Annotated in this window: 71 protein-coding genes and 9 pseudogenes (1 of these 80 only partly in view); 37 read left to right on the forward strand and 43 right to left on the reverse strand. The window is 60.9% G+C overall.

All coding sequences use genetic code 11. The features are described from left to right. On the reverse strand, positions 1-554 hold the 5' portion of the coding sequence (pcaD, locus tag MKZ91_RS22940; RefSeq protein WP_336173358.1) for a 3-oxoadipate enol-lactonase. Its footprint begins 259 nt before the window's first position; 554 of the gene's 813 nt are visible here — the first part of the coding sequence; it begins with the start codon at positions 552-554; its stop codon lies beyond the left edge, outside the window. A gap of 92 nt (positions 555-646) precedes the next feature. On the opposite strand from pcaD, the gene pcaQ reads away from it, so the two are divergent. Beyond that, positions 647-1,573, forward strand: a complete 927-nt coding sequence (gene pcaQ, locus MKZ91_RS22945; protein WP_336173359.1) for a pca operon transcription factor PcaQ — start codon at positions 647-649, stop codon at positions 1,571-1,573. 82 nt (positions 1,574-1,655) lie between these two features. Then, positions 1,656-2,189 carry a GNAT family N-acetyltransferase gene (locus MKZ91_RS22950; protein ID WP_336173360.1) on the forward strand — a complete coding sequence of 178 codons (534 nt, stop codon included), beginning with the start codon at positions 1,656-1,658 and terminating at the stop codon, positions 2,187-2,189. A 39-nt stretch (positions 2,190-2,228) separates the two neighbouring features. Here MKZ91_RS22950 and pobA read toward each other — a convergent pair whose 3' ends face one another. Further along, the gene (gene pobA, locus MKZ91_RS22955) at positions 2,229-3,401 is read right to left on the reverse strand and encodes a 4-hydroxybenzoate 3-monooxygenase (RefSeq protein ID WP_336173361.1); all 1,173 of its coding nucleotides are present in this window, start codon (positions 3,399-3,401) and stop codon (positions 2,229-2,231) included. Between the two features lie 112 nt (positions 3,402-3,513). On the opposite strand from pobA, the gene MKZ91_RS22960 reads away from it, so the two are divergent. Beyond that, the gene (locus tag MKZ91_RS22960; RefSeq protein ID WP_336173362.1) at positions 3,514-4,401 is read left to right on the forward strand and encodes a helix-turn-helix domain-containing protein; all 888 of its coding nucleotides are present in this window, start codon (positions 3,514-3,516) and stop codon (positions 4,399-4,401) included. 107 nt (positions 4,402-4,508) lie between these two features. Continuing rightward, positions 4,509-5,147, forward strand: a pseudogene (locus tag MKZ91_RS22965) (cytosine permease); the annotation flags it as partial. Positions 5,148-5,188: 41 nt separating this feature from the next. Here MKZ91_RS22965 and MKZ91_RS22970 read toward each other — a convergent pair. Further along, positions 5,189-6,130, reverse strand: coding sequence for a sterol desaturase family protein (locus MKZ91_RS22970; protein WP_336173363.1), 942 nt, complete (start codon positions 6,128-6,130; stop codon positions 5,189-5,191). A gap of 445 nt (positions 6,131-6,575) precedes the next feature. Here MKZ91_RS22970 and MKZ91_RS22975 point away from each other — a divergent pair, with 445 nt between their 5' ends. The 3 genes and pseudogenes from MKZ91_RS22975 to MKZ91_RS31655 all read left to right on the forward strand — a co-directional run. Continuing rightward, positions 6,576-6,839 carry a hypothetical protein gene (locus tag MKZ91_RS22975; protein WP_336173364.1) on the forward strand — a complete coding sequence of 88 codons (264 nt, stop codon included), beginning with the start codon at positions 6,576-6,578 and terminating at the stop codon, positions 6,837-6,839. A gap of 58 nt (positions 6,840-6,897) precedes the next feature. Beyond that, a pseudogene (locus MKZ91_RS31650) lies at positions 6,898-7,158 on the forward strand (amidase family protein); the annotation flags it as partial. Between the two features lie 110 nt (positions 7,159-7,268). Then, a pseudogene (locus MKZ91_RS31655) lies at positions 7,269-7,406 on the forward strand (TetR family transcriptional regulator); the annotation flags it as partial. 400 nt (positions 7,407-7,806) lie between these two features. Here the strand turns inward: MKZ91_RS31655 and MKZ91_RS22980 are convergent. Together MKZ91_RS22980 and MKZ91_RS22985 are read right to left on the reverse strand one after the other, a co-directional pair. Further along, a complete protein-coding gene (locus MKZ91_RS22980) occupies positions 7,807-8,469 on the reverse strand; it encodes a sulfite oxidase-like oxidoreductase (protein ID WP_336173365.1) in 663 nt (220 codons plus the stop codon). Positions 8,470-8,556: 87 nt separating this feature from the next. After that, positions 8,557-9,312 (reverse strand): IclR family transcriptional regulator, encoded by a 756-nt coding sequence (locus tag MKZ91_RS22985; protein ID WP_336173366.1) that lies wholly within the window; start codon positions 9,310-9,312, stop codon positions 8,557-8,559. Positions 9,313-9,489: 177 nt separating this feature from the next. Here MKZ91_RS22985 and MKZ91_RS22990 point away from each other — a divergent pair, with 177 nt between their 5' ends. From MKZ91_RS22990 to pcaF, 3 genes are read left to right on the forward strand one after another with little or no spacing between them, the layout of a single operon-like run. After that, on the forward strand, positions 9,490-10,350 hold the full coding sequence (locus tag MKZ91_RS22990) for a CoA transferase subunit A (RefSeq protein ID WP_336173367.1): 861 nt from the start codon (positions 9,490-9,492) through the stop codon (positions 10,348-10,350). Between the two features lie 10 nt (positions 10,351-10,360). After that, positions 10,361-11,143, forward strand: a complete 783-nt coding sequence (locus MKZ91_RS22995; RefSeq protein ID WP_336173368.1) for a CoA-transferase subunit beta — start codon at positions 10,361-10,363, stop codon at positions 11,141-11,143. Further along, positions 11,143-12,348 carry a 3-oxoadipyl-CoA thiolase gene (gene pcaF / locus MKZ91_RS23000; protein ID WP_336173369.1) on the forward strand — a complete coding sequence of 402 codons (1,206 nt, stop codon included), beginning with the start codon at positions 11,143-11,145 and terminating at the stop codon, positions 12,346-12,348. The genes MKZ91_RS22995 and pcaF overlap by 1 nt, the downstream gene beginning before the upstream one ends. A gap of 110 nt (positions 12,349-12,458) precedes the next feature. Here pcaF and MKZ91_RS23005 read toward each other — a convergent pair whose 3' ends face one another. The 13 genes from MKZ91_RS23005 to MKZ91_RS23065 all read right to left on the reverse strand — a co-directional run bounded on the left by MKZ91_RS23005 (position 12,459) and on the right by MKZ91_RS23065 (position 29,958). Further along, positions 12,459-14,471, reverse strand: a complete 2,013-nt coding sequence (locus MKZ91_RS23005) for a beta-galactosidase (RefSeq protein ID WP_336173370.1) — start codon at positions 14,469-14,471, stop codon at positions 12,459-12,461. Positions 14,472-14,590: 119 nt separating this feature from the next. After that, positions 14,591-15,625: a LacI family DNA-binding transcriptional regulator gene (locus tag MKZ91_RS23010; RefSeq protein WP_336173371.1), complete on the reverse strand. Its 1,035-nt coding sequence runs from the start codon at positions 15,623-15,625 to the stop codon at positions 14,591-14,593. 14 nt (positions 15,626-15,639) lie between these two features. Then, positions 15,640-17,343 (reverse strand): amylo-alpha-1,6-glucosidase, encoded by a 1,704-nt coding sequence (locus tag MKZ91_RS23015; protein ID WP_336173372.1) that lies wholly within the window; start codon positions 17,341-17,343, stop codon positions 15,640-15,642. Between the two features lie 4 nt (positions 17,344-17,347). Then, complete coding sequence (locus MKZ91_RS23020; protein WP_043625687.1) at positions 17,348-18,160, reverse strand: carbohydrate ABC transporter permease; 813 nt, start codon at positions 18,158-18,160, stop codon at positions 17,348-17,350. Continuing rightward, positions 18,153-19,109 (reverse strand): carbohydrate ABC transporter permease, encoded by a 957-nt coding sequence (locus MKZ91_RS23025; protein WP_336173373.1) that lies wholly within the window; start codon positions 19,107-19,109, stop codon positions 18,153-18,155. The genes MKZ91_RS23020 and MKZ91_RS23025 overlap by 8 nt, the downstream gene beginning before the upstream one ends. A gap of 19 nt (positions 19,110-19,128) precedes the next feature. Beyond that, positions 19,129-20,358 (reverse strand): ABC transporter substrate-binding protein, encoded by a 1,230-nt coding sequence (locus tag MKZ91_RS23030; protein ID WP_336173374.1) that lies wholly within the window; start codon positions 20,356-20,358, stop codon positions 19,129-19,131. A gap of 20 nt (positions 20,359-20,378) precedes the next feature. Next, the gene (locus MKZ91_RS23035) at positions 20,379-21,527 is read right to left on the reverse strand and encodes an ABC transporter ATP-binding protein (protein ID WP_442892332.1); all 1,149 of its coding nucleotides are present in this window, start codon (positions 21,525-21,527) and stop codon (positions 20,379-20,381) included. Between the two features lie 193 nt (positions 21,528-21,720). Beyond that, on the reverse strand, positions 21,721-24,753 hold the full coding sequence (locus MKZ91_RS23040) for an aminotransferase class III-fold pyridoxal phosphate-dependent enzyme (RefSeq protein ID WP_336173375.1): 3,033 nt from the start codon (positions 24,751-24,753) through the stop codon (positions 21,721-21,723). Between the two features lie 13 nt (positions 24,754-24,766). Then, complete coding sequence (locus MKZ91_RS23045) at positions 24,767-25,459, reverse strand: SDR family oxidoreductase (RefSeq protein WP_336173376.1); 693 nt, start codon at positions 25,457-25,459, stop codon at positions 24,767-24,769. Continuing rightward, positions 25,440-27,095, reverse strand: coding sequence for an amino acid ABC transporter permease (locus MKZ91_RS23050; RefSeq protein ID WP_336173377.1), 1,656 nt, complete (start codon positions 27,093-27,095; stop codon positions 25,440-25,442). The genes MKZ91_RS23045 and MKZ91_RS23050 overlap by 20 nt, the downstream gene beginning before the upstream one ends. A 78-nt stretch (positions 27,096-27,173) precedes the next feature. Next, on the reverse strand, positions 27,174-27,920 hold the full coding sequence (locus MKZ91_RS23055; protein WP_336173378.1) for a transporter substrate-binding domain-containing protein: 747 nt from the start codon (positions 27,918-27,920) through the stop codon (positions 27,174-27,176). A gap of 19 nt (positions 27,921-27,939) precedes the next feature. Continuing rightward, a complete protein-coding gene (locus MKZ91_RS23060) occupies positions 27,940-29,013 on the reverse strand; it encodes a LacI family DNA-binding transcriptional regulator (RefSeq protein ID WP_336173379.1) in 1,074 nt (357 codons plus the stop codon). A gap of 189 nt (positions 29,014-29,202) precedes the next feature. Continuing rightward, complete coding sequence (locus MKZ91_RS23065) at positions 29,203-29,958, reverse strand: SDR family NAD(P)-dependent oxidoreductase (RefSeq protein WP_336173380.1); 756 nt, start codon at positions 29,956-29,958, stop codon at positions 29,203-29,205. 338 nt (positions 29,959-30,296) lie between these two features. On the opposite strand from MKZ91_RS23065, the gene MKZ91_RS23070 reads away from it, so the two are divergent. From MKZ91_RS23070 to MKZ91_RS23095, 6 genes are all read left to right on the forward strand, one after another. Beyond that, on the forward strand, positions 30,297-30,884 hold the full coding sequence (locus MKZ91_RS23070; RefSeq protein WP_336173381.1) for a L,D-transpeptidase: 588 nt from the start codon (positions 30,297-30,299) through the stop codon (positions 30,882-30,884). A 190-nt stretch (positions 30,885-31,074) separates the two neighbouring features. After that, the gene (locus MKZ91_RS23075) at positions 31,075-31,206 is read left to right on the forward strand and encodes an ABC transporter (RefSeq protein WP_336173382.1); all 132 of its coding nucleotides are present in this window, start codon (positions 31,075-31,077) and stop codon (positions 31,204-31,206) included. A gap of 150 nt (positions 31,207-31,356) precedes the next feature. Further along, positions 31,357-31,929, forward strand: a complete 573-nt coding sequence (locus MKZ91_RS23080) for a hypothetical protein (RefSeq protein ID WP_336173383.1) — start codon at positions 31,357-31,359, stop codon at positions 31,927-31,929. A 224-nt stretch (positions 31,930-32,153) separates the two neighbouring features. Beyond that, positions 32,154-32,741 (forward strand): protein-S-isoprenylcysteine O-methyltransferase, encoded by a 588-nt coding sequence (locus MKZ91_RS23085; protein ID WP_336173420.1) that lies wholly within the window; start codon positions 32,154-32,156, stop codon positions 32,739-32,741. 10 nt (positions 32,742-32,751) lie between these two features. Then, on the forward strand, positions 32,752-33,534 hold the full coding sequence (locus MKZ91_RS23090) for a hypothetical protein (RefSeq protein WP_336173421.1): 783 nt from the start codon (positions 32,752-32,754) through the stop codon (positions 33,532-33,534). Continuing rightward, positions 33,531-34,409 carry an SDR family NAD(P)-dependent oxidoreductase gene (locus MKZ91_RS23095; RefSeq protein WP_336173384.1) on the forward strand — a complete coding sequence of 293 codons (879 nt, stop codon included), beginning with the start codon at positions 33,531-33,533 and terminating at the stop codon, positions 34,407-34,409. The genes MKZ91_RS23090 and MKZ91_RS23095 overlap by 4 nt, the downstream gene beginning before the upstream one ends. A 118-nt stretch (positions 34,410-34,527) precedes the next feature. Here MKZ91_RS23095 and MKZ91_RS23100 read toward each other — a convergent pair whose 3' ends face one another. Next, on the reverse strand, positions 34,528-37,410 hold the full coding sequence (locus MKZ91_RS23100; RefSeq protein WP_336173385.1) for a DNA translocase FtsK: 2,883 nt from the start codon (positions 37,408-37,410) through the stop codon (positions 34,528-34,530). Positions 37,411-37,981: 571 nt separating this feature from the next. Next, positions 37,982-38,875: pseudogene (locus tag MKZ91_RS23105) on the reverse strand (aldehyde dehydrogenase family protein); the annotation flags it as partial. Between the two features lie 275 nt (positions 38,876-39,150). Here MKZ91_RS23105 and MKZ91_RS23110 point away from each other — a divergent pair. Both MKZ91_RS23110 and MKZ91_RS23115 read left to right on the forward strand, forming a co-directional pair. After that, positions 39,151-39,366: pseudogene (locus MKZ91_RS23110) on the forward strand (type II toxin-antitoxin system HicA family toxin). A 53-nt stretch (positions 39,367-39,419) separates the two neighbouring features. After that, a complete protein-coding gene (locus tag MKZ91_RS23115; RefSeq protein WP_336173386.1) occupies positions 39,420-39,776 on the forward strand; it encodes a type II toxin-antitoxin system HicB family antitoxin in 357 nt (118 codons plus the stop codon). A 371-nt stretch (positions 39,777-40,147) separates the two neighbouring features. Here the strand turns inward: MKZ91_RS23115 and MKZ91_RS23120 are convergent, their stop codons facing one another. The 3 genes from MKZ91_RS23120 to MKZ91_RS23130 are packed head-to-tail and all read right to left on the reverse strand — an operon-like array spanning position 40,148 to position 43,114. Beyond that, positions 40,148-40,858, reverse strand: coding sequence for an ABC transporter ATP-binding protein (locus MKZ91_RS23120; RefSeq protein WP_336173387.1), 711 nt, complete (start codon positions 40,856-40,858; stop codon positions 40,148-40,150). Then, on the reverse strand, positions 40,855-42,096 hold the full coding sequence (locus tag MKZ91_RS23125; protein WP_336173388.1) for an ABC transporter permease: 1,242 nt from the start codon (positions 42,094-42,096) through the stop codon (positions 40,855-40,857). The genes MKZ91_RS23120 and MKZ91_RS23125 overlap by 4 nt, the downstream gene beginning before the upstream one ends. 7 nt (positions 42,097-42,103) lie before the next feature. Continuing rightward, on the reverse strand, positions 42,104-43,114 hold the full coding sequence (locus MKZ91_RS23130) for an efflux RND transporter periplasmic adaptor subunit (RefSeq protein WP_336173389.1): 1,011 nt from the start codon (positions 43,112-43,114) through the stop codon (positions 42,104-42,106). Positions 43,115-43,258: 144 nt separating this feature from the next. Here MKZ91_RS23130 and MKZ91_RS23135 point away from each other — a divergent pair, with 144 nt between their 5' ends. Beyond that, positions 43,259-43,945 (forward strand): TetR/AcrR family transcriptional regulator, encoded by a 687-nt coding sequence (locus MKZ91_RS23135; RefSeq protein ID WP_336173390.1) that lies wholly within the window; start codon positions 43,259-43,261, stop codon positions 43,943-43,945. A gap of 654 nt (positions 43,946-44,599) precedes the next feature. Here the strand turns inward: MKZ91_RS23135 and MKZ91_RS23140 are convergent. From MKZ91_RS23140 to MKZ91_RS23165, 5 genes are all read right to left on the reverse strand, one after another. After that, positions 44,600-44,959 (reverse strand): EF-hand domain-containing protein, encoded by a 360-nt coding sequence (locus tag MKZ91_RS23140; RefSeq protein WP_336173391.1) that lies wholly within the window; start codon positions 44,957-44,959, stop codon positions 44,600-44,602. 443 nt (positions 44,960-45,402) lie between these two features. Next, positions 45,403-45,828 carry a plastocyanin/azurin family copper-binding protein gene (locus MKZ91_RS23145; RefSeq protein ID WP_336173392.1) on the reverse strand — a complete coding sequence of 142 codons (426 nt, stop codon included), beginning with the start codon at positions 45,826-45,828 and terminating at the stop codon, positions 45,403-45,405. A gap of 572 nt (positions 45,829-46,400) precedes the next feature. Then, positions 46,401-47,384: a zinc-dependent alcohol dehydrogenase family protein gene (locus tag MKZ91_RS23150; protein WP_336173393.1), complete on the reverse strand. Its 984-nt coding sequence runs from the start codon at positions 47,382-47,384 to the stop codon at positions 46,401-46,403. A 71-nt stretch (positions 47,385-47,455) separates the two neighbouring features. Then, a complete protein-coding gene (locus MKZ91_RS23155; RefSeq protein WP_336173394.1) occupies positions 47,456-47,797 on the reverse strand; it encodes a DUF5335 family protein in 342 nt (113 codons plus the stop codon). A 541-nt stretch (positions 47,798-48,338) separates the two neighbouring features. Beyond that, entirely contained in the window at positions 48,339-48,512 is a 174-nt protein-coding gene (locus MKZ91_RS23165) for a BON domain-containing protein (protein WP_336173422.1), read from the reverse strand. A 653-nt stretch (positions 48,513-49,165) separates the two neighbouring features. On the opposite strand from MKZ91_RS23165, the gene MKZ91_RS23170 reads away from it, so the two are divergent. Continuing rightward, positions 49,166-50,722: a DUF2272 domain-containing protein gene (locus tag MKZ91_RS23170; protein ID WP_336173396.1), complete on the forward strand. Its 1,557-nt coding sequence runs from the start codon at positions 49,166-49,168 to the stop codon at positions 50,720-50,722. A gap of 101 nt (positions 50,723-50,823) precedes the next feature. After that, entirely contained in the window at positions 50,824-51,576 is a 753-nt protein-coding gene (locus MKZ91_RS23175) for a hypothetical protein (RefSeq protein WP_336173397.1), read from the forward strand. Between the two features lie 120 nt (positions 51,577-51,696). Here MKZ91_RS23175 and MKZ91_RS23180 read toward each other — a convergent pair whose 3' ends face one another. Both MKZ91_RS23180 and MKZ91_RS23185 read right to left on the reverse strand, forming a co-directional pair. After that, on the reverse strand, positions 51,697-53,271 hold the full coding sequence (locus tag MKZ91_RS23180; protein WP_336173398.1) for an MBL fold metallo-hydrolase: 1,575 nt from the start codon (positions 53,269-53,271) through the stop codon (positions 51,697-51,699). After that, positions 53,249-56,902, reverse strand: coding sequence for a S8 family serine peptidase (locus tag MKZ91_RS23185; RefSeq protein WP_336173399.1), 3,654 nt, complete (start codon positions 56,900-56,902; stop codon positions 53,249-53,251). The genes MKZ91_RS23180 and MKZ91_RS23185 overlap by 23 nt, the downstream gene beginning before the upstream one ends. Before the next feature lie 449 nt (positions 56,903-57,351). Between MKZ91_RS23185 and MKZ91_RS23190 the strand changes: the two are divergent. The 4 genes and pseudogenes from MKZ91_RS23190 to MKZ91_RS23205 all read left to right on the forward strand — a co-directional run. Continuing rightward, positions 57,352-57,632 (forward strand): annotated as a pseudogene (locus MKZ91_RS23190) (type II toxin-antitoxin system RelE/ParE family toxin). Positions 57,633-57,662: 30 nt separating this feature from the next. Beyond that, positions 57,663-57,962 carry a HigA family addiction module antitoxin gene (locus tag MKZ91_RS23195; RefSeq protein ID WP_336173400.1) on the forward strand — a complete coding sequence of 100 codons (300 nt, stop codon included), beginning with the start codon at positions 57,663-57,665 and terminating at the stop codon, positions 57,960-57,962. A gap of 198 nt (positions 57,963-58,160) precedes the next feature. Continuing rightward, positions 58,161-58,850: a DUF4238 domain-containing protein gene (locus tag MKZ91_RS23200; RefSeq protein WP_336173401.1), complete on the forward strand. Its 690-nt coding sequence runs from the start codon at positions 58,161-58,163 to the stop codon at positions 58,848-58,850. A gap of 79 nt (positions 58,851-58,929) precedes the next feature. Continuing rightward, a pseudogene (locus tag MKZ91_RS23205) lies at positions 58,930-59,058 on the forward strand (cold-shock protein); the annotation flags it as partial. Positions 59,059-59,155: 97 nt separating this feature from the next. Here the strand turns inward: MKZ91_RS23205 and MKZ91_RS23210 are convergent. The 3 genes from MKZ91_RS23210 to MKZ91_RS23220 all read right to left on the reverse strand — a co-directional run bounded on the left by MKZ91_RS23210 (position 59,156) and on the right by MKZ91_RS23220 (position 60,771). After that, entirely contained in the window at positions 59,156-59,695 is a 540-nt protein-coding gene (locus MKZ91_RS23210) for a hypothetical protein (protein WP_336173402.1), read from the reverse strand. An 86-nt stretch (positions 59,696-59,781) separates the two neighbouring features. Next, the gene (locus MKZ91_RS23215; RefSeq protein WP_336173403.1) at positions 59,782-60,246 is read right to left on the reverse strand and encodes a hypothetical protein; all 465 of its coding nucleotides are present in this window, start codon (positions 60,244-60,246) and stop codon (positions 59,782-59,784) included. Positions 60,247-60,366: 120 nt separating this feature from the next. After that, positions 60,367-60,771: a SyrB-like regulator gene (locus tag MKZ91_RS23220; RefSeq protein WP_336173404.1), complete on the reverse strand. Its 405-nt coding sequence runs from the start codon at positions 60,769-60,771 to the stop codon at positions 60,367-60,369. 401 nt (positions 60,772-61,172) lie between these two features. On the opposite strand from MKZ91_RS23220, the gene MKZ91_RS23225 reads away from it, so the two are divergent. From MKZ91_RS23225 to MKZ91_RS23240, 4 genes are all read left to right on the forward strand, one after another. Then, positions 61,173-61,544, forward strand: coding sequence for a hypothetical protein (locus MKZ91_RS23225; protein ID WP_336173405.1), 372 nt, complete (start codon positions 61,173-61,175; stop codon positions 61,542-61,544). A 793-nt stretch (positions 61,545-62,337) separates the two neighbouring features. Beyond that, positions 62,338-62,613, forward strand: a complete 276-nt coding sequence (locus MKZ91_RS23230) for a type II toxin-antitoxin system Phd/YefM family antitoxin (protein ID WP_336173406.1) — start codon at positions 62,338-62,340, stop codon at positions 62,611-62,613. Continuing rightward, positions 62,613-62,945, forward strand: coding sequence for a type II toxin-antitoxin system RelE/ParE family toxin (locus tag MKZ91_RS23235; RefSeq protein WP_336173407.1), 333 nt, complete (start codon positions 62,613-62,615; stop codon positions 62,943-62,945). The genes MKZ91_RS23230 and MKZ91_RS23235 overlap by 1 nt, the downstream gene beginning before the upstream one ends. A 586-nt stretch (positions 62,946-63,531) precedes the next feature. After that, positions 63,532-63,864 (forward strand): GYD domain-containing protein, encoded by a 333-nt coding sequence (locus MKZ91_RS23240; protein WP_336173408.1) that lies wholly within the window; start codon positions 63,532-63,534, stop codon positions 63,862-63,864. A gap of 173 nt (positions 63,865-64,037) precedes the next feature. Here MKZ91_RS23240 and MKZ91_RS23245 read toward each other — a convergent pair whose 3' ends face one another. The 5 genes from MKZ91_RS23245 to MKZ91_RS23265 all read right to left on the reverse strand — a co-directional run bounded on the left by MKZ91_RS23245 (position 64,038) and on the right by MKZ91_RS23265 (position 71,982). Next, positions 64,038-65,996 (reverse strand): glycosyltransferase family 2 protein, encoded by a 1,959-nt coding sequence (locus tag MKZ91_RS23245; RefSeq protein ID WP_336173409.1) that lies wholly within the window; start codon positions 65,994-65,996, stop codon positions 64,038-64,040. Between the two features lie 8 nt (positions 65,997-66,004). Then, on the reverse strand, positions 66,005-67,279 hold the full coding sequence (locus MKZ91_RS23250; RefSeq protein WP_336173410.1) for a hypothetical protein: 1,275 nt from the start codon (positions 67,277-67,279) through the stop codon (positions 66,005-66,007). An 18-nt stretch (positions 67,280-67,297) separates the two neighbouring features. Further along, the gene (locus MKZ91_RS23255; protein ID WP_336173411.1) at positions 67,298-68,749 is read right to left on the reverse strand and encodes an HlyD family efflux transporter periplasmic adaptor subunit; all 1,452 of its coding nucleotides are present in this window, start codon (positions 68,747-68,749) and stop codon (positions 67,298-67,300) included. Positions 68,750-69,589: 840 nt separating this feature from the next. Continuing rightward, on the reverse strand, positions 69,590-70,933 hold the full coding sequence (locus tag MKZ91_RS23260; RefSeq protein WP_336173412.1) for a class-II fumarase/aspartase family protein: 1,344 nt from the start codon (positions 70,931-70,933) through the stop codon (positions 69,590-69,592). A gap of 77 nt (positions 70,934-71,010) precedes the next feature. Next, positions 71,011-71,982, reverse strand: coding sequence for a Bug family tripartite tricarboxylate transporter substrate binding protein (locus MKZ91_RS23265; protein WP_336173413.1), 972 nt, complete (start codon positions 71,980-71,982; stop codon positions 71,011-71,013). 109 nt (positions 71,983-72,091) lie between these two features. On the opposite strand from MKZ91_RS23265, the gene MKZ91_RS23270 reads away from it, so the two are divergent. From MKZ91_RS23270 to MKZ91_RS23280, 3 genes are read left to right on the forward strand one after another with little or no spacing between them, the layout of a single operon-like run. Further along, a complete protein-coding gene (locus MKZ91_RS23270) occupies positions 72,092-73,243 on the forward strand; it encodes a GntR family transcriptional regulator (RefSeq protein WP_336173414.1) in 1,152 nt (383 codons plus the stop codon). Positions 73,244-73,295: 52 nt separating this feature from the next. Continuing rightward, positions 73,296-73,772: a tripartite tricarboxylate transporter TctB family protein gene (locus MKZ91_RS23275; protein ID WP_336173415.1), complete on the forward strand. Its 477-nt coding sequence runs from the start codon at positions 73,296-73,298 to the stop codon at positions 73,770-73,772. Between the two features lie 10 nt (positions 73,773-73,782). Beyond that, a complete protein-coding gene (locus MKZ91_RS23280) occupies positions 73,783-75,285 on the forward strand; it encodes a tripartite tricarboxylate transporter permease (protein ID WP_336173416.1) in 1,503 nt (500 codons plus the stop codon). Between the two features lie 126 nt (positions 75,286-75,411). Here MKZ91_RS23280 and MKZ91_RS23285 read toward each other — a convergent pair whose 3' ends face one another. The 3 genes and pseudogenes from MKZ91_RS23285 to MKZ91_RS23295 form a co-directional block, all read right to left on the reverse strand. Beyond that, entirely contained in the window at positions 75,412-76,620 is a 1,209-nt protein-coding gene (locus tag MKZ91_RS23285) for an FAD-dependent oxidoreductase (RefSeq protein WP_336173417.1), read from the reverse strand. A 4-nt stretch (positions 76,621-76,624) separates the two neighbouring features. After that, a complete protein-coding gene (locus tag MKZ91_RS23290; protein WP_336173423.1) occupies positions 76,625-77,773 on the reverse strand; it encodes an Atu1372/SO_1960 family protein in 1,149 nt (382 codons plus the stop codon). 74 nt (positions 77,774-77,847) lie between these two features. After that, positions 77,848-78,057: pseudogene (locus tag MKZ91_RS23295) on the reverse strand (amino acid ABC transporter permease); the annotation flags it as partial. Positions 78,058-78,218: 161 nt separating this feature from the next. On the opposite strand from MKZ91_RS23295, the gene MKZ91_RS23300 reads away from it, so the two are divergent. From MKZ91_RS23300 to MKZ91_RS23310, 3 genes are read left to right on the forward strand one after another with little or no spacing between them, the layout of a single operon-like run. Then, on the forward strand, positions 78,219-79,835 hold the full coding sequence (locus MKZ91_RS23300) for a Mu transposase C-terminal domain-containing protein (protein WP_113398909.1): 1,617 nt from the start codon (positions 78,219-78,221) through the stop codon (positions 79,833-79,835). A 6-nt stretch (positions 79,836-79,841) separates the two neighbouring features. Continuing rightward, positions 79,842-80,723, forward strand: a complete 882-nt coding sequence (locus MKZ91_RS23305; protein WP_113398910.1) for a TniB family NTP-binding protein — start codon at positions 79,842-79,844, stop codon at positions 80,721-80,723. A 1-nt stretch (position 80,724) separates the two neighbouring features. Further along, positions 80,725-81,621 carry a TniQ family protein gene (locus tag MKZ91_RS23310; RefSeq protein WP_336173424.1) on the forward strand — a complete coding sequence of 299 codons (897 nt, stop codon included), beginning with the start codon at positions 80,725-80,727 and terminating at the stop codon, positions 81,619-81,621. A gap of 236 nt (positions 81,622-81,857) precedes the next feature. Here MKZ91_RS23310 and MKZ91_RS23315 read toward each other — a convergent pair whose 3' ends face one another. Further along, positions 81,858-83,375 carry an MFS transporter gene (locus tag MKZ91_RS23315; RefSeq protein ID WP_336173418.1) on the reverse strand — a complete coding sequence of 506 codons (1,518 nt, stop codon included), beginning with the start codon at positions 83,373-83,375 and terminating at the stop codon, positions 81,858-81,860. Here MKZ91_RS23315 and MKZ91_RS23320 point away from each other — a divergent pair. Together MKZ91_RS23320 and MKZ91_RS31660 are read left to right on the forward strand one after the other, a co-directional pair. Then, complete coding sequence (locus MKZ91_RS23320) at positions 83,349-84,227, forward strand: LysR family transcriptional regulator (protein ID WP_113398913.1); 879 nt, start codon at positions 83,349-83,351, stop codon at positions 84,225-84,227. The two genes, MKZ91_RS23315 and MKZ91_RS23320, sit on opposite strands and share 27 nt — an antisense overlap. Further along, a pseudogene (locus MKZ91_RS31660) lies at positions 84,227-84,415 on the forward strand (IS6 family transposase); the annotation flags it as partial. The gene MKZ91_RS23320 and the pseudogene MKZ91_RS31660, both read left to right, overlap by 1 nt. 302 nt (positions 84,416-84,717) lie before the next feature. Here MKZ91_RS31660 and MKZ91_RS23330 read toward each other — a convergent pair. Then, positions 84,718-85,131: transposase (locus tag MKZ91_RS23330; RefSeq protein ID WP_336173419.1), on the reverse strand; the 414-nt coding region annotated here is incomplete at its 5' end.

Here is an 85,131-nt window from a genome sequence, read left to right on the forward strand (position 1 = left end):
GTGGCGATGTAGCCGGTGACCGGCTGGCGGATCAGCATGTTGCGATAACCGGCAAGGGCAGTGTTTTCCGGACGCCGGAACGCCGGCGTAAACCAGCGCTCGAGCACGCCATCGGCAATCCCGTCGATGCCATGTTCTTCAATCGCCGCGATCCGTGCCGCCCACATCTCGGCCGTGCCGATCTTGTGCGCGGTGTCCAAGAGCACAAGGGCCCGCACGAGATCCGGGCGGCGCTGATAGAGCGACTGCGCGATCAGCCCGCCGACGGACAGGCCGCAGATGATCGCCTGCTTGACCGACAACATGTCGAGCAGACCGGCCAGGTCGTTGGCATGATCCTCGATTGCATAGGGAACCGGGCCAATATCGGAAAGTCCGTGGCCGCGCTTGTCATAGAGGACGATCGCATAGTCCCCGGCCAGCCGGACGACGACGTCGCGCCAGATGCGAAAATCGGTACCGAGCGAATTGGCAAAGACCAGCACCGGCCGGTCACCGGTCGCGCCGATCACCTGGTAGTGGATCGCGATGTCGTTGATGCGGGCAAACTGCACGGGCTCTCTCCTCCTCACCAAATTGTATATTTAATCTGGTTAGGTAAAATGATATTTCACGGCCTTTCATTAACTCCAAGGTTATGAATTCCATGATCGATGCCCGGATCAAGTTTCGCCATCTGCAGACATTTGTCGAGGTCTCCCGGCAGAAGAGCGTGATGAAGGCGGCGGAGCTCTTGCATGTCAGCCAGCCGGCGGTGACCAAGACGATCCGCGAGCTTGAGCAGGTGCTGGGTGTCGCGGTCTTCGAACGGGACGGACGCGGCATCAAGATCACCCGCTACGGCGAAGTCTTCCTGCGCCATGCCGGCGCGGCGCTGACGGCGCTCAGGCAAGGGCTCGATTCCGTCTCGCAAGAGCGCGACGGCGACGGCGTTCCGGTGCGCGTCGGTGCGCTGCCGACCGTCTCGACAAGGATCATGCCGCGTGCCATGACCCTGTTCCTCAAAGAGGACACCGGGGCCCGCATCAAGATCGTCACCGGCGAAAATGCCATCCTGCTTGAACAATTGCGGGTCGGTGACCTTGACCTCGTGGTCGGGCGCCTGGCAGCACCGGAAAAGATGACCGGCTTCTCCTTCGAGCATCTCTATTCCGAACAGGTGGTCTTTGCCGTCAGGGCCGGGCACCCGCTGTTGAGTGGCGGACATTCCGTCTTCGCGCGGCTTGCCGACTTCCCGGTGCTGATGCCGACACGCGCCTCGATCATCCGCCCCTTTGTCGAGCGCTTCCTGATCACCAACGGGATCGCCAGCCTGCCGAACCAGATCGAGACCGTCTCGGACGCCTTCGGTCGCGCTTTCGTCAGGGCAAGCGATGCGGTCTGGATCATTTCGACCGGCGTCGTCGCCAGCGACGTCGATGATGGAACGCTCGCGATCCTGCCGATCGATACCAGTGAGACCAAGGGGCCGGTTGGCCTGACCATGCGCGCCGACGCCAGCCCGTCGCCGGCATTATCAATCCTGATGCAGACCATTCGCGAGGCCGCGGCCGGCGTGACCTCCAAACTGTGACCATGGCACGTCGTGCCGCGACAGCCTTTAAAGACCCGACGCTCGCGGCCGAGCTGGCGGAGCCCGATCCGATGGAAAACCAATGCCGCTAATCGACCTGACCGTTGAAACTTTTTCCAGAAGACACGTTCCCGAGATGCTCGATTGGTTCGCCGACGTCGGCGCCGTGGTGCAATGGGGCGGCCCCGGCCTTTCCTTTCCGCTGAAGGTCGCGCATCTCGAAGCCATGTTGGCGGAGACAGAGACGGCCGAGCCGGCGCGGTGGATGTTTGCGGGCCTTGCCAGCAGCAAGCTCGCCGGTCATGCGCAAGTGGCGCTCGATTGGCAAAACGGCGTCGGCCGCCTCAGCCGCGTCGCCATCAATTCTCAGGTGCGCGGCCGCGGGCTCGCCAAGCCCTTCCTGCGCGAGGTGGTAGACCGGTTTTTCACCAATCCTGCCTTCGAGCGGTTGGAACTCAATGTCTACACCTTCAACGAGGCGGCGATCCGCACCTATCACAACCTCGGCTTTCGCGAGGAAGGCGTGCGCCGCTCCTCGGTCAAAGTCGGCGACACCAGATGGGATACCGCGATCTACGGCCTGCTCAGGAGCGAATGGGCCGCGTCGAGCGACTAGATAGAGTATCCTCGTGCGTTCACATGAACGCACCGCACTCTAGAACGGCAGCCCGACATAGTTCTCTGCAAGTGCCGTCTCGGCAGCGATCGAATGCGTGAGATAGTCGAGTTCGGCTTCCTGGATCCGCTGGTCGAAATCGCCGCTCTCGGGAAAGCGGTGCAACATGGTCGTCATCCACCAGGAAAAGCGAACGGCCTTCCACACACGGGCGAGAGCGCGCTGCGAATAGGCATCGACACCGGCATACGAGCGGTCCTGGTAGTGCTCGACCAAACCCTCGAACAGGTAGTGCACGTCGCTGGCGGCGAGGTTGAGCCCTTTCGCGCCGGTGGGCGGAACGATATGGGCCGCGTCGCCGACCAGGAAAAGCCGGCCGAACCGCATCGGCTCGGCGACGAAGGAGCGAAGCGGCGCGATCGATTTTTCGAAGGAAGGCCCCGTGACCATCGCTTCCGCGTGGTGCTCCGGCAACCGGCGCCGCAATTCGTCCCAGAACCGCTCATCGGACCAATCCTCGATCCTCTCGGTCGAAGCGCACTGAATGTAGTAGCGGCTGCGGGTCATCGAGCGCATCGAGCAAAGCGCGAAGCCCCGGGGATGGTTGGCATAGATCAGCTCATGATCGACTGGCGGCACGTCAGCCAGGATACCGAGCCATCCGAAGGGATAGACCTTTTCAAAGGTGCGCAGGGCCTTCTCAGGCAGCGACTTGCGACTGATGCCGTGAAAACCATCGCAGCCGGCGATGAAATCGCAGTCGATGCGATGGCTCACCCCATCCTTCTCGTAGGTGACACAGGGCTGCTGGCCGTCGAAATCGTGCGGTTCGACATGGCCAGCCTCATAAACCGACGTTGCTCCGGAGCGCTCGCGATGCTCCATCAGGTCGCGCGTCAGCTCCGTCTGGCCGTAGACCATCACGCGTTTGCCGCCGGTCAGGTGCAACAGGTCGATGCGATGATCGCGGCCGTCGAAGGCAAGCGAGAAGCCGTCATGCGGCAGGCCTTCCCTGTGCATGCGTTCGCCGGCCTTGGCGCGGTCCATCAGACCGACCGTGCCCTCTTCCAGCACACCGGCACGCACCCGACCGAGGATGTAGTCCTTGCTCACGCGATCGAGGATGACGTTGTCGATCCCGGCTTCGCTCAGCAATTGCCCAAGCAGAAGCCCCGACGGACCCGAGCCGATGATAACCACCTTGGTGCGCATGAACTCCTCCAGAACTTGCCTTTTGACAAATCTGCGCGCGGCAGACCCCGCCCTCAATGGACAAATCGCCCAAGAAATTGCACAAATCGAACATGCCTCACGAATATTCGACATGAAGAAGTCGGTTCCGACCTACGAACTCTACGGCGAAAAGACCGGAGAACGGCCGGATTTTTGGCTGCATTGCGAGACCATTCCATCAAGAAGCAGCCTCTACCATTGGGAAATCGGCCTGCACCGGCACGAAAGCTTCTTTCAGATCTTGTACATTGCCGCAGGCTCCGGAGATGCCGTGTTCGGCAATGCGGTGCACACGATCGAAGCGCCTGTCGTCATCACGGTTCCGCCGGCGCTCGGCCACGGCTTCCGCTTCTCCCGCGACATCGACGGCTTCGTCTTCACCATCCTTGCCTCGCACTTGAAGGTGTTGCCGGGCGAACGCAGCCGGCTCGGCACATGGATGGCGACGCCACGGCTCACCCCACTCGATGGCAGCGAGGACGCACGCTATGTTGCCGCGACGCTTGCGCGCCTGGCTGCCGAATGGGAAGCCAACCGCAGCAATCGCACCGATTTACTGGATGCCTATCTGACGACCGTCCTGACGCTGACGGCGCGCCTCGACGAGGCGGGAGACGGCCGGGATGATGCCGCCGACAGCGATAGCGAACAAAGGGTCCAGCGCTTCTTGGCCCTCCTGCAACAGCACCACCGCTCGCATTGGCCGGCGGCTGCCTATGCCCGCGAACTCGGCCTGTCGCTTACCCACCTCAACCGCATCACCCGCGCCGTCACGGGCCTTAGTGCCCACGATATGATCTCGAGAAAGCTTGTCGGCGAAGCCAGGCGCGAGCTCGTTTTCACCCGCGCCAGCGTGCAGGAAATCAGCTTTCGCCTCGGGTTTTCCGACCCTGCCTACTTTTCCCGTTTTTTCCTGCGCCAGACCGGCATGACGCCCCGCGCCTGGCGGCTGGCCGAACGCGAGCGGCTCGGCGCATAAGACAATACGCCTCCCGCGCTGCATCGCGGCGGTTGACCCGCAAGCCCTTCGCGAAATTGTATACAATCCAAAAACACTTTTGCAACGACTCAAAGGGCAATCTCTGAGGCTTGCCGATCAACCTGCTCGCCTTCTGCCTCGTTGCCGGCGTGACGACGACGGCGGCATTTGCCGTCTACGGCGAAGTGCTGCTGCATCCGGACCAGATCTCGGCGAAGTTCGACAGCTGGTTCCTGGCCTTGCTTGCGGCACTCACCTTTGCGGTGGCGACGCTCGGTATCAACGTGGTGGCAAACTTCGTCTCGCCCGCCTTCGACTTCGCCAACGTCTTTCCCCGGCAGATCAACTTCAAGCGTGGCGGCTACATCGCCGCCCTGATTGCGCTGATCCTCTACCCCTTCGCGCCGTGGGAAACGGGGGCCGCGCATTTCGTCAACTTCATCGGCTCGACCATGGGGCCGATCTTCGGGGTGATGATGGTGGATTACTATCTGATCCGGAAGACGCAGCTCAACGTCGAGGCGCTCTACCACGAGGATGGTGAATTCCGCTTCCAGGGCGGGTGGCACGGCAACGCCTTCATCGCCTTTGCGATCGGCGCGCTGTTCTCTTCGATCCTGCCGACCTTCACCAACATTCTTCCGAGCTGGTGGGGTACCTATGGCTGGTTCTTCGGCGTCGCCATCGGCGGGTCGACCTATTACGTCCTAAGGATCGGCGCCCGCAAACCGGCCTTTGCGTCCTGACCACTCTGCCGTGCCCGGTTTGACGATCGGGCACGGCTCAATCACGAGCTTCGCTTGGTGCGTCCGAGGATCTGACGCACGCCCTCTTTGGTGAAGGGCTGCGCCAACTGTTTCAAAAACCCCTCGGCAATCTCACCCTTGATGCCGATATCGGTCGAGGATGGCCGGTCGGGATTGTAGTAGGTACCGAACAGCAGATCCCAGACGACGACGTTTTCGCCATAGTTCATGTTGCCTTCGCGAAGGTCTTTCGAGTGATGCCAGCGATGGAGCCGCGGGGTGCTGAAGACGAAATCGAACAGGCCTGTTCTCATATCGACGTTGCAGTGGGTGAGAATGCCGATGAACGCGCTGACGGCCCCGAGCCACCAGAAGACCGGCAGCGGCGCACCGAGGCAATAAAGCGGCACCTGGCTCATGGCGACCTTGAACAGGGAATCGGCGACATGAAATCGGCCGGTATTGATCACCCAGAGCCTGGTGACGCTGTGGTGCAGCGCGTGGAAACGCCAGAAAAACAGCCGCTCATGGGCAATTCGATGTGACCAGTAAAGGCCGAATTCGGCAATCACCACCCCCAGCGCAACCTGTACCGGCATCGGCCAGGCCGAAGGCCAGATGCTGAACTGGAAAGCGGCGAGCGGCTGCAGAATGTTCGCCGCATACATCGGAAAGACAACGGCGATCAGGCCGGCGAGGTGCAGCAACCCCTTCGTCGTGAGCGTGTGGCCGATGTCATTCACGGTCTCGCCATCAGACTGAAGCCAGAGCTTCTCGTAGGGGATATACCGTTCGAGAACATAGAGACCAAAGACCGCGGCGGCATAAACGGCCGCAAAAGCAAGCATCGGATGGGCGCTTGCGAACGCAAAGGACGACCCGAGCAGTCCCAGGAAGAACACCAGCGGCCAGGACAGATAGCGCAGCAGCCTCCTGAACGGTTCCTGGGTCTTCGACACGGCGTTTTCATGTTCTGCAACCATCAACGGCGCTCCATGCAATCCAGCAGTTCCCTGCACGTCCGCGCGCGGCCATTGCTGATCCGCCCATAGGAACAGGCGTCGAGGCGATAGTCCTCTTCGAACCCACGCCCCCCGTAACGCCCGTACATGCGCCTGATCTCGGCGCAGGTTCGTGGTTCTCCATCACTTAGCCGACCATCACGACAGGGATCGTACAGTTGCTGAACGGTCCGATGCGGATTGCCCGCAATCCACAACCCTTGCTCGTCAGCCTGCCGCGATCCCGCGCCGAACAAAACCAGCCACATTGGTAAAACCGCCAGTCGCATCGTCGACGTCCTTGCTTGAACCATTGCGACGAGCCTTGCTGGCGATCGATTGCACGAGCATTGCGGGCGATCGGAGGATGCAACCGTCAGCGCCAGGGGCAACCAACCATTGATGACGAACGGATGCGCAAAGGCCGTTGCGCATTGGCATCTATCGCCGCGACGCCTTTGGACACGGCGTCTCGGCAGCGGCAAAAGACGCGCTGGATACCGCTGTCACTCTCTGCGAGGCACTCGGCCACAACGTGGTCGAATGCCAGGGACCAGCGGTCGACGCGCGCGAAACGAGCCGCGCTTTTTTCGCGCTGACGGGTGTCGCCCTTGGCGGCCTGTTCGACCAGCTCTCCGGCATGATGGGCGCTGCCTTTGAGGAAAAGCTGTTCGAGCCCTATACGGTTTGAACTCGTCCGGCGTGCGAGAGAGTTGCCGGCATCCTCGGTGAGCGAGGCCATCAAGGCAATGTTCATCGCCGAGGAAAGCGCAAACCGGAGGATCGCTTCCTTCGATGTGCTCTTTTCGCCAACCGTCCCTTTCGTCGCATTCCCGCTCGCGCAACAGGAGCCGACTGAGGACCCCGATCACCTCATCGCCTTCACTGAATGCCTCGCCGGCTTCACCAATGTTGCGTCCTTTGCCGGATGGCCGGCGATGTCGGTCCTGCTCTTCTGGTCAAAGGAAGGCCTGCCGGTCGGCTGCCATTTCGCCGCGGGAACTGGCGAGGACGCCCTGCTCTTCTCGCTTGCGTTTCAACTGGAAGAGGCCGCACCCTGGCAGCCTCGACTCACCGAGCTTGCAGAAAGGCTCTCATGCCTCAGCGCCTCAAAGAGGAGATGCGCGAGCGCATCCTTGCTGCGGCAGCGGCCGTGTTTGCGGAACAAGGCTTCGAACGGGCGAAGCTGCTCGACATGGCGCAACTGGCCGGGACCACTTCGAGCAATATCTACAAATACGTCACCGACAAGGAGGCGCTCTTTTACGAGATCGTCACGCCGACGCGCGCAGCGCAACTTCCGCGGTTGCTGCGCGCCCGCGTGCGCGAACTGCGGCTTGTGGTGCTGATCATGCTTCGCGGCGCCGAAGGCACACGCTACGCCCATGTTCGGGAACTGATGATCCTGGAGATGGTTCGGCTCGGCTCACGATATGTAGTCGATACGAGCTGCCAGGAAGCGCTCACCCCATTGATGCGCTTCATGCTCGCACGCACCTTCACCCGAATGATCGACACCATCGCCGATACGCTCGGCGCCTACGCTGACGGACCGTCCATTCAGGCAGCGACTGCACTCTTCTGGCGCTATCAGTTGGCAGGACTGCAATCGCTCCTGGATCCGCCGGGCACCAGCGAGCGCTCACTCGAATCCGCCGTCAGTCGCCCGAATAGCGCTCCTCGCGCCAGGGATCGCCGCGCATATGGTAGCCGTTCCGCTCCCAGAAGCCGGCCATGTCGCCGGCGCGAAAATCGATGCGTGTCAGCCACTTGGCGCTCTTCCAGAGATAGAGATGCGGAACGACGAGGCGCATCGGCCCGCCATGGGTGCGGCTGATCGGCTGGCCCTCCCAGTCGGTTGCAAGAATCGCGTCCTCGGAGGCGAAATCCGCAAGCGGCATGTTGGTGGTGTAGCCGTCGTAGCTCGTCAGCAGCACATGGCTCGCCTCGGGCTTCGGCATCACCTGGTCGAGCAGATCGCGCACCGCCACGCCTTGCCAGTGGTTGTCATAGCGCGACCAGGTGGTGACGCAATGCATGTCGGAGAGACGGTCGCTCTGCGGCAGCGCCTTGAAGCCGGCCCAGCCGAGCGAGAGGGGATGCTCAACGTGACCCGAAATGTCGAGGCGCCAGTTCTCCGTCCGGATCACAGGTTGCTGCCCGAGATCGAGCACGGGCCAGTCCTTCACCAGGTGCTGTCCGGGCGGCAGACGCTCCTCCTGCGGACGCGCGATCCGTCCGGTCAGGAACTTTCCATCCGCAGCCCAGCGTCGTTTCGTCGTCGTCAGTTTGAGTTCCGGTGGATGCTTCTCGTCGCTCATGAACTTTGCTCCCCAGCCCCAATTCACTCACCAAGCGGAATAAGAAGGGCGCCGTTCCGCAACGTCAAGCGCGGGGGCGCAAGGTTGTCATCTCAACACTAACCGCAGAGCGCCCTGCGTTTCCTTCAGCAGCGGCAGGTAGCGCTCCACCATCTCCGCCGCCGGCACATGCGCCGCTGGCGCACCGATATTAATTGCGGCAATGATCCGCCCGCGGTCGTTTTCGAGCGGCACGGCGATCGAGCAGAGGCCGAGTTCCAGCTCCTGATCGATGAGAGCATAGCCCTGCTCACGCACGCAGCGAAACTCGGCGATCAGTACGTCCGGGTCGGTCTTCGTATAAGGCGTGTTCGCCTTCAGGGTCGAGCGCGACAGGATTTCGCGCGCCTCCTGCTCCGGCAATGCCGCAAGCCACACGCGCCCCATGGAGGCGCAATAGGCAGGTAGCCGCGAACCGGTCGTCAGGTTGATCGACATGACCCGTTTTTGCGAGGCACGCGCTATATAGACGATTTCGGTGCCATCAAGCACCGAGGCCGAAGCGCTCTGCCCGGCGCGCTCCGAAAGCTGATCGAGATAGGGCTGGATGATCGTCGGCAGCGGCGTTGCCGACAGATAGGCATGGCCGAGCCGCAAGATCTTTGGCGTTAGCGCGAAGAACTTGCCGTCGTAGTCGGCATAGCCAAGCTCGGAAAGCGTCAACAGCGAACGCCTGACCGTCGCCCGGTCGAGGCCGGTGATCTTCGATGCCTCGGCGATCGACAGCTTCGGACGTGTTTCGTCGAAGGCCTCGATCACCGTCAGCCCGCGGGCAAATCCACTGACGAAATCAGTCTCACGCATCACCGTCCCCTCCAAATATCACGACGCGATTTTGTGCGATATACGAACAAAAGTCAAATATCGCACAAAATATTTGACCGTTCCGTTCGATCGGCGCTTACTGGCTCGCGAAAGAGGAGGCGCCCGCGGCCGACAGGACCGCAGCCGCTAACACAACAGAAGACGAAGAGAGGAAACATGGCGAAGATCGTTTCGCTCGCCGAGGCCGTCGGCGACAATGTCAGGGATGGCGATACCGTCGCCATGGAAGGCTTCACCCACCTGATCCCCTATGCCGCCGGTCACGAAGTGATCCGCCAGGGCCGCAAGGATCTCTATCTCGTGCGCATGACGCCCGACATTCTCTACGATCAGCTGATCGGTGTGGGTGCCGCGCGCGGCATGAAGTTCTCCTGGGGTGGCAACCCCGGCGTCGGCTCGCTGCACCGCTTCCGCGATGCGGTCGAAAACCAATGGCCGCGGCCGCTCGAAATCGAAGAGCATTCCCATGCGGCCATGGCCAACGCCTATGAAGCCGGCGCTGCCAACCTGCCGTTTGCGACGCTCCGCGGCTATATCGGCGCCGACCTGCCGAAGGTGAACCCCAACATCAAGTCGGTCACTTGCCCGTTCACCGGCGAAGTGATCGCCGCCGTTCCGGCGATCCGCCCCGACGTCACGATCATCCATGCGCAGCGCGCCGACAGGAAGGGCAACGTGCTGATCGAAGGCATCGTCGGTGTGCAGAAGGAGGCGGTGCTTGCCGCCAGGCGCTCGATCGTCACCGTCGAGGAAATCGTCGACGAACTGAACCCGCCGTCGCCCAACTCGCTCGTCTTGCCGAGCTGGGCAGTCACGGCGGTTGCCCATGTTCCGGGCGGCGCCTTCCCGTCCTATGCGCACGGCTATTATCCGCGCTCCAACGCCTTCTATATCGGCTGGGACGAAATCGCCCGCGACCGCGACCGTTTCACCGCCTGGATCAAGGAAAACGTGCTCGATGCCAAGCCGGAAGACTTTGCCAAGCACGCCGGCGGCCGAGCGGCAAAAGCGGCCTGAGGAGGATAGCATGAGCGATTTTACCCCCACCGAAATGATGACGATTGCCGCTGCCCGGGCGCTTTCCAACGACGACGTATGCTTCGTCGGCATCGGCGCGCCTTCGGCCGCCTGCAACGTCGCGCGGCTGACGCATGCGCCCGACATCACCCTGATCTATGAAAGCGGTACGGTCGGCACCAAGCCGGACGTACTGCCGCTCTCGATCGGAGACGGAGAACTCTGCGACACGGCGCTCTTCACCGTCTCGGTGCCCGAGATGTTCCGTTACTGGCTGCAGGGTGGGCGCATTACCACCGGTTTCCTCGGCGGCGCGCAGATCGACAGGTTCGCCAATCTCAACACCACCGTCGTGGGCCCCTACGACCATCCGAAGGTTCGCCTGCCCGGCGGCGGCGGCGCACCGGAAATCGCCTCCAATTGCGGACGGATCTTCATTACCATGGCGCTGTCGAAGCGCGGCTTCGTCGAGAAGCTGCCCTTCATCACCTCGATGGGGCACGGCGAAGGCGGTAACCACCGCGAACGGCTGGGCATGAAGACCAAAGGGCCGACCCGCGTCATCACCGACCTTTGCATCCTCGAGCCGGATCCTGAGACCAAGGAACTGACCGTCGTTTCGATCCATCCGGGCGTGACGCGCGATCAGATCGTCGAGAATTGCGGTTGGGCGATCAGGTTCGCTGACGAGGTGATCGAAACGCCGGCGCCGACGGAACTGGAATTGACCACCCTTCGCGACATCAATGCCCGCACCAAGAAGGCGCACCAGGGCAACAAGGAGGCTGCATGATGGCCGAGGCTTTCATCTGCGATTACATCCGCACCCCGATCGGCCGCTTCGGCGGCGCGCTTTCCTCCGTCCGGGCCGACGATCTCGGCGCGATCCCGCTGAAGGCGCTGGTCGAACGCAACGCCGATGTCGACTGGGACGCGGTCGATGACGTGATCTTCGGCTGCGCCAATCAGGCGGGCGAAGACAACCGCAATGTCGCGCGCATGTCGCTGCTTCTCGCCGGCCTGCCGGTCGGTGTTTCCGGCACGACGATCAACCGGCTCTGCGGCTCCGGCATGGATGCGGTGATTGCAGCGGCTCGGGCCGTCCGCGCAGGCGAGGCCGAACTGATGATCGCCGGTGGCGTCGAGAGCATGTCGCGCGCACCCTTCGTGATGCCGAAGGCCGACACAGCGTTTTCGCGCAACGCCGAAATCTACGACACCACCATCGGCTGGCGCTTCATCAATCCCCTGATGAAGAAGCAGTACGGCGTCGACTCCATGCCGGAGACCGGTGAAAACGTCGCCGCCGACTTCCACGTCAGCCGCGAGGACCAGGACGCCTTTGCCGTCAGAAGCCAGGCGAAGGCCGCCGCCGCGCAAGGCAATGGCCGGCTGGCCAAGGAGATCGTCTCGGTGACGATCCCGCAGCGAAAGGGCGAGCCTGTCGTCGTCGATCGTGACGAGCACCCGCGCGCAACGACGATGGAAGCGCTCGCCAAGCTCGGCACGCCCTTCAAAAAGGAAGGCGGCACGGTGACGGCCGGCAACGCCTCCGGCGTCAACGACGGCGCCACCGCGTTGATCATCGCCTCGGAAGCGGCGATCAAGAAATACGGCCTGCGGCCGATCGCGCGTATTCTCGGCGGTGCAACCGCCGGCGTGCCGCCACGCATCATGGGCATGGGGCCGGCGCCGGCGTCGAAGAAGCTGATGGCACGACTTGGGCTCAAGCAGTCGCAATTCGATGTCATCGAACTCAACGAGGCCTTCGCCTCACAAGGGCTCGCCGTTCTGCGCGATCTCGGCATTGCCGACGACGACCCACGCGTCAACCGCAACGGCGGCGCGATCGCGCTTGGTCACCCGCTCGGCATGTCCGGCGCCCGCATCACCGGCACCGCCGCACTGGAACTGCAGGAAACCGGCGGACGCTATTCGCTCTCCACCATGTGCATCGGCGTCGGCCAGGGCATAGCGGTGGCGCTGGAACGGGTCTGACCGCGGAAACAGTGCCGTATGAAACGCAAAGAGCCCGGCCTTGGAGAAGGCCGGGCTCTTTGACTCAGTTCAAACCGGCTCGCTGGCGGGTGCCGCAGCCCAGCGCCCGATCACTCCGACCAGATGGCAACGTCGACGGGGCCGAGCTTGCGGCCTCCGACATGGAAGGTCGCGCCGGCAGGTGCAGGAACATCGACAGCCGTCTTGCCGTAGTTGAAGGCGAAAGCGAGCTTGCCGCGGCGGGTGATGCGCAGGTCCCCGAGATCGGCCAGCGCCTCGACCGAGGCCCACCCGAGCGCGTCGCCGATCACCTTGCCGAGGAAGTCGCCCCGTGCGGCGGTCGCGAGGTAGCGCGCCTTGTCGTTGCCAACGAGCGCCGGGGCGCCATTGCGGTAGTCGCCCTCGAAGGTCGCAAGCACCGTTTCATTGGTTCTGACCGTCTCGCGCCAGACGCCGGCCGGATAGGTCTCGTTGCCATAGAGCACGCTTTCGGCATGGAATTCCGGCAGGGACTCGACGCGCGCGACACTGACGTCGATCAGCGCGGCGAGCGGACCCGGCGGCAAGCCCTCGGGGATGTGCATGTCCTCGGTCTTGCTGCCGCTGCGCGGTCCAAACAGCACCTTGGCACCGGACGCCGCAAGCTTTTCGACGAAGGCCTGATCCGGAATGACGAGATCGGGCGCCAGCACCAGCTGGTAGCCGTCGAGATCCGAGTGCTGGCCGATGATGTCGACATCGATGCCGAAGCGGGCGACGGTCGAGTACCAGTCGAGCGCGATCTGCGAGGCCAGATAGGTGCGGCCCTGCGGCAGCGCCCGGGTCGCCCAGCGCGAATTGTAGTCGAGCAGAAGCGCCACCTTGGCCTTCTCGCGACGCTCGCCCTTCGGCAGCCGCTTCATTTCCTCGGCGACCTGCGCGACCTCGATGTAGCCCTGGTCGGCCTCGCTGTTCGGCAACAGAAGACCGGCATGGAACTGCTCCTGCGCGAAAGGGACCTGGCGCCAGCGGAAATAGGAGACCATGTCGACGCCATGGGCATAGGCAAGCCAGGTCCAGAGACGCACCATGCCGTCGGCCGGCGACTGGTTGTGCGAAGCCCAGTTCACCGGGCCCGGCTGCTGTTCCATCACCCACACGCGGCCGTTGCCGACGGCGCGGTAGAGGTCGTGGTTGAAGGCCGGCTGGTCGGGATCGCCGACGCGCAGGTAGCGCCCCTTGTCGTCCGAGGAGAGCCGGCCGTTGAGCAGACCGCCCATCGGATAGACATCCCAGGAGGCGATATCGATATCCTCGCCCACCTTGTAGTGATCGAAGTCGGTGTTCTGCGACATGAAATTGTGTGTCACCGGACGACCCGGCGAGTGCTTCCGGATGATGTCGACCTGCGCCTTGTTGAAGCTCTTCACCTGATCGGACGAGAAGCGGATGTAGTCGACGATATGGGTCGGGCTTGGTTCTTCCACGAGGTTATTCGGCAGTTCGACCTCGTCGAAGGCCAGGTAGTTCATCGCCCAGAAGGCCGTGCCCCAGGCGCGGTTCAGTTCCTCGACCGTGCCGTAACGTTCGGCCAGCCATTCACGAAAGGCGCGTAGCGCCTCGTCGGAATAGCTGTAGATCGTGTCGTGGTCGCCGTATTCGTTATCGGTCTGCCAAGCATGCACGAAGATGTTCTTGCCGTAGCGCTCGGCCATCGCTTCGGAGATCCGCGCCGCCTCGATGCGATAGCGCCGGCTGGAGAAGCAATAGTGGCGGCGGGCGCCGAACTTGCGCACCACACCCATGACGTCGACGGGCAGGATGTCCGGGTAACGATCGATCAGCCACTTCGGCGGCGCTGCGGTCGGCGTCCCCAGGATCACCTTGAGGCCGGCATTGCCGAGCACCTCGATCGCCTCGTCCAGCCATTCCCAATGGAACTCGCCCGAGCGCGGCTCGATCTTCGCCCAGGCGAATTCACCGATGCGCACCCAGGCAAGGCCGAGCTCGACCATGCGGCGCGCATCCTCTTCCCATTTTTCGCGCGGCCACTGCTCCGGATAGTAGCAGACGCCGAGTTCCAGCATGTCGGTCTGCTGTTCTTTGGCGTTGAAGCGGTTCGATCTGGTCATGGGCATGTGCACGGGGCCGGTCCTTCGTCATGTCATTCGGCCGGTTGGGTCCGGCCTCGGGTTTTGTCTGAGCAGGATATAAACGTTTATATCCCAAGGTATGAGTGGCCGCCCACAAGACGGCCTATTCGTCAACGGTTCGGGTTCAAGCGATCGTCGCAACGCTCGATCAGGTTGGGCATCAAAAGCGTCTGTAGCGCCTCCGGCGGCTCACCCTCCATGCGCCTCAAAATGTAGGCGCCGAGCAGGCTGCTCGGTTCGCTGATCGGCAGGTAATAGGTGGTGATCGGCGGGGCGAAATACTGGCTGACATTGAGATCGTCGGTGGCGTTGATCACCGCATCGCGGCCGTGCACCAGCCCGCGCTCGTGAAAGCCGGAGAAGGCGCCGAGTGCGGAGGCTTCGTTGGCGCAAATATAGGCGGTCGGCGCATTGCTGAGTTCCGACATGGTCAGGACATTCTCGCGGCCAAAGGCGGGCGTCAGCCGCCCATGGGCAACGAGTGCCGGGTCGTAAGCAAGGCCAGCGACTTCAAGGGCACGCTTGTAGGCTTCCAGTCGGGTAATGCCGTAACTCAAGTCCGAGAGTGGGTTGAGCAGCGCGATGCGGCGGTGGCCGCGCTCGACGAGGCGCGCCATCGATACCCGAATCATCTGTTCATTGTCGGCATCGACATAGGCATGCGGGGCGTTGTGGATGCTGGTGCCGTAGGTGACGAAGGGGAAATCGGCCGCCTGCATCGTGCGGATGCGCGGGTCGTCGGCGCGGGTGCCCGAGATGATGATGCCGTCGGCCTTCTTCAAGGACACGATCTGTTTGATGACCGCCTGGCTTTCCTCGAAATTCCGGACGGCATAGAGCGAGACGCGATAGGGGCTGTCTTCCAGCGCCCAGGAAATGCCGCTCAAGAGCTGGGCGTATTCGACGCCTTCCCATTCGTTCTGTTTCGGCCCCGGCGCGGTCATGATGGCGGCGACCTGATAGGTCTTGCCGGTGCGCAGTTGCACGCCATGCATGTTGAGCTCGTAGCCGACACGCTCCGCCGCCTCGATGACGATCGCGCGCGTTTCCGGGCGAACCTGAGGCGAGTGCTTCAGGGCCTTGGACACGGTGGCGATGGAAAGCCCCGTCTCCTGCGCAATGGTCTTGATCGTCGGTCTCTGCATGGCGTCTCAACTCGTCACGGGTTGTCGTCGCTGAGCGATGCCGCCAGCTGAAGATAGACTGCGGATGTCCAGGCGAATGCCCGATCGCGAAGGCCCCTCCCCGAGCGCGCATCGAAGTTTTCGGCCATACCGCTTTTGCTGGCAAGTGAACAGAACTTTTCCGCGACCTCGTGGGCCAGTTCAATCTGCCCTTGCCGGCGAAGGCCGTCCCACAGCAGCATCGTCGTCGGCGCCCAGATCGGCCCGCGCCAGTAGCCGTCGTCCTCATAGAAGGAGCTTTGCGGGCTTTCGGTCGCCGGACCCCATTCGGTGATGAAGCCACCGGCGACAAGACGGGCCACGAGCTTCTGGCGCATCTCAGGCGTCAGCCGCGCGCCAAGCAACAGCGGCATGAACTGGATGAGGTTGTCGCCGGGCAGTATCCGCTCCGGATCGGCGGCCAACCGCGCGCCAAACGTTTCGCCGGTCCAGAGCCGCTCGAACAGCAGGGCCTGCAGCTCGTCGGCCTTTTGCCGCCACATCGCCCGACGTTCGCCATCGTCTTCGAGAAGCTCGGCCAGCGTCTCGCAGGCAAGGATCAGGAAAACGGGCAGATCCGGCGAGATCACCGGGCCGCCCTCGGCAAAGAAGGTGGCATTGTCCCAGCCGCTGTCGTTGCCGTGGAAATAGGACGGCAGGCTCGCCGCATCCTTGCGGCCGTAGCTCAGCCAGTAGTCGACCTGTTTGCCGATGGCATCGCGCAGGTAAGACTTGCGCTCCGTTGTCAGGAAGCCAGGATCGGCAGCCGCGATCAGCGACACTGCCCAGCCGTGCACCGGCGGCTTGGTGAAGGCAAAGAGCACATCGCGGTCGTTGATGTAGTCCGGCAGCAGGCCCGAAACGTCCTGATGATCGAAGATCGCAGCGAACTGGTCGAAGGCGAGATCCGGGTCGAAGGCTGCGACGCCGAGGGCGGAAAAGGCGTTGTCCCAGCTCCAGATGTTGATCATGTGGTTCTTCGACATGTAGATCGCCGGCCGCGTCAGCGCGCCACCGGCGGGAACACCATTGGCCCAGAGCAGATAGCTCGCGAGACGATGCGCCTCGTTCTGGTCGGAAACGCCCTTGGGAACGCAGGCGTGCCATTCGGCAAACTCCGCCGCAGCGCCCGAGAGCGCGTCGGCGAAACGTCCGGGCCTATCGACGGGCGGCACGGTGCGGAAGAAATCGACGTTGCCCTCGAAGGCACCGGCACCCGAGAAAGCGAAGGACACGTCCTCTGAGTGATCGCGCTGCCACGCGCCAGTGACGTTCAGGTCGCCGGTGATCGCTCGCGGGATGAACTTGACGTTCTCGACCGCTGCGACGAGGCAATCCTCGCCGGTCGGCGTGCGGTAGACATAGTCATAGCGGGAGCCCTCCAGATGGAAGCGCACGCCGGCCCGTATGCCGGATACATGCAAGCGTTCCCCCTCGCCGATAACGAAGCTCACCTCGCCCTCGCCGATGCGGGCATCGAGCCGTTCCGGCGAAAGCACGAGCACAGGCGTCACGGTCTTGCCCGCCGCATCGAGAAACTCGACGCGGCAGAGACGACCGAGCGACGGCCGTTCGTCGCCGCCGGCGACGTGACGGAGGTAAAGCGCGCGTTCGCCGTCACGGCCGGGCACCCGCATCATCGAAAGCGTCAGGAACCGGCCCCTGCGGCTGAAGGGCACGGTATCGATATCGAACAGCATGCCGTTATCCCTTCACCGACGAGCCGACCGCGCCATCCATGATGTAGCGCTGGGCGACGAAGAAAAGTGCCAGCGGCGGCAGGCAGAGGATGACGGTGATCGCAGCGATCGAGGTCACGTCCACCTCATGCAGGCCCTTGAACATCGAAAGGCCGAGCGTGAGGGTGTATTTCGACTGGTCGTTGAGGAAGATCAACGGGCCGAGATAGTCGTTCCAGGCGTTCATGAAGTGGAAGGTGCCGACCAGCACCAGCGCCGGCATCATCAGCGGCAGATGGATGCGCCAGTAGATGTCGAAGGCATTGGCGCCGTCCATGCGGGCCGCCTCGTCGATCTCCATCGGCACAGTCATGATGTACTGGCGCAGCAGGAAGACGAAGAAGGCGTCGGCGAAGTAGGCGGGCACGATCAACGGCTTCAGCGTGTTGATCCAGCCGAGCAGGTTGAACTCCATGTAGAGCGGGATCATCTTCACGTCCCACGGGATCATCATTGTCGCAAGCAACAGGATGAACAGCGGGTCGCGGCCGGGGAAGCGGAAGCGGGCAAAGCCATAGGCAACCAGCGACGAGGAAATGAGCTGGCCGATGGTCGACAGCACCACCACGATCAGCGAGTTGGTGAGATAGGTGCCGAAGGGCTGCTTGTTCCAGGCGGCGGCAAAATTCTCCCAGTGCCATTCCGACGGCCAGAAGACCGGCGGGAACTGGTAGAGCTCGGCTGAGCTTTTGATCGCCGTCATGAAGGTCCAGTAGAACGGCGCGATGAACAGCGCCGAGAGCAGGATGAGCGCGGAATAGAGCAGCGTCTTACGCATTGTTCTCTCCATCGTTCTGGCGCACTTCGCCTTCGTAATAGACCCAGGCGGCCGACCAGCGCATGACGCCGAGGCTGAGCAGAAGCACGATGATGAACATCACCCAGGAGCCGGCGGCGGCGTAGCCCATGTCGAAATACTTGAAGGCGTTATCGTAGATGTACATGGCGAAGAAATAGGTGGAGCCGAGCGGGCCGCCCTTGGTCAGAAGCAGAGCGATCGTCAGCTGCTGGAAGGCGGAGATGATCGAGGTGATGAAGGTGAAGAGCAGCATCGGCCCGAGCATCGGCAGGGTGATGAAGACCATCTGCGCCCAGCCGGGAACGCCGGAGACGGTCGCCGCTTCATAGAGTTCCTTCGGGATCGCTTTCAGACCGGTCAGAAGGATCAACATGGTGCCGCCGAGACCCCAGAGACTGGCGATGATGATCGCGACGATCGCAAGGTTCGGGTCGCCGAGCCAGTTCGGCCCGTCGATGCCGACGAAGGACAGCATGAAGTTCAAGAGGCCGTATTCCCGGCTGTAGATCCAGCTCCAGATCGTCACCAGGGCGACGCCGGAAATGACGCTCGGCAGGTAGAATGCGGTGCGGAAGAAGCCGCTGGCAAAGGTGATGTGATGCAGCATCAGTGCCAGGAGGAACGACATCACGATGTTGAAGGGCACGTAGATCGCCGCGAACTTCACCGTGATCCAGAGGCTTTCCCAGAACTGCGGGTCCTCGAACAGCATGGAACGATAGTTCTCAAGCCCGACGAAGCTGCGCTCGCCGACGACAGGCCAGTCGTAGAAGCTCATCGTCAAGGAAAAGACGAGCGGGCCGAGCGTGAAGAACAGGAACCCGAGGATCCACGGGGAAATGAACAGATAGGCGACGATGTGGCGGGCAAACGCCGAGCGCTTGCGCTTCTCCACCGCCGGCGTTGCCGCTGCATAGGTCATGTCCATCTCCCCGCGCTCCCTCTTCTTACTTGACCAGACGCTTCGAACGCGCGACCGCATCGTCGAGATGCTGCTTGGCATTGCCCTGGTCGATCATCGTCGCCTCGATGGCGCGGGCGAGATTGTCCTGGACCTTGCCCCAGTTGGCGTTCTTCAGGAACGCGTGCGTCTCAGAGTTGGAGGTGGCGAGAATGTCGAAGAAGGGCTTGTAGATCGGATCCTTGGTCATGCCCTTTTCTTCCGCGACGCTGGTGCGCACCGGCAGGTCGTTGACGCGCATGGCGACGGCTTCCGGCGACGAGAAGAACTTGACGAATTCCCAGGCGAGATCCGGATGGGCCGCGTCCTTGGCAATCGAGATTGCCGAAACGCCGAGTGCGGAATGGGCGGTCTTGTCGCCGAACTTCGGCAGCGGCGCCACGCCATACTTGATGCCGGATGCGTCGATGCCGGACTTCGACCACATGGCGCTCTGGAACATGGCGATCTTGCCACCCTTGAACAGCGTGCTGCCGGACGTATCGTCGCCAAGGTTGAGCGTGATCGCTTCCTGCGTCTTGGCCATGTCGGCGAACATGTCGAGCACCTGCGCGGCCGCATCGCTGTTCATGTAGCCGTCGATCTTCTTGCCATCGTCGGAAATGTACTTCGTGCCGTTCGACCAGAGGAACTGTTCGAAGTCGTAGGGGTCGGGCTTGGCGTCGACGGCAAAGCCATAGACCTTGTTCGGCTCGTCGCGGAACTTGGCGGCCTTGGCGCGCAGGTCGTCCCAGGTCCAGCCGTCCTTCGGCTCCTCGACGCCGGCCTTGGCGAACATGTCCTTGTTGTAGAAGACCACTTGCGTGGTGAAGCCCGAGGGCATGCCGTAGGTCTTGCCCTCGACACGCACCGTGTTCATCAGGCCCTTGGGGAAATCATCCGGCTTGATCTCGGCCGCGCCCTTGGCGATCAGATCATCGAGCGGCTTCAGCGAAGTATAATACTGCGGGAAGTTCCACATATACATGACATCCGGCGGGTTGCCGGCGCCGAAGGCGGCGATCAGCTTCTGGTCGTAGCCGTCTGCATAGGGTTCGACCTGGACTTTCACGCCCGGGTGCTTTTCCTCGAACTTCTTGGCGATTTCCTGCTGGATCGCCAGGCTTTCGTCCGTGTCCCAGGTCGCAAAACGCAAGATCTCTTCTGCGCGGGCCGTCGCGGTTCCGGCCATCGCCAGAACCATCAGCGAGCCGATGATCGACTTCCTGTTGAGCATGCTTCTCCTCCTCGTTCGGGTTACGCGACCCGCTTTGCCTTTTCCTGATTGATGAGCGCCTGCGTCTCGGCATCGAGGCGGCGGGCGACCGCCTGGCCGTCGCCGTCGAACAGATGGCAATGCTCGGCCGGCAGACGCAGATGCACGCGTTCGCGCGCTGAAACCGGATGCGTGCCGCGCACGACGGCGGTCATGTCGCCGCCATTGGCGAGGCTGATATGCACATGGCTTTCGGTGCCGAGCCGTTCGACCAGGCGCACATCGCCGACGAGATGACCTTCTTCTGCCGAGACCAGTTCGATCTTGTCCGGGCGAATGCCGAGGGTGACGGAACTGGGCTTGGCAATCGGTGCCGCCGAGAGCATTTCGAGCGTCAGCGGATGGGCGAGGCCACCGCCGTTGAGCGTGACCGAGGTATCGACCTGCCCGGTCACTTCGGTCGCAACGAAATTCATGCGCGGCGAGCCGATGAAGCCGGCAACGAACAGGTTCGCCGGCTGATAGAAGAGCTCGAGCGGTGTGCCGAACTGGCTGACCTTGCCCTTGTCGAGCACGACGACGCGGTCGGACAGCGTCATCGCCTCGACCTGATCGTGGGTTACGTAGATCATCGTCACGCCGAGACGCTCGTGCAGCGCCGCAAGCTCGACACGCATGGTGACGCGAAGCCCGGCATCGAGGTTCGACAGAGGCTCGTCGAGCAGGAACAGCTTCGGTTCTCGCACGATGGCGCGCCCGATTGCCACGCGCTGGCGCTGGCCGCCGGAAAGCTGGCGCGGCTTGCGGGCCAGCAGTTCCTTGATGCGCAGGATGTCGGCGGCATTGTCGACGCGCCGGTCGATCTCGTCGCGCTTCATGCCGTTCAGCGCTAGGCCGAAGGACAGGTTCTTGCGCACGTTCATGTGCGGATAGAGCGCGTAGTTCTGAAAGACCATGGCGATGTCGCGCTTGGCCGAGGCCACCTCGGTGATATCGCGCTCACCAAGACGGATAGAACCACCATCCAGATCCTCGAGCCCGGCAATGGAGCGCAGCAGCGTGCTCTTGCCGCAGCCGGAAGGGCCAAGGAAGCAGACGAACTCGCCGTCGGCGATATCGAGGTTGATACCCTTCAAGACTTCGAGCGAACCAAAGCCTTTGCGCAAATTTTCGATGCGGATCGCTGCCAACGGGCCCTCCCTGCCGGCCAGCGCTGCTATGGCCAACGGCACGATTGCAGCACTAAGTTAAACGTTTATATGCACGATAAAAACGTTTAACTTTCTTGTAAAGCGGAAAATCGCATCGATCCGATTTTGCTGTTGAAGCCTAAGGGCACCAGCAAAACGGCCTCCCGAAGGTGGCCGCTTTTGGCTTTTTATCTCAGACGCTTAGACGCCCGAGCGTCTCGTCGAGCGCATTGAGGAAGTAGTCGCAATCCTCGGCGCTGAAGGGCGCTGGCGGCTTCACCTTCAGCACATTGTGGTGCGGACCCTCGCTGCTCAGGAGAATGCGATGCCTGCGCTTCATCTCGGCAATGACGAAGTCGAGCTCGCGCGCTGCCGGCTCCAGCGTTTCGCGGTCGCGCACCAGTTCGATGCCGTTGAAGAGGCCATGGCCTCTGACATCGCCGATGATGGCGTGCTTTTGGGCGAGCGCCCGCGCGCCGTCCATCAGCCGGTCGCCGACGACACGGCAATGATGCATCAGCCGCTCGTCGCGGATGACGTCGAGCACGGCAAGGCCGATTTCAGCCGAGACAGGATTGCCGCCGAAGGTGTTGAAATACTCCATACCGTTGGCAAACGACGCGGCGATCGCCTCGGTCGTGACGACGGCTGCCATCGGGTGACCGTTGCCGATCGGCTTGCCCATGGTGACGATATCAGGGGTAACGCCCTGCAACTCATGCGCCCACATGTGGCTGCCGACGCGGCCGAAGCCAACCTGCACCTCGTCGGCAAGGCAGAGACCGCCGGCAGCCCGCACATGCGCATAGGCCTCGCGCAGGTACCCATCCGGCAAGGACAGCTGTCCGCCGGTCCCAAGAATCCCTTCGCTGAAGAACAGCGCCGGACGACGGCCTTCGGCGGCAAGGGCCGCGACCTGATTGCGCACATCGTCGGCATATTTCCGGCCCGCATGCTCGTCGCCATAGCGATAGCGCCCGCGATAGAGATCCGGCATCTCGGCGACCTTCACATGCGCCGGCTGCCCCTCGCCGCCCTTGCCGGCGAACTTGTAGGGGCTGACGTCGATGAGGCTCGACAGATGGCCGTGATAGGCGTGATCGACCGTGAGGATGTCGCGGTTACCGGTATAGGCGCGCGCCAGGCGGATGGCGAGATCGTTCGCCTCGCTGCCGGAATTGACGAAGAAGCAGACGTTGAGCGGATCCGGGAACTGCGCGGCGAGCCGTCGCGAATATTCAACCAGCGAATCGTGCAGGTAGCGCGAGTTGGTGTTGAGTTTTTGCATCTGCGCCTGCGCCGCCTTCACGACGCGCGGATGGCAATGGCCGACGTGGCAGACATTGTTGACCATGTCGAGCCAGCGCGTGCCGTCCTCGTCGATCAGGTGCGCGCCCTCGCCGCCGACGATCTTCAGCGGTGCCGCGCTATAGGCGATGCTGAGCGACCGACCGATCCGGCGATGACGCTCGCGCACCAGGAACTCCTTGTCGCGCGGAACGATCACCGAGACAGGAACAGAAAGGCCGAGCACCACGCTCGGATCCGGGCTCACCTCGCGCCAGACCTGCCACTGGTCGCGGACGCCGACGCCATGCATTTGGCCGCCGAGGCCGAGATGATCGGTGACGATCTGGAAATGCAGATGCGGCGCCCAGCCGCCGTTCTCCTCGGCCGCACCGAAGGCGGCAAAGACTTCGCCTTTGGCGACCGGCTGCCCTTCGGAGAGCCTGGCGACGCTATCGCGCGACAGGTGTCCATAAAGCGTCCAGAAGCGCACGCCAGCGTCGATTTCGTGTTCGAGCAGCACCGTCGGTCCGAATCCGTGGGGGACGGCATCATCGTGAATGAAGGCGACCTTGCCGGCAAATGGCGCTGCAACCGGCTCGCCGGCCGGTGCAAAGATATCGACACCGAGATGGACCGAGCGTCGCGCACCGTCCACCGACGTCCTGTAGGCGTCACCCTGGTAGATGCCCCGATCCTCGCCATAGAGGCCGATGCCGAAGGCGGCGCGCTCACTGCCAATCTGCGCCGCGATCCGGGCCTCGGCTTCCGCAGCGTCAAGACTTGCCCACTGCGCAGCCTCCGCTCCGGAAGCTGAGAAATCAAAGACCGCCACCTTCGGCTTGGTAACACCAGCGCAAACGATCGGTGCAAACTCGTGCGCATTCTTTTCGAGCCAGCGCACGACGGCGGCCGCCTGCGGGATCGGCGCGAGGCCGCAGGCATCGCGGATGCGGGCGATGGCGATTGCGCGGTTCTCGCCTTGCAGGCGGGTGAGCTCGCGCCAGACATCTTCCTGGCTGACGAGCAGATAGGTATTCTCGGGATTGTCGCGGATCTGTTTTGCCGCCATGCACATGCTGACGGCGTAGCGGGTCATGACGAGGTCGAAGACCAGTTCGACTTCCGTTTCGCTCAGAGCGTTCACCTGGTGGTAGGCGCCGGCGAGCGCTGCGATCGTCCCGACAGGATCGGTCGATCCGATCAGTGCATAGGCCGAGGCGACGGCGATCTCGATCACTCTAAAGGTTTCAACCATGTCGCCGAAGTCGAGCAGGCCGCTGACCATTCCATCCTTGTCGAGCAGCACATTGTAGTCGTTGGCGTCGTTGTGAATGACCTGCATCGGGCAGGTCGTCAGCCGCGGCAGAACCACCGACGCGAAATGATCGAGGATCGCATCGACCGCCGTTCGCTTGTCTGCGCCGTCTATCAGCTCCACATGTTTGCGGTGCATGTCAGCCCGGCCGATGTCCCAGGCATAGAGGCGTTTGGCGCCGGCGTGCGTAAAGCCTTCGAGGCTGCGATCAAGACCGGCCAACAGGCGTCCGAGGCTTTCGGCGCTGGTGGAGTTGCGCACCGGCGCTTTTGCCCAGATATCGCCGGGAAGCCAGGAGAGGAGTCGCGCCGTCCGTGTACCTCGGAGCTCGATCGTGCTGGTAACGCCACCGGAGAGGTCGCGAGACGCCCGGGAGATTGGCAGCTCCGATGCCTTGGCAGAGAGATGTTCGAGCACTGCAATCTGCATGCCGAGCTCGTCCGCGTCACCGGCAGCATGCAGTTTCAGCAGGTACTCTTGGCCGTCGGCAGCAGAGACGCGATAGTTGAGATCGTGCTCGCCCGGCAGCGGCGCGAGGCTCGCCTCGATGCCGTAAGTCTCGGCGAGCCAGGCGCGGATCGTCGCCAGTTCCTGCTCGGTTCTCAAATCTCTGTCTGCCATTTTCACTGTCCTGTCACCACGAAACCCAGCGCCCGTCATAGGCGCGGAAACTGCCACTATCGGCCAAACCTGTGCTGTCGATGATCGCCTTCAGCCCGGCAGCACTTGTCGCCACCGAAACGACGGCTTCGCGGCCGCCCATATCCGTCTGCACCCAACCGGGATGCAACGAGACGACGGAAATCCCGTCGCCCTTCAGATCCTGCGCCAGCTTGACCGTCGCCATGTTTAGGGCCGCCTTGGAGCAACGATAGGCATAGTCGCCGTCATCATCGTCGAGCGTGCCTTCGGCAAGCGAGCCGGCGCGGCTGCTGATATTGGCGACGACGCGATGTTCGCCGGCGCGCAGGTTCGGCAGGAGCGCCCGCGTCACCAGCAGCGGCGCCAGCGCATTGATGCGCATCACCTCTAGGAAATCGTCGACTTCGAGAGTGGCGAGGCCGCCGGTATCGCCACGCACGGCCGCATTGTTGATCAGCACGTCGATTGCGACGCCTTGGAGGTCGTGCCCCAAGGCCTCGATCGAGGCTGGATCGGCGACGTCGAGCTGCAGCCAATCCATTCCATCTGAACGCAAAGCTGCCCCCCGCGTGCAGGCGATCACCCGCCAGCCATCCCCGGCGTAGATCCGTGCCAGTTCGGCGCCGAGCCCGCGGGAGGCGCCGGTGATCAGGACGGTATGACGTCTAGCGGTGCTTGATGTCATATTTCCGCTCGACCATGTTGACGAGGCTGGCGGCGGCCAGCGTCAGGAAGATGTAGAAGATCGCCGCCGAGTTATAGGGCGCGAACGGCAGGAAGCTTGCCGACTGGAACTCGCGCATGCGCTGGGTGATGTCGCGGATCGACAGGATCGACAACAGCGACGTGTCCTTGAGGATGGCGATCAGTTCGTTTCCGAGCGGCGGGATGATGATGCGGAACGCCTGCGGCAGGATCACGAGGCGCGCCGTCTGCCAGCGGTTGAGGCCGATGCTGCGCGCTGCCTCCACTTGCCCGACTGGGATGGCGTTGATGCCCGAGCGGAAGATTTCGGCGAGATAGGCGGAGTAAGCAAGCGCCATCGCGACGATGCCGCGCATCAGGTTGGGCGGATCGAGCACACCTTGCGTTGCGTCCTTGAGCGCACCGCTCAAGGGCAGGCCGACATAGAGCACGATCACCAGCATCGGGATGCCGCGGATCGTGTCGACGATGAACTCCGATCCGATCGCCAGCGGATGACGCTGATGCAGGTAGCCGCCGAAGGTGAGCAGGCCGAGGATGATTGCAAGCACGGCGACAGTGATGCCGGCGGCGCGATCGCGATCGTTCAGCGCTTCGGTTTTCCAGAGAACCGGCATGTCGGTAGGCACGGACGCCGCCGGCAGCAACGCCGCCGAGACACCCTCACCCTTGGCGATCGAGTCCAGCGCCTGCGCCGGGCCGACAAAGGTGCGCACCGGCGTTTCCGTCTGCGGCGCGCCGTCATACTGGCCGAAGCGAACGGCGCTGATCAGGCCCGCCGGCGTGTTGGTGACGATGCCGACCTTGCCTTCGAGCGTACCCGCAAGCACGTAAGGATCGCGTGGCTGCAGCAGGAACCAGGCGGCCGCGAGCGCAAGCACAAGCGTGGCGATGGCATAGTAGAGGCTGGTCCTGACCGTCGAGCGCAATTGCAGGAGCCCGACCCAGACGAGCCCCATGATCGCTGCCAGGATATAGGCCGCGATCGCAGCGCGGATCGTCGTCGCAACGCCTGCCGCAAAGGCGATATGGGCGAAGAAGAAGACGAAGACGAGGCCCGCGCCGTTGACGAGGCCGATCACCCAGCGGGCAAGGCGTCGCAGTTGCTCGCCGGAGGTCGTGCCCCCGCGCTTACTGAGGAAGAACAGACCCAGGCCCACGGCGGTGATCCCGAAATAGGCCGGAAACAGCCACGCCTCGACGCCGCGCACCATGAGATCCGCGGCATCGGTCAATTGCCGGGGTGTCACGCCCTTGACGATCAGAGTGGACTTGAACGGATCGACGCCATTGGCAACCACAGAGGCGATGAAGGGGTGGATATTGCGCCCGATCAAGAGCACCGTGGCCGCCGCGAGATTGAGCGCGGCGGCAAAGTTCGCAAGCCGCGGACGCGGCGCCTTGGCGCGCGAATAGACAATCACTGCCACGCCTGAGGCAAAGGCGATCGCCAGCGCCAGGAAGCCGGGGACAAAGGCCGACGAGCCGTTTTCGACGCCGAGAATGGCCTTCAGCGAGCGCTGGTAGTCGCCGGAGGAGATGAAGAGATAGATGATGAAGGGCAGCGCGGTCAGGATGATCAGATTGCTCGGACGCACGCTTCTCAGGAACGACATTCATTCCTCCGGGGGGCATAGACAGACAGATGGAGGACCCGGAGCGCGAGCGCTCCGGGTCCGATCGGCTCTAGGACCTTACTTCAGGCCCCAGTACTTGTTGATGAGCTGATCGAGCGTACCGTCGTCCTTGATCATCTTCAGGCCTTCGTTGAAGGCGGCGACGTTCTCGTCGCCCTTGCGGAAGACAAGGCCGAGCGGATCGGATTCGAGGTCCTTGATCGCCACCACGAGCTCGCCGGCAAACTCGCGTTCGTAGGCGGCCGCATTGGCGCCGTTGATGACGACGCCGTCGACATCCTTGTTCTTGAGCGCGATGATCGCGGCGCTGAACGTATCGTAGCCGGACATGTTTTCCTTGCCGACAACACTTTCAGCGACCTGCGCGTCGGTGGTGTTCGCCTGGGCGGCAAGCTTACGGCCGGCATCCTTGAAGCGATCGAGCGTGATGCCCTGGTCTTCGGCCCGCATCAGCACCGCCTGGCTGTTGACGATATAGGGATCGGAAAAATCCATCGCCTTCTTGCGTTCCTCGGTGATCGAGACGCCGGACGCGACGAGGTCGAAACTGCCCTGGTCGAGGGCTGCGAAGATGCCGTCCCAGCCAGTGGTGATGAACTCGGCCTGGCAGTTGATCTTGGCGCAGACGGCATTGACCACGTCGACGTCGAAGCCGACGATCTGGCCGGTCGCCGGATCGACGCTTTCCATCGGCGGTGACGTCGTGTCGGAGCCGACCTTCAAGAGCTTGCCGCCGAGATCGGCGGCGTGGGATACGCTCGAAGCAAGAGCCGCGAGGGCAAGCGCAATCATCAGTTTTTTCATGGTTCTCCTCCTTTTATGATCAAGTTCGTTTCAGGCGGCCGCCGAGATCATCGGACTGGCGCGCGATCAGTGTCGGCCTGAAGACCTGCCGCAACGCCTTGGGGTCCTCCCCATCCATGCGCCGCAGCAGGAACTGTCCGAGCGTGCGTCCAAGCACCTCGATCGGCTGATAGAAGGTCGTAACCGGCGGGGTGAAGTAGGCGCTGACGTGGATGTCGTCATAGGCGATGACGTCGACATCGACGCCGACCTCGCGGCCGAGACTGCCAAGCCCCGAAAGCACGCCGAGCGTGGTCGATTCGTTGATGCAGACGAAGGCCGTCGGCGCATCGGGAAGCTGCAGGAAGTCGATCACCGTCTGCCGGCCGAAATGGGTCGAGAGATCGCCCTCGGCGATCAATTCAAGCGGCGCATCGAGACCGGTCTCGCGGTACGCCCTGACGAAACCGTCGATCCTGTCGAGCGCGTAGGACAGTCGCCGCTGCGGATTGACAAGCGCAATCCGCCTGTGGCCGCCGGCAATCAGCCGTGCGGTCGCCGCATGGGCCGCCCATTCGTTGTCGATATCGACATGGGCATAGGCAAGTTCCTTGCGGCAGCGCCCCATCGAGACGAAGGGGAAATGCTCGCCAACGAGCAGATCGATGCGTGGGTCTTCGGCAAGGATGCCGGAAAAGATCAGGCCATCAGCAAGCCCCTGGTCGACGATCCGGCGCGCAGCCTCCGCGCCATCGGCCGCGTCGCGGATGACATGCACCGACATGCGATAGTCGGTGCCATCGAGCGCCTGGCTGATGCCGCTCAAGGTCTGGGTATATTCGACGCCGTCCCATTCGTAGTCGCGCGCAGCGGTCACCGGCATCAGCACGGCCGCCTGAAAGCTCTTGCCGGTGCGAAGCGCCATGCCGCGGGCATTGGCCTGGTAACCGACTTCGCGCGCCGCCTTGTAGATGATGTCTCGTGTCGCGGGAGCGACGACCGGCGATTCACGCAGCGCCTTCGAGATAGTGGCAATGGAATAGCCCGTCATCTCGGCCAAGGTCTTGATCGTCGGCGGCGGTGTGCGCCGCACCCTGTGCACTTGCGTCGCCATGCACCCTCCCAGGCTCGCGGCTTCTCCTTGAGCATATGGGTAACAGCCAATAAAAACGTTTTCAAGAAAAATAAAAACGTTTTTATTTCGACTGGCGCGCATGCAGAAGCGCGCGCCCACCACCGGCGGCACCGGCTTTCCAGCCCCTGGCCAGCGGGGCATTGATTTTCGATTGAGCGAGCAGCTAGCTCAGTGAGCCGTATACGCGCCATCAACGAGATGAACGCTCCCGGTGATGAAACTCGCCTGCTCAGACAACAGGAAGCAGATCAGGGCCGCGACTTCCTCGGGCGTACCGAGACGTCCCATCGGCTGCAGGGACATCATGCGCCTGTTACTTGCCACGTCCGCATTCTCGGCAGAGAGCGGAGTGCTGATCCAACCGGGCGCCACCGCGTTGATGCGAATACCCGTACGGGCATACTCGATCGCGGCTGCCTTCGTCAGCCCGACCACGGCATGCTTTGCCGCCGTGTAGGCGGCGGCGGTCGGCAAAGCCACGGCGCCTAGGATGGAAGACGTGTTGACGATGGCGCCCCCGCCCTGCGCCACCATCGCCGCGATCTCGTACTTCATGCAGTAAAAGACACCATGCAGGTTCACATTCATCAAAGCGTGCCAGCTCTCAATCGGATAGGAGGCAATCGTCTTGCGATCTCCATCGATGCCGGCATTGTTGACCGCAAGATGCAAACCACCGAAGGTCTGCACGGCGAACGTTACCAGCCTCTCCACGGCGGCAGCATCGGAGACATCGACTGCGACGTCATGGGCCTTGCCTCCGTTGGCGCGAATGTCAGCAGCGACCAGACGCACGGCTTCAGTGTCCACATCTGCGGCGACCACCTCTGCTCCCTCGGCAGCGAGTTGCCGAGCCACGGCTGCGCCAATTCCCGAACCCGCGCCGGTCACGAGCGCCACCTTGCCAGCGAAGCCTAGATTCATGCTGTCATTCCTACACTACACGTTTCGACCAATCGGGTGCCCATGACATCGCAAGTCATTCCATGAAATGCACTTCAGGCCCCGAACTCCCAATCCATAAGACGCAACAACAGATGAGAAGCGCAAGAATTCTTGACCCGATTCACGCTCCGGACCCAGACCCTGATTTCGGTTATACAATCCTTTCCATGCATTTCCCCGGGACAGAGCCCCAAGAAACCTGCGGCGCCAGTTGCTTATCCTGCCGCCAAACCCCGTCTGATTCATTCGAACTTGGCCCAGGAACATTGTAATGCTAAAAGCGAATCGGGGCGCACCATTTTTCTCAGCAGGTAAAGATGGACAATCACCGCATTACACGGAGATTCCTGATCACTGGAAGTCTGGGCCTGTTGGCCGGTTGCAGCTCGACTTGGCGGGGCGTTTCCTTCTCATCGCTCTACGGCGGCACCCCCGGCGTAGATCGCCGCTACCGAAAGCAACACGTCCGATACGACGGCGACCAGCCCGCTGGGACAATTGTCGTCGACACCAGGCAGCGCTACCTCTATTCGATCGAAGAAGGTGGCTGGGCGATGCGCTACGGGATTGGCGTAGGAGAGGAAGGGCTTACGATGAAGGGACGAGCTGTCGTCGGCCGAAAGGCCGAGTGGCCGTCATGGACACCGACCGCAAGCATGATCCAACGCAAGCCGGAACTGGCGCAATACGCTGGCGGCGTTTCCGGCGGCCCTCACAACCCGCTGGGGGCGTCGGCCCTTTACCTTTATCGCAATGGGCAGGACACCAAGTTCCGCCTCCATGGCACGAATGCACCTTGGACAATCGGGCAGGCCGTTTCCAACGGCTGCATCCGACTTACGAACGATGACATCGTTGATCTCTACGCACGGACGCCAGTTGGAACTTCGGTATTGATCATTTGATCGCGTACTCTATCTGACTGCGGTATTGGGGTAAGGCCGACATGCATTTGAAGCACCATTTAAACTTCGGTAACGATAAGCCGGATGACGAGTGTGCCCTTTCCGCACTAGGCCGAATCTTGAATTGCCACTAATACTAAGAACGTTGCCTTCGTATACCCATTCCGAACACAGAGGAAAGGAACTATTGATGAGCAGAATTCTAATCGTGACAGTTGCGTTGCTTTCGGTTGCCAGCCTTGCCGCTTGCGGTACGATCGGCAAAGGTAAGGGCAAGGCCCCACCACCGGTGGCCGAAGAACCCGCACCCATTCTTAAATAGTTACTGACCTTAGTTCGGGGAGGACCTCACGGTCCTTCCCGCCCTATCTGATCGTGGCCGGCAGACCACATATCGCGGCGCGCGGACCGAAATGCCACCGAGAGTGGCACGTTCACGGGCCCATCAGAATTCGGGAGATTTAACGCAGTAATGACGCGTTCAAGTGGTCGTATTTCGTTCGCTGTCCTGGCCGCAATGGCGGTTACGGCGTGCCAATCCCAAGACAAGGCCCCGCAGCCCCGATTTGTCTCAAGCTATGCGGGCACCACATCGCAACAGCGCGATCAGGGCTACTTCATCGAATTCCGCTCGCGTTATGCGCTCAGTTACGGCCACTCCTATGTGATTTTTGGCCGCCTGAACAAGTCGGGAGCGATGGTCAATCCGGAAGTGGCGGGATTAGCGCCTGCGACAAACGATACCGCCCCCTACGTGCTCGGCCATCTTCTGCCCGTGCCTGCCGAAACGGGCGCGAGCGACGGTGACCTTGAGGACCAATACAGGTCGGCAAGCTGGCGCGTCATGTTGAGCGAAGCGGAGTACAGAGAGGTCGTCGCCAAGATCCGAAAACTGAAGGCCGAAGCAAAATTTTGGCAGGCATCAGTCTACAACTGCAACGCGTTCGTCGCCGACATCGCGCGTTCCATGGGATACAAGACGCCTGGCATCTGGCTCAGGCCGCAGGAGTTCATTACCAGGCTTCGCGAAATGAACGGCGGTTAAGCTGACGGACGCGCGCGCCCCGTGCCCCTGAGGAGCGGCGAGGGCCGCTCATGTCCGCATTCACTGTCACCACTGTTGCCAGTGGCCAATCGACGATAGTGTATTGGCGCGCGACCACAGCTTTAACACCTTGTCAGGTTGAAGTGACGCATGGCAGTGTCTTCCCTGCTTGCCGTTTCTGCGGCCGGGCGCCGCAGTAAAAGCTTAGGTGAATCAACGTGAACATGTCTGTCGCTTCCATCGGCGAAATCGTCTGGGTCATTTGCATCATTGCCTGGTACGTTGTCCGTTACCCCTTCGAGCGCCGCGCGAAGCGTGTGCGGGTGACGAGCAGTCGCCGATCGGCCACCGACACGATTGGCCTGGCTGCCGCCTTGCTGGGCCTTGCCATTCTGCCCGCGATTTATGTGGCAACAGGATTTCCCAGATTTGCCGACTATCCGGCCTCTCCATGGATGATCGGCCTTGGGGCACTCATCTTTGTCGGGGCCTTGTGGACGTTCCGCAGGACACACAAGGAACTCGGCCGCAACTGGTCGATCTCGCTTGAAATCCGCGAAAAGCACCAGTTGATCAGCAAGGGTCCGTACGCGCTTGTGCGCCATCCGATGTACACAAGCTTCCTGCTCATGGGAATCGGGCAGATGTTTTTGCTGTCGAACTGGGTGGTCGGCCTTGCGGGCGTACTTGGCTTCGCCGTGCTTTTTTTCCTGCGCGTGGACAAGGAGGAGCGCCTGATGCTGGAATTCTTCGGTCCCGAGTACCGCGCCTACATGGACAGGACGAAGCGAATAATACCCTATCTTTACTAGAGGTGGCATGATGCGGGGCCGATCGGTCAAGCTTTCTGCGGCACGACGCCTTGTCGGGGATCTGATGAGATTTTCGATAATAGTGCCGCGGGTTACGGTGCAACGGCAGATGAACATCGGCGCATTGCAAAGGGCCAGGGCGAGCCAACCAGAACGGCCGTCGTGGGTGGTGCTTTTTCTCAAGGGTTATGGGCTGCTTTCGAAGGAAACGCCGGAGTTCCGCCGGGCCTATGTCAAGCTGCCGAGACCGCAACTCTACGAGTATCCGGGAAGCGTCGCGTCCGTGGCGCACGAGCGCGAACACGAAGGTGAACGGGTCGTGCTTCTCAGTACGATCAAGACACCCGAACGGCGGTCCATCTCCGAGTTGAGCGCCATGCTCCAGGAGGCTCGATCGCGTCCCGTGCTCGAGATCAGGGAGTTCAAGCGTGCTCTAAAGATTGCACGCTTGCCGGCGCCGCTGCGGAGGCTGCTGATGTGGCTTAGCCTCAACATGGGACGTCAGCGGAGCCACCGCTTCGGCACTTTCCAGTTGTCGGTCTATTCCGGCCTGGGTGCGGAGTCGCTCAATCCGCTGACACCTCTGACGACGATCTTCAACTATGGACCGATCGGCGAAGACGGATCGGTCACCGTACGCATTCACTATGACCACCGCGTCATGGACGGCGCCAATGTCGCGCGCGCCTTGGCGCGTTTCGAGGAAATATTGAACGGCGAGATCGCTGACGAGGTGGCAGGCCTATCCAAAGGCGAGAACCCGTCAATCGCCGCGCCGGAGCCATCGGCATGACATCGCATGAGATATCACGGCCCGCAATTGTCGTTGTCGGAGCGTCCCGGGGCATAGGCCGAGCTATTGCCGAGCTTGCCGCGCGAGACGGTGCGCCTGTCGTTCTGGTGGCCCGATCCATCGATGGCTTACATGTGGTGGAATCCGCAATCAAACAAGCGGGCGGCGAGGCTTTCTCCCTTTCGCTCGACCTTGCCTCCAACGATGCAGCGCGCAACCTCGAGGCGTTCCTCTCACGCCAGGGCCTCATTTGTGATGTCCTTGTCAACAGCGCCGGCTACGGCCTGCGCGGGGCGGCGACGGCCTTGCCAAGTGCCGACCAGGTCGGAATGATCGATGTCAACATTCGTGCGCTGGCCGACCTGACACTGCATTTGCTCCCGGGCATGGTGGCACGACGCCGCGGCGGCATCATCAATCTCGCCTCCGTCGCCAGCTTCACTCCCGGCCCGTACATGGCGATGTATTATGCGAGCAAGGCCTTCGTGCGTTCCTTTTCCGAGGCGCTATACCAGGAGACGCGAAGGACGGGCGTAACGGTGACCTGCGTTGCGCCCGGGCCGGTATCGACCGAATTCCTTGAAAAATCTGGCGCCAACAGGGCTGCACTGTTCAAGGTCCTGCCAAAAGCCAGCTCGGAATACGTGGCAACATGCGCCTGGCGTGGCTTCAAGGCCCGCCGGCGGCTGGTCATTCCCGGCATTTCCGCCAGATTGGCAATCCTGATGGCAGGCGTCCTTCCCACCGCAGCGCTATTGCCGCTGGTTGGCCGGCTGCAACTGCGCGGCAACGACCCTTGCCCTTGCGGATCTGGAAAACAGCTCAAGCATTGCTGCCGCGCAGGTCACCCCAAAGGCGGAACAGCCTCGGCTTGAGATTGCGGCGTCGGCATCCGACCCCCTCGGGCAAGCACATGAAGCAAATACGCCGCGGCCCTAATCAGGAGACCGCGGCGTATTGGAAATCACCGGTGTGCTGGCAGGCAAACTCCGCTCAATCGATGTCGTCGTTGTCGGCCGCGCTCATGTGGTCGCGGTTGCCGTAGATGATCTCGCGCTTGCCGACGTGGTTTGCCGGACCGACAAGGCCCTCCTTTTCCATGCGTTCGACCAGCGAAGCCGCCCGATTGTAGCCGACGCCGAGGCGGCGCTGGATGTATGAGGTCGAGCACTTCTTATCGCGCAGCACCACCTTGACCGCCTGGTCATAGAGCTCGTTGCCGTCTTCCGACGCGAGCGCGCTCTTGTCGAAGACCGGGGTCTCTTCCTGCGGCTCCTCTTCCTCTTCTTCCGCCGTGACGGTTTCGAGGTACTCGGGACGCCCTTGCGTCTTCAGATGCGCGACGACGTGTTCGACTTCGAGGTCGGAGACGAAGGGGCCGTGGACGCGGGCAATGCGCCCGCCACCCTGCATGTGCAGCATGTCGCCCTGGCCAAGCAGCTGTTCAGCGCCCTGCTCGCCAAGGATCGTGCGGCTGTCGATCTTGGACGTCACCTGGAACGAGATGCGGGTCGGGAAGTTCGCCTTGATCGTGCCAGTGATGACATCGACCGAGGGACGCTGCGTCGCCATGATCAGGTGGATGCCTGCCGCACGCGCCATCTGGGCGAGCCGCTGGATCGCGCCTTCGATCTCCTTGCCGGCAACCATCATCAGGTCGGCCATCTCGTCGACGATGACGACGATATAGGGCATCGGTGCGAGATCCATTTCCTGCTGCTCGAACAGCGGTTCGCCGGTGCCCTTCTCGAAGCCGGTCTGGACGGTGCACATCACAGGCTCGCCCTTTTCGCGGGCGGCGGCTGCACGCTGGTTGTAGCCGTCGATGTTGCGAACGCCGAGCCGCGACATCTTGCGGTAACGGTCTTCCATCTCGCGCACGGCCCACTTCAGCGCCATCACGGCCTTCTTCGGGTCGGTCACGACAGGCGTCAAAAGGTGCGGGATGCCGTCATAGACGGAAAGTTCGAGCATCTTCGGATCGACCATAATCAGGCGGCACTCTTCCGGCTTCAGCCGGTAGAGCAGCGAGAGAATCATCGTGTTGATCGCCACCGATTTGCCCGAGCCGGTGGTGCCGGCAACGAGCAGATGCGGCATCTTCGCGAGTTCGGCAATCACCGGCTCGCCGCCGATCGTCTTGCCGAGGCAAAGCGCCAGCTTGTAGCCGGTCTTGCGGAAATCGACGGATTCGATCAGTTCGCGGAAATAGACGGTCTCGCGCGTCGCGTTTGGCAGTTCGATGCCGATGACGTTGCGGCCGGGAACAACCGCGACGCGGGCCGAGAGCGCCGACATGGAGCGGGCGATATCGTCGGCAAGGTTGATCACGCGCGACGACTTCACGCCGGGCGCCGGCTCGAATTCATAGAGGGTTACGACCGGACCGGGGCGAACATGGATGATCTCGCCCTTGACGCCGAAATCTTCGAGCACGCTTTCGAGCAGGCCGGCATTCTGTTCCAGCTGTTCCTGCGTCATGAAGAAACCCTGGCCGACAGGTGCTTCCTGCAGCAAGTCTTCCGACGGAAACTCATAAGCATCACCACCCAGGGCGCGCTCGACTACACCGATCGCAGGCATGGTGCTGGGGGCGCGAGTGACCTGGGCTGGCATGGTGATTGCCGCCTTCGAGGCGACCGGTGCGGGCGGCTCGACTTCAACCGGCTCGACGTCGACGATTGCCGGTTCGGTTGTCGCTACGTCCGTGGGTGTCTCGGCCATTTCAACAGTTGCCGGAGCGATCACGCTTTCGATCTCACCCGCAACAACAACCTCGTGCTGCTGCGTCGAGACATCCTCCGCCTTCGCGCCACGGACGTCGACGACGCGGAACAGCGAGGTGATCGCCGTCGGCGGCAAGCGGCGGATTTCCACCGGACGCACCGGTGCGGAAGGGGCAGCGTCAACGTCAGCGGTCAACGGCGCCAGTTGCATGGGGGCGGGCGTCTCTGCGAAGGGTCTGGGTCGCGCGACTTCCTCACTGGAATCCGCCGCGTCATCGGCGGGACCGAATTCGAAGAAGGCGAAATCGGACAGGAAGGTCGCTTGCGGTGCGCGGTTGTCGGCGGCCGAGTCCGCATGAGCAGATGCGGCCGACACGTCTGCGACCGGCTCGGAAACAACGATCGGCGCAGTGAGAACCGGCGCAAGCGCGACGCTGTCATCGGTCTGAGCCTCTGCGCGCTCGAGCATTGCCGGCTCGATGGTGTTTTGCGCTGCGGTCCAGGTCGGGAGCTGGTTCGTCAACATGCGCAGCAGTTCGGACGGGCTATAGGATGGCAAGGTCACTTCAGCCTGCGGCGCGTCTGCAACGGTCGCGGCGGACGCCTCAATCACGACCTCGTCAAGCGCAACCGGCGGGACAGCCACGACGGTATCGGCAGCAACCGGCTGCGCCTGCGCCGTCACCTCGGCGGTGGCCGCAACAGCATCAGCGACTGGCAGAGATTCTTCGGCAGCCGTTTCGCTTGCGTCCACCTGCGGCGCGCGCCGCTTCATGAATTCGCGCTCCGGCGTGCGCGTGAAGCGCACATTCGGCGCCAGGAAGAAATGGCTCTCCCAGGTGGAATCACCGTAATGACCGGCGATCTCCGAAAGGGTCGGCAGCGGCTCGCTGGTCGTCGCCGTCACCTGAGCCGGCGCATAGGCGGAGCCCTGCCCATAGAGCCGGGTCGCACGGCTCATGGTTTCGGTCTGCTGGTTCGCAGGCCTGCGGGGCGCCGTCGGCGCCTCGTACAACTGATAGGGATCGGCGGTTACCGCCTCATGGGTGGGCATACCGCTCAACGCATCATCCTGCGGACCATCGAAATAGTCCGCCTGGTTTGCATCATGCAAAGCAGCCTGTGAGAAGTTTGTCCTGGGAATACGCATGGGTCCTGGAAGAGCTAGAGACATCGCCGAGGGGCCTTCTAAGCGATAGGAAATGAAGGTTAACAACTCCCTTCCAACGCCCCGTTTCCTGCCGGCGCGCCTGGTCGATTGCCGTCTTTGTGAGGACCGGATGCAACGGCAACGGCCCGCTTCTCAAGGGCGCCGCGACCAGCCTCAGGCGAACGAAAATATTTTCTTGGAGAGATCCGATCCCGTCCCTGGGAGCGGCGCGACAGATGCGTCGTTGGTTCATGCCGTCGAATTGGCATTTCCTCAGTGTGGCATCCTGGATTGGCCGGGGGCTGCGATGGGTCAGAAAGCGGACGGGACAAAATTCTCCCGAAAGAACTTAGGGCCGGCTCTGGCGCGCGAACGAGAGGACGCGAAAACCGAGGCGGTCATCCCTCTCCTCACCCGGCCAATCGCGATCATCGCATCGCCGGAGCGGCCGCCTTCCCCTTGGCGAGCGGGCCGCCCATTGTCACGTAGACGCCTTTCATTCGCATCTCGGGCGCGAGGGTATCGGGGTTGCGGTCTGCCGCGATTGAAAGTGCCGCTATCCCAAGGTTCACTAGATCGGAAATTCCCCTGGCCGGGTTTCAATCGTGACCCACCTGAGGTCGGTAAAGCTCTCGATGCCCGCTTTACCGCCGAACTTTCCATTTCCGGACGCCTTCACGCCACCAAAAGGCATTTGGGCTTCGTCATGGACAGTCGGGCCATTGATGTGGCACATGCCCGACTGGATCATCCGGGCCACTTTTAGACCGCGGGCGGCATCACGCGTGAATACAGAAGCCGTCAAGCCATAATCGGTGTCATTGGCCAGATCGATGGCGTGGGCTTCGTCGCGCGCGCGAATAATGCCGACGACCGGCCCAAAGCTTTCTTCACGGAAAAGTCGCATATCCCGGGTCACCCCATCGATCACATGGGCAGGCATGAGTACGCCGTCAGCTTCGCCACCGTTGAGTTGCGTGGCTCCGGCCGCGACTGCATCGTCTACCAGGGACCTGACATGTGCGACGGTTTTCAGATCGACGACAGCACCCAGAGGTGCTTCGCCTATACGCGGATCGCCTACGGACAAGGTAGCGACCTTGACTTGGAAGCGCCGAACGAATTCGTCTGCGACCGTTTCCACGACGATGATGCGTTCCGTCGACATGCAGATCTGGCCCTGGTTCATAAATGCGCCGAAGGCGGCGGCCCTGACGGCTTCATCCAGATCGGCGTCTTCAAGCACGATAAGAGGCGCCTTGCCGCCGAGTTCGAGTACGGCCGGCTTCAGATTTTCGGCACAACGTCTGGCGATAATCTTGCCCACTGCGGTGGAACCGGTGAAATTGACTCGTCGCACTGCGGGATGGTCGATCATTGCGCCCACGACCTCGCTCGCATTCTGGGGCGCATTGGTGATCAGATTGAGCGCCCCGCCGAAGCCCGCCTCGACAATGGCTTCAATATATGCACGCAAAAGCGCGAACTTGCCTCAATGAAAATACCGGCCGCCGCACGAGACGCAGCGGTCGGCGAAGCTGCCTAATGCCTGAGATTTTTCGCCTTGAAGAGAATCGAATCCGCCGCCAGTTCTTTCCGGGCGTGCGACTCGCAAATGACTATGCCAAAAGTCACGAGCGCAGGATCTTCGCAGCGCCACGGGTGCACGGGCGCGCAAGTGGCGATCGGACCCATCGAGCGATTCGCACCGGGGGCTCAAAACACTCGGATCGCATTTGCATGCGACATAACGCTTGCAGAAATAGCAAGCAGAAAAGACTCTCGTGGCGGTTTTCAAAGATCCGGTCTCGGGAACCATCGAGTGGGCCGCTATAGAAAACCTGCTTGTCGCTGCCGGCGCGAACGTCATCGAAGGAAACGGCTCTCGCGTCAAGTTCGAAAAGGGACGGCATAATCGCGAGCTTCCATCGTCCTCATCCCGACAAGGATGCATAGCGTTATCAGGTTCGCGATGCTCGCGAGTTCCTGACGCAAATTGGAGTAGAACCATGAACACCATGACTTACAACGGTTATCACGCTCGCATAGAGTTCGACGCGGAGGACGAACTGTTCTTCGGTAGGATTGCAGGCATTTCTGACGTAGTCGGGTTTCACGGGGACAGCGTTGGTGAACTGAAGAAGGCATTCAACGAGGCTGTCGACGATTACCTTGAGGCCCGCAAGAGCATCGGCAAAGAGCCTCAAAGGCCCTATTCAGGCAAGATGATGTTTCGTGTTGCTCCTGAAGTGCACCGCCGGGCTGCTTTGGCGGCCGAACTTTCGGGAAAAAGCCTCAATCAGTGGGCCGAGGAGGCACTGGAAGAAGCCGCGGCGCACTTCCCTGAAGCTCGTCTTTCAGCGTAGCGCGTCCATGGGTGCAGGATGGCCGCAGACTCAGCCTCGGTGCCGCGTGCTTTGAGAAAGTCACGTAAAGCGTCGCTATCGTAAGCCGTATCCGCCGCGCAAAGGCGGGTCGCCGGCAGAGACCCTAGCCCTGGCCGTGCCCGGCGCGGTTCCGTTGCTCCCCGCGATCATCGTGACGCAGACGCCCGTCGAGCTACTAAGCGAACTCGTCTACGTACGCCTCGCGCCGAAGTTGGCCGTTCGACGCTTACGTCTGCAGGGACCATCTGAGGCCGTTGCCAGGTTTCGACATGCTGATCGGAACCTCTCGGACCGCCTCGGCCCGCGGGGGACCGAAACCAAAGTACATGCCAGCTCGCCATCCACAGCGCCTATGCGAGGGTACCCTTCGGGTCACCATCGTCGGAGTAAAGCACCAATCGACCATCGATGAGACTGAGGCGTCGGTCCATTCGGGAGGCCATGTCGAGATCATGGGTGACCGCGACCACGGTCCTGCCCTGTTCGCGCACCAGCGTTTCCAGGATCTTGAAGACCTGCTCGGAGCTGCTGCTGTCGAGGCTGCCGGTCGGCTCGTCGGCAAGGATCAGCGGCGGATCGTTGGCGAGCGCGCGGGCAACCGCCACGCGCTGCCGCTGCCCGCCCGAAAGCTGGTCGGGTCGCTTGTCCAAATGGTCTGCAAGGCCGAGTGCGGCAAGCAGGCCGCTCGCCCTTTCCCGCATCTCGCTTCGATTAAGCCGGCCGAGTTTGCGCATGGGTATCTCGACGTTTTCGCGGGCGGTAAATTCCGGCAGCAGGAAGTGGAACTGGAAGACGAAGCCGATATTGGCAAGGCGCGTGGCGGCGCGCTCATCCTCGTCCATCCGCTCCGTGTCTCGGCCGCCGATCGTAATCATGCCGCCCGTCGGTCGGTCGAGCAGACCAAGCAGATAAAGAAGCGACGACTTACCGGAGCCTGAAGGGCCAGTGACCGCGACGAATTCCCGTTCGCCGATGGTGAGCGAGATGTCCTTCACCAAGGTGACCGGTATCGTCTCGTTCAGGATGCGCGTCAGATCCCTGGTTTCGATCAGCGTGCTCATGTTGCGCCCCGGATGATGTCGACGGGATTGGCGCGGGCGGCACGCCTCGCCGGCAGATAGCCGGCGACCGCCGCCGATCCGAGCGCGAAGGCGGCAGCGATCAGGTAGTGCAGCATGCTCCAGGCGATCGGCAGCCGGGTCATTTCCTGGCCGGTCGCCGCGAGTTCGAAGCGGACGAGCGAGAGCGCATAGATCATCGCGAAACCGAGCGCCCAGCCGAGAAGCGTGCCGGCAGTGGCGATCGCCACGCCTTCGAGCACGAAGAGGATGCGCATGTCGGTCTCGGTGAAGCCAAGCGACTTCATGATGGCGATATCGCGCGCCTTTTCGTGAGTGATCGTCGAGATAATATTGAAGATGCCGAAGCCGGCGACCAGCATGATCGCCGCGACGACCGTGTACATGATGACATTGCGCACGACGAGCGCTTCCAGGATCGACTCGTTGGCCTCCTGCCACGCGACCGCCTTGTAACCGAGTTCCGCCTCGATGCGCCGTGCGACAGCCGGGGCCGCGTTCGGATCGTCGAGCTTGATGTTGATCTCGTTGATCGCGTTCGGTCGGGCCGAGAGGATTTGGGCGCTCTTCTGCAGCACATAAGCCTCGCCTTCGTCGCGGGCGGTCGTGCCGGTGTGGAAGAGGCCGACGATCTTGAAGCGACGGCTGAGGCCTTCCGAAGAGACGGCGGTGATCGTATCGCCGAGCTTTGCCCCGAGCCGGGACGCCATGGTGTCGCCGATCACCACATTGTTGCCGCCGGCCGCAAGTGCGGCGAAACTGCCCGCCTTGAAGTCTTCGATGATCGGCGAGACCCGGGGTTCCGCCTGTGGATCGATGCCGATGACGGCGGCGCCGACCTCCTGGCCGGAGTAACGAATAACGCCCTGCGCCTTGAGGGTCGCAGCAAAACGGCCGGGGACCCAGCCATCGAGCCAGGAGAGCGCTGCGGTGGGATTGATGATGCCGCGGCGGTCGTCGCGCGGTCTCAGTCCGGAAATGGCTGCGGCATCGAAAAGGTCCTCCGCAGGTTGTCTGCGCGCCGTGCGCTGCTCGTCGCTCACCTGCACGTGCGGCATGGTGTCGACGAGTTGGCGAACGAAATCGTCTTGGCCGCCCTGCATCAACGCAGCCATGGCGATGGAGAAGCCGACGCCGACGGCAACACCCAGCATTGCGACGATCGTCTGCCTACCTCGGCCGGAAATGTGCGTCAGTGCGATGTCGAGGATGAGGCGCATGGCGGGCTCATTTCTCCGGCGAAGGCGTGGTCGTCACCCGCGTGCCGTCGGCAAGGCCGGTCGGGAAGGGGGAGACGACGCGCGCGTCGTCTTTGAGGCCGGAGAGTACCTCGACGCCGTCGGCGCCGTGGATGCCCGTTTTCAGTTCACGGATCATGGCACGCGTGCCGTCGATGACAGCGGCTTTCGATCCTTCCAGAGCCACGGTCGGGAGAATCAAGGCGCTGTGCGCTACCCGCACGATGATGTTGACGTCGGTCGACATGCCGATCCGAAGCGGCGTGTCGTCGGGGAGCCGGAAGCGCACGCGATAGGTCTTCGTCACCGGATCGCCCTTCGGGGTGATGCTGTCGACCGTCGCCTCCAGCTTGCGGTCGGGAAAGGCGTCCGAGCGCAGCAACGCCTTCTGGCCGACTTCAACCCGCGGGATATCCTCCTCATTGACGTCGGCGGTGACGATCAGCGGTTTCGGTTCGCCCACCCAGAAGAGCACCGTGCCGAGATCGGCGACCTCGCCGATCTCGCCGTCTTGCCGGAGCACTTGCCCGGCGCTCGGTGCTCTAAGCACATAGGTCGCGAGCCGTGCCTGGCGGCCGGCGACGAGCGCTTCGAGCTGCCCAAGTTCGCTGCGGGCCCGGTCGACCTCCTGCGCGCTGATCGTGCTGCGCTCGGAGAGCGCCAGTTTGCGCCGATATTCCTCCTGCGCCAGCGTCAGCCGCGCCTGGAGTTCGCCGAGCACCGCCCGTGCCTCGGTGTCGTCGAGACGGGCGAGCACGTCGCCCTTGGCGACACGCTCGCCCTCGCAATTGCATTGTTCGACGATGCGTTCGGCGACCGTTGGCGTGACCTTCGCCCAGGTGCGTGGCTCCACGACGCCATCGGCATAGATGATCTCCGCCGCATCGCCGCGCTTCGGCGTGATGGTGGACACAGGCACCGGGCGAAACAGGTACCAGGAGACGGCTGCGCCGATGGCGACGACGATTGCCGATCCGATTGCATAACGAGCCTGTCGCACGAGACGCTCCTTGAACGCTTCCAGTCCGTTCTGTATAAATAGACCGACGGTCGGTTTGTTTCAAGGATACGGGTTGTCCTTGCGATCGGGAGCGTCGTGGACCGCGCCGCAAACCCGTGCTAAGCCGCCGCTCTGGGAGCGCGTATGGTCAGAATAAAGAAATCGCCGGAACTCCGATCTAACGAGCTGATCGATTGCGCCGAGCGTCTGTTCTTCCAGCACGGCTACGAGAGCACGACGGTCAACGACGTCATCCGCGAGGCCAATGTCTCCAAGGGCGCCTTCTACCACTATTTCGTCTCGAAGGAGGCGCTGCTGGAGGCGGTCGCGACCCGCCTTGCCGAGCGGAACCTCAAGGAATTACAGCCGCTTTTCGAGGATCCGTCGCTGGATGCGGTCGGGCAATTGAACGCGCTCTTTGCCGGCTCGCGGCGGCTGAAGCTCGACATGGCGCCGCAGTTGAAGAACACTTTCAACGCCCTCTTCAAGCCCGAAAACGTCGCGCTCTACCACCGTATCGACGAGGCGTTGATGGCCGTCAGCGTGCCGCTAGTCGCCGAGATGCTTCGGCGCGGACACGAGGAGGGAACGCTGGATGCGCCCGATCCGGAAGCTGCGGCCTTGATGCTGCTGCAACTGCGCGTGAGCGTCGCCAAAGTGATGCACACGGCGTTGAAGCGTTACGAGGCCGGCGATATCGAAGCTGCTGCGGCGATGCTCGACGGATGGATGCGCACCTACGGCACGGCCATCGAGCGCTTCCTGAAACTTCGCGATGGATCCATTGAGGTGACCGAGCCTGGCTTTGCTCGCGCCTTCCTCGAAGCCTAACCCAATTCATTGCCCAAAACTGTCGTGCCGCCTCTTCACGTCACGCGCGAGACCGTGTGGTTAATGCCGCCACACCTTGATGACTTCCTGCCCGATCGACCAGCACAGCGACTTCGTCTGCACAGTCGTCTAGTCGGTTCGGCTACGGTCACATGTGCGGCGGGTCAAGCCCGCCGCGGCTAGTCTATATCGAGTGATTAGGACCGAGAGCGTTAGCCCCCGGGAGCAGCGCAAGTTCACCCCGGACCGAAGGGCCTCAAGCGGCAGCCTGAGGTTGTTGGGTTGTTGGGCGTTCCACATCCTGAAATCAAGCTTTCCCAACTTGGCGGATCCAAGAGGAACCAGAGGCTGATCATCGACGCCCAGTCGACGCCAGCATACCAATATCTTTGATCAGTCATGCCTTCTCCCCGTTTGAGCCTACGAGCTACCGCGATCTTCGCCGATCCCTGTGCTGGTGCCCGCAAAAAGGCACAGGTTCGACGCGAACTCTCCCAGGGCATCGATCACGGCCAATCCGACGGGGGCACGTGTCCCCTCCCCCAAGGTGCTCGAAGCACAGGGCGCGATGGGTCGCTCCCGACGAACCGGCTCGGTTCGGGAAGGCTACGCCAATTCGGGCCGTCGCCCATGGTGCGGCCTCAAACAGCACCGCTAATCGCGCATGAAGCCCTGCAGTTCCTCGGGCGTTACCTTGCCGTCCTTGTTTGTATCGGCCTTGTCGAAGATCCTCTTGTGGATCGTGGTGACTTCTTCAAACGAAAGCGCACCGTCGCCATCGCTATCGGCAACGGCAAACATGATTTTCATCATGTGGCCATGCATCATGCCTTGCCGCATCCGCCCCATCATGCCGTATTGTCGCCCCCCCATCATCGCCCCCGGCATCATCTCAATGTCACCGGGTTGCTCATTTTGTTTCTCGGCCGGGGCATCTTGGGCGAAGGACGGCGTTGGGCTGCCGGATAAGAACGCGGCGATAATCGCCACATATACGTATCTCGTCGTGGTCATCTGCGTTCTCCTGTCGATCACCGGATATCTACTGCCAAAGACCCTGGATTTGCCTCGCTTTGGCGTGCGTGCGATATCCAACAAGCACCAGACTACCTCTAAGACCGAGCCGGTTCCTTGCGCCACATCAACTGAGCACGGCCCAGTTCCAGGCGTGACAGCAAATGTTGTTGGAACGTAGAATCACGATGCTCACATGGGCACGAAGGTTAGAGCTCACCGCCTGGTTTGCAGTGGCTACTCCGGTTCGCTTCCTACTCCGGCGCCACACGTTTTTGCCATCCGGTACTATCGAAGGAGACAGAAACTGCCACGAGCCGATCCAGCAGCCGACACGGAGCGGAAAATGACGAGGAGGCACGTCGCCATGGCACCTCCTCCCTCATTCATTTGGTCAATGTTTGACTACCACCGCGATGGTGGAGGTCAACCTTTGGACGCAGCTATTCCGTTACGGTCAACATGGCACGCATTCCGGCCTCGTAGTGCCCCTTTATGTTGCACAGGAGCACATAAGAGCCAGGTGCGAGCGTTGCTTTGAGCTTGCCATCAGATCCGGGCTTGAGATCGGACACTTCGCCGAGGCTTTCCAGCTGTTTTTCGTCAACCCCGTGCTTGGCCGCGATGACCTTGATCTTCTGGTCGGCTGACTTCAGCTTCACGAGGACCATCTCGTGCTCTTCAGCCACAGCGTCGTTGTGAACCAGAAAGACTGTTTCTCCGGCCTTTATAACCGACTTATCAAGCGTGATCGTCATGGAGCCCCCCGCCTCGCCACCTTCGACGACCTTGACGGTCGAGGCGGCAAATACTGGAGACGCCATGCAGAGGAGGGCGATTGCGGAGAGCTTGGTTCTCGAGAAGTGCATCCAGTTATCCCTTTTTCGCTGATGTCGTTTTGAGCAATCCAACCGAAACTTGACAGGTCCTGAACGACCGGAAGTAACAGCCGGCAGCGGGTATCTTCTACATTGTAGGTCCTGTCCATCAGCTGTCACGGACAAGACGCGACACGACAAGGTCCTTGTTCAAACCTTGGCGCCCATGCCTTATTAAAAGCGCCCTCGGTTCGCTCATCCGGCACGGCCTGTACCGGAATTATCGACACAATCAACACTGAAGCGTGAGACCCGAATGGGTGGCACGAGGGCTGACGTTCGCCGCATGCAGGACCGTTGCTCGTGAGCGTTCAAACCAGGGGTACTCCGACTGCCCTGTGCTAGTTTATCCGCGGCGACGGAACCAGCGGATTCATGGTCTTCACCGTGGCCGGTCAAATGCTCTACCGAGAACTAGTCTCGTTGGAGTGGCATGCTCCGCGCTGTGATGCCCAGTCTGTCGTCGTCGGCCCGCGTCAGTTGCTCCGACGCTAGACCGCCGATCCCGCCCCCGTGAGGTTCAACCTTATCGATCGTTTGCTGATCAATAGGTTCCTGACGGTTCATGGAACGAGGACAGCTGCGCCTGTCAGTCTGCCATGGCGGAGATCGTCGAGCGCCTCGTTCGCCCTTTCGAGCGAGTAGATAATGGTGTGTGTCTTCACTTGGGCTTGTCGTGCAATAGGAAAGAACTCGCGGGCATCGACGCGTGTCAGGTTTGCAACTGAAACGATTTCACGTTCTTCCCACAAGATCGAATAGGGCATCTGGGGAATATCGCTCATGTGTATGCCAGCACACACCACGCGCCCGCCCTTGCGCACGGAGCGCAGCGCAGTCGGCACAAGTTCGCCCACTGGCGCAAAGATTATGGCAGCGTCAAGCAACCCTTCCGGTGCCTCGTCCGACCCACCCGCCCAGCTCGCACCAAGACTGATTGCGAAGCGCTGCGCTTGGATGTCACCGGGCCGGGTGAAGGCATAGATTTCGCGTCCTTGCCATACCGAGATCTGCGCAATGATGTGTGCGGCGGCGCCGAAGCCAAAGAGACCGACGCGCCTGGCGTTTCCTGCCTTTTTCAGCGCCCGCCAGCCAATAAGGCCAGCACAGAGAAGTGGCGCAAAAGCCACCGGATCGGCCGCAGGGTCGAGTTCAAAGGCAAAGCGTTCATCGGCGATGGCGTGTGTGGCAAACCCGCCATCGCGCGTGAAGCCCGTGAAGAGCGGCGCGTCGCAGAGGTTCTCCAGGCCGGCACGGCAATAGGGGCAATGGCCGCAGGTGAAACCCAGCCAAGGCACACCAACGCGGCTGCCAACAAGAGATGCATCGACATCACCGCCAACCGCCTCGACAACTCCGACAATCTCGTGACCTGGCACTAGCGGAAGTTTGGGACGATCGAGTTCTCCGTCTACCACGTGCAAGTCGGTGCGACAGACCGCGCAGGCCTCCACGCGTATTCGGATTTCGCCATGACCTGGCGGTGCGTCCGCAAGGGTTTTCAGGATCAATGGCGTCCTGGGTTTTTCAAGCACCATCGCCCTCATCACATACCTCAACTGCCACGATATGGGCTAAGGCGACCTATGCCGCGCAAGACACTTCGCTACGCTCTGGGTCACTCGTCTGGGGCGGAAAGCCTGAGCGGGCTCGTCAGTGTGATTATTTGCCGATGCTGGTCTGAATCCACGATCTCCAGACCGCTAAGCCCGTCGACCCCTTCGAGAATTGCTATACTGGCCGGCTTGTGAATGAGATGATCAAGCCCTTCCATAGCAATTTCAAGGAGATCTCCCTTGGGATCGAAGGTGATGCCGACCAATGGGACCGATTTCGCCTGGATCTGATCACCCAGTCGCAGGCCGGTAATCTCGACCTGCGCCCGCTTGCCTCGAAGGGCTTTTGCCATCCGCTCGAAAAAGAAATGCCACTCGGGCCGAGCTAAAATGCGACTGGTCATATTCATCACTCCTGTTGATCAGCGGTCAGAGGACGCGCAAGCCGGCGACTCCCGATTTTCCCGTATCGACGTTTCACCGACAAATGCATGATTGAACGCCTCGCGATATATGTCTTGCGCATGCCCGGGCAGGACCAGCCTGAGAGGCGCCGGCAGATCGTTGTTGGAACCGTAGGGCATCGGCTTCACTCAACTTTGCTCCGGGGATCGAAAGTGTCCGTCCACATCGCTCCAGCCCACCCATCCTAGGTCCGACGTAGATGAGCGCATGGGCGCGCTGACGTAGGCATCGAGGATAGCCCACTTCCGGACCTTCGGCTTTGTCGGCGATCAAATGGCTGAGCCAACAGGCCCCGATTGGCCACCAACCCTCAACGCAAATAGCACAGACACCCTCACGCCTGTCGCGTTCATCTGCCGGTGCGACGGCCGTCGCCGCCCGGGCAGCAATTCCAAACCGGAACGCATGTTCTATTGGCCCAAACAAGTCCCCACAGCCATCAATGGTAGTGCTGAGCGCGACCGCGAGAACAGACTTCGCTCACCGCAGCGAGCCAGGAGTTGCGCAGTCGGCCTCGTTGGCAACGCGAATCTCATTTCTCACGCATCCGAGACCGCACACAGCCTCCGCAGCGACACGAGCAGCGAGGCGCTTGACACCGCTTTCGACACTGCCGCCCAGCGCAACAATGCCGCCCTCCACCCTCACCTCAATAGCGCCTTGCTCGAGACACCATCATTGTGAGGGACGACCGCCGCCCTTCAAACCTGACGGGCTGCGTTCCGCCCGTTATGCCATCTTATGAACACAAAATGTGATCTTTGGCGTGCACGAGTATGTGGTTTGCGTCGTAGAGGTGAGCCAATAGCGATCACGATTTGCAAAGCGACGCTTCGTGGGATCTCTAAGCTCGGGGAATGGGCGACTAGGAGTTTCGCCATCCAGCGAAAGATGCGGACAAGCCAGCCGATGGACGATAGCCGCAGCGTCGACCTGGATGGAGCGGCATGCCACCCGACACATTTATTCCCGCGCGACAGAATGATAACGCGTTTCCCTACCAAAGCACCCGTTGCGCTCAATGCAAGACTGTATTAGTATTATTTCACAAATCGACATGTATACAAACAATGAGACCAAGATAAAATTGGTTCTCGTCCGGATTTGCTATTTGCTAGGCTATACATCTGTCCCATTTTGAACCTTATCGTGGGATAAGCCGGAAAGAAATATCCATTTTTAATACAAGATCATTTGAAATGTCTTAAGCTCCAGAACTTCTCAGAACGCGATTCTAGCAGTGAATGTCTTCGCATTCATCGGACCGTCGTTGCGCGTTACACACGCTTATCAATGGGGGGAAGCCCATGTCCTATCGTGAGGATTTCGCGAAGGCGGACGGATGGTCCGCAGTGGACGTCAGCACACGCCTCAACAATAATGTGGGCCGGACATTCCTGGCGTTCTTGCGAAGCTCGGGGGTCGACACGGTCATTCGCTACTATGCGAGTTCCGCGAGGCCCAAAACCATCACGCCGGAGGAGGCAAAACTGCTCTCCAGGGAAGGTTTTGGGATCCTGCCGGTTTTTCAGGACAGCAGCCGCCATATCTCCAACTTTTCGAGGGCGAACGGCACTGCGAATGCAAAGAGTGCCATGGAGTTCGCGAGGCGCATTGGTCAGCCAAAGGATAAAGGCAGCACGATCCTGTTCGCCGTCGATGCGGACTATGCCGCCAGGCAGATCGATGGCCCCATCCTCGACTACTTCCAGGCGGTCAATGCCGAGATTGGCGGCTCTTTCGCCGTCGGCGCCTATGGAAGCGGCGCCGTGCTGTCAAAGTTGCTGGCAGAGCGGCTGATCACGGTCCCCTGGATATCCATGTCACGACTATTCCTTGGAACCGAGCAGTTCTTCTATTCCAACCGATGGTCGATGCGGCAGGTACCTCCGGAGGTTACCCATCCGACCTCGGGGGTAGGCTACGATCGAAACATCGTCAGGGTACCGCGGAACGAGATCGGCGCCTTTCAGGTCGACGAGTCGGGTGAAGGGTCCCTTGCCTGGGACGAAGACGTCGATGCTACGCTCGGCGGCACTTCTGGGCCTGCTGTGCCAGAATTGGCCGATGGTCGCATCCGACTTGTTACGACCGAAGGACTGCGGCTGCGAGAGGTGCCGAATGGCCCCATCATTCGCGACCTGACGATCGGAGAGCCCGTGCTTGACCTTGGCGCCGCATCTGAGGACGGCTGGCGCAATGTCAAAGTCGGCGGCGAGGAAGGTGTGGCATTTGGGAAATACCTGCGCTCACCAGGTCGACCCGAAATCGAGACATTGCTTAGGGCCGCGCTCGATGAATGGCTTCGTTTTGACAAGGGCCGTGCCGACGAGAAGGCTGATCCTTACTACAAATATGTCAGGGAGATGTGGGCAGCGATCGGGGAGCCCTATGACGGCAGGAGCCGGTATGCAAACGGCGAGGATGTGCCATGGTCGGCGGCATTCATCTCATGGGTCGTGCGAAAGGGCGGTCCTGCTTACGCCAACTTCAAGTTCGCTTCCAGCCATTCGGTTTTCGTCAACAATGCCATTAAGGCACGTGTGACGAACCGCCTTGATAAACCGTTCTGGGGATATCGCATCACAGAACAAAGACCGGAACTGGGCGACATCATCCAGCGCAACAGATCCGGTGGCTCATTCACGTTTTCGTATGCGGAGAACCACGCGGAATACAAGAGCCACTCGGACTTCGTCGTGGAAGTCACACTTGACGTCGTCCGCGTGATTGGCGGCAATGTCAGCGACACGGTAACGCTCGGGACCGACATACAGGAGTACGACCTTGACACTGACGGCTTCATCAAGCCGAACCAGCGGGTCATCGCACTGCTCAAGAATCGCGCCGGACTTGTAACCTGACGAAGCTCGGCAGACGGGCCTTACGCGTACAGCGTTCCAGAAAGTGGCGAGAGAGTTCAATCGACGCGAGCAACGGCCGGAGGACATCCGTGAGAGCCATATTGTTTGCCATCGCCAGCGTTCCGATCGCAATCATGCTTGCCTTGATCCTCAAGCGTTTCCAGATCGGCGAGAGCACAACTTTCATTGCCCTATTGTTGTTGCCCCTTGGCGTTTGGGGCATCGCATCGGGTGCGATCAGCGAATTTTCGGCCGGAGGCGTGGCGCTTAAGTTCCGCGAGGCGGCGAAAGCTGAAGTTAAGCTCACGCCCCTGACTTCCATCGTCGAAGACTTCCAGGCGATCGAGAAAGGTGGCCCGTCAGCGATTGAGGGCTTCACGCGCACCTTGACACCCGGCAAGCCCGTGGCGCTGGTCCTTAAGCTCGGCCGACCGGGTTACTACGTGCCTTCCGCGGTCGTCCTCTACCTGCAAGCCCTGTCGAGCTTCGATCCGGAACTGACGCTGGTGGTCACAGATGCCGAGGGAAAATTTGTCGCCGCCGCAGACGGGCGAGCCGTGATCAGCTTTCTAACCGGCCAGAACGACTTCCAGGCACAGGAGCGTTTCCGCACGGCGCTCGATTCCCCTGGAACACGCCAGCTTCTTGAGCTGCCAGGTTTCACAGGCGAGGCAATCGCCGCCGACGCAACGAACGCACAGGCGCTACGGAAAATGGACGACCTGGCGCGAAGGACACTGGTCGCACTGGACCGCGATGGCCGGCCCAAGGGCCTCGCGAAACGCGACGCGATCGTCACACATCTGCTCGTGCAACTCGCGTCCGGCAGCGTCGGAGCTCGGGTGTCTGAATGAAACGCGCAAGCGGACCGACATGGTTCAACTTCGTGCAGCCTTATGACAGTTCCGCGGGACGTTTGCAGACAAGACCTGAACCGAGGCCAGCGTCATGTGCGGAGTACCCTGCAAATCCGGCTAAGTGAGGTCGACCTCCACCCACAGGCCACCCTTCCCGCGTCGTGGATCTCGGACTGCGTTGCGAACCGCCAAAAGGGAGCCGGAAGGTACTGAAAAACCGGGAGTGCCGTCCTTTGCCGCCAGCCACTCGTCGTCGGCGCGGATGACGCGGCCGCCGGTCTTTGCCGCCAAGGCCTTGAGGATCAGTTCATAGGGCATGGCGCCCCAATGCACCTTCATGGCGTCCTGTTTGCTGGTGGGCACAAAAGCCGAAAGATCGGGGCTCGCCATCATCTCGAGCCCTTTTTGCTCGGGTGTCGCATTCTCGCTGCCGTGATGGGCGACCTTGAGGTAAACCGTCCGCTTTATCAGGTCGACCGCCTTTACTTCCCTTTCACCGACCATCCATTTGACGTCCTGCCAACTCAGCCAGTTGCCAATCTGTGCGTCGCCTGGAAACAGGAAGACCCGCCCGGTGTCGAGCATCTCGAACGCGAGGGCCAGGCTGGTATTGTTGACGCCGCGATCGAGTTGCATTGCAAGATCTGCCGCAATACCCAACCAATCGGCATCGATCCGGCGCCATGACTGATCTTTTGCCGTTGCCTCATCGATCTTGGGCTTGCCCTCGTCCGCGGCAACGGGACCTGTATAGTGCCTCCGGACGAAATCGGCGACATCCCCTTCCACTTGGCCGGCGAGAACGTCGGAAAGAGATGACCCGATATGGGGATCGAATGGGCAGGAGTCGTCCGCGAAGGCAGTGTCCCCTTCCTCGTTGGCGGCAAGGCCCGCATGCAATGGCCTGAGAAATTTCGGTGAGTCCTGCCGGCCCAGCCCATACATCTCGCTCGCCTTGGTCTCCAGCTTCAGCGCCTCCTTGCTGCGTGGTGGGCCCACTACGTAGACGCGCATATTCGGCAGGCCGGGAATGGAGAACGGTGGTGTCTCTGGCCCCATGTAGACCGGTTCCTTACCTTTGGAGAGACCGGCAGCCGCGTCCCGCGCAGCGCGAACTCTCTCGCCAGCCGCGCCGAACTGGAAGCCCATGATCGACTGCATTCCTCCCCGGAGGCCGGCGAGGAAGGTCGTGGCGTCCCTGAGCGCATCGAGCTTGCGACTTGCGCCCTGCAAGGCATGAAGCGCTTCGCCCTTGAACTTGTCAAAGGCGATCGCGTCGGGATCCTTCGGACTTTCACACCACGCCATCCAAACCTCGCCGACGTTGCAATCCTTGAACGTGTCGGCAGCGCTCCTGAAACCAGACACATGATCCCAATGCTCGTGCGTCACCACCAGCACGTCGATTTTGCCGGCGGTCTCTTCCTTGATGTCGATGGCGATATCCCGGATGAGATCGGAGCCCCCCTTGATCGAGGAGTGAATGCCGCAGTCGATCAGCATGCGGAACAACGAGCCGTCCTCCTTGCGGAATGTCAGAAGGTGGCTGTCACCAATCCCCTGACAATAGTGGCGCACCGTCAGGACCGGGACTGCGTGCTGTCGCAGGGCGGCGGTTTCACCTCCGCCACCGATCGGTAACGCTTTGTACTGTCGTTTCCTCGGTGTTCTAGTCACGATCGTCGCCTCCATGGCTGGCGTGCAAGAACGCAAAAGGTTCTGCCTGGGTCTCGCCGAAATAAAGCGCCCTGAGTGGTGACATGTAGTTCGCGGTCGCGGCTTGCGCCTGCCGCTTCTGCCTTTCCTTGCTACCGGTGTTCTTGATGATAGAATAGCGAATGGCTTCCTGCTCCTTGCGCGGATCGAAGATCACGGTCGCCCCGCCACGAAACCACATGAAATCCCCGCCTGCCTCTACGCCGTCCAACACTACAGTGCCGTCGAGGCGCATCGGAACGCGCTGTTGGATGACGGCAATGACTTCGACCCGGAAGGAACCATCCGGCTCAATTCGACGCGTGGGCCGAACGCCATACACGTCAAAGGTCGACTCGCCTTTGGCGGCTTTCTTGAGCAGGGTCCCGTCGTTCTTGAAGCGCGCCAGTCCAGGCAACAAACCGAACTGAGAGTAAAGGTCCGGATGCTCGGCGAAGACCTTTTTCATCCCAGACCACAGTTTCCAGCGGTTGCGCTCGTTGAGATCGAATATCTTGGAACGTGTCAGCTTTCGGTCCCAACCGACGTCGATCCCCTGGAGGAGGCCTGGCAACCATCTGGGCGACAGATCAAGCATGGTATCCCAAGTAAGCGTTTCCTCCGAAATCGTCCGAACGTCACGCGGCAACAGCTTCCACTTGCGGAAGGAAACCATGAAAGCCAGCCGGTAGTGCAGCGGGTCCTCGGGAAAGGCGTCGAGGTCCGATGTTATCAAGGCACGCAGATACTCGCCGAAGGTGATATCGACAGCCGGGCAGTAATCGAGGGCACGGATGCACATGTTGAGCATCTGGCGGGCCGTCTTGACTGTTTCGTCGGCCAGGCGATCAACCAGTCCCGGATGCAGGGCGCCGGCGGGTAGGACGCCGGTGCCGCCCGTCGCAAGCTGGATCAGGTCCTCCGTCCGGCGCGCAATGATCGCCAGGAAGGCCTCGTAGACGGCGAAGACGAGGATGGAACCCCGATCATGCGGCTCGAAGCTCTTGTCGTAGTCGAGTTCAGCCATCGCTGCTTCGGCATAGTCGCGGAGAGGACCCGATCGACCGCTGCCTTCGCCAAACTGCCGGGCCAGGCCCGAAAGAAGGTTGGCGGCAGACAGATTGCCCCGTGCCCGCGCGATTTCGAAACTGACCAGTTCCTTCATGGAGAAGTGCTGGAACAAGGCGACGACGTCGGCGAACCCCTCGTGAAAGGCCGGCACATCGGGGTTTGAGGCTTCCTGGAACCGCCGATGGAGCCCGTCGAGGAGCGCATGCGACGTCTCGTGCGCGATGATGTCGCTGGAAAGGCATGTGAACACCATGGAGCCAGGCGTGGTCGTATCGGTCTGGTTGCTTGACGCGGGGAAATAGCCAAACAGCAGAGCCTTCTTCTCAGGACTGTAATAGGCATTGTCAGTGCGCAGAGCATGTGGATAGATCCGCAGACGAGCGACTTCATAACTTTCCTGCATGGTGCTGCCGTTGCGGCCGGTATAGGTGGCATATCGCGGAGCCCAGAGAGCGCGGCGACCGAGCGCCCGTTCGAAATGCCCGATCGTCGTCATGGCCACGGCGTAGACCATTTGCTGGTGGAATTGAGGATTGCCTTCAGATGGCGCAAGCCCGTCCTGGGCGAGCAAGGTCTTCTCGTTGAGATCAACGGGATCGTAGACGCGGTTCGATGCAGGGTCGATATCGACGACTTCCAGATATTCGCCAACCGGCCCCGGGCGAAGCGGTTCTGCTGTTGCCGGCGCGTCGTCCCATGGCAGAGACAGCGTCGCATGGTCGATCGCCACGGAATCGAGCCCTTTGCCGATCGAAGGGTCGAGGGCGTACACGCGCAACCGCCTTTTCGGGGGCGGTGTCGGGCGGGGCTTGCGCTTTACCGTCGCGGTCACGGGCGCTTGCTTGGACGATGAGACGGGGACTGCATTGCGCCCGAGCGATGCTTCCAACAGCGCCGTCAGTGGTTTCGATGGATTGCCCTCGTCCAATGCTGCCTCGAGATAGCGATTGCGCGCAGTGGCAGGAATGTCGTCCGGGTCGGCACCCGGATCAGGAATGGCGGCGTCAACCGAGGCGATCCGCTGCGCCATTTGGGTCAGTTCAAGCGCTAGCATGCGCTCCCTTTGCTTTGCGGCCAGCCCCTCCGCCGCCAGGCTGACACCGCCGCCGATCAATAGGTTGAGCCAGCTCCAAGACTCCTTCGCGGCCGGCAGCTTCCGGAGCCTGGACTCTAGCTGCGGCGCAACCGCAAGAGCGGCCCCAGCCTGGACCACTCCCTGCCCGATCTTCTCCAGTGTTTCGCGCGCATCCATTTTTGCCGTCGATTTCAGCGCTTTGGCGAACAATGCGAATCGTACGGCTTCGACCCGCATCCACGGTTGCGAATAGTTGCGCACAATGTCCCAGTGTTCCGCGAGCCAGAGTGCCGCTGCAGCTGCAACCTGCGGCGCCGCCGCCGAGGTGCCGGCTCCATCCATGTCGACCACCTTGCCACAGTCGATCTCGGCCCAGGGCACGTTCGGAGTATAGGCGCCGAGCGCCGTTTTCATCTTCTCGTCCGGTCCGTAGTTGCCTTGCATGGTCCCGAAGCTGAGGCCCGCATAGGCGCGGCCATCGCTCATCACCCCACAGGCTGCGAGCACACGCTGATAGCGGGCGGGGAAGACGATGCTCTTCGGTGACGGCACTAGGGAAAAGTTGTTGCCCGCCGCCGTCACCATGACCACGCCATGGTCATAGGCGAGATTGATGGCATCAACGAGGGCAGCCGACGAGAGCCCACCCATGCTCATGGAAAGCACGTGCACGCCCTGTTGGCGAGCATAGTCGAACCCCTGCACCATCGTAGACGTGCTGAAGCGCACGACCCAGTCGGCGATCCTGATCGGAATGATCGAGGCCAGCGGCGCGCCGCCGACGAAATCGGTAAAACCCGGCCAATTTGGTGAGCTGCCGTCCAGCCGGTTGCCGGCCAGAATGCTGAGTGTCCCCGTGCCATGACCGCGATTGCTGGTCAGAGTGCCGTTCGGCGCATGATCGACCGCATCGGTGGGTCCATGGCCATCTTTGACGAAGTTCCGCCAACGTGCCCTGTCGACAAGTCCTGCCGGACGCGTTTGATGGGCAGGATCAAATCCTGTGTCGAGATGGGCGATGGTAATCCGGGCTTGCTTGTCCCCAACCTTCTGGCGCGCTGCGGCGAACTGGCTGAACGCATCACCAGCATTCCAGGCAACACCCGGTCCTACCGCGCGCCCCCCTCCAGCCTCCTGATCGTCAAAGGAGCAGACCGGATGGGCGCTGGCGGCCGCGCCGCGGTCGCCGCTAACATTTTTGTAATCCCATCGCTGGACAAGATCCGGCTCGACCGCCAGCACCTGCGGGCCACCGGCGAGGGCGAAGGCGTCCGCTCTGTCGATGAGCGCATAGGCATCGTCCCAGGGATTTTCGGAATTTCGAGCATTCGCGCCGATCTTGAGCCAAGCAGCGCCTTCGTCGGCGCCAACGCCCAGACCGGCATGCGGCTCAGGCGGCAATGTGAGGATTGGTTCAATCGAACCGGTCCTGAGGCGGAGTGCGCGCTTGTTGATGGCAAAGCCAGCGCCGTCGCCGCGCACCTTGACCAGGAGTCCTGCAGTATCGGCCATACCTTGTTCCCCCTTGCTCCCGCAACGAGTGGAGCGATTGCGAAGGCCGCGTCGGCCACCGCACAGTGAGAAATCCGCCAGATATTTGAATACCAGATAATATTCTTACTCAACCATGAGAAGAATTCAATGGGAGCTTCACGCGACAGGAAATTCGCCTTCGCAAATATGGATGCTTCGATCTCGGCATAGCCTCCGCAAGCGTTCCTGTGCGAGGACTGTCGCACGAAGCGTCGACCCAGAGCTATCGGGACCTGCACCAAGACACAAGGCCGTGCCGTCGCCGGAAATTGCGAACATACTTTCAAGCCTTTGGATGGCGTAAACAGGATCGCGATTGCAAATCCGTATCGCACGGTGATACATATTGTTTGACTTTCGCTAGTATCACCGTATGATACAAACATGAAGAGCCATACGTGATCAGGTCGTTTAAGGATGCCAAAACCGAAGCTGTTGCACGCGGCAAAGCGCCAAAAGGTTTTCCTTCAGGCATCGCGAGGTCAGCCGTTCGTAAATTGACAATCCTGAACAGCGCTGCCGCTCTCGACGACTTGCGCTCCCTCCAGGAAATCGACTTGAAGCGCTGAAGGGCGATAGAGAAGGCCAGCATTCGATCCGGATCAATGATCAATGGCGCATATGCTTCGTGTGGAAAGATGCCGGTATCGAAGACGTCGAAATCGTTGACTACCATTGAGAACCAATCGTGGCACACAAGGAGCTTCAGATGACCCATTTCCTTCCGCCGGTCCATCCGGGCGAAATCCTCCGCGAGGAGTACCTTCGTCCTCTGAATATGAGTGCGGGTGCATTGGCGAAAAAGCTCAATGTTCCGCGCACCCGTATCGAACGTCTTGCCGCGGAGCAAACACCGGTAACTACGGATACCGCCCTACGCCTCGCCAAGTATTTCCGCACAACGCCGGAATTTTGGATGAACATGCAGACCAGCTTCAACCTCAAGACAGAGGAAGTAGCGCTTCGTGGCGAACTGGAGCTGATCCCAGAAATCGATAGAGCAGCATAGCCGGACCTGCCGCCTGTATGGGACCTTCCAGTCGATACATTATGCGATCCTCGTGGCCCAAAGTGTGAACATCATAGCAACAAGGCTTGCAGGGCTCCATCCGTCGGCGTGCTTCACCTCTTCGCGCAACCATTGCGATAAGGTTGACTAGGCCGAAATGGCTGCTTTTCGTCCCCCAAATGGCGAGAATGGGGCGCAATGCTGTCGTTTGCAGACCTAAGCGTGCCGCGCCTTACGGGCCGGACAGAACTGAGCTTCCACGTGTTCAACTTGGTTCGCGAGCGATCGATTGAACGAGCACCGGCGAAGGGACAGTGCGCAAAACCATACTTCTATGGGCGGGATTGCGATCTGGAGCGAGCGTTGCAGCAGCCCGAAGGTGAATATGCCGAAATCATGCGGCGCGTCGTCGACGATCCCAATTCCTTGACACAGGCAGATTCCCTGCGCCTCCACGCCCTTATGCTGCTGCAGTCTTATAGGAGTGCAGCGTGGATCGAGGGCGCTAATCCGGTTAGCAGAGGCGCAACGGGCGATGGTGGCCGACGAGGACACACCGGAATTGCTGGAACGTATGGTGATGACGCACGAGATGGCGCTTCAGTTTGCATTGGACGCATCAGGCACAGCGTTGAAGGCACGGCCCACCTACGGACGCGGATTATCCTCAATCGCACGGCGATACCATTTTTCATGTCCGATGATCCGGTGGTCTACACCAACCGCTTCCACCTGCAGAAGGACGTGTTGGGGGGACTCCCCACCATTTATCAAGCGGGATTTTCGGCATTTGACGAGGCTTTGAAGGTGCTGCCGGCTTTGAGCATGGCGCATGCGACGTTGAGCAACCGATCGGCGACGGATCGGAGGGCGCGGCCGTGGCTGTGACCGCGGCTGCGGAGACCCGCATACTTGGTTCGGCTTTTCCATGTACCACTGGGCGCGCGTTGCCGTTCAGCGCGACCTCAACGTGTTTGTCCATGTGTCCGCCGCTGAAGGCGCAAGTCCGCTTCGGGATGGTCAAAAGGTCAGCTACTATATTGGACAGGATCGCAAGACAGGAAAGTCGCGAGCCGAAAACGTCAGGTCAGCCTGAGTTGTCAACTGTACAACAGTGACAACGACGAAGGTCATGAACCCCGATCCAACCAAGAGTTCGCTGTCCTTCGAAATGAAGGTCAGCGAACCACCGTTCAGTTTGTTTCGAAGCGCTCAAGCATTTTTTGGAACAGGTTGTTTTCCTGCCGAAGCCTTTGCGCGAGCAGCGCTTTGAGACGGCGGTTTTCTTCCTCAAGCGCGGCAAGGTCGTCAATTGCTTCGGGAGCATCGATAACCGTCCGGATGCCACTAGAACGACCCCGACGCGCTGAGCCTTGGCGCTTCGGCTTCTTTTCTTGTGAGATAGCCTTCGGGCGATACACTTCCAAGGGCAGGATCGGAGCCGAACCGGCAGCATCGTCAATACCACGGCCGCCTTCTGTCGGGCCCGCCAGATCTGCGATTGGGGCAGCAGCCTCGATTAAGGCACCCTCGTTTGGCAAAACGTCTGCAGTGGTCTCTGGAGAAGGCAGCTCCATGGGTTGAGCCGGTTCGAACAGATGCGGTGCATCCGTCTCCGCCGCGCGCGCAATGGCTTTGAGGTCCGTATCGCCCCAAATTGAAGACTGGCTGGTCGCCGACCGCCGACGAGCCGATTTGACCTCGACGATAAACTTTCGCTGCTGCGGTTTCATGCGGCTCCAACGTTTAAGGGTGCGAAAACAGTTTACGGCGTGTCATATCGCCGAAGCATTCTTTTGAGCTGCGCATTCTGCAGCCGCTACTTTTCTGCAAGCCGGCGTCTTAGTTGCCTGACGTCCTCGTCCAGTGCGGTCATCTCGTCGACGAAGGTCATCGGCGGCTGTGGTACACCGGACGTGCCATCTCCATACTCGACGACCTTAGACACTGCAACATCGCTGACGCTCGTTTTCCGGCTGCGGTTCCGCCTTTTCGTTGGCGGTGGCCTTGGTGGTCCGGCGGGTTCCGGAAGCATCACCTGAGCGTCGGCAGTTGACCGCTCGACTGCTATAGTGAGTGTCCCGTCACCTTCGTTGACCGTAGCAACTTCGGTATCGATGTTTGGAGTGTCGAGATCGCTTGCCTCCTCGTTCGAGGCTTCCACGATCGGGTCGGCAACGTCGTCTGCCGGATCCTCGGTCTCGATTTCAGGAGGACTTTCCGGCGCCTTGACCGCTCGCCCCCGGGACGCCAGCTGGACCAGATATTTCCATGGTGCTTTCATAGTGCGCCGCCAACCCGATCAAATGGCACCGGCATCCTTGGCCGCAGACCTCAAAGGACTCCAGCCAGAATGCGATGACTAAGGGCCGATCAGACTTTCTGATCGGCCCTCCCCGATTGATCAGGCAAGGCCCAGCCGCTTGCGCAGTTCGGCGTTCTCGGCCCGCAGTTTTTCGGCGAGCGCCTTGCGCAGCCGCGCGTTCTCTTCTTCGAGCTGGAGAAGATCTGCAATATCGTCGAGGACTGGAGCTGGAGCAGTCGTCGCGGTCGGCTGCTTTGCCTCACGGGTCTTCGAAGCTCCCTTGGTGACCTTCTTTGCCCTGGTCTTGCCAGTTGCCGGCGCCTCCGCCGCATTGTCTGCGCGCTTCCTGCGGCCCCTCACCGGCTGGGCAGCAGCTGCCGCCGGTAACTCTGCAGTCGCCTCCGCAACGACGTTCTTGGGTCGCGGTCCCCGACGCTTCTTGGGCGGCGCCACTTCCGCCGGCGGCGCGGTCTCCACGATTTCGGTATTGCTCTCGTCTGCCATGAGTGTTTTCCCTCTCAAACCGATCATCTTTTTCCGTTGGGTCGAACGCAGAGTCAACGTTTCGCATCGCGACATCTTCTATGCGTTGGCGCATGACACCGTTGCCGGTCAATGCGGGAACCGAACGCGGACCAGGCGCCGGCCGCGAATGGAGCAGTTCACGCTACAACGCTCGTGGCCGAGTTTTTCTGCTGCAGCGTACCGGAATCAAGGAAACAGACCTTCTATCCGCTGAGCTATGCGCGTAGCGTACATGAGCAGTTTCTGTTGGACTGCAATCCTCCCCGCGCCCAGTGAGCCATATGGGTGCGATACTCGCCCCGCCTACCGGCGGGGCCTTTCTTTCCGGCAAGAGTTCGCGTCGCTAGAGCCAGGAATGAGAAATCTCCGAGAGGCAATGCATGAAAGCTGAAGAAATGTCGCTAATGTATCCCACTCTCCGGCCCGACGGCGCTGTTGTGGAGATCGAGTTGAATCAGGAAATCACCGCCACGCTCGCGCGGCTTCCGGATGACCCTTCGCTTTATTTTAATCTTGGCTTCCCACACCTGCTTATTCCGCTCGAGCAGTTGGTGAACGCGCGTGCGCGCGAAAGAGGCATCGTTAATGCCAACCGCCACATGTTGGCGGCAGCGAAAGGCAGTCTGGAGAAACGCAAACCCCTCACGGTTCAGTCGTTAGGCGACGAGTTGTGGCTCGTGGTGGATGGGAATTCGACGCTGCTCAACGCTCGTCATTCTGGTTGGCGGGCGATACCTTGCTGCATGAGATGACCAGACACATCTGAATATCCCGCCGTCGATCGAACGGGCACTCACAGGCTCGGGAGCCAACTTCGCCGAAAAGCGGCGATTGCGTTGTGGAAATCGTCGGCATTTTTTCTCCTCCTCGCTGGGACGCCAGAAGACAAAAGCGATTTCATCAGGCGAGACTTCCCCCGTCATCATGGAAGGCGGCCGTCCGGTTTAATCAGCGAGTGAGATCAGGCTTCGGGAGGTCGCGCCGGCGGTTCGACCAGGGCGGACGGCAAGCGATTTTCCTGGAGGATCGGATGTGACAGTTCGCGTGCCGACAGATCGACGCGCCAGCTATTGGCCTTGCTGCCCGTGCGCCAGGATGATCGAAGAGCAGACCAGCGCTAGCGGACACGTCTTTCCGCAACCGTTCTTCTGATGAGGTTGCGGCTCTGGGCAGCAGGACATGTCGCCCATGCCGGCCATTGCATCCATCTGCATGTCGGACGAAAGAGCCATGGCGCTCGCAGCCGTGCCGACGCTCACGGGACCAAGCAAGACCCCGAGCAACGCCAACAGCCAAAGAGCGCCGGAGCGCCACGACTGCGAACATGTGTGCTTATGCTTGCGTAGCTCGCGCTCATTGGAAGACGGTCACGGAAAGTTGCGACCGACGGCCGCATTGAAAAACTGTGCGCCTTGATGGGATACCAACCCCGAACAGTGTGCGTCGGTAATATCAAGTCGACCAAGCGTCTGCCAGGAGCTGAGCCCGAGAGATTGCCTTCGACCATTTAAAGGTCTATCTTTTGGTCAAATTGGAGATCGGCGCATGAAGCTCTCGCAGCAGGTAAAACCTATTAGCTATCTCAAGGCGCACGCGCCCGAGGTCGTTCGTTCGCTGGCCGAAAATCGCGAGCCTGTCGTGCTCACGGTGCATGGCGAGGCAAGAGCCGTGCTCCAGGACGTTACCGTGTATGAGGAAACCCAAGAGACAATCGCTTTGTTGAAGGTGCTGGCGCTTACCAACAAGCAAGTCGAAGCGGGCAAGCTCGATCGCGCATCCGAAGTATTCAAGCGGATCCGGCAACGCGTTTCCCGGTCCTGATGCCTTACACCGTTTTACTCTCCGAAGACGCGGAACAAGATATCGAGGATCTCTACCGGTTCATTGCCGGCCGCGACGGAGTCGAAACAGCCGAACGGATACTTGGCGAACTCGAGGCGGCCGCCTCGAGCCTAGAAGATATGCCAGCTCGAGGGAACATCCCAAAGGAACTCGCACCGATCGGAATTACCGAATACCGCGAGCTACATCACAAACCGTGGCGGATGATCTACCGCATCCGTGGATCGGAGGTGATCATTTACTGCGTCGCCGACGGGCGCCGAGACATGCAGTCATTCCTTGAAAGACGCTTGTTTCGAGCAACAAGGTGAGAACAATTCCCCAAGGTCGACCGATCGCAGACGGCATCATGGCGGATCGCGGTCCGAATTCGGTTACGATCAGTATGGTCGGATAACTCCATCAATCGCCCTGACGCAAGTGGCCCCCCCAAACGGGACGGGGAAGCCAACCGATGTCGTCGCCGACTACGCGTTCCGCTCCGCGTCGCAGTTCACGCCCATCTCGCTGCGCTTGCGCCATCTGACTGCGCAACGTTGGACCGCGTCATCGGCGAAGGGAAGGTCGAAACGGTCGGGCAGGCGAGAGGCCGGCTCGACGGCGAACGCGTCCCGCGACATGGTCCTCACAAGGCAATCGTGGGGAGATCAAGATTGATGAGGCCAATAAACAACCTGAACGCCAGCTATGCCAGTTTATGGATTTGCGCTCTAGCGACGGCGCCTACAGTAGGTTAGTGGCGATCTTTCCAGCGCAAAGACCTCCCCATGACAGCGCCTAGATAGGCGACAAACAATCTAGCGCTGCGCGGTCTGACGCTCGTCTAACGCTAAGTTTTTTGAGATACTGAGTACGGCAGGTCACCCGATCTGCCCAATCGTCGAGGGAGGATGTACTATGCCACTGTTCATAACCACAGGGTGCTATACAGCCAAGTCAGCGAAGGGAATGATTGACAGTCCATCGAACCGAGAAAAGGCAGCCCGTGGCATCATGGAAGCAGCGGGCGGGAAACTGCATTCTTTCTACGTGACGACCGGCGAAACCGACTGGATGGCAATCACGGAATTCGATGATGGCGCTGACCTCGTCCCCGCACTTCTCGCCGTCAGCGCATCGGGAGCCGTCTCGAATGTCAAAACCGTGCGAGCCTACACGGGCGCAGAATTCAAGGTTGCGCAAGAGAAGGCGGGCGCAATCGCATCCTCATACAAGCCCCCGGTAAAGTAAGCAGACCACTAGTTGAAACACCTCTGGAAGCGGATCGAGTTTCCGTTGTCAAAAATGATGTGTTGGCGCGCGCTATGCGGCCGCGAACCCGAGGCTGCGGACCGCCAAGTGCACTCTCAATCGACAATCGCCGCAGGCTGATCCGCGAACTACCTGCTGCGGACTTGACTTGGTCACTCTACAAATGCGCGGCGGAACAGGCTGACCATTGAGCGCTTGAATCGTCCAGACTCCGCGACATTTTCCGGCGCGACGCGAAACAGGAGAGTTAGAATGTCGATTCGCTGTTCGAATGTTGGCGCGATCGACAAACCAGCCGTTCCCGCCGACCCTAGGATCGGCACCCAACCGACCTCGGGGATCATGATCGCTTCATCCTCCGCGCCGGAAGGCGCGAGGCTAGCGACGTCAACGGCTTCGACTGACATCGCTCGAATGGCAACATCATTGATGCGACCGCCGGTGCGATATTTGCCTGCCATGTTCATCGTGATCGATTCTTCACGCCCACATCGCGGCAATTCGATGCAGACCAGCAGACTGACGAAGGCTATGACCATGGAAATCACAGCCCAGACCAGATTCAGCACCTCGCGCCCTGAAAGGTCGTTTGGCGCGTCCCAAGTGAAGATGGTCCCCAGCACCGATGCAGCGGAAAGCGCGACCACGGCCGCGAAAAAGAACGCCGTCGGCAGGTGAACACGGACCGTCGACCGGTCACCACCCTTCTCGGTCACCTTGAATGGGCGCCCGAAAGGTCGCCGAGCAGCCTGGAAGAGCGTAATCGTCACCGGAAGCGCCGTCAGTGCATGGGTCACTTCCGTGAACAGCGGCAGCGTACGCTGACCTGAAACCCAAGCCGAGTAGATCCAGAATACGAAGAGGGAGCTTATTCCGTACTTCATGAACAAGAGCTCGTCCGCCTGGAGTGCCGAAATGCCAAAGAGCCAGTAGATCGATGGAGCAAAGAGTAGGCAGAGGATGAACGGTTTGGAAAGCCAGCAGAGCAGACCGTGAAGATAATGAAATCGCTGCGTAAGCGTGAAATGGCCGCGCCACATTGGACCGTTTCTCAAAAGGCCTATCTGGATCGTCCCGAGGCACCAGCGCGTGCGCTGAGTGATGTATTCGGGGATGCCTTCGGCCGACAGGCCGACGCTGAGCTTTTCGTTCAGCCAGCGGGTTATGTATCCCCGCTCCATCAAGCGGTAGGTGAGCAACATGTCCTCTGAAAGCGCGTCATGCGGGAAGCCGCCGATTTCATTGACGACGGCACGGCGCACCACGAAGCTGGTCCCGACGCAGAACGCACACTCGACGGCATCCTTTGCCGGCTGAAACGTGTCGAAGAATACACGCTGGTCGTCAACGAAGGAGTTCTGCAGGCGCAGATTGTGCTGGATCGGGTCGGAGTTGAAATAGAACTGCGGCGTCTGGACCACGCCTATTCTGCTGTTTCGGAAGAGACCGACCACGCGCTTAAGGAAATTCGCCTGTGGGGCGAAGTCCGCGTCGAGCACCATGATCAGCTCGGACGGATCGCCTTTGTTCGTCTGCTGCAGCGCATTGTTCAGGTTGCCCGCCTTGGCGTGCCGGTTGTCCGGCCTGGTGATGTATCTGACGCCAACTTTTTCGCAGTACTCCTTAACTTCCGTGCGCCGGGTGTCATCACAAACGTAGACGCGGAAGTTCGGGTAATCCATTGACCGTGCGCAGATCACTGACTTCTCAAGTATATGAATCGGCTCGTTGTACGTGCAGATAAAAACGGCGACGGATGGATGGCGGCCGCAAGCCTCCAGTTCCTTCTGCGCCGCGTCTGCTTCCGCCGTCCAGTCGGACGTCCGGCAGAGGATCAGAACTGAGGCGATCGCGTAGACGATCGAGGTCGCCTCGAAAGTGAAATAGATATAGGCCCACAGGCTCTCCGCCGTCAGCTCGAACACAGGCATCGTATCGGCGACACGCCACGCGAGATAGAGCGCAAGCGACATCGCCGTCATCGCGCTGAACGTCAACCGCTCCATCGCGTTCTTCGGATGCGTGAGGTTGGCAAGGGCCATGAAGGCCAGGGCCACTCCGAGATCGAAGAGAAGAATGCCTGCGATGTCGTCGTCGATACTGAAGACCATGAGTTGCCTCACCGGATCTCGCTCGGCTCGTTGGGCCGAAACGGGTTGAACCTTGTGATTGCAAGAACCGCCCAGGCAGTCGCTCCGAGATGCGGCCATCGATAGTAGCGGAATTCTTCCCCCTGCCCGGCCGCATCGATCGTCAACCCGGTCGAAATCTGATTCTCACGGGTAGCAAACAGCCAACCCGATTTTGCATCGCGGTTTTCCATCACGCTGGCGATCAGGGCGTCCGCACGCTCGTTTTCGCTTTCCAGCGCAAACAAGAGCGCCATCTGCGAAGTGCCTTCCACCCACATCCCGTCACGATCGCCGTTGAAGTCGTAGCCACCCGGTACGCCAAGCAATTCATCGATGCGTGCAATGCTGCCCTCCCAGGCCGCCGGACGATCCTGCTTGGGCAGAACCATCAATGGCCAGACCTGTGCGTCGAGCACCGTTCCGGCATTGCTGGCCGCGCTCCCCTTGCCGTCGGTGCCGATGAAGAAGCCGGCGCGGCTGTCCTGCATTACCGTTAAGAAAGATAGCGCGCTTTCGGAAAGCGCCGTCCACCGCGGATCCTGCGTCTCCGACCACAACCAGCGACCGACAGCGACAACGTCGATGTTGTGCTCGGTGGACTTCCACGAAATTCGGGCAGGCTTCGGCTCGAATCCGTAGTAGCCCCCCGTTAGTCCAGACCCGCTCGGATCGACGAACTGCTCTAGCCAGCGCCCGAGGCGAAGTGCGGTGTCAAGATAGCTTGGATCGCCGGTTTGTCGGTGAAGCTGCAGCAAGGCGAGCGCCGCCCAGGCAACGTTTCCAACGGCAGTGCTCGCCTGGTATTCGTCCTCCATCCACCGTCCAGCGTCATCGTCCCAAAATCCGGGCAGCAATGGTGGCTTGGCGACCGGTCCTGCGCGATAGGCGTTGCGCAGACGCCCGTCACGGTAGTGCCGATCCTCTGCCGACGCCGCGACGAATGCATCCCCGATCGCCCTCGCTGCTTGAGTGTCGCCGCAGGCGATGAATGCCATCGCCGCCAAGGCATTGTCGTAGACGAAAGCAGTTTCCCGAAGCGCTGCCGGCAGACTGTCGACATCCTCCCGCACTGTACGATAGCTCGGCATGAATGACGGCTCGGAAGCTTGTGGTCGAACCGCCGACTGCACCGTCTTCATCGCACCGCAGAGCCCTTGCGCGTCGTTGACCACCGAGGCGTCAACCCGTCCGGAAAGACAAAGAAAGACCACGCAGGCAGCGGCACAAGCCGTCGCCCACCGGGTATGGCCGATAGAGGTCATGGAGAACCTCCAGCCTATCTACAGGCTGCCTTCGGCCGTGGCCGGCAAAAGTTCGCCGACGCCTCGAGCCGGACGTCCAGCGACGACGATGCGGGCCGATCGAACAGCGACCGCGCTGGTAAAAGCAATGCTCGCCTCATTCACCGGCTCCGGTTCAGATCTGTACGTCACCATCGCGGAAAAGTTGTTTCCAATCGCCGAGATCTGTTGTGCCACCTTGGTGGAGGCCAGATCGATTTGGGTTCGCGTCCGTTCGAACCAGGCCTGCGGCATACTGACGGTCACCCAAGTCCCGACCGAACAGAAGCTCTCGGCCTGTTTCGAAGTCGCCACCGAAAGGTCGGGAACGATATAGGCGTAGAGTTCTCGCCGTTCGGTGGGTGGGAACGGAACCGCGTAGTCGAGATCGACACGTTCAGTCGTACGCGGCACGAGGCGGTCGACGCGACCGGTGACGGGGGCTTCCCATCCGTCCGCACTGACCATGACGGGCGAGCCGATCGACAGGTTCTGTGCCTGCCGCTCGGAAAATATCGCAACAACGAATGCATCCTTGCAATTCAGCGCTTCGGCAATCGTATCGCCAGCGCTCACCTGCTTGCCGATCTGAGCCGTCGTCTTGAAGAGCTTCGACGTCGGCTCCATGACCACTTCGGCCCCGGCCAGCTTCTCGACCCGTTCGCGCTCTGCGGCTGCCAGTGCCTGAACTTGCACAATCCTGGTTTCTATTGTCGCCGCCTGCATGTTGATCTGCGCCCGGTCAGCTTTTGTCGAGCGTATCTCGCGTTGCAAATCCTGCAACGATTGCTGTTCCCCGCCCATGAAGATTCCGGTCCGGGCATTGCCCAGATCGAAGCTTAAGATCTCGACGCGCAATTTCGCCGCCTCGAGCTTTGCGTCCTCGAGCTTCAGCGTGTTGGAAAGCTCGCCCGCGGTTCCGCTAACGACCCCCTTTGACAGCAGGGTCAGCTTGCGTTCGACCGCAATTTTCTCGTTCGCAGAGGCATAGCTGACCATCTTGAGATGAGCCTCCGCGTTGCGCAGGTCGTTGTCGGACCGCAGGACGAGGGCCGCCTGCTGGCGGGAGAGGTCGCGCTCGAGTTCGGCCATCCGTTCGGCATAGTCGTCGAGAATTGAACGCTTGAGCGAGAGTTCATTTTGTAGCGACGCCAGTTCGATCGTTAGCCCGATCAAGGTCGACCGATCGACTCGGTCGTTTTCAATCACCGCTTGAAATCCGATTGGCGCGCTTGCCAGTAGAGGGCCCGTTGAAACCACGCGACCACTGATGGGCGACGTGATTGGCACGACCGGCGCGTTGGTGACCGACCGGGTCGTTGATGAGGTAAAAATCGGCGGGAAAACCGACGTCATGAACGTCGAAGCGACCAGGCCCAATACGACAAAAGAAAGAAGCTTAACGGATTTCGGCCCTGAGCTCTGAGCATTGCCATTGTTGTGGGAAATCATAGCAAACGTCCTTTGATTTTTGTTCGCGCACTATGCTTCCTCCTCCTTACATTAGAAGGCTGGCACATAAAATATTATGGGTCAATCAGAAATTTAACGCATTTTTAGCTAGGCAATACTCTAAATTTGCTTGATTTTTATGCAGGTGACGGAAATTTTAGCTCAAACGATATTGTCGCTACACCGCGCAGGGATATTGGATGCGACTTTGTCTGGAGGTCATGGATATCGAGCCATTCGCTTCATTCTTGCGGCACGGGAATTGAATCTTCGACTGACTTGGTGAAGCCTGGAGGCCTTCCATCACCCGCGCTCTTGAGAGAATTCGAACGTCCGGCTGGAGAATCGACAGCCGTGTTCATGCTGGTCCGAGGGTTGAGCCGCCAGAGCGCAGAGTTCCGCCCGATACATTATGCAATCCCGGAAGCCCACACAGCTCCGCTTCTATGCACAAATGCTTGCTCGAACATATTTGGCTCATCCCCGGAATTCCGCGCTCCAAAGAGGGGATTCGGCGTCGTCAAGGTAGTTGAAAGAAGCGAGCACCCGCTGGCGCTTGCTCTCGGCAATTAGTTCAAAATAGCGGCTCAGCGTTCATTTCCGGCGTCGAGGCCAGGAGGACGGCATTCCCAAGGGGCTGCTCGCGCCAACCCCACCCATCCAAAATCATGAGAAGATGTTCCAATCGCGCTTTCCAATGCGACCGATAGGATCGGCTCCCTGTCTGCTACGGAATCATGCGTAAGGCGCGAACCATGAGCGAGGTCTTCCGAATGGCTCAGGCATCGCTCGAGCGCCAGCCAGCAGCCACCGTCGTGCGGTCGAAATTCGAGGTCGAGTTTAATTGTCCCCACTTGGCCGTTCTTCAAGATCCTGGATGATGTCGTTGATCTCTCCGAGATAGGCCTCTGGCGCCAGGTCGAGCGTCACGTCGGAAAGACCGACGCCCTTCAGCGCATCGGAGAGGGTGTCGGCAAACGGTATGCCTTCCATCGTCGTCTTCTGCGCGGCATCGTAGAGCAAATGATGGGCCTTGTGCCGACCTATGCGTGGTGAAAGTTGCATCATTGCCGATTCCGACAGGATCAGGCCCTGAGTAATGTCGAGATTTCGGCGCATGGCTTCGGTATTCACCTGCAGCCCGGACAGGACATGCTCTACCCCTTCCGCGATCGACGTGGCGAGGATGGCGATCTCATTTACGACGATGTCCGAGACGTTGGTGGCCGAAGAATCTCCCTCATCCATGCGGACCATGCTGGCGAGGATCAACGGCAACCGGCCTTCAAGCAAGCGGCAGAGACTAATTAGCACAAGCGCGGCCGAAGGATTGCGTTTTTGCGCCATGGTGGAGCTTCCCACCTTGCCCATGTGGAAGGCTTCCTCGATCTCGCCGATCTCGGATCGCTGCATGAAGACGATGTCCTGCGCGATCTTGTGGACGGACCCGGCTAGAACCGCGAGCGCAGAGAGGTAGTCGGCCACGCGATCGAAGGAGGATCGAAGCGGCAGACGGGCAGGCTGCAGGCCAAGCCGTCGGGCCACCTCTTCTTCTACCGCCCGGCCCTTGCCGCCCATAGCGGCAAACGTTCCGATTGCGCCTCCGAAGTAAGCCAGGAACGATTGAGCGCCACGTTCCGTCAGCCTTTCGCGGCTGCGGCGGATCTCCTCATGCCAACCGGCGACCTTATAGCCGAAGGTCGTCGGTAGGGCGTGCTGACCATGCGTGCGTCCGGCCTGCAGGGTCTTGCGGTGATCGTTTGCCAGTCCTTTGAGCCGCTGTTCGGTCCGGTCGAGTACGGCAATCAGATGGTGATGGGTCTTTTTCAACTGCAGCGCGATCGCTGTGTCGAAGATGTTCTGGGTGGTGGCGCCCCAATGGATGAAACCGGCGGCCGGCTCGCCGCAGAATTCCTCGAGCTGCTTGAGAACCGGGACGAAAGGATGCTGGGCGAAAGCAATCTCCTTGCTGAGCCGCGCGTAGTCGAACCCCTTTGCGTCACAGCATGCGGCGATCCTATCAGCGGCGTCCGATGGGATTAAGCCAAGTTTCGCCTGGGCGAGAGCCAACGCAGCCTCCACATCCAGCCACGCTTGCAACGTGGCGTCATCCGACCAGATGTCGACAGCTACCGTGCTGAACCAGTGCCGGGTAATGAACGAACTGAACATGCCGATGGTCATTGGCTCACCTCAATTAGACCCTTGTCAATGCCAGGAAAATTCCGACGCCGGAGCCTTGCTGCCGGCGTCGGAGGAACTTACTCGACGACGATCTTGGCGCTGTCGATGACAGCCTTGTAGGTCTCGGCCTGGGCGGCGATGAAGGCCTTGAACTCGCTCGCAGACAGTGGCGCGGTCGCAAAGCCGGCGTCGGCATAGCGTTTGTCCACATCGGGATTTGCCAGCGCTTCGGAGATCGCCTTGTCGAGCGAGGCGACGAAGTCGTCAGGCGTGCCCGCCTTGGCGAACACGCCTTGCCAGAGCGGGAAGGTCAGACCCTTCAGGCCGGGCAGTTCAGACAGCGTCGGAACCTCCGGCAACTGATCGGCTCGATCAGCGCCGGAGATGGCCAGAACGCGGATCTTGCCGTCCTTGGCGAGTGGTAGCGCTGTCGATAGGGTCAGCACTGCCGAGTCCAGCACACCGGCCAACAGATCATTGGTGACCTGCGCCCCACCGCGATAGGGCGCGTGCAGAAACTTTACGCCGGCACGCTGGGAGATGAGTTCACCCAGCAGATGCTGCGCCGAACCGATGCCGGGCGAGCCATAGCTGACCGTCTCGGGCGCGGCCTTCGCCGCCGCCATCAGGGACGCGAGATCCGCATGGGCCGACTGCGCTGGCACCACGACCGCCATCGACGTTGTGGTCGTGCGCCCGACCGGTATGGTGTCGGCCTGCCAATTGGCCGTGACCTTGGTATTGGTCATCGGAACCGCCACCGTGTCGAATCCGCCATAGTAAATCGCGTTGGTGTCCGCGGCGCCATTTATCAATTTCTGAAGCGCGATCATGCCGCTCGCGCCGGTGGCGTTTTCAACGACCACGGTGCGGCCGACGCGGCTTGCGATTTCAGGAGCGATGATGCGCGCAGCGAGGTCGGCGCTACCACCGGCCGAATAGCCGACAAGAAGCGTGATGGGGGCCGTCGACTGCGCCTGCGCGACGGGTGTTGCGATGAGCGCCGACAGTGCCAGCGCGGTAAGAGATTTCCAGACTGAACGAGACACTGAACATTCCTCCCCTGCTACACTGATACATATTGTATCGGAATGCGAATTATCATTTCGCATAGTATTTCCAATATTTTTGTTTTGATTTTACGGCAAGTAGAAATTCTTGGCGTTTGAAAAATACATTCTTGATGATACAATTTGTATTGTGTTACGGAGATTGGTCATGAGCAAGATTGAAAAGCTGCAGGACTATCTGAAGTCGGTCGCGACCAGTGCGCAGCCAGGGGATCGTCTACCGACGGTTCGAAAACTGATGCGCGATTTCAAGCTGTCCCAGCCAGGCGTGCAGAGCGCCCTGAAAGCCTTGAAGGACGAAGGCCTGATCGACGCCCAGATCGGGCGCGGAACGTTCTTCACCGGCGGTGGCCCACTGCAGCCAGCACCGACCGGGCGGGCTGTTTCCAGGCGAGGACGCAGCGTCATCCTGCTCCGGCGACCAATCGCCACGCAGCGCGCCCGCCTCGTGATGGACCGCTTGCAGACAATGGTGACCGAAGGCGGCGACCTCACGCTGGAGGTCGGCTATTCGGACGCGGAGCATGCTCGTCATGTGCTGCAATCGTTGCCGCGGTTCGACGCCTGCATCATTCAGAACTCCTTCGAACAGATGCCGGTGGAAATGCTCGCCGCACTCCGGCGCAAGACGGACAACATTGTTGTCGACGGTGCCTGGCTGGTCGGAACCGATATCGATGCGATTGGATTCGAATGGGGGCGCCCGGTAGAGCATGCAACGCGCCTGCTTCTGTCGGTGGGTCACGATGAGATTCACTACCTGACGACAGTCCGCCCCTTCCTTGCCAACGAGCTTGGCCTGCACCGCTATCGCCAGCTGCGCGAAGATGCCGAAGCAGGCACTTTTCTACAGGAACCGAGCCTGATCCCGGCTCTGCCGTCCAAGGAGTTCGAACTGGCAATGCTGGAGCGCATTGCCGCGATCGTGCGCAGCCCAAGCCGCCGCCGCAAGGCCGTCCTTCTCTGGGGCGTAGAAAGCGGCCAGAGGCTGCGCGCAGGCTTGCTGGCGCGCGGCATCACAGTCCCAGAAGACATCTCCATCATCCTTCTTGGACGCAGCGACATCGAAGTCGAACGCGACGGCTTCTTCAATCTCGTCGGCTATAGCGCGCAAGAACAGGCAGAGGCGCTCTACGCGCGGTTGAAGAGCCGCTGGGATGACCCGCAGGCCTCCTATGGTCTGACATTCACCCGCATGCATGAAGTCGAAGGATCGTCGATCTGGACTGCAAGGCCATGACACGAACAACGCCCGCTTGATGATAGGGCCGTACACGACAAGGGAGGAAACAATGGCGTTAAGAATCAGGTCGGAGAAGGATCTGGGTAGCGGCCTACTCTATCTGCTGCTGGGAAGCGCAGGCCTCAGCATCGCGCTGGACTATGGTTTCGGTAACGCCGGTCGCATGGGCCCCGGTTATTTCCCCATGGTGATCTCAGGGCTTCTCCTGTTTCTTGGTGTCGTGACCCTAGCCCGCAGTTTGCTCATCGAGGGATCGCCGATCACAACCGTGAACTGGAAGGGTCTGATCCTCGTCACCCTGTCCGTCTGCCTGTTCGGCATGCTCCTGATGGGCGCCGGCCTGCCGGTGGCACTGGCCGCGCTGATTCTGGTTTCGGCCAAGGCCAGCGAGAAATTCGCGCTCGGTGCCAAGGCGATCGCCGCCATGTTCGGGCTGGTGCTGTTCTGCGCACTGGTGTTCGTGAAGGGGCTGGGCGTGCCCATGCCTCTGGTCGGCGCCTGGTTCTCCGGCATCCTTGCTCCCTGAGGCGAACACCATGGAAATGCTCTCCAATCTCTGGCTCGGCCTCAGCGTGGCCTCGTCGCTCACCAATCTCGGTTACTGCCTGTTGGGCGTCTTTCTGGGCACCGCCATCGGCGTTCTTCCGGGCCTCGGTCCGGTCGCAACCATTGCCATGCTCCTGCCGCTGACATTCGGTCTTCCGCCCGAAACGGCGCTGATCATGCTCGCCGGCATCTATTACGGTGCCCAATATGGAGGCTCGACCACAGCCATCCTCGCCAACCTGCCGGGGGAACCGTCGTCGGTGGTCACCGCGCTCGACGGCCACCAACTTGCGCGGCAGGGGCAGGCTGGCAGAGCGCTCGCGACCGCGGCGATCGGCTCCTTCATCGCCGGCACGGTCTCGACCTTGCTCATTGCGCTGTTTGCGCCGGCGCTCGCCGCGGTTGCGCTGCAATTTGGCCCGGCCGAGTATTTCGCGTTGATGGTGCTGGGCCTGATTGCCTCGGTCGTCATGGCTTCGGGCCCGCTGCTGCATGCGCTCGGCATGATCCTCGTCGGTTTGCTGCTCGGGATGGTTGGTACGGACGTCAATTCCGCCATCCCACGCTACACCTTCGATGTGCCTATGTTGGCGGACGGCATCAACTTCGTTGTACTGGCCATGGGTATCTTCGGCCTCGGGGAAATTGCAGCCAATCTGGAAAACGAAGGAGAGCGGACGCTTCTTACCCGTAAGGTCACGAACCTGATGCCAACCCGCGAGGATTGGAAGCGTATTCTCGGGCCGATCGCACGCGGCACGGCCCTCGGTTCGGTGCTTGGCATTCTGCCGGGCGGCGGGGCGGCGCTTGCGTCCTTCGGATCCTACTCGCTGGAGAAACGGCTGTCGAAAGAGCCTGAGCGGTTCGGCAAGGGCGCGATCGAAGGCGTGGCAGGGCCGGAATCGGCCAACAATGCCGGGGCGCAGACTTCCTTCATTCCGATGCTGACGCTTGGCCTGCCCTCGAATTCGGTGATGGCGCTGATGATCGGTGCCCTGTTGATCCAGGGTATTCAGCCGGGGCCTTCGGTGATGAGCGAGCAACCGGCTCTGTTCTGGGGTTTGATTGCGTCCATGTGGATCGGCAACCTGATGCTGCTCGTGCTGAACCTGCCGATGATCGGCCTCTGGGTACGGATGATCGCGATCCCTTATCACTTCCTCTTTCCAACGATCATCGCGCTTTGCGCTATCGGCGTCTTCAGCGTCAACAACAGCATCTTCGACGTCTATGCGATGGCTCTCTTCGGCGTCGTCGGATACCTTTTCCGCAAGCTTGACGCCGAACCGGCCCCCATGCTCCTCGCCTTCATCCTGGGCCCGATGATGGAAGAGTTCCTGCGCCGAACATTGCTCTTCTCCAAGGGGGATCCGAGCGTCTTCCTGACGCGGCCACTAAGCGCGGCGCTGCTCTCAGTCGCGGCAGGGCTGCTCCTTCTCGTCGTCTTGCCGTCGGTGAGAAGGAAGAGAGAGGAAGCATTTCAGGAGGACTAGTTGGATTCCTGTCCTTCGCCATGTGATGGGAATCGAACAGTTGAGCCCGCTGTCACGCAGACGTCGGCCACCTTCGCGGTTGACCGCACAATCAGCGTGCGCGCGACGGAAAACACTTAGACGCCTTCAAGCCAGCATATCCGTAATTCTTCGCGCAGAGCCAAGCGCGAGCGTCCATCCGAGCATGCCGTGTCCCGCATTGACATAGACGCCCCGGATTTTTCGAGATTGCGCGATGATGGGCCGGGAAGATGGGGTCATGGGACGTTCGCCAGACCAGACATGCTGCCATTCCGCCTGTCCGAAAAAATCGGGCAGTACGGCACTCGCCGTTTCTCGCAGAACCGCAAAGCGATCCGCCGCAAAGCCAGCGCCGGGTCGTGCAAGATCAGCGAGACCGGCGACGCGAAGACGGTCGCCAATTGCGGCGAAGGCAAGCTTGCGCTTCACGTCCGTCAGGCTGACGTGGGGGGCCCCTTCTCGCCATGGCACTGTCAGGGAATACCCGGCGACGGGCTGGATCGATCGCGCTTCCGGCAAGTCCGCGACAAGGGCGCGGATCAGCGGCCCGACCGTGACGATGGCGGCATCGACCGGTAGCGGATCGCGATCGGCAAACCGAACAGCAGTGAGCTGCCTCCTATACCGCTCGAACCCCGCAACCCTTCGGCCGAAGCATACGGAAACGCCGAAATTTTTGATGATGACCGCCGTAAGCTGGCGGCAGAAGGCCGCCGCGTCGCCAAGCGCATCATCGGGCGTATAGACGGCGCCGGCGATCTCGCCCTGATACGCTTTCAGCGCTGGCTCCACGGCCTCGGCTTCCGGTCGCGACAGCATGCACTGGTCGATGCCTATCTGCCTTTTGCGTTCCACGGTTGGACGCGCGGCGCAAAAGCTTGCCTTGTCCGGATAGAGATGCAGCTTGCCGGCGACGCGGTAGTCGAAGACGATTGCCGTCTCCGCTAAGAGCAACGCCATTTCCTGGCGGGATTGCTCGGCAAGCGCCAGAATGTCCCGTGTGTTGTGCCACCACCGCCTGGAGGGCATGTTGGCAAGAAACCGAAGGCCCCACAGCAGGAAGTCCGGATCGAGCCGCCGGCGGATGCAAAACGCCGGATCGCGCCCGGCAAGAATAGCAGGCAAATGTTTCAGCAATGCGGGCGAGGCCATGGCATCGCCATAGGCCCAGGAGAGCTGCGCCGCATTGCCGGCGCTTGCACCTTTTCCCGGCTCCGTTTCCATATCGATCAGCGTGACGCGATGTCCCGCACGCGCCAGCAGATAGGCAGAGGAAACACCGACCACGCCGGCCCCGACAACAGCGATACGCATCGCGTCAGGCCTCCGCTTCGCTGACAAGAGCCGTCAGTTCGATCTCCACCGGCGCGCCACGCGGCAACGAACCGACGCCGACCGCGATGCGCGCATGAGGCCAGCAGTGCGGAAACATTTCCCTCAACAACTGCGATGCGCCGTCGATCACCGCACCATGCTGGGTGAAATCGGGGGCAGCGGCCACGTAACCCGCGAGCCGCACGAAACCTCTAACCCGATCGAGCTTTCCGGCGATGCGCTCGAGCTGCGCCAGTGCGTTGAGAAGGGCCCAGCGCGCGCATTCGCGCCCCTCCTCAAGCGAGACATCCCTTCCCAAATGGCCGGTCCTGAGAATGACCTCGTCCCTCAGGGGCACCTGGCCGGATACGGTCACGATCTCACCAGACCTGATTGCACCGACAAAGGAGCCGGGAGGCGCCGAAGCCTCCGGCAAGGCGAGGCCGAGCGCGGCAAGGCGTGCGCGCGCGGAACATGCGGCTTCCGGAGTATCACTCGTCGCGGCCCGCGCGGCGCTCCGCGACACGAACAGACGAAAGATCGCGCGATCGAAATCCGGGAGGTGATACTCAGGGTGCCATTGAATGCCGAGGCATAGGCCCGGTGTTTCTCCCTCGAAGGCCTCGATCACTCCGTCTCGGGCACGCGCGACGACACGGAAGCGACCGACACCGGTCAGGGCATGACGATGCAGGCTGTTCACGGTTGCCTCAGTGCCGCCGAGAATGCCGGCAAGCGCACTTCCCGGCTCCACCGATATTCCATGGGCTAGCCGATCCGGCACCGCGGTTGGCATGTGTTCGACAGCTTCTGTGCCGGGGCCGGGCAGGCTCCTTGAAAAGGTGCCGCCCAACCATTCTCCGATGAGCTGCATGCCATGGCATATGCCGAGAATGGGCTTCTCAGCCTTTACCGCATGTTCGACAAGTCTCAGTTCGAACGAACGCCGTTCCGCCTCCCCGTCTGCGCCAGGGATCGTCCCTGTGATCACCACACCGTCGGCGAGATCGAGTGCGGCGGCAATCGTCTGTGTCTCATAGGGCAATATCAGCGGAATCCCGCCTGCCTCGCTGATCGCTTCGGCATAGTTTGCCCGCACCGCATAGGTCTTCTCGCTCGCGATGCCGGCCGGATTCTCGATGTCGGGGGTCATCAGGATCACGGGGCGTCGTGTCCTGCCGCCCTCTTGTGCGGAAGAAGTCATTATTTCGTGTCTTTCGATGGAGGCTAACGGTTGGCGCGAGGCGCAAGACGCTTGGAGAGGAGCGAAAACGGCCAGGCGATGAGGAAGTAGCAGAGCCCAACCGCCACATAGATCTGCAGGGGCAGAAAATACTCCGTCGCCATTGCCCGGCCCGTCAGCACCAGTTCGTCCACCGTGATCAGCGAAGCGAGCGAGGAATCCTTGAGCAACGAGACGAAGGTGACGATGAGCGGCGTGTCGTTTTGCACTTAATCATGAGACTCTTATCGCAACGATTTCAATGAGAAGCCGCGGCACTTAATTTGAGAACGGGCACTTAATTTGAGAACCTTGCTTGGAATTCGGCAGTTAATGTGAGAATCATGCGATCGAGATAATCGGCGGTATTCCAGCAATGCATGATCCCTTTCCCAACGAAGTCGATGAATCGCTTTGGAATGAAGCATGCCGACGCGCAGAAGCGGTTCGGGAATTCCTGAAGCACCGGACTGGCAAAATGACGGCAGCAGAGGTGGCACTGCTCGCGACCGAGCTCGAGACCAGTCGGGCAACCGCGTACCGCCTTATCAAGCTGTTTCGGGCCGGTGGGACGGTCATGTCACTGGTGGACCGCAGGCGCGGTCGACCAGATGGGCACCGGGTTCTTGACGACAAGCGGGAAGAGATCATCCGCAACACGATCAACCGATACTATCTGACACGAAACCGGCCAAGCGTTTCGCAGCTGGTCCGGGATGTGCAAACGAACTGCCTGTCAGCCGGTCTCCGGCCGCCCCATCGCCGAACGATCAAAGCTCGTCTCGAAGACATCGACCTGCAGAAGCGCGCCAAGCGCCGCGGCGAAAATGACATCGTGAAGCAGACCCAGGCCGTTCCTGGGGTGTTTGCCGCCTCCCGGCCTTTGCAGGTCGTACAGGTCGATCACACGAAGGCGGATGTCTTCGTCGTTGACGAGGAAACCCGGCAGCCAATCGGCCGGCCCTGGCTGACGCTGGCGATGGATGTCTGCAGCCGTATGGTGACGGGCTTCTACCTCACGATGGATGCACCCTCCCGGCTGTCGACCAGTCTCTGTTTGCTGCACTCCGTCTTCGACAAATCGGCTTGGTTGCGGGAGCGCGAGATCACCGAAGCGTGGCCCGTCGCCGGCTTGCCAGAGACATTGCACGTCGACAACGGGGCCGACTTTAGAAGTCGTGCTTTCAAGCGAGGGTGCGAGGATGCCGGCATCGCGATCGAATGGCGCCCGCCGGCAGAGCCGCGCTTCGGTGGCCACATCGAGCGCCTGATCGGGACACAGATGGGAAAACTCCATCTGCTGCCCGGCACCACATTCAGCAACGCGCAGGAGCTTGGCGAATATGATTCGAAGCGGCATTCGGCGCTCACCTTGCGCGAACTAGAACGTTACATCGCCCTCGACATCGTCGGCTCCTACCATCAGTCGATCCACAGCAGCTTGGGCCGTCCGCCTATTGCCGTGTGGCGCGAGCACGAGGACCAGATTCCGCTTCGACTACCACAAGATCGAATGCGTTTCTGGCTGACGTTCCTACCCGAGCAGGAGCGCACGCTGCGGCCAACCGGAATTCATCTGTTTGGTCTACGCTACTGGTCCGCCGCACTCAGCGCCGACGTCGGGCGCGCGAACCGTCGCCTGCTCGTCAAATACGACCCGCGGGACATGGCTCGTGTCTTCGTCCGGCGGCCGTCGGGCAACTTCGTGGAAGCCCGCTATGCCGATGTTACCTTGCCTTCGGTGACACTGCACGAAGCACTGGCGGCGCGCCGTACGCTGCTGGCGAAAGGACGACAGGAAGTCAGCACCCGTACCATAGTTGGCACTGCGATTGAGCAGCGCAAACTGGTGGATGCAGCGGTCAAGAAGACGGCGGCTGCGCGACGCGGCCGTCCAGGCAGCGCAAAAACGAGGGTGGATGGCGGCGGATGGGGCTCGCTTCGCGGGGTCGACTCCAGCAAACCTGTGGACTTTGACGAGGACACGGAGTGAGCTGGCATGAACACCGAACTCTCCCATCTGACCGCGAGCGCCGCGGCGCTGATTGCTGAAGCCGACGAACAGCGCATCCGCGCGATCAGATCGCGCCGCTGGCTTGTTTATCCGCGTGCAAAGCAGGTGCTCGATCGACTGAACCTCTTGCTCGATCATCCACGTGGAACCCGAATGCCATCCATCGCCATTTATGGCGACAGCGGCATGGGCAAGACGATGATCATGAAGCGCTTCCGTGACCAGCACCCGCCAAGCTTCAATTCGGTTACCGGTAAGCTGAAGACACCGGTTCTGGCCATGGAGATGACCAGCCGGCCAGGCGAACGGCGGTTCTACGCCGAACTGCTGACCCTGCTCGGCGCACCGCAGCGGCCACGCGCCGATATCGCGCAGATGGAGCAGGCCGCTTTGCGGATCATGGAAGCGATCGGTGTGCAGGTTCTGGTGATCGACGAAGTGCATAATATTCTCGCCGGAACCTATCGCGAGCAGCGTATTGTCCTCAACACGTTGCGCTTTCTTAGTAACCGCCTCCAGATCTCTCTCGTCTGCTTCGGGGTCAATGACGCCCGCGAAGCCATCGGCGGTGATGTGCAATTGGCCCGCCGCTTCGAGCAGTTTACGTTGAGCCGCTGGGCCGCCAACGAGCAGTTCGAAATCTTGATCGCCTTGATCCTGCGCAACACGCCGCTACGTCAGCCGTCGGTGCTGACCGCGAAATCGCTGCGGCGGATGCTGCAGATCACCGAAGGCATCACTGCGAACATCTTTCACATTATCAACTCACTCGCCATCGAGGCCATCGAAAGCGGCCAAGAAAGGATTACGGACGCAGCCATCGAGAAATGGGAGCCGGAGTTTGATGCGGAAGCCGCCTTCGCATGACATGGGAGAGCCCTCGCGGCGGTTGCCGGTAACGCTGGCTCCTCGCACCGATGAGCTTCTCTCGTCGTGGATCGGCCGGCATGCCGAGTTCTATGCGGTCCCTCCCCTGGCTATGCTTCGGCATTGCCTTCCAGAGGCGTCATCCGTGCGCACCGCAGATCTCGATCTCAACGAGGATCAGGTCTTCCGCCTCGCCCGCATGTTCTCCGCCGATCCGACCACGGTCCGCCGCACGACTTTCGCGAATATCGCGCAATCGTCGCGGCGCCTGATTGCCAAGGAACCGGTACAATCGTGCTCATGCTGTCATTCGCCAAAGCACGAACCGAGGCCCGTTCTTCGAAGCCAGCTTCTCGGCTGGCGTATCACCTGTACGCTTTGCGGCTGCCTGCTCCGGCACTCAGGCAGGCATGACCGCCACTCTCCTTTCGGCCGCTACCATGGGACTTCTCTCATAGGGGAACGGCTCCTCGACGATGAAGCCGAACGCAATGTCCGAACCTGGACATCGCCGGCCGAGATAGCGCGGCTTCTGCTGATGCGACGGGGGACGATACCCATCTCCCGAGGATACGAACCGTGGCGATTCAGGGTGCTTGGCGCAATCATTCCAGATCTCGATGATGTCGTCGAACGGGGGAGCCTGCCGACACCGGCAAGTCCGATCCTGCCGCTGCATCTGCGACCAGCTCTGCTGGCCGGAGTGGCCATTGTCGAGCGGGCCGGACCTGAGATGCTCGAAATGCTACGCGGCCAAATGATGGGTGCGAACGCGATTCAGCGGCGCTATCGACGAGATCATGACCCATACATGCCGATCAATGGCGTCTTCGCAGTTGCAGTTAATTTGAGACCAAGGCCGCTCAGATTCTCAGCTTTAAATGCCAAACTTGGCTGAAACAGCTGCATTCTCACGTTTAAATGCAAAGCGACAACTGAACATAGTTCAGGGCGAGTTCCGGAAGAACTACACCATCAACTCGAGCGCCGCTGGCCCGCGCTGATCGCACGAGTTCCGTCACGTAGCTCACAAATTCGTTTCGTCTGTTCCGATTTCTGTTTTGCTGCAGCTAGTTCTGCCGGACCTCGAACCAGCCCCAATGGTCGTCGGCGTCGACCGCTCCGGGACGAAAACTACTTGACGGTATCTGATAGGGAAAAGCCTTCCTGTCTGAGGCAGAAGAACGAGAGCGCAGCTCCGAGAAGCAGCAGAGCCACCGCGACGATGAGGGAGAGATACATGCCGTGCATGAACGCGGCGGGGGCCGTGTCTCGCACGAAATAGCCGCATGTCGCTACGCCGAGCATGCCGCCCACTTGCCGCGCGGTGTTGAGGACACCCGACGCGATGCCAGCCCGGGATGGATCGACCGAGGAAAGCGTCACGTTCGTGATCGTCGGCACGATCAGCGCGACACCGCTTGCCGCCATCAGCATCGGCACGACCAGTTGCCAGTAGGCACCGCTGACACTGACCTGCAAAAGAAGAAGAAGATACCCGGTCGCCGCCAGGAGAAGGCCAAACACCATCAAAGGGCGCGCGCCAAGGGAATTGATCAACCGGCTTGCGATAATGTTCGCAATCATCAGAACGACGGTCATCGGCAGGAAAGCGATGCCGGTTTCCTGAGGTGGCAGCTGCTGCTCAAGCTGGAAGAACAGGCTGAACACGAAGATCAGGCCGTAATAGGCGAAGTTGACGATGACGCCAGTGACGGAGGCGATCGAGAAAGCGGAATTCGAAAAGAGTGACAACGGCAGCATCGGTGCGCGGCTTCTCGCCTCGATCAGGATGAAGCCTGTTGCGGCGAGGATGCCTACGATCAGAGTCACAAGAATGCGTGGATGAGTCCAGCCCAGATGTGCCGCGTCCATCAACGCTGTTGCCAGCGATGCCAGCGCAATGATGGCGGCTCCCTGTCCAGGCAGATCGAGCGAGCGGCCCTCGTTCCTGGGACTCGCCGCGGAATAGCGAATAATCAGGGTCAGACCGACCAGCCCGACCGGAAAGTTGATCAGGAAAACGCTGCGCCAACCGAAATGTGTCACCAGGAAGCCGCCGACCACCGGGCCGGCCGCCAGCGCGATACCTCCTGCCGCTCCCCACCAGCCGACCGCGCGGTTGCGCTGCTCCTTGTCGGGAAAAGCCTGGGCAAGCAGCGACAACGAGTTCGGAACCAGCAGTGCCGCGCCGACGCCTTGCGCGAGCCGCGCCGCGACTAGTATCGCAAGCGTCGGAGCAAGCCCGCAAGCAAGCGACGCGAGTGTGAACAGGGCGAAACCAGTGACGAAGACGGCGCGTGCGCCAAAGCGATCGCCCAACGCTCCAGCCATGAGCAGCAAGGCTGCGAAGAAGAGCGTGTAGGCGTTGACCACCCATTGGAGGCCCGCGATATCGGTGGAAAAGCCGGTGCGCAAGGCATCGAGTGCGACGTTGACGACACTGACGTCGAGAAGTACGACCACAAAGCCAAGCGAAGCGGCGGCAAGCGTAGTGCGTGGAGGCATAGGGTGAGAGACAGACATCGAGACAACCTCACGAAAATAATTTGTCTCGAAATTACGCCGATGATTTCTGTGCGGATATACGGTATATATGCCAGTGAACATTGAGAAATCGCACAGATGGCCGATTGGGAAAATCTTCGTCATTTCCTGGCAGTGGCGCGTGCCGGCACCCTGTCCGGTGCAGCGCGCGCCTTGAAAGTGGACCATGCGACGGTGAGCCGTCGGCTGGCGGCGCTCGAGAGGGAACTCGATGTGATGCTGGTCGACCGCCTGCCACGATTCTGTCGCTTGACGACGGTCGGACAACAGGTCTTCGATCAGGTCGTCACGATGGAAGCTGCGGCCGACGGAGTTGCCCGGATTGCAAGGGCCGCGCATACGCCACTGGTTGGCAAGGTCACGCTCAGCGCTCCGCCTGTGCTGGCGGCGCATCTACTGGCGCAGCATCTCGCAGAATTCCGATCCCGCTATCCGGATATCCGTCTTTCTCTCTCGGCCCAGGCGCAGCAGGTGTCGCTTAGCCGCAGGGAAGCAGATGTGGCTCTGCGATTGGTGCGGCCCAATGAAGCCGGAAGCTTTGCGCAAAAACTGGGCGTCATGGCATTCGGTCTCTACGCGCGCCGCGACTATGGGCATCTTGACGTGCCTGATCGATGGCAATTCATCGCCTTCGATGAACGCTACGGCGAGATGCCGCAGCAAAAATGGCTGCTCGGTATTGCTGGCACACGGCCGATCGCGTGCGAGTTAAACGACATCGGCGGGCATCTTATCGCGGTGCGGACTGGTGCTGGCGTTGCCGGACTGCCTTGCTTCATGGGAGATGCCGACCCGGACCTCGTGCGGATCGGGGAAGACATTCCATTCTTCTCCCGGGACATCTGGCTTCTCGTCCATCGCGATTTGCGCAAGACGCCTTCCGTTCGCGCTGTGATGGATTTCGTCATCGCGCTCATCACTGAGCATGGCGGTTTTCTACTTAGAGGGCGGGTGTAATTGCTTCTATCACCCACACTGCGGTCTGGCTGTACTTCCGGTTCCCTTTGAGCCTGCGGTTGGTCGAGGAAATGCTGTTGGAGCGTGGCATTGTCGTGGTCCTACGAAACGATACGGCGATGGGCCGCAAATTCGGCGCGGCTTATGCGAATCAGTTGCGCAGAAAGAAGCCCACGCGAAAGGATATCTCAAACCCGGTACGTGATCGTCACGTGATCGTCACGCCAGTTCCGTGTAGTTCAATCCTGCCTTAACAGGTTCAGAGTATCCGGCGGACCTTCCCAGTTACCTAACCTGATTTTGTCTAGCAGGCATGGAAACATGCACCGTGCTCGAAATCGCGCTGGCTCGCGCGCAGGGATCCCATGGCTCGAAACCTAGTCGTATTTTGCACTGAGCGAACGTGCCGCAGCCGACGGAGGATCGTGTCCATGGGAGTGGTGTAGCTGACGGCTGATTGCCGTGCTTTCCGACAAGGGCCGGAGGGATATCAGCGGGCCACAGCGGGCAGACTGATTTGGGGATCATCGCTCATTTGGGCCATGGTCTCAAGGGTCATATACCTGGCACGTTGGACGGCCCATTCATCATTCTGCTCGAGCAGTAGCGCGCCGACGAGGCGGACGATGGCTTCGTCGTTCGGGAAGATGCCGACCACCTCGGTGCGGCGCTTGATTTCGCCGTTGAGACGTTCAATCGGATTCGTTGAGTGCAGCTTTGCCCGATGCTCCTTTGGGAAGGTCATGTAGGCAAGCACGTCCTCTTCAGCATCGTCCATGATGGTGGCGAGCTTCGGCACTTTCGGCCTGATCTGATCGGCGACACTGCGCCATTGAGCGCTTGCTGCCTCCGGCGTCTCCTGGGCAAAGGCCGTTGCGATGAAGGCGGATACGACCCGCCTGCC

Source organism: Ensifer sp. MJa1 (genome assembly GCF_037026475.1).
Lineage (GTDB): Bacteria > Pseudomonadota > Alphaproteobacteria > Rhizobiales > Rhizobiaceae > Ensifer.

Bases quoted from the DNA above. Each gene is read 5' to 3' on its own strand.
- MKZ91_RS23240 (WP_336173408.1), top strand. From the start codon at position 63,532: ATGCCACTGTTCATAACCACAGGGTGCTATACAGCCAAGTCAGCGAAG.
- MKZ91_RS23100 (WP_336173385.1), bottom strand. From the start codon at position 37,410: ATGCGTATTCCCAGGACAAACTTCTCACAGGCTGCTTTGCATGATGCA.
- MKZ91_RS23045 (WP_336173376.1), bottom strand. From the start codon at position 25,459: ATGACATCAAGCACCGCTAGACGTCATACCGTCCTGATCACCGGCGCC.
- MKZ91_RS23155 (WP_336173394.1), bottom strand. From the start codon at position 47,797: ATGACCAGTCGCATTTTAGCTCGGCCCGAGTGGCATTTCTTTTTCGAG.
- MKZ91_RS23225 (WP_336173405.1), top strand. From the start codon at position 61,173: ATGAAAGCTGAAGAAATGTCGCTAATGTATCCCACTCTCCGGCCCGAC.
- MKZ91_RS23060 (WP_336173379.1), bottom strand. From the start codon at position 29,013: ATGGCGACGCAAGTGCACAGGGTGCGGCGCACACCGCCGCCGACGATC.
- pobA (WP_336173361.1), bottom strand. From the start codon at position 3,401: ATGCGCACCAAGGTGGTTATCATCGGCTCGGGTCCGTCGGGGCTTCTG.
- MKZ91_RS23275 (WP_336173415.1), top strand. From the start codon at position 73,296: ATGGCGTTAAGAATCAGGTCGGAGAAGGATCTGGGTAGCGGCCTACTC.
- MKZ91_RS23255 (WP_336173411.1), bottom strand. From the start codon at position 68,749: ATGATTTCCCACAACAATGGCAATGCTCAGAGCTCAGGGCCGAAATCC.
- MKZ91_RS23220 (WP_336173404.1), bottom strand. From the start codon at position 60,771: ATGGCAGACGAGAGCAATACCGAAATCGTGGAGACCGCGCCGCCGGCG.
- MKZ91_RS22970 (WP_336173363.1), bottom strand. From the start codon at position 6,130: ATGGTTGCAGAACATGAAAACGCCGTGTCGAAGACCCAGGAACCGTTC.
- MKZ91_RS23235 (WP_336173407.1), top strand. From the start codon at position 62,613: ATGCCTTACACCGTTTTACTCTCCGAAGACGCGGAACAAGATATCGAG.
- MKZ91_RS23290 (WP_336173423.1), bottom strand. From the start codon at position 77,773: ATGACCCCCGACATCGAGAATCCGGCCGGCATCGCGAGCGAGAAGACC.
- pcaF (WP_336173369.1), top strand. From the start codon at position 11,143: ATGGCCGAGGCTTTCATCTGCGATTACATCCGCACCCCGATCGGCCGC.
- MKZ91_RS23180 (WP_336173398.1), bottom strand. From the start codon at position 53,271: ATGGAGGCGACGATCGTGACTAGAACACCGAGGAAACGACAGTACAAA.
- MKZ91_RS22985 (WP_336173366.1), bottom strand. From the start codon at position 9,312: ATGCGTGAGACTGATTTCGTCAGTGGATTTGCCCGCGGGCTGACGGTG.
- MKZ91_RS23145 (WP_336173392.1), bottom strand. From the start codon at position 45,828: ATGCACTTCTCGAGAACCAAGCTCTCCGCAATCGCCCTCCTCTGCATG.
- MKZ91_RS23075 (WP_336173382.1), top strand. From the start codon at position 31,075: ATGAGCAGAATTCTAATCGTGACAGTTGCGTTGCTTTCGGTTGCCAGC.
- MKZ91_RS23070 (WP_336173381.1), top strand. From the start codon at position 30,297: ATGGACAATCACCGCATTACACGGAGATTCCTGATCACTGGAAGTCTG.
- MKZ91_RS23250 (WP_336173410.1), bottom strand. From the start codon at position 67,279: ATGACCTCTATCGGCCATACCCGGTGGGCGACGGCTTGTGCCGCTGCC.
- MKZ91_RS22950 (WP_336173360.1), top strand. From the start codon at position 1,656: ATGCCGCTAATCGACCTGACCGTTGAAACTTTTTCCAGAAGACACGTT.
- MKZ91_RS23015 (WP_336173372.1), bottom strand. From the start codon at position 17,343: ATGCTGTTCGATATCGATACCGTGCCCTTCAGCCGCAGGGGCCGGTTC.
- MKZ91_RS23230 (WP_336173406.1), top strand. From the start codon at position 62,338: ATGAAGCTCTCGCAGCAGGTAAAACCTATTAGCTATCTCAAGGCGCAC.
- MKZ91_RS23140 (WP_336173391.1), bottom strand. From the start codon at position 44,959: ATGACCACGACGAGATACGTATATGTGGCGATTATCGCCGCGTTCTTA.
- MKZ91_RS22980 (WP_336173365.1), bottom strand. From the start codon at position 8,469: ATGAGCGACGAGAAGCATCCACCGGAACTCAAACTGACGACGACGAAA.
- MKZ91_RS23305 (WP_113398910.1), top strand. From the start codon at position 79,842: ATGAACACCGAACTCTCCCATCTGACCGCGAGCGCCGCGGCGCTGATT.
- MKZ91_RS23115 (WP_336173386.1), top strand. From the start codon at position 39,420: ATGAACACCATGACTTACAACGGTTATCACGCTCGCATAGAGTTCGAC.
- MKZ91_RS23055 (WP_336173378.1), bottom strand. From the start codon at position 27,920: ATGAAAAAACTGATGATTGCGCTTGCCCTCGCGGCTCTTGCTTCGAGC.
- pcaQ (WP_336173359.1), top strand. From the start codon at position 647: ATGATCGATGCCCGGATCAAGTTTCGCCATCTGCAGACATTTGTCGAG.
- MKZ91_RS23080 (WP_336173383.1), top strand. From the start codon at position 31,357: ATGACGCGTTCAAGTGGTCGTATTTCGTTCGCTGTCCTGGCCGCAATG.
- MKZ91_RS23170 (WP_336173396.1), top strand. From the start codon at position 49,166: ATGTCCTATCGTGAGGATTTCGCGAAGGCGGACGGATGGTCCGCAGTG.
- MKZ91_RS23135 (WP_336173390.1), top strand. From the start codon at position 43,259: ATGGTCAGAATAAAGAAATCGCCGGAACTCCGATCTAACGAGCTGATC.
- MKZ91_RS23025 (WP_336173373.1), bottom strand. From the start codon at position 19,109: ATGGACATGACCTATGCAGCGGCAACGCCGGCGGTGGAGAAGCGCAAG.
- MKZ91_RS23030 (WP_336173374.1), bottom strand. From the start codon at position 20,358: ATGCTCAACAGGAAGTCGATCATCGGCTCGCTGATGGTTCTGGCGATG.
- MKZ91_RS23085 (WP_336173420.1), top strand. From the start codon at position 32,154: ATGTCTGTCGCTTCCATCGGCGAAATCGTCTGGGTCATTTGCATCATT.
- MKZ91_RS23215 (WP_336173403.1), bottom strand. From the start codon at position 60,246: ATGAAAGCACCATGGAAATATCTGGTCCAGCTGGCGTCCCGGGGGCGA.
- MKZ91_RS23020 (WP_043625687.1), bottom strand. From the start codon at position 18,160: ATGCGTAAGACGCTGCTCTATTCCGCGCTCATCCTGCTCTCGGCGCTG.
- MKZ91_RS22960 (WP_336173362.1), top strand. From the start codon at position 3,514: ATGAAGAAGTCGGTTCCGACCTACGAACTCTACGGCGAAAAGACCGGA.
- MKZ91_RS23260 (WP_336173412.1), bottom strand. From the start codon at position 70,933: ATGACCATCGGCATGTTCAGTTCGTTCATTACCCGGCACTGGTTCAGC.
- MKZ91_RS23280 (WP_336173416.1), top strand. From the start codon at position 73,783: ATGGAAATGCTCTCCAATCTCTGGCTCGGCCTCAGCGTGGCCTCGTCG.
- MKZ91_RS23300 (WP_113398909.1), top strand. From the start codon at position 78,219: ATGCATGATCCCTTTCCCAACGAAGTCGATGAATCGCTTTGGAATGAA.
- MKZ91_RS23210 (WP_336173402.1), bottom strand. From the start codon at position 59,695: ATGAAACCGCAGCAGCGAAAGTTTATCGTCGAGGTCAAATCGGCTCGT.
- MKZ91_RS23195 (WP_336173400.1), top strand. From the start codon at position 57,663: ATGACCCATTTCCTTCCGCCGGTCCATCCGGGCGAAATCCTCCGCGAG.
- MKZ91_RS23095 (WP_336173384.1), top strand. From the start codon at position 33,531: ATGACATCGCATGAGATATCACGGCCCGCAATTGTCGTTGTCGGAGCG.
- MKZ91_RS23125 (WP_336173388.1), bottom strand. From the start codon at position 42,096: ATGCGCCTCATCCTCGACATCGCACTGACGCACATTTCCGGCCGAGGT.
- MKZ91_RS23150 (WP_336173393.1), bottom strand. From the start codon at position 47,384: ATGAGGGCGATGGTGCTTGAAAAACCCAGGACGCCATTGATCCTGAAA.
- MKZ91_RS23320 (WP_113398913.1), top strand. From the start codon at position 83,349: ATGGCCGATTGGGAAAATCTTCGTCATTTCCTGGCAGTGGCGCGTGCC.
- MKZ91_RS23200 (WP_336173401.1), top strand. From the start codon at position 58,161: ATGCTGTCGTTTGCAGACCTAAGCGTGCCGCGCCTTACGGGCCGGACA.
- MKZ91_RS23245 (WP_336173409.1), bottom strand. From the start codon at position 65,996: ATGGTCTTCAGTATCGACGACGACATCGCAGGCATTCTTCTCTTCGAT.
- MKZ91_RS23315 (WP_336173418.1), bottom strand. From the start codon at position 83,375: ATGACGAAGATTTTCCCAATCGGCCATCTGTGCGATTTCTCAATGTTC.
- MKZ91_RS23010 (WP_336173371.1), bottom strand. From the start codon at position 15,625: ATGCAGAGACCGACGATCAAGACCATTGCGCAGGAGACGGGGCTTTCC.
- MKZ91_RS23065 (WP_336173380.1), bottom strand. From the start codon at position 29,958: ATGAATCTAGGCTTCGCTGGCAAGGTGGCGCTCGTGACCGGCGCGGGT.
- MKZ91_RS23040 (WP_336173375.1), bottom strand. From the start codon at position 24,753: ATGGCAGACAGAGATTTGAGAACCGAGCAGGAACTGGCGACGATCCGC.
- MKZ91_RS22990 (WP_336173367.1), top strand. From the start codon at position 9,490: ATGGCGAAGATCGTTTCGCTCGCCGAGGCCGTCGGCGACAATGTCAGG.
- MKZ91_RS23090 (WP_336173421.1), top strand. From the start codon at position 32,752: ATGCGGGGCCGATCGGTCAAGCTTTCTGCGGCACGACGCCTTGTCGGG.
- MKZ91_RS23285 (WP_336173417.1), bottom strand. From the start codon at position 76,620: ATGCGTATCGCTGTTGTCGGGGCCGGCGTGGTCGGTGTTTCCTCTGCC.
- MKZ91_RS23120 (WP_336173387.1), bottom strand. From the start codon at position 40,858: ATGAGCACGCTGATCGAAACCAGGGATCTGACGCGCATCCTGAACGAG.
- MKZ91_RS23310 (WP_336173424.1), top strand. From the start codon at position 80,725: ATGGGAGAGCCCTCGCGGCGGTTGCCGGTAACGCTGGCTCCTCGCACC.
- MKZ91_RS23050 (WP_336173377.1), bottom strand. From the start codon at position 27,095: ATGTCGTTCCTGAGAAGCGTGCGTCCGAGCAATCTGATCATCCTGACC.
- MKZ91_RS22995 (WP_336173368.1), top strand. From the start codon at position 10,361: ATGAGCGATTTTACCCCCACCGAAATGATGACGATTGCCGCTGCCCGG.